Source organism: Halalkalibacter nanhaiisediminis (assembly GCF_007830185.1).
Classification (GTDB): Bacteria; Bacillota; Bacilli; order Bacillales; family Bacillaceae_D; genus Halalkalibacter; species Halalkalibacter nanhaiisediminis.
In genome coordinates this window covers 1-115,343 of sequence record NZ_VLKZ01000007.1, presented here as the reverse complement: position 1 = coordinate 115,343, position 115,343 = coordinate 1, and the positions used below count along the sequence as shown (strand labels likewise).

Genomic DNA, 115,343 nt, shown 5'->3' with positions numbered 1-115,343 from the left:
GTGCACCTTTAGCCATACGCGTTAATGCTGACATTGGCTCGCCTTGACTACCTGTAGTGACAATGGCAAGCTGTTCATCACGGTATTTCCCTATTTCATCAATATCAATAAATAAATCCTTGGGTGCATCTATATAACCTAGTTTCTGTGCAATCGTGATAACACGTACCATGCTTTTCCCGACAACAACCAGCTTACGTTTTGCTTTCATTGAAGCGTCAATGACTTGTTGAATACGATGAACATTTGATGCAAATGTAGTGACAATGATTCGCCCCTCAGTCTGTTCAAAAACATCGGCAATTCCCTGTCCTACTTCTGTCTCTGACTTCGTTGTACCTGGGCGTTCAGCATTTGTACTATCAGATAACAAACATAGAACACCTCGCTGACCAATCGCAGCCATCTTTCCAATTTCTGCTTGCTTCCCATCAACAGGAGTTTGATCAAACTTAAAATCTCCTGTATGAACGATAGCACCTTGCGAAGTGTCAATACAAACACCTACTGAATCTGGAATACTGTGATTTGTTCGGAAAAAGGAAACAGATGTTGAACCAATTTTCAAAAGGCTATTTGCATCAATTAATTTTAATGTTGTGTGGCGAGTTAAGCCTGCTTCTTTTAACTTTTCTTCTACTAGGCCAAGGGTTAGCTTTGTTCCATAAACAGGAACATTGATTTTCTTTAAAACGTATGACAAACCACCAATATGATCTTCATGACCATGTGTAAGGATAATTCCTTGTACACGCTCTGCATTCTCAACAAGATAAGAAACATCAGGAATAACAATATCGACTCCTAGCATATCGTCATCCGGAAACATTAAACCAGCGTCAACGACTAGGATGTCTTCTCCTACTTCAACAACATACATGTTTTTACCTATTTCACCGACTCCACCTAAGGCAAAAACACGTACTTTCTCATTCAATTCTTTAGACAATGGACGTTCCTCCTACTTTACAATATCTCTATGTACAACCTATATCCGTTCTTTTCATCCTTGGCATAGATGATGATCTACTATTCGCTAAAATGACAGGTGATCACAACCTATGATCACTATAACCCGAACAAATCACTTATTTTCAGTATACCTTATTTATGAAATGAAACACAAGACTGAACTTCCACCCTTGCCATTCTAATGTCATTTTTGATAGAACTTAACAACTCTATAAAAACCAAAAAAGTCAGCCACAATGGACTGACTCTCTTTAAGGCAATAGGACTGCCGCTACTTCTTTTTCTTCTTCTACACTTAAAGGGACTAGAGGTAGGCGGACTCCCCCAACATTGATCCCCTTTTTTTGAATAGCAAATTTGACACAAGTTGGATTAGGGGCAAGAAACATCGCCTTCATGATTGGGAGCAAAGATCGATGAATTTTAGCTGCCTCTGTTATCTGTCCATTCTTATAAGCATGAATCATCGCTTTCATTTCATTTCCGATCACATGCGATGCAACAGAAACGACTCCTGTCGCTCCAATTGCCATAGCTGGAAGAGTAAGCGAATCATCTCCACTGTAAACATAAAAGTCTTCACTTGTTGCTGAGATGATCGTTGCCATGTCTTCCAAACTTCCGCTTGCTTCTTTAACAGACGTAATGTTTTCAATCTTTGATAACGCGATTGTCGTTTGTGCATCTAAATGTACCGCTGTTCTTCCTGGAACATTGTATAGCATAACTGGTAATGGAGTGACTGCGGCAATTTCTTTAAAATGCTGATAGAGACCTTTTTGTGATGGTTTATTGTAATAAGGTGTGACAAGCATGATTCCATCTACACCAACTTCTGTTGCGGTTTTAGTTAACGTAATCGATGCTTTTGTATCATTAGTCCCTGTTCCTGCAATGACAGGAATTCGCTTATTAACGTATTCCACACACAATTGAAATAAAGCAAGCTTTTCATCCGTTGTTAGGGTTGGAGATTCCCCTGTTGTCCCTGCAACAACCAATGCACTTGTTCCGTTTGCTATAAGATAATCAATAAGCTCCTTGGTTTTGTCGACATCAATCAGTCCTTCATGACTAAAAGGAGTGACCATTGCCGTCACTACGTGGCCAAAGTCCATTCACTCCAGCTCCTTACTTAAGGGTTTCGACGAGGTTCTATTCTTGATGCTGCCCTATTTGTTCTAGGTGAAACATGTGATGGAGCGCATTAACAGCCTTTATCATATCCTCTTCTTTTACAAGTACCCAAATGGTCGTGTGAGAATCGGCTGATTGAAGAATTTGAACATTCTGCTGCGATAATGCGCTGACTATCTTCGCTGTAACACCTGGAACTCCTGTCATTCCTGCCCCAACAGCTGAAACCTTAGCACAATTTTTAGTAACTTGTGGCTCATAACCCATTTCTTGTAGAACGCTGATTGCTTTATCTGCCACTTCCCCTGACACCGTATAGACAACACCTCGAGGATTAATGTTTATAAAATCGACACTGATTTTCTCATTTGCCATCGCTTTAAACACTTTTTCCTGTAAGTCATATTGTCCCTCTTTTGCAAAAACCTTTATTTGTGTAACATTAGGAAGGTTTGCAATTCCGGTAATTAAGCGATCACCTACATCATGGGGTCGTTCTGGTAACATTGACGTAACGAGAGTTCCCTTATGATCCGAATATGTCGACCGAATATGAATTGGGATCTTTGCCTGCATCGCAATTTCAACAGCACGTGGGTGAATGACCTTTGCTCCTTGGTAGGCCATATTACAAATCTCATTATAGGTCATCGTATCGAGCGCTCGCGCATCTTTTACAATGCGAGGATCTGCCGTCATGACACCTTCAACATCTGTGAAAATATCAACCCACTCAGCTTTCAGTGCAGCACCTAATGCTGTAGCCGATGTATCGCTTCCTCCTCGACCAAGAGTCGTGATATCACCGTTCTCGGTTTGACCTTGAAAACCTGCAACAACAACGACATCATTGTTCTCTAGAAGAGCAGTCACTCGCTCACATTTCATTTCCACGATCTTCGCATTCGTAAAATGATCATTTGTTCTAAATCCCGCTTGGGCTCCAGTAAGAGCGACAGAAGATACGTTCAATTGATTCAATAAATTTGAAAAAACAACTGATGAAATGACTTCCCCGCACGAGACGAGAAGGTCCTGTTCGCGCTTTGTGAGGTTTGATGGTTCAATCAAACCTAAAAGCGTATCTGTTGCATAAGGTTCACCTTTACGTCCCATAGCAGAGACAACAACAACGACCTTGTAGCCTTCCTTTACTGCTTTGAGAACATGCTCCGCAGCTTTCATCTGGCTTTCATCACTTCGAACCGATGTACCTCCAAATTTTTGAACAATCATTTTCATAAGCCACCTACTTTTTACTTTAAAAGCTCGAGCTTAACTAAACTTTCTGCGATTTGAACTGAATTCCATGCTGCACCTTTTAATAAGTTATCTGACACGATCCACATATGATACCCATTATCGCGATCTAGGTCACGACGGATACGACCAACGAAGACATCATTTTTACCAACACATTCAGATGCCATTGGGTATACTTGGTTTTCTGGATCATCTTGAAGAGTAATCCCAGGTGAAGTTGCAAGTAATTCTTTTAATTCAGCAACCGTTGCCCCACCTTTTTCCGTTTCAATATATACAGACTCAGAATGCCCAGTTTCAATTGGAAGACGGACACAAGTAGCTGCAACCTCAAGCTCAGGCATATGCAAGATTTTTTTTGTTTCATTAATCATTTTCATTTCTTCAAATGTATAACCATTTTCTTGGAATAAATCAATTTGAGGGATCGCATTAAACGCAATTTGATAATGCTTTTTATCTCCTCCAACAGGTAAAATTTCTGGTGTGAAATCTTTTCCTTCAAGAATGTCCTTTGTTTGTTGCTTCATCTCTTCAATCGCTTCAAGACCTGCTCCTGAAACAGCTTGATACGTTGACACGATCACTTTTTTCAATCCGTATTTTTCACGAATTGGTTCAAGTGCTACCATCATTTGAATAGTAGAGCAGTTAGGGTTGGCAATGATGCCGTTGTGATTACGTAGATCTTCTTCATTAACCTCTGGTACAACAAGAGGAATAGTTGGATCCATACGGAATGCACTCGTATTATCGACGACAATAGCACCACGCTTTACAGCTTCAGGTGCTAAAGTTTTTGAAACAGATCCTCCAGCTGAAAATAGAGCAATTTGAACACCTTCAAATGACTCAGGTGTTGCCTCTTCCACTGTATATTCTTCACCTTTAAAGGAAATTGTTGTTCCTGCAGAACGCTTTGAAGATAGTAGCTTTAAGCTAGCAATTGGAAAATCACGTTCCTCTAGTGTTTTTAACATTTGTTGACCGACTGCACCCGTTGCACCTACAACGGCTACGTGATAGTTTGCTGTTGTCATTTCAAAAAAATCTCCCTTCAGATCATTGCTTTAATAGTGTTTAAACGAGAAGATGCAATGATTATAGCATATTCTAATCATTTCATTATGAAATTCTTTCTCTATTAAACTTTAAGGGAAATATTTCTTTTGTGCAACTGTGTATATTCGCTAATCTCTGAATTTTTCAACTAGGACAGGTTGATACTGCTTCCCAGCTAGTGCAGACTCAACTGTTTCCACTAATGCTTCCATTCTAGCTACTAATGAGTTTGGTTTTTTAATTGGATCATCTTGACCAAATGGAATAAAATAAATATTCTTTGTTGCCATTAATTTCATAATATTCATTCCATTTAATCCTAGAGCATCGTTTGTCGAGATCCCTAATACAACGGGATTCCCATTTCGTAGCGTCGCCTTCGCTCCCATTAATACAGGAGAATCTGTTAAAGCATTTGCAAATTTACTTGTTGAATTACCCGTTATCGGTGATATGATCATACAATCTAGAGGAGTCTTGGGACCGAACGGCTCAGCCTTTACAATCGTATTGACAATCGGTTCATCAGTAATTTCTTGTATTCGTTTTAACCAATCAGCGCTGTCCCCGAACTTTGTATCTGTCGACTGAACCGTATAGGAAACAAAAGGAGTGACCTTCGCGCCGAGTTTTACTAACTTCTCCATTTCAGGAAGTACGGCATCATACGTACAATGGGAACCTGTTAATCCAAAACCTATATGTTTACCTTCGAGTGACATGATTCATCCTCCTTAATCATTTTGTCTCATTTGATAACAAAATAGCCAAGCAATCGGCTAGTATTTGACCAGCCGTTTTAGGAGCAACGATTCCTGGCAATCCAGGAGCGAGCAGTGCCTTCATCCCTCTTTTTTCTGCATAGCGAAAATCTGTCCCTCCTGGTTTACTTGCTAGATCAATAATGAGAGCATGTAGCGGCATTTCTGCCAGCACATTGGCTGTAATCACAAGAGTTGGGATTGTATTGATACAAAGGTCGACGTCTCTTAGCGCTTTCTTCATATTTTTCGTATGAAAAGGTGTCAATCCCATCTCTGTTATCCTTGCTAGATGATGAGATTCTCTTGCACCTACGGATACATGCGCACCAAGGGCTGCAAAGGTTCTTGCTACAGACATACCAACTCTTCCTAACCCTAAAACCGCAACTTTAGCTCGATGAATTGTTCGATCCATGTGCTGAATCGCCATCATCACGGTTCCTTCTGCTGTCGGGATGGAATTATAAATGGCAATATCGTCTCTTTCCATTAATTTCACGATCGTCCGCCTAGCAGCCTCGATACATTGATCAAGATAGCCGTTACTAATTCCAGAATAGACCACGCAATGTTTTGGCGTTAATTTCAATTGATCCACTGTGAGCTCTAGTACTTCATTGGAGAAAATCGTCTCAATTTTCCCATCTGAATTCATTCCTGAAACAGGAAGTAAAATGGCGTCAACTGCTGGCCACTCCACTTCATTTATCGTTTTTTTCGATGCACCAATAAAGCCATCATCTAGCTGGTCAAAACCTATTAGCGAAATTTTCGCATCAAGTGTAGACAGTTTACGAATAATTTCAAGTTGCCTTGCATCTCCTCCAATAATAACTACATGTTTGCCTGTTAACATCTGAAGGTGTTCTCCTTTCCATAGACGCTCGTTATGACACAATAAGCGTCTTTGATTCGTTATTGGACATTTTTACCCTCACGAGGCAACATGACTACCCACATGTACAGGTTGATTATGTTGCAGTGGGCATTGATACACCCTAGCATATGTAAATTCACTTAGAAGGGTGAATGACTATATGGTTGGGTGCTCATGAACTAAAAAAGCACAGCCTCATAAGCTGTGCTAACCATAGTATTCTAAATCGATAATGATCATATCTTCACCAATTTTTTTGATTTGCTGCCAATGAACAGTTACTTCTTTTTCCTTTTTGCCAAAGCCAAACCATTTCATTGTCGGAATGATGAATGCTTCAATCTCCCCAGTCTCCTCATTCACTAATAAATCTGTTTGACCAAGTATCCCTAAACGTTCACCTTTTTGATAGTCGATAATTTCTTTACTGCTAATTTCGCTCAGTCTCATATCCCTCTCCTCCTAGGATCTTCCTTTGTAAAACGTATGTATACCAATGCCAAAAAAGACCAGTCCATTTTAAGTAAGAACTGGTCCTTAGAACGTTATTTACTTTACCAAGACTTCAGGAAGTGTTCCTGTAGTGTTAATGAGTGAGATCGAAGGCTTTTCATTAAGAATTGCTGCAGCTAATGTATTCACTTGAGCAAGCGACACACTATTAATTTCATCTAATACCTCATCTAACGTTCGATGCTTCTTAAGTAAAAGTTCATTTTTTCCGTTTCGAGTCATTCGACTATTTGTGCTTTCTAAACTTAACATTAAACTTCCCTTAAGCTGCTCTTTTCCGTTTGTTAATTCTTTTTCGTTCATTCCTTCATCAGCTAAACGTAATGTCGTTTGCTGCAAAGCCTTGGCAAGGTCGTCTAGTTGCTGATGAGCTGTACCTGCATAAACCGTCAGCATCCCACTGTCTTGATACGAAGAATGATACGAAAACACAGAATAACAGAGCCCACGTTTCTCTCTAATCTCTTGGAACAAGCGACTACTCATGCTACCACCAAGTAGATTATTAAGTAAAACAAGCGCATAAACATCCTTTTCACCAATTGAAAGCCCTGGATAACCTAAGCAAAGATGAGCCTGTTCTGTTTCCTTTTTACGGACGATCGTATTCGGAAGAAAGACGGGCGTTTCATCCTTATGCTCATATGTTGTTGGCGACACATCGGCAAATATCGTCTTAAGCTGCTCAATTACTTCATCTGAAATATTACCAGCAACAGAAATCACGACATGATCTCCAGTGTAAAAGCGATCCATGTACTCTCTTAATGTATCACCATTAAAAGTTTCAAGTGTTGATACAGTTCCTAAAATCGGAAACCCGAGTGAATGCGTCCCGTAACTCGCTTCACTAAGAAGGTCGTGGACAATATCGTCTGGGGTGTCATCGACCATTTTGATTTCTTCATAAACAACATTTTTTTCTTTACGTAGTTCTTCTTCATCAAATACCGAGTTAAAGAACATATCTGAGAGCACATCAACTGCAAATTCAGCGTGCTCATCAAGAACTTTCGCATAATAGCACGTATATTCCTTTGACGTAAATGCATTCACTTGTCCGCCAATACGGTCAAATGATTCAGCAATATCTGCTGCGGATCTTGTCTGCGTTCCTTTGAAAAACATATGTTCAAGAAAGTGAGAAATACCGTTTTCATGCTTGCGTTCATTCCTTGAGCCAGTGCCAATCCAAACACCGATTGAAATCGAGCGCACAGTCGATATATTCTCTGCTAATATTCGAACACCATTATCTAATTCAATTCTCGTTATCACTGTTTATCCCCCTATTGTCATCAAGGGTTACACCTAAAGTAATTCGTTCTTCTGATAATAATTCAGATACTGTTCCAATGTGGTAACCCTTTGCTTGGATACCATTGATCAACGACTCTAATCCCTTTGCTGTAGGTTCAGTTGGATGCATTAAAATCATTGCCCCATTATGAACCTTTCCCAAAACACGTTCGACCATTTCGAGATGGTTAGGTTTTCTCCAATCGACTGTATCGACTGACCATAACACTGTTTTCATCCCTTGTTTTGCAGCTTGTTCGACAACCGTTTGATTGAAACTCCCACTTGGGGGGGCAAACCACTTTGGTGTAACATCAATTGTTGCTTTTATGACTTGATTTGTTTTCATGATTTCTTCATCAATTCGTGCAATTGTTAGTTTACTCATATCAGGATGTGAATAAGCATGATTTCCTATTTCATGCCCTTCTTCAAAAAGCATCATCGCAAGACTTGGATTACTCTTCACCCATGACCCGTCTAAGAAAAAGGTTGTGTGTAAATCATACTTTTTTAATGTTTTCAACATTTCAGGTAAATACTCATTTCCCCATGCAACATTAACAAGAAAAGTGACCATTGGTTTATGTTCATTTCCTTTGTAAATACCCGAAGGTGGTAAATCATCTAAATGAACATTCGGACTCGTTTCCGTAAAAACCAGCCTACTCTCATCAAAAACTCCAAGCTTCTTCATCTTATCATAGGAAGCTTCTACGTCAACCTCTAACCCATTATAGCCTGGTACAGCTTTCCACACTCTATCGATTCTGGCATCAAGAGCAGGTTCCATATACGACTCACTACGTGCTGAAATTTCCTCGTATAGTGGGTCTTGATGCTTCAGGACCATTTGGCTTTCACTTTTTAAATCTCCAATATAATTAATAGAAAATGGATTTTGCACGGCACCAATAGATAGGATGATAATGATACAGAACACACTAACATGAACGACCTTTTTTTTCATCACCTATCCCTCCCCTAGTGCGATTGTATGCTAGGTTAGGACAGGTTAGAACGCAAAAAGAGACTAGGCATTCCTCCCCAGTCTCCTCTCCACTTACTTTTGAGCTTGTTCTTGGCGTTCTTTTTCTTCTTTCAAAATCACTTTTCGTGAAAGATTCACTCTGCCTTGATTATCAACTTCTGTTACACGAACGAGAATCTCATCACCAATTTTTAAAATATCTTCTACTTTGTTCACACGCTCTTCAGCAAGCTGAGAAATATGAACCAAACCATCTTTTCCTTTAAAGAGTTCAACGAAGGCACCGAATTTTTCAATACGCTTCACCTTACCTAGGTATGTTTGTCCAATTTCTACTTCACGAACAATATCTTCAATGATCGAACGAGCCTTTTCATTCATAGCCATATCAACCGATGAAATATAAACCGTTCCATCTTGTTCAATGTCAATTTTGACTCCCGTTTCTTCAATGATTTTATTGATCATTTTTCCGCTTGGTCCAATGACATCACGGATCTTATCAGGGTTGATCTTCATGGTCATGATCTTAGGAGCATAAGCAGAAAGCTCTTTACGAGATTCGCCAATCGCTTCAAGCATGCTATCTAAAATGATCATACGACCTCTCTTAGCTTGTTCTAATGCCTCTTCTAAGATCTCACGGTTAATACCAGAAATCTTAATGTCCATTTGAAGTGCAGTTACACCATCACGTGTTCCAGCAACTTTAAAGTCCATATCTCCAAGCGCATCTTCCATTCCTTGAATATCCGTTAAAACCGTTACATGCTCATCTTGTTTCACAAGTCCCATTGCAATTCCAGCAACAGGTGCTTTAATAGGGACACCCGCATCCATCATCGCAAGCGTACTTGCACAAATACTTGCTTGAGAAGTAGAACCATTTGATTCTAACACTTCTGATACAAGACGAATCGTATAAGGGAATTCATTTTCATTCGGAATAACTGGCTCAAGAGCACGTTCACCTAACGCACCGTGACCGATCTCACGACGACCTGGACCACGAATAGGGCCTGTTTCCCCAACACTAAATTGTGGGAAATTATAGTGATGCATAAAACGTTTTGACTCTTCAATTCCAAGTCCATCAAGAATTTGAACATCACCTAGTGCCCCAAGTGTACAAATGCTTAATGCTTGAGTTTGTCCACGTGTGAACAGCCCAGACCCGTGCGTGCGCGGAAGAAGATTTACTTGAGAAGCAAGCGGACGAATTTCGTCTACTTTACGTCCATCTGGTCGAACTTTATCAACTGTAATAAGGCGACGAACTTCTTCTTTTACAACTTTATGTAAAACTTCTTTCACATCACCTACATTGATTTCTTCACGTTCTTCAAATGCTTCTAGCGTTTTTTTCATAACCGCATCAATAGCTTCTTGACGTGCATGTTTTTCTTGAACTTGAACTGCTTCTTTTAATTCAGCTTCAGCAAGTGTACGAACTTCTTGCTCTAATTCAGGATCAACTTGCTTTAGCTTTACTTCTGATTTCTCTTTTGCGATCTCCGCTGCAATCTCTTCTTGGAATGCAATAAGCTTTTTAATTTCATCATGACCGAACATAATGGCTTCAAGCATGACTTCTTCAGATACTTCATCAGCCCCTGCTTCAACCATGTTGATCGCTTCCTTCGTACCAGCTACAACAAGGTTAATATCACTTTGTTCCAGCTGCTCTGAAGTAGGATTAATAACAAAATGACCATCTAAACGTCCAACAGTCACACCCGCAATTGGGCCATCAAAAGGAATATCAGATACAGTAAGGGCAAGTGAAGAACCAATCATTGCTGCCATTTCTGAAGAGCAATTTTGGTCAACACTCATGACAATACTGATTACTTGAACTTCATTACGGAAGCCCTCTGGAAAAAGAGGACGAATTGGGCGGTCAATTAAACGACTTGCTAGAATCGCCTTCTCACTTGGACGACCTTCACGTTTAATAAATCCACCTGGGATTTTTCCTGCAGCATAAAGACGCTCTTCATAGTTAACCGTTAACGGAAAGAAAGGAAGGTCCTTTGGTTCTTTTGATGCTGTTGCCGTCGAAAGTACGGCTGTATCACCATACCTTACAAGGACTGCGCCATTTGCTTGCTTTGCTAGTTGACCCGTTTCAACTGTTAGCTCACGTCCAGCCCACTCCATTTTAAATACGTGTCTCGTTTGTTCCATTACGCGTACTCCTCTCGTACACAATTATTAATACATCTAACATGTATTATTGCCTATTTCTTATAAAATTAAAAGAACAAATAGGTAGATCAATCCCTTTTGCTCCATAGATCGACATTTATTAGATAAAATTAGCCTATTTACCACTGCTCTGAAATCAAGAAAAAAGCGGGAATCCTCCCGCTTTCATCACAATTATCGGCGTAAGCCTAGCTTATCAACTAGATTACGGTAACGAGTAACATCTTTGTTACGTAGGTATGTTAGCAAGTTACGACGTTGACCTACCATTTTCAGAAGACCACGACGTGAGTGGTGATCCTTCTTATGAGTACGTAAATGCTCATTTAATGTGTTGATTTGCTCTGTTAGGATAGCGACTTGAACTTCTGGAGAACCAGTGTCCGTGTCATGCGTTTTGAACTCAGCAATTAGCTCGTTCTTACGCTCTTGTGTTAATGCCATCCCATTCACCTCCTTTTTATTATCTCCTATTCCCTAGCAAACGTCGGTGAATCGATCTGCCAAGAAAAGGATGTGTACTTGAAGTACAAACAATACTATACCTTTTTTTTCGGGTAAATGCAAGTATTGATCAGTACTTAATAGGAGATCTACTGAGATTCCTCCGACGCAAAAAAATCAATAGCTTGCTGTTTATCAGCTGTAATTTGTTCAATCAATTGCTCGACACCAGCAAATTTCTGTTCATCACGAAGATGTCTATACCACTCCACCTCGACTACTTCTCCATAAATCGTTTGATCAAACGAAAAAAGATGAACTTCAATTGTCGGTTCGAGTTCTCCATTGTTATGAAAAGTCGGTTTATAGCCAACATTACATACTCCCTGATATAGAGTATTATGAATCCGCATCTTTACCGCGTACACTCCCGTCTTAGGAATCAAATAACGATCACTTGGCAAAATATTAGCCGTTGGAAAGCCGATTGTCCTTCCACGCTTTTCTCCATCGACCACCGTTCCTTTGACCGAGTACACGTCACCTAAGTAATTCGAAACTTCCTCTACATTTCCTTGCATTAATAATTCACGAATTTTAGTAGAGCTTACTTTTTCATCATTCTTTTCAAGCTTCGGTACAATTGTAGAATCTAATCTATTACGAGCATGAAAAGGAAGTGTCTCCATCGTTCCTTTTCCAAGAGAGCCATATGTAAAATCGAACCCTGCAACTACATGAATAACATTCAATCCAATTAAATAATCATCCACAAACTGTTGTGGAGTAAGCGCAGCAAATGAAGTAGAAAATTGGACAATATATAAGGTATTAATTCCTAATTTCTCGATTTTCTTGATTTTATCAGGTAATGGAGTGAGATATTTCATCTCCTGCTTTGGTTTTCTTAAAATTTCCTTAGGATGGGGATGAAACGTCATAACTGAAGCGGTTGTATCAAGCTGTTCAGCAATCTTTTTTGCTGTTAATATTACCTTTTGATGACCCTTATGAACCCCATCAAAATAACCTAATGCCATAACAGTCGGTCTATCTTTTAACGTTTTTGCTTCGATAGGATGATGTAAATAAATCGTCTTCATTAAGAGTCCCCTTTTCAAGTACTTAAATTTCTAAAGTTACTCTCCCGTCCAAAACATTTTTTCTGGCTTGATGAGACCTTCCTTAGTTGGGTGATGCATATAAACGGCCAAGCATTCTCCATCTTCATTATATACGGTAAAGCGATTTTCTTCTAATCCTTTCTTTAATGGCAACACAGAACCGTTCTTTATTTGTTGTTCCGTTTCTTTATCTACGACCCATTTTGGTAAATCCGTCAAAGCTGTATCAAAAGGGATTAATAGCTGCTGCAATTCTCCTTGTTCTTTTGCTGCTTCTAATTCCTCAAATGTAATACTATTCTTTAAGGAATACGGACCAGAAGCCGTTCGAACAAGATCAGACATATGTGCAGGATAACCAAGCTTTGCACCAAGATCGACCGCTAATGTTCGGACATACGTCCCTTTACTACAATGGACACTGAACTTAAAAGATGCCGTGCCCTCTTTGTAGAGAATATCTGAAAGTAAGGTTAAGGAGTGGATCGTCACTTTGCGTTCTGGACGTTCTACTGTTTGTCCAGCACGAGCATATTCATAAAGCTTCTTTCCATTTATTTTAACAGCAGAATACATGGGTGGGATTTGCGTAATCGTTCCCTTAAAGGAATCGAGCACTTGCAATAGTTCTTTTTCACCCCATCTATCCGTTACTTCTTTTACTTCCACCATTTCCCCACTTTTGTCTTCCGTGGTAGTTGAGTAACCAATCGTAACTTCTCCACTGTATTCCTTTGAATAACCAGACATATACTCAACGACCTTCGTTCCCTTACCGATACAAATCGGTAAAACACCATTTACATCTGGATCAAGCGTCCCCGTATGACCAACCTTCTTTGTTTGGAAAATACGTCTTATTTTCATGACACAGTCATGAGACGTCATCCCTCTTGGCTTATGTAAAATTAAAATCCCATTTGGACTCATCTGATTTCCTCCGTCTATTTGATTCATAAAAAAAGAGAATAGAAGAGCATTTTGCCCTCTATCCTCTTCATCCTTGCTCTTAACGCTCATCTTTATTTAAATTTTGAATAAGCGTGTTAATTCGATTACCGTACTCAATAGATTCATCAAACTCAAACGTAATTTCAGGTGTTTTACGAAGACGAATCCGTTTTCCGATTTCAGAACGAATAAATCCTTTTGCTTTTGATAAGCCTTGTAGGGTTGCTTCCTTCTGTTCATCGCTTCCTAGAACAGTGATAAATACTTTCGCTTGTTGAAGATCCCCTGTTACATCAACTCCTGTAACTGTCACAAAACTAACTCTAGGATCCTTCAATTCACGTATAATGATATCACTTAGCTCTTTCTTCATTTGTTCACCAACACGGTGTGCACGAACATTACTCATTAATTTTCACCTCTGTTCTCTCTATTACAACCACTCAAACTCCGTAACGGTTCGTTCGGCTTCTGGTTGACTGTCGATTAAAGCGAGCGCTTTTTGTAATTCTCGCTCACAAACTGCTCGATCATTTGAGACAGTGACCATAGAGAGTTCGGCACGTTGCCAAACATCATGGAAATCTGTCTCCGCTATCGAGAGATTAAATCGCTGTTTTATTTTTGTATGAATACTTTTTAAAACAGAACGTTTCGCTTTAAGAGATTGAACATCATAAATGAGAAGTTCACAACGCACGAACCCTATGATCATTTACGTTCAATTTCCTCCATAACGTACGCTTCAATAATGTCGCCTTCTTTAACATCATTGTAGTTCTCAAGAGTGATACCACATTCATACCCAGCCGCAACCTCTTTAGCATCATCTTTGAAACGTTTTAATGCATTAATCGAGCCTTCATAAACGACGATCCCATCACGGATAAGGCGTACAGTTGAATCTCTTGTAATTTTACCATCTGTTACATATGCACCAGCAATTGTTCCGACTTTAGAAACTTTGAACGTTGTACGAACTTCAACCTGTCCGATCACTTTCTCTTCGAATTCAGGATCAAGCATCCCTTTCATCGCTGCTTCGATTTCATCAATTGCGTTGTAAATAACACGGTGAAGACGGATATCAACTTTCTCTGCGTCTGCTGTTCGCTTCGCATTCACATCAGGACGGACATTAAAACCAATGACAATTGCGTTAGATGCAGATGCTAACATAACATCATATTCAGTAATCGCACCAACACCTGTGTGAATGACGTTAATCTTAGCCCCTTCAACTTCAATTTTCTCTAATGAGCCACGCATCGCTTCAACAGAACCTTGAACATCTGCTTTAATAATTACATTGATCTCTTTTACTTCACCTTGTTGGATTTGGTTAAAGAGGTCATCTAAACTAACTTTCGTATTTTGCGCCAGATTTGCTTCGCGATGACGGGACATACGCGCTTCACCAATTTGGCGAGCTGTCTTTTCATCTGCAAATGCACGGAACTGATCCCCTGCTTGAGGAACGTCGCTTAAGCCTGTAACTTCAACTGGTGCAGATGGTCCTACTTGCTTCACTCGACGGCCAAGATCATTGACCATCGCACGAACGCGACCAAATGTTGATCCAACAACAATTGGATCTCCTACTTTTAACGTACCACTTTGAACTAAAAGTGTGGCAACTGGACCGCGTCCTTTATCAAGCTCGGCCTCAATGACTGTACCAGAAGCTAATTTATCAGGATTTGCTTTTAATTCTTCCACTTCAGCAACAAGTTGAATCATTTCGAGCAGTTCATCAATACCTGAACCTGTCAATGCTGAAACGTTAACAAAGATCGTTTCTCCGCCCCATGCTTCTGGAACAAGTTCATATTCTGTTAATTCCTGCATAACACGGTCAGGATTGGCTGCCTCTTTATCAATCTTATTAACAGCAACGATAATTGGAACTCCTGCAGCTTTTGCATGACTAATGGCTTCTTTTGTTTGTGGCATGACACCATCATCAGCTGCAACAACAAGAATTGTAATATCAGTTACTTGTGCACCACGAGCACGCATTGTTGTAAACGCAGCGTGACCAGGAGTATCTAAAAAGGTAATTTTCTTGCCATTTGTTTCAACTTGATACGCACCAATATGCTGCGTAATTCCACCTGCTTCTCCTTCTGTCACTTTTGTATGACGGATCGAATCAAGTAAAGTCGTTTTACCATGGTCAACGTGCCCCATAATCGTCACGACTGGTGGACGTTCTTTTAAGTCTTCCTCTTTATCTTCATCAACATAGCTTTCAATATCCACTACATCGATAACAATTTCTTCTTCCACTTCCACACCGTAGTCATTTGCAATCAGTTCAATCGTATCTTTATCTAACTCTTGATTAATTGTTGCCATAACGCCAAGGAACATGAGCTTCTTAATAAGCTCAGATGGCTCTTTGTGTAGCTTCTTAGCTAACTCAGCAACTGTTAACGATTCAACAAACGTAATTTTTTCTGGTAATGGTTTTGGCTTTGGCGGCTCTTGACGCTGTTGCTGCCCACCACCGCGTGGCTTCTGTTGCTTATTACCACGGTTCTGAGGCTTCTGTTGCTGCCCACCTTTGCGATTATTCTGCCCAGGTTTTGAAGACTGATTACGATTTCCATCATTTTTCTTAGGAGCACGATTTTCTTGTTTTTCATTGTTATTACTATTGCTTGAAGCATTAGCTTGATCGCCTTCAAGAAGAACCTTCATCATCTGATCATCAAGAACAGACATGTGATTTGACACTTCCATGCCTGCGTCTTTTAATTGATCAATCACAGCTTTACTAGAAACATTCTTCTCTTTTGCATATTCATATATTCTTTTCTTCATATACGTACCTCCAGAATCATTGGTCAAGTAATGCGGTCATTTTCTTCGCAAATCCATCATCCATGACGCCAATGACGACTCTCTCCGCTTTCCCAATTGCTTGCCCTAATGTCCCACGATCGGAGACAATTCGAACTGGGATATTGTAATGGCCGCATTTATCCAATACCTTTTTCTTTGTTTGTTCAGCGGCATCAGTAGAAAGAAGAATTAATCGAACTGATTTTCTTCTAACTTCTTTTAAAACAAGCTCTTCCCCGGTTACAAGCTTCCTTGCCCGCGCCGCTAGTCCTAGTAATGAAATCCATTGTTGTGGCTGTGTCATTTGCGACCTCGTTTGCTCGCTTCTTTCAATTCATCATAAATTTCTGGACTAACTTTAACCTGCAAATGCCTTGATAAGACATCCTTTTTTTGGGCTAATTCGAAGCTCTCTTCATTATTACTAATATAAGCTCCTCGACCATTCATTTTTCCTGTTAGATCAACAGTCACGACCCCTTCAGGAGAACGAACAATTCGGATTAATTCTTGTTTTGGCTTCATTTCATTTGTAACAATACATTTTCGAAGAGGAACTTTGCGCTGCTTCATCGGCTCCATCTCCCTTTCTTAGTCTTGCTCATTGCTTTCTACTTCTGAAACATAGCTGTCTTCATTCGCTGCATCTTGCTCTTCAACCGTAACAAATCCCGCCTCGTCATCTAACAATCCTAACTCTCTAGCATCTGTTTCACTCTTGATGTCTATCTTCCAACCAGTTAATTTTGCCGCTAGTCGCGCATTTTGACCACGTTTTCCAATTGCAAGCGAGAGCTGATAATCAGGCACAATAACTTGAGTCATCTTTTCTTCTTCATTGACATTGACTTTAAGAACCTTCGACGGGCTTAGAGCATTTGCTACATATTCAACAGGATCTTCAGACCAACGAACAATGTCTATCTTTTCACCCTTCAACTCATTCACAATTGTTTGGACACGCTGACCACGCGGACCAACACAAGCCCCAACTGGATCTACTTCAGGATTTTCAGCATGAACGGCAATTTTCGAACGATCACCAGCTTCACGCGATACTGACTTTATTTCAACTGTTCCATCGTAAATTTCAGGTACTTCAAGCTCAAATAATCGCTTTAGAAGCCCAGGGTGTGTACGTGAAATTAAAATTTGTGGACCTTTTGTCGTTTTTTCAACTTTTGTAATAAAAGCCTTGATTCGGTCATTATGCTTATAAGTCTCATTAGGCATTTGTTCATTTAATGGAAGAAGAGCTTCTACCTTGCCTAAATCAACATAAATGAAACGATGGTCCTGTCGTTGAACAATTCCAGTCATGATATCTTCTTCTCGATCAATGAAATCAGAATAAATAATACCACGTTCTGCCTCACGAACTCTTTGTGTTACAACTTGCTTTGCTGTTTGTGCAGCAATACGGCCAAAGTCTTTTGGCGTTACTTCGATTTCCACAACGTCATCAACATCAAAATTCGGGTTGATCTTTCGGGCTTCGTCTAAAGATATCTCTAATCTTGCATCAAATACCTCTTCAACAATTGTCTTTCTTGCATAGACACGAATGGTTCCAGTATCTCTATTAACATCAACACGCACATTTTGAACTTGATTAAAGTTACGTTTATAACCTGAAATAAGGGCTGCTTCTATTGCTTCGATAATAACCTCTTTTTCGATCCCTTTTTCTCTTTCTAGCGTTGCTAATGCATCCATAAATTCACTATTCATGGACTTTTTTTCCCCCTTTCAATATCAAGATAAGCATACGAGCTTCTAATGAATTAGAAGATAATTGCCAACCTTGCTTTTGCTACCTTTTCATAAGGAATAGTGTAAGTTTTTGTTCTTGTTTTAATCTTTACATTAATTTCAAGCTGTTCACCATTAAAGTTAGTAAGCTCTCCTTCAAATACCTTTTCCCCATCAATAGGCTCATACGTTGTCACATGAACATTCTTCCCTACAGCCTTCTTAATGTCTTTTTCTTTCTTTAGAGGACGTTCTGCTCCAGGTGAAGACACTTCAAGGAAATAAGCTTGATCAATCGGATCAAGCTCGTCAAGCTTCTCACTAAGTTGCTCACTCACTTGTCCGCAATCTTCGAGGTCAACACCCTTATCAGAGTCAATAAAAACTCTAAGAAACCAATTGGGCCCCTCTTTTTTAAATTCAATATCAACAAGCTCTAACCCAAGCTCATTAACAATTGGTGTAACCATCTCACTCACTAAATCTGTTACTTTTTGACTCATCTGTACCCTCCTTGCTGTTTAATTGGTTTCATGTATAAAAAGCTATTAGAATGTGTACGTAGCTTATCTATCCAGTAACAAAGGTCTATTTTTTACATAAAAAATAGTTAAACGAACAACGAAAGAGTGGGTTTCCCCACTCTTTTGCGTAACGTATTCTAAGTATTACCATAAATACAATACCATACTCTTTCTACCTTTGCAAATGAACTAGAAGCTTATAACTAGAAGAGAGAAAGCTGATTGGAATCAGGCATTCCTTCTAAACAGCCATGTTCATCAAGATGTTCAAGGACTGTTTTTGTCAGCTTGCTTCGTTGCTGCAAATCTTCCTTCGACAAAAACTCTCTCTCTTTTCTTGCATTTACAATATTAAGTGCAGCATTCGTTCCAACACCTGTCATCGCATTAAATGGTGGAAGTAAAGAGTTTCCTTCAACAATGAATTCCGTTGCACTTGAACGGTACAAATCAACCTTTTGGAATGAAAACCCTCGTTCAGACATTTCAAGTGCAAGCTCGAGAACCGTTAAAACTGCCTTTTCTTTTGGCGCAGCATCGAGTCCTTTGGCATTAATTTCTTCGACCTTTGCTTTGATAGCTGTCGAGCCTTTAATCATCGTATCCAAATCAAAATCATCTGCACGAACAGTAAAATATGAAGCGTAATAAAGAATCGGATGATGCACTTTAAAATAAGCAATTCGAACGGCCATTAAAACATAGGCTGCCGCATGGGCTTTTGGAAACATGTACTTGATTTTTAAACATGATCCAATATACCAATCAGGCACATCATGTTTTTTCATTTCCTCAATCCATTCAGGCGGAAGTCCTTTCCCTTTACGAACAGATTCCATAATTTTAAACGCTAAAGAAGGTTCAAGACCTTTATAGATGAGATAAACCATAATGTCATCACGACATCCAATTACATCTTTTAACTCACATGTTCCGTTGTAGATCAATTCATTGGCATTGTTAAGCCAAACATCTGTACCATGAGAAAGACCTGATATTTGCACAAGCTCTGAAAACGTACTTGGCTTTGTTTCTTCAAGCATTTGTCTAACAAATCTCGTCCCAAATTCAGGAATACCAAGCGTACCTGTTTTACACATGATTTGCTCTTCGGTCACACCCAATACTTCTGGACTACTAAAAATTTTCATAACCTCTGGATCGTCTGTCGGAATCGTTTTCGGGTCAATTCCACTTAAATCTTGGAGCATCCGAATAACCGTCGGGTCGTCATGTCCAAGAATATCTAGCTTCAACAAGTTATCATGAATCGAATGAAAGTCAAAATGTGTCGTTTTCCATTCAGCATTTTTGTCGTCTGCTGGAAATTGAATCGGGCTAAAATCATGGATATCCATGTAATCAGGAACAACGATAATACCCCCTGGATGTTGTCCTGTTGTTCTCTTTACCCCCGTACAACCAGATACGAGACGGTCAATTTCTGCCCCGCGCATATGCAAATCATGATCTCCCTGGTAGCCCTTTACATAACCATACGCTGTTTTTTCCGCAACCGTGCCGATCGTTCCAGCACGGTATACATATTCTTCACCGAATAATTCTTTCGTATAATGATGGGCACGTGGTTGATATTCACCAGAGAAATTCAAATCAATATCTGGTACCTTATCTCCTTTAAATCCTAAGAACGTTTCAAAGGGAATATCTTGTCCATCTTTAATATAAGGGGTTCCACACTCTGTGCAATCTTTATCAGGAAGGTCATAGCCTGAACCGACTGAGCCATCATTAAAAAAATAAGAATAATGACAATTTGGACAAACATAATGAGGAGGAAGTGGATTAACCTCAGTTATCTCTGTCATCGTTGCGACAAAAGAGGAACCGACAGATCCACGTGAACCAACAAGGTAACCGTCTATCAACGATTTCTTTACAAGCTTATGTGATATCAAGTAAATAACGGCAAAACCGTGCCCGATAATACTTTTTAATTCTTTTTCAATTCGTGCTTCAACGATTTCAGGTAAATTTTCTCCGTATATACTTCGCGCCCGGTCATAGCTCATTTGTCTTATTTCATCGTCTGCACCCTCAATTTTAGGCGTGTAGAGCTGATCAGGAATCGGGTGCACTTCATCTATCATACTAGCCACTTTTTGTGTATTACCCACGACAATTTCTTTTGCTTTTTCTTCACCTAAAAAAGCAAAAGCCTCAAGCATCTCATCTGTTGTCCGGAAATGAACCTGTGGAAGCGTTTGTTTATTTAATGGATTTGCTCCTCCTTGAGAAGCAATTAAAATTTTCCGATAAATATAATCTTCTTCCTGTAGATAATGGACATTTCCCGTTGCAACAACTGGCTTGTCCAACTTTTCACCAAGTTGAACAATATTGGAGACAATTTCCTCAAGCTCCGTTTCATTTTTAACGAGCTCTCTTTCAATCAAATGCTGATAATTTCCAAGAGGTTGTACTTCTAAGTAATCATAAAAAGCAGCAATTTGCTCAACCTCGTCAGGTGATTTTTGCATCATGCCTTCAAAAACTTCCCCTTTGTCACATGCAGAACCTATTAATAACCCTTTCCGATGCTTTTGCAATTGTGAGCGAGGAATCCTAGGTGTCCGAAAATAGTACTCCACATGAGACATCGAAACAAGTTTAAATAAGTTCTTCAGCCCTTCTTGCGTCTGGGCAAGAATTATAATATGAGACGGACGTTGACGATGAAAATTTCCTTGACCCATATGTTCATTTAATTGATCATGATATTCTATTTCACGTTCAGTCGCATCTTTTACCATTTTCCATAGTAAATACCCTGTTGCTTCTGCATCGTAAATCGCTCTGTGGTGACTGACAAGCTCAATATCAAATTTCTTACATAACGTATTTAAACGATGGTTTTTCAGCTCTGGATAGAGAAAACGCCCCAATTCAAGTGTATCAATCACTGGGTTTTTCGCTTCACCAAGACCAATTTTTTGGTATCCTACATTTAAAAAGCCCATGTCAAAGCTCGCATTATGGGCAACAAGGATAGAGTCGCCGACAAATTCGTGAAAATCACGTAACACTTGATCAATTTCTGGCTGACCTTTTACCATATCATCGGTAATTCCTGTTAATTCAATAATCGTATTTGTCAGTGGTTCGTGAGGATCGGCAAACGATTCAAAACGATCAATGATTTCCCCACCTTTAATCTTAACGGCAGCTAACTCAATTATTTTATTATAAACAGCTGAAAGACCCGTTGTTTCAACGTCAAACACGACATATTCATCTTCCATTAATAATCGATGGTCTTCGTTATACGCAATGGGAACTCCATCATCAACGAGATTAGCTTCTAACCCATATAAAACCTTGATACCATGTTTCTTTCCAGCTGAATAAGCTTCTGGAAAGGCTTGTACTACACCATGATCTGTGATTGCTACTGCTGGATGCCCCCATTTTGCTGCCTGCTCCACGTACCTTCCAGCAGATACTACGCCGTCCATTTGACTCATGGTCGTATGCATATGAAGTTCAACTCGTTTGTCCTCTTCCCCAGCAAGATCACGACGTTCAATCGGAGACAATTGATTGACATCATTAGCAATCATAACTAAATCTCTTACAAACGTATCGTTTTGAATACCACCACGAACTTTTAGCCACATTCCCTTTTTTACAGCTTGTAATAGAGGAACGTCTTCTTTATCACGAGAGAACATTTTTACTAAAATCGAGTCTGTATAATCGGTTATTTTAAACGTTAATAATGTTCGTCCACTTCGCAATTCTCTCGTTTCTGAGTGAAAAACATAGCCCTGTACAGTGACTCGGCGTTCTTCATCAATAATAGCTTCAAGCGGGATTGGATCGTCTTTAATTGGATACCCAAGCACAAGATTTTTTCCACTGATTTCTTTTTCTGTCTGCTCTTCAAGCTTCTTCTTTTCAAGAATGGCTTCAACAACCTTTGAGTGATCTTCTTGTTCACGCTGCTCAACAAATTTCTCAAATTCTTGTTTTGATTCACGAATGTCTGTATCGATTTGAATACTCGGTAAGCTAAGTGATTGAACGCATTGCATGAGTGGTTCACTTAATTTTCGTTTTAACGCAACTGCCTCCGTTTCATTTCGAACTTGAATAATGAGACGTTTCCCGTCGTATGAAGGGGTTTGCTTAGACAGCAAGTCACGAATCCCTTCAGAAATCGATGAGATCTTTGAAATAATTAAAGGCCAATAATCAACCCACTGAGATTCTTGTAACTGAGTCGTAGCATAATGAAAAGTGAAGCTAACTTTGGCAATGTGTTCAAACGTAACTCTCATTCGTTCAGTAAAAAGCTCATAAATGGCTGAAGGCATCACAACTGGAAGCTCAATATGAAAATGCCAAGCCTTTTTTTCTTTTGAGATCATGAGCTTCCGTATCTTACCGTTTTTAAAATGAGTACTTATTATTTCTTCTGGCATTTGAATCTGTTGGAGAAGTAATTGAAGTCGTTCTTTTCGTAGTTGCTCATCCAAGGACATGCCGTTTCCCTCCCCAATAAATCTAGTTCAATATCATTCTCTTTTAGACGAATGAAAAAGAGAAAAGACTAACTCACGATAGTCTCTCCTCCACTTTATATAACCTACTATCAATAAGAATGTCTTCTTACACAATAGTGTTTATGATCGGAGCAAGCATTTCAATACCTGAGTCAGCCTTACTTATTGATTGTTTTATTTTCGTAAAAGGACACCCTACTTACTCAATTGTTCAAATAATGTCGTTAATGTAGCTTGTAAGTCAGCTACAGGAACTTCAATCATTTCGCCAGTTTTACGTACCTTTACTTCTACAATACCTTCTGACGCTTTTTTACCGACCGCGACACGTATAGGAAGGCCAATTAAATCAGAATCCTTAAACTTAACACCAGCTCGTTCAGGACGATCATCATACAGGACCTCAAAACGTTGCTGTTTTAAAGAGTTGTACAGCTTTTCACCAAGCTCATTTTGATCTTGATCCTTCACATTAATTGTTACAAGGTGAAGATCAAATGGTGCAACAGACGTCGGCCAGACGATCCCATTCTCATCGTGATGCTGCTCAACAATGGCAGCTACTGTTCTGGAAACACCTATCCCGTAACAGCCCATAATCATTGTTTGCGTCTTACCCTTCTCATCTAAATAAGTTGCCCCTAATGCTTCACTGTATTTCGTACCTAGTTTGAAGACATGTCCAACTTCAATCCCCATTGCAAACTTGATTATACCTTTACCACAAGGTGAAGGATCACCCTCCTGAATGAAACGTAAATCTTCATAACGCAATACGTTAAAATCACGATCAGGATTGACATTTTTAACATGCTTATCTCGTTCATTTGCACCACAAATACCATTAACTATAGCTTCTACAGCTTTATCGGCAATAACAGTCACTGATTTTGGTAAGTTAATTGGTCCGATAAAACCTGTTTCACAATTTAATAGCTCAGCCGCTTGTTCTGGTGTAGCAAGTTCTACAGTTGCTTTATTAAATGCATTCTTAACCTTGATTTCATTTACTTCATGATCACCACGTACAAGCACCAATACTGGCTGCTCGTCTACAATGAAGAGAAGTGATTTGATTGTTTGATTCGCGTTAACATCCAAAAACTCGGATACTTCACTAATTGTGCGCACATTCGGTGTGTCGACAACTTCAAGTTCACCTAAAGGCTCATTGGATTTTATATAAGTCATTTGTATTGGTGCAATCTCGATATTTGCTGCAAAATTAGATTGATCGGAATAAGCTATTGTGTCCTCACCAATCTCGCTCAGAACCATGAACTCATGTGTATCCGTACCACCTATCGCGCCAGAGTCAGCCTCTACTGCGCGAAAATCAAGTTGACAGCGTGAAAAAATGTTTTGATAAGCATTATACATAGCATCATAGCTACGATCAAGACCTTCTTGAGACGTATCAAATGAGTACGCATCCTTCATAATGAACTCACGTGAACGCAACACTCCAAAACGTGGTCTACGTTCATCACGATACTTTGTCTGAATTTGATAAAGGTTCATTGGCAACTTTTTGTATGATTGTACATCATCACGAACGAGTGTTGTAATGACCTCTTCATGTGTTGCCCCAAGGACGAAGTCGCGTCCATGACGATCCTTCAATCTCATCAGTTCAGGACCATAATCACCTAAACGTCCAGATTCTTCCCATAACTCTGCTGGCTGGATTGCAGGCATCAGAACTTCTTGTCCCCCTGCTTCATTCATTTCTTCACGAATGATTTCTTCGACTTTGCGAAGAGTTTTTCTTCCAAGAGGAAGATAAGAATATATTCCAGAAGCTGTTTGACGAATAAAGCCAGCACGAAGCATTAATTGATGGCTTTTAATTTCAGCATCTGCTGGAACATCTCGTAATGTCGGTGATAAGTAAGTCCGTTGTCTCATTCTAAAAAGTCCTTTCCAACTATCTTATTCAAATTAATTACATGAAAAATTTGTTTATATCATTCCAAGTGACAACAATCATTAAAAGCATGAGAAGCGCAAATCCAATGAAATGAACTAACCCTTCTTTTTGTGGATCGATTGGCTTGCCTCTAAGTGCTTCTAACCCAATAAAAATTAATCGCCCACCATCCATTGCAGGAATCGGTAAAAGGTTAATAATACCTAAATTGACACTGAGTGCTGCTGCCCACTGCATTAAGACGAAAATCCCCATCGCTGCAGCTTCACCAGTATAATTATAGATACCAACTGGCCCAGCAACATAATCAAGTGAAAATTGTCCTGTCACGATCATTCCAAGAACTTCAAAAATCATCTTCATAAATGTATAAGTTTGTGTAAAACCATATTGAATTGAGCCGATTAGAGAAAATTCAGTAGGACTTGCAATCCCAATAAAGCCTTCAGCATCGCCAAATTGACCTACTCTTTCTTGAGGCGTAACTGGAACAGTTAAAACCTCGCCATTACGCTCTACTTCAAAAGCAATTGATTGATTTGGGTTTTGTTGAATAACGCTTGTCATTTCCTCCCATGACGCAAGAGGCTGACCATCAATTGCTAAAACTTGATCGCCTTCCTGAAGACCCGCTTCAAAGGCAGCTCCTTCAGGTGATAACTCTCCAATTTGTGCTTCATCGACAGGTATACCTTGCATGAGGGCAAATGCTATTAAAATAACGACTGCAAGGACAAAGTTCATCATCGGTCCAGCGAAGATGGCTAATGCTCGTTGTCCAACTGTTTTCGAACCAAACTGGCGATCCCACGGTGCAATTTGTGTCGCTTTCTCATCTTGGATAAGCTCCGCCTTTGGATCAACCTGATATTGCATACGCTCGTCTTCATCATTGTATGCTTCAATGATTAATTCACGCTCAAGATCAATTCTTTCAACTTGAACAACTTGAGCTTCTGGATGCTTTGATTTATTATTTACGATGATTTGACTTACTTTTCCTATTTTATTAAAGACAAGGCCAACTTCATAGCCTGGCTTAATATCAATCATTTCAGGATCTTCTCCAGCCATTCGCACAAAACCGCCTAATGGTAAAAGTCGAATCGTATAGACCGTTTCATCTTTCTTAAACGAATAAATCTTAGGACCAAAACCAATCGCAAATTCTCGGCAAAGAATTCCTGCTCTTTTTGCAAAATACAAGTGACCCCATTCATGAATGAACACGAGAAGACCGAAAATGACAATGACTGATAATAATGTATTCATTACTTATATGTCCACCTTTCTTATTGGATGAGCGAGTGGATAAAGGCTCTCGTCTCTTGATCTACAGCAATAATATCATCTAATGACGGATTAGAGGTAACTTGATGACGTTCAAGAGCTTGTTCAATTGTTGACTCAATATCTAGAAATGATAAACGATTTTCAAGAAAATAAGCAACAGCCACTTCATTCGCAGCATTTAATACAGTAGGCATTGTTCCACCAATTCGCCCAGCTTCGTACGCAAATGCCATACAACGATATCGCTCCATGTCTAACGGCGAAAAATGAAGCTTTCCTATTTCCGCTAAATTAAGACGTTCACGTGACGAACTATTAAGACGATTCGGGTATGTTAGGGCATATTGAATCGGTACACGCATATCTGGAGTACCTAGCTGCGCAATCACACTATGATCGATATATTCAACCATCGAGTGAATAATGCTTTCCTTATGAAGCAAAACATCAATTTTCTCATAAGGCATATCAAAAAGCCAATGCGCTTCAATCACTTCAAGACCCTTGTTCATCATCGTTGCTGAATCAATTGTTATTTTTGCGCCCATTGACCAATTTGGATGATTTAGAGCTTCATGAACGGTTACACCTTCTAGCTCGGCTCTTGTTCGATCTCTAAAACTGCCGCCAGAAGCAGTAAGTATTAATTTCTCTACTTCCTGCCTATTTTCCCCGTTTAATGCTTGAAAAATTGCCGAATGTTCACTATCAACAGGAAGTAGTGGAACTTGATATTTCTTGGCCGCCGACGTTACAATATGCCCAGCTGTTACTAGTGTTTCTTTATTAGCAATCGCAATCGTTTTCCCTGCCTTAATAGCTGCAAGTGTAGGAGCAAGACCAACACTTCCTAAAACAGCATTCACAAGAATCGTTGCTTTTTGGTCAGTCGCTACCTGAACTAATCCCTCTTCACCGTATACAACAGTTGTGGAGGACGGAACCTCATGAATCAGTTTATCATAATCCTCTTTTGTTTGAACCGATAAAAGTCTTGGCTTAAATTCATGAACTTGCTTTAAAGCTAAATCGATATTGCGTCCTACCGACATGGATACTAATGTAAATTGATCAGGGTGCATTCGAATAATATCCAATGTTTGTGTTCCAATTGAACCAGTCGCCCCTAGCAAACTTATATACTTCAACATATTCACCTTCTATTTTAGAATATTACTGACCCTTATAGGTCGTGATGATATTACGTATGATCGATTAAATAAGCTGAAGTAAATGAAGAATCGGCATCACATAAATCAGGCTATCAAAACGATCTAAAATTCCTCCGTGTCCTGGAAGAACATTACCTGAATCTTTTACAGCATAATGACGCTTCAAAGCTGATTCAACCAAATCCCCAAGTTGTCCAAAAATAGAGGCGACAATAATGACGAATAATGCTGTTAAATAGCTTGGGAAAATTGGAACAATCATATAAAAAATTGTACCTATTATGATAGCCGCAACGATTCCACCAATTGAGCCTTCAATCGTTTTTTTCGGACTTATATCAGGCCATAGCTTATTTTTACCCCATTTACGCCCAACAAAATAGGCACCGGAATCCGTTGTCCAAATAAGGAATAAGATGAAGAAGACAAGGATCATCCCGTACTCAGGAATTTCTCGTGTCATAATTAAGTAGTGGAATCCAAACCCTACATACACAGACGAAAGAATCACAAATCCAACTTGATCAAAGGTAAATGTATTTTTCGTTATGACCGTAAACATTAATAATACCAAAATCATAAACACAAATATTTCAACTTTGGTAAAATAAGATGGCATCACTTGGTCAAACCAGCTCGTCGGCACTAGTAATAGCCACATAGATAATAAACTAATTAAACCCATTAACGAAATAGGTGCAATTTTTTTCATTTTTAATAATTCGATCATGGCAACAGATGCTACAATGGATATAAATAAAGCGAAAATCCATCCTCCGACTATAACCATACTAACAAAAAGGGCTCCGCCAAGAATACCTGTTATAATTCTCTCTTTCAACTCACATCGCCCCTCTCTTAAACGCCTCCATACCTGCGCGCTCGTTTTTGATAGACGGCAATGGCTTCTGTAAAATGGTGTTCATTAAAATCTGGCCAAAGAACATCTGTAAACCAAAATTCACTATAGGCAAGCTGCCAAAGCATGAAATTACTTAAACGAATTTCTCCACTTGTTCGAATAAGTAGATCAGGATCAGATAATTCGGCTGTCATTAAATGTTTTTCGAAGATAACTTCATCAATTTGTTCTGGTAATAACGTACCCGCTTCAACCTGCTTCGATATTCCTTTAATCGCTTCAATCATTTCAAATCTACTTCCATAATTCAGAGCAAAATTCAATATTAGTCCGTTGTTATCCTCTGTTTCTTTTACAGCTTTAAATACGGCTTTTTGTGTATGCTCGGGTAAATTCTCAAGGCTACCCATTAAACGCACTTTCACATTCTCTTCTTTTAACTTCGGTAGCTCAATACCTAAAAAGCGCTCAGGAAGCTTCATTAAATAATCAACTTCTGTTTTTGGTCGCTTCCAATTCTCCGTTGAAAATGCGTATAATGTTAAGACTTCTACACCGAGCTCATTTGCTTTTCGAACAATTTTATTAATGACTTTCATTCCTTCACGATGCCCAGCAATCCGGGGTAACCCTTTTTGCTTCGCCCATCGCCCGTTTCCATCCATAATGATCGCAATATGCTTTGGTATGTTTACTCGTTCTATTTTCTCAGTCTCTTCTTGGGAAGAGAAAGCAGACTTCCATTTTGTTAACTTTTCAAGCATTTTTACGCCCTCCATCTATGTAGCAGCAGGTCTCTTCCTATTCTTGCCATTAATTAAAAAACACATAACAAGTAAGAAAGTGTAAAAAACCCCCTAGAATAAAAGAGGGTCTTTTACTATGTCCTATTTTACATGGAACTAGCTTACACTTCCATGATTTCTTTTTCTTTCTTTTCTGCTACCTCGTCAACTTGAGCAATGTTCTTATCTGTTAACTTTTGAACATCATCTGTCAAACGACGTAATTCATCTTCTGTCATTTCACCATCTTTTTGCAACTTCTTAAGATCATCATTTGCATCACGGCGAACATTTCGAACAGCAACTTTCGCTTCTTCAGCAGCACGCTTTACTAACTTAACAAGATCTTTACGACGTTCCTCTGTTAATGGAGGAATGGAAATACGGATAATAGCTCCATCATTTGAAGGAGTTAAACCAAGATCTGCTTTTTGAATAGCTCGTTCAATATCATTAATAGAAGTTTTGTCAAATGGTTGAATCGTTAACAATCTAGCTTCAGGAACTGAAATCGTTGCTAACTGATTAAGTGGCGTCTCTGCGCCGTAATATTCAACGGTTACTCGGTCGAGTAGCGCTGGATTTGCACGACCTGCTCTTAATTTAGCAAGTTCACGATTAAGCGCTTCGATTGCTTTTATCATACGTTGCTTAGCGTCATTGATTACCTCTGTTGACATTATGAGTTCCCCCTTACTAATGTTCCAATTTCTTCACCTAGTACAGCCCGCTTAATATTACCTTCCTCCATAATAGAGAATACAATTAATGGAATGTCATTATCCATACAAAGTGAAGAAGCGGTTGAGTCCATTACAGCTAATCCATTTTTCAATACTTCCATATAAGAAATAGTTGAATATTTCTTTGCATTTTGATCTACAGATGGGTCAGCACTGTAAACACCATCTACATTGTTTTTAGCCATTAGAATGACCTCTGCTTCGATTTCAGCTGCACGTAAGGCCGCAGTCGTATCAGTTGAAAAATACGGATTACCAGTACCTGCTGCAAAAATAACAACACGTTTCTTTTCAAGATGTCGAATGGCTTTTCGACGGATATATGGTTCAGCTACTTGACGCATTTCAATCGACGTTTGCACTCTAGTTTGAACACCAATATCCTCTAAGCTATCTTGTAGTGCTAATGAATTCATAACCGTTGCAAGCATACCCATATAATCGGCTGTCGCACGGTCCATTCCTTTTGCACTCCCTGCCATTCCACGCCAAATATTACCGCCACCAACGACAACAGCTACTTCAACGTCTAGTTCAACAATTTCTTTTACTTGCTTTGCGACAGACTGAATGACTGTCGGATCAATACCATAGCCAAGTTCACCAGCTAACGCTTCACCACTTAGCTTTAACACCACACGTTTATATGTTTTCATTAGTACCTCCGTCATGACATGAAGTTTACAAATCTCTCTGAAAAAAGGGACACATTGTGCCCCTTCACTCATTACTTCTTCACTTGAGACATAACTTCTTCTGCAAAGTTATCTTCACGCTTTTCCATTCCTTCTCCAACTTCATAACGGATAAAGCTTTTTACTTTTGCACCTTTAGCTTGAACGTATTTACCAACTTTTTGATCACCATCTTTTACAAATGGTTGGTCAAGAAGACATACTTGTTCAAAGTATTTGCTAAGGCGACCTTCTACCATTTTCTCAACGATATTCTCAGGCTTACCTTCGTTTAATGCTTGTTGCTTAAGAACTTCACGCTCACGTTCAACTTCATCTTGTGATACTTCATCACGAGATACGTAAGTAGGATTAATTGCTGCAATATGCATCGCAACATCTTTAGCTAACTCACTATCTGTTGAATCACCAATGACAGTTAAGACACCAATACGTCCTCCCATGTGTAGGTACTCACCAAATACGTCGCCTTCTTCTTTTTCAACAATTTCAAAACGGCGAAGAGAAAGCTTTTCACCAATTTTAGAAATTGACGCGTTGATATATTCTTGTACTGTTTGTCCTTCATTACCAAAAGGTTGTTCAAGTACTTCTTCAACTGAAGCAGGTGATGTTGCAAGAATATGAGAAGCTAAGTCATTAACAAGGTTTTGGAAGTTTTCGTTTTTGGCAACGAAGTCTGTTTCAGAGTTTACTTCAACAATTACTGCTTTGTTTCCTTCTGATTTGACAAGAGTAAGACCTTCAGCTGCTACACGATCTGCCTTTTTAGCAGCACTTGCAATTCCCTTTTCACGTAAGAAATCAATTGCCTTTTCCATATCTCCGCCAGTTTCAGTTAGGGCTTTCTTACAATCCATCATTCCAGCGCCAGTTTTTTCACGTAATTCTTTTACCATGCTTGCTGTTACAGCCATTTTAAAACGCCTCCTTAAAGTATCAGTATGTACACATACATCATTATCCATATCATTTTTGATAAGAAAAGCGCAAGCGCCTTGTTCATCCGCAACAAGTCCTGGAGGACTGTCCATGTGTTGCCAGGTTTTAGGTAACCATTTACAGACTGAAGCAACCTCGAGCGACTAGACGCTCTAGCCAGACATCATTGAACTTTATACTCTCTTATCTTTCAAAAAAAGATGGTAAAGGGTAATCCCCCTTTACCACCCTTTGAGTAAATGAAATTAAGCTGTTGTTGTTTCTTCAACCTCTATTTCTTCTTCACCAGAAGTAGCTTCGATTACTGCATCCGCCATTTTACCAGTTAAAAGCTTAACTGCACGAATTGCATCATCGTTACCAGGAATAACATAATCAATTTCATCAGGGTCACAGTTTGTATCTACAATTGCAACAATTGGGATGTTCAACTTGTGAGCTTCCGCAATAGCAATACGCTCTTTACGAGGATCGATAACAAATAGTGCATCAGGAACACCTTGCATATCCTTGATACCGCCTAAAAACTTCTCTAAACGCTCCATTTCCTTCTTAAGAAGAATAACTTCTTTCTTTGGAAGAACATCGAATGTACCGTCTTCTTGCATTTTTTCAAGGTTCTTAAGACGAGTAATACGCTTTTGGATTGTTTCAAAGTTCGTTAGTGTACCACCTAACCAACGTTGGTTAATGAAGTACATGCCGCAACGCTCAGCTTCTTCTTTAACTGAGTCTTGAGCTTGCTTTTTCGTACCAACGAAAAGGATTTTTCCTCCGTCAGCAGCTAAGTCACGTACAAAATTATACGCTTCCTCAACCTTTTTAACCGTTTTTTGTAGGTCAATGATGTAAATTCCGTTACGTTCTGTGAAGATGTAGCGATCCATTTTAGGGTTCCAACGACGAGTTTGGTGACCGAAGTGTACCCCAGCTTCTAATAATTGTTTCATGGAGATAACTGCCACATCAAACACCTCCTTCAATTTTGGTTTTTTTAAGCCTCCGTTTTCCTCATCTTTACGTGAAACTGGATACCCAGCACCATCACATAAATTAGAAAACGTGTGTGATTAACACCGTTGATTACTATATCACATAGAGATTGGGGATGCAAGAAATTTCGCGCTTTAACGATAAAATTTCAACATTAGGTCTACTTCACCTTTCCCCATGTTTAGTTTCTTTGCGATTTGTTCAACCGAAAGACCCTGTTTAGCAAGTGCCAATACTTTTGCAGTATCAGATTGTTCATAGTACATATCCTCAGTTGCTTGATTAACAACTGGAGGGCTATACTCATCGTACCGCTCTTCTGGCTCTTCTTCAAAGTCATTTTGCTTTACGTGAATGTTGTGTGGAGCATAATGATTTCCTTTCACTTTTACAGGTTCTTCAACATTTTTTATCTCTGGAGCAGTCCTACGTTCAGTCACTTGATTTAACTGCTTGTTTTCCTCTAGTTGTTTCAAGAGTCGTTCATTTCCCTCTTTTATTTCCGCTGTATAAGCAATCAGTAAATCTTCCAATTCATCTTTAATTTTTTCCATTTCTTGCTTCGAAGCTTCAGGCTGCTTTTCACGCTGCATCAGTGTTATGATCCAAAGAAAAGTTACACCATGTAATAGCAAGCTTATGATGATTAAAATCGTGCTCATGATTCGTCCTTTCTCAACCAGAGAAGTCAATAAACTTTCCTTTATAAGGATGGTCCGCTTGGGTTTCCACTTTTTCTCTTTCCTGTTTTTCACGCTCGTGGTGACCACCTTGGTGATCTTTCTGTTGATCTTGATGAAAACGCGTTTGTTCAGATTCAGATGACTCGTTTACTTGCATACGTTTAAGCTGTGATGCTTCTTTTTGCTCTTTGGCAATGATATCTTGACTCACCTGTCCTCGTTGTTGCATTTGTTCTTGAATTTTCCCCGTTTTTTGCGATTGGGGAAAAGAACCTTGTACTTCAATTGGTCGCACACTCATGATCAATTCCTCCTTCAAAACACAACCCTAATCTTACAAAATGGAAATATTAATTTCACCGTCTATAAATGATATACGCGGTTGACGATAAATCTTTTGTATGTTTCGGCGATATTTCCCAAAATGAACATTTACATTTGGAAAAAGCATTCTTTCCACACGAATAAAACCATCTCCTAATTCAGCTTGCTCTTTGAAATCACCAAGGTTTTCTGTCAATTCATCAATCGTTTGTTTTGTTTGTTGGAATGAATGTTGGACTCTAAGTTTGGAAAATTTATCTCGGCCAACTAAAGGGCCACTCTCTTTTTCTTTTTCGATATACAATTTTAATAACTTAGCTAGATTCATAAAATCATCTTGAGCTTTTTGAAGGTCCTCTTCTATTTGCTTTTGCTGTATTAATATTTTCTCATGAACACCAATAAAAAGCGATGTTTTCGTGTGCATATCATTGCCAATTTCATTTGCTTCAATACTTGTAACAGCCGAAATAGCTCCACCTACAATAAGTCCTTTACCACGTTTACAAATGACTTGTCCTCCAGACATGCATGTACTATGTAGAATAGCTTGTGTAACTGCAATATGACCACCTACTTCGACATAACCTTCATTTATAAACGTCGTCTGCAAATCTCCACTAGCTTCAATATGACCTTTATTTTGTCCAACAACACCAGCCCCGATATAAATTGATCCGCCTGCTTTCAGTCGTGCCGCTTCGACAGTCCCAGATACGCGAATATCACCGCCTGCTTCGATTTCAAAACCAGTTGGTACATTGCCGTTAATGATAACGTTACCAACGAAGTCAATATTTCCAGTTTTTAAACTTAAATCACCCTGTACTTCATACGTTGGAAAGACATGAATAGTATGTTTATCTATAGTTATCTGCCCATCTATTAAAGAATATATGGCCTGCTCTTTTTCATTGATACGGGTATTCTCCCCTTTTCGAAGCTTAAAATCTTTTCCAGGTTTAGTGGCAACCTCTTCTCCAAATACATTAAAACCCACAAATCCAGGCGTTGCAGCTATTTTTGTACCGATTTTATCGTCAATTCGAACTGTAGGAATGTCAAAAAAGTTTTTCAAATTTATTTGGACAGCGTTTAAATCTCTATTTTGTTCTTGAAAAACAATCGGCTCTAAATAAGCATCTTTACCGTTTTCAGGTGGTTTGCCAACTGCCAATAAAATATTTGTACCTAATTCTCTATCTTCTAATAAGATTTTTGTCACAACATCATGATCAAGACCGTAAATAATACCGTGTTCCTTGATAAATTGCTCAATCTCTTCTTTTGACAAACTATCATCATCAGTTAATTTTGAATGCCGAATAATGAATGCTTCCATTTTATCATTGGATACTTTTATCTCATAGAACTTCTCTAAGTCGATCATAGATACCAATTCCTTACCTGTTCAATTAATTTAACGTAATAAATAATCCTTATGTTGTTTCATTGCTTGTTGAAGTCGAAAAATAGATTTAGAATGAATTTGTGAAATACGTGAAGTTGAAAGGTTAAGAATTTGACCAATTTCGGTTAATGTCATTTCTTCATAATAAAAAAGACTAATCACAATCTGTTCTTTTTCGGATAAATCTTGAATCATCTTAGCAAGTTCCTGTTTCGTTGCTTGTTCAAATATAAGTTGTTCAGGCGTTTTTGATTGTTTATCTTCTAAAGTAGCCGTAAATGTTTCATTTCGATCCGTTTCATTTGTTTTTTCATCAATTGATAATAAATTCGCTACAAATTGCTCTGTCATAATTTGTGCAACATCATCACTATCCATTTCTAGTTCTTTTGCTACTTCTTCACTTGTTACATATCGACCATGACGCTGTTCAAGCATTTCTGTAACTGCCTCTACCTTTTTTATTTTTTCTCTCATCGTCCTAGGAAGCCAATCTTCTTTTCTGAGGCCATCAATAATGGCTCCTCTGACGCGAAATGAAGCATACGTATCAAACTTCAAATCTCGTTCGGGATTGAATTTTTCTAGTGCATCATATAATCCTATTAAACCATGGCTAGTCAGATCATCTTTTTGAACACTACGTGGCAACCCTACAGCAATTCGTTGAACATGGTAATTCACAAGTGGCATGTAACGTCGAATTAATTCGTTACATGCATCATCACTTCGATCTTTTAGCCACATATCCCACAACTTTTTGTCAGCTTCTGATGTAACGTGGGCCATACCCGTACCTCCTTCACTTTCAATCGGATCGCATCATTTCTTTCACAACACGTGAGATTTCCTCTGCTTCAAATTCACGATTTGCTTCTGCTTTTTCTTTATTGCTATTTACATTGGAATTATTTACTTCTGTTTCATTTTTATTACTATCTACGTTAGAATCATATACTTCCGTTTCGTTCGAGTCATTAGACTGAGTTTCATTTAATAATGTATCCGCATTAGCAGAAGCTAACTTCCAAATATAACGAAAAACATAGGCAATTATCCAACCGACAACAAAAGCTATACAAGCACGGGTGAGAGACGTGTTCACTAAATTAGTTGAATGAGAGGAGAAGAAAACGATAAGACTTAACACTACTGCAAACAAAAAATGAATATAGATTGAGCGAAACACTTTTATATCTCCTTTGTTCCTTGGTTCACTGTGCGTATTTGCAGCTTCTTCGATAATGGGTTAAATTCAATTGTTCGCCCACTCTTTCCACCAACGTCTTCCGCTAATATCGGAATACGAAGCTCATTAAGCTTTTCCTTCACAGCCTCTACATTTCTAGGTCCAATTCTCATCATGTCATTACCTGTTGAAAACGAAAACATTTGTGCTCCGCCAGCAAGCTTTGCTTTTAGTGAAAATATTTTTGCACCTTTACTTTCTAATTTTTTAATTAATGCAGGGATCGCCGTATCAGCGTATTTAGCAGGATTAGGAGTAGCTTGCTTACAAAGAGCAGAGCTTGGAAGCATCACATGGGCCATTCCAGAGATTAATGTCACTTCATCATATAAAATAACGCCGACGCAAGATCCGAGTCCTGAGGTTCGAATCGTATCTGGAGGAGTAACAACATTTAAATCAGCCATTCCTACTTTTATGACTTCATTCATTCGTTTCCACCCCTAATGCAGCAAAAATCACCTCAAATGAATCTGGATCTGGTAAATAAAAGAAATGACCTGATACATGAGCTTTTTCTCTATTTAACTCTCTAATTTCTGTATCAATGACAATGGCATAATCGCCCACTTCAGAAAGTGGGATAAGTCCGTAACTTAATATGGCCCCCGTCATATCAACACTAAATCCTGGTACAGACGGTTGTAGCATTAGTTTAGTGAAGTCTGAAAAAGAAGATAAATAAGAACCCGCTAAGATATTACCAACTTCTTGAAAAGCAGAGAGTCCTAACTCATCATATGGTGGTTGCTTTAGTTGAAAGGACTTGTTTTTTGTCAAATGTCGGACTAATTGTTCCATATCTTCAATTTTTGAAATAAAAAACATACTTCCTGGTGCTTCTCCTTCTACTCTTAAAAAGATAGCAGCAACCTCTGTATCAGCTCCACCGACTTGTTCAGGAAGATCTTGAAATGAAACGAGCCGCACATCTGGTACACTCATATCAATTTGTTTGTTTAGTAATTCTGATAAAGCAGTAGCAGCATGAGCAGCTCCAATATTCCCTATTTCTTTTAAAACATCAAGATGATAAGGTCGTAACTTGTGCAAAAAATCCATTGTCGACTCCCTCTCTCTACCCCTTCTCTATACAAGACGACTTATTCGTTCAGCGATGTCCTGTACATGGACAACTTCATCGACTAATTTGGTTTTGATTGCTGCTTTTGGCATCCCAAAAACCACGCATGATTCTTCGGATTCAGCAATTGCATAACAAGAAGCCGTTTGCTTTAGTTTCATCAGTCCTTCTGTGCCATCTGCTCCCATCCCTGTCATGATCACAGCAATGGTTTCAATATCTGAAATCGTAGAAAGTGATTCATACATCACGTCTACTGATGGACGATGACCTCTTCTAGGCTCTTCTAAATGAGTTTTGATGAAAAAGGATGACTCAACCTGTCGTAATACTAAGTGATATCCTCCAGGGGCAATATAAGCAGTGCCATTTTCGAGTAAATCCCCATCCTTCGCTTCCTTAACAGTGATACTAGAAAGAGAATTTAATCGGTCAGCTAAAGACTTCGTAAAACCAACAGGCATGTGTTGCACAACTAGAATAGGTGCTGAAACTGTGGCTGGAACTTTAGTAATGACGTCCTTTAACGCTTTTGGTCCACCAGTTGAAGTACCAATTGCAATAATTTTTTGTTTCTGAGATTTTACAAATGGTTGATACAATGATTTAGAGATGATTGGCTTTGTTGGAGTAGCTTGTTTTAGCTTTGCCTTTGCTGCAAGTACTACTTTTTCGATGATTTCCTTTTCAACCTTATCAAGATCTAATGAAATCGCACCTGAAGGTTTTGCTACAAAATCAACAGCACCGTACTCCATAGCTATTAACGTATTTTCCGTTCCTTCCTTAGTCGTACTACTAATCATCACAACAGGACAAGGATCTTCATTCATCATTTTTTTTAACGTTTCTAAACCATTCAACACAGGCATCTCAACATCTAAAGTGATAACATCAGGTCGTAATTGTTTTTGTTTTAAAAGAGCATCTTCTCCATTTCGTGCTGTTCCAATAACGTGGATCCTTGGATCAGAATTCAGCATATCAGTGATCACTTTTCGCATAAAGGCAGAATCATCTACGACAAGTACTTGAATATTCCTCTCCACGTTTATCACTAACTTTCTATAGATATTCTTACTTCTTTTAAACTTTTTCTTTGAATAATAACCTCACTTTAGAGATAAAGTTTTTAAATTTGGTTGGTGAGGTCTGGTTATCACCTATATAAGAAGAAGTAAGTTGAAACATCGCTTTACTAGCCTTTGCCTCTTTGTCCATTACAACAAAAGGTGTTTGTGCTTTAACAGCTTTTTGAACAATCTTATCACTAGGAATAAAGCCCAGTAGAGATAAATCTTTTTTTAAAAATTGCTGCGCAACTCTTTTAAAGCTCTCTAACGTTCGGTTACCTTCTTTCTCTGATTCGGCTCGATTGACGATAAGATATAACGGCTTTTCCTCTTCTTGTAAAAAAATGTATTTAACCATAGCATAAGCATCTGTCATTGCTGGCGGTTCTGGTGTTGTGACAACAAAAACATCGTCAGCAGCTAGAACAAATTGAATACTACCTTTAGACGCTCCTGCCCCCATATCTAAAATAATATAATCGTAATGCGATCCGATCATTTCTAGCTGGGAAAAGAAGCGTTGCATTCGTTCTTCATCTAGTTCAACAAATTTAGAGAAACCAGAACCTCCAGCAATATAAGCAATTCCATATGGGCCTTTTTCAATGATGTCCCAAATAGACATTTGACTATCTAACAAATCCATAATGTGATGATTAGGTGTTAATCCCATTAAAATATCTAAATTGGCCATTCCAATGTCCAAATCTAATACTGCAACCTTCTTACCTCTTTGCGCTAATGAAATGGCAAAGTTCAAACTAACATTTGACTTTCCTACGCCACCTTTACCACTGACTACTGCAATCACTTTTGCTTCCGTTGTCTCTGTGGGCTCAACCAGACGCCGTAAATTCTCAGCTTGGTCATTCATGATCGTCCACCTCAAGTACACATTGTTTTAGATAAGGAATCGCGGCTTCAACCATGTCATCAGGAACATTTTGACCGTTTGTCACATAGGCAACCCCTTTACCTAATTCTAAAGGAATGTTGAGCATAGCACCGTACGTACTCGTTTCATCTTTTTTAGTAAGGATTACTTTTTCGATTGGGATTAATGAAAACTGGTGGATAATTTCTTTCATATCTTCATATTTAGATGTTAATGACAAAACTAAATATGTTTCTGCATAATGCTCAAAATCAATAACCTTTGATAATTCTTCAACATACAAGCGATTTCTAAAATTTCGTCCTGCTGAATCAACTATAATTAAATCAAACTGCTTAAATTGATGAATAGCATTTTGAAAATCATCAATTGAATAGGCTACCTCTAAAGGAATATTAAGAATTTTTGCATACGTTTTTAATTGCTCTACTGCTGCTATTCGATATGTATCTGTTGTGACAAGCGCTACTTTTTTTTGCTTTTTCAAAACACAATGAGCAGCAATTTTAGCAATCGTCGTTGTTTTCCCTACACCTGTAGGTCCAACAATATTCACAATCTGCTTATCAAACGTAAGACCACCCATTGGAATATTCTCAAGTAATTGATCTAAATAATGATAAAGCTCTTTCTTCATTTCCTTATCATTTCGTTCACGATCTGATTGCTCGTACCAGTTTTTCAATAAGTGCTTGATAAGATTTAAGCGAATCGATTCTGTCACACCTTGAGCTCGCAAATGATCATCTATTTGCTGAAAGGGCTCTGGGTACTCGAGTGTCCCAGACCCATACAGCCCATTTTTTTCACTTAACCCTTGAATAAGTTGTTTTAATTGATTGATTTCATTTCGTAAACTATCAGTTGTTGGTTTTATCGTTTGATCGACTGGTTGTCGTTTTTGAGAATGTGATACTTGTGGTACTTGACGAGATGAAACGCTTGGTTTCTGCTCTTCTCTTTGGTTACGAATTGATACACGATTTGCAACTGGATCAATTGCCGCAATAACCTCTAATTGTTTTTTTGTAAAAAAACCAAGGAATCCACCTGTTTCGACCTCTTTTGAATTTAAAATAACAGCGTCATCACCCAGTTCAGATCGAATGAGCTTCATCGCTTCATGCATTGTTTTCGCTGTGAATTTCTTTACCTTCATTCTACGTTCACCACCCCTACACTTTGCACTTCAACATTTGGTTCAAGTTCATTGTATGACAAGATTGGAACGTGTGGCAAATAGCGTTCAAACACTTGTCTCACATACATTCTTACAGCAGGTGAACAAAGAATAACAGGCACTTGACCCATTTGAGAAAGACGATCTGTTTCCGTAGCAGCTGATTCTAAAATCCGTTGAGACAGATTTGGATCCATTGAAATAAAGTTGCCGTGTTCTGTTTGTTGGACAGATTCAGCGACTTTCTTTTCAACACTACCACTTAATGTAATGACATATAGTGGCTCCCCAGGAGTTGTCATTTGTTTTGAGATTTGTCTAGATAAAGATTGACGTACGTATTCAGTCACTAAATCCATATCCTTCGTCATCTGTCCATAATCAGCAAGTGTCTCAAATATAATTGGTAAGTTACGAATTGATATATTTTCTTTTAACAAGTTCGTTAACACCTTTTGAATCTCCCCAGTTGATAAGGTATTAGGTGTTACCTCTTCCACAAGCGCAGGATATGTTTCTTTCAAGTGATCAACCAATTGTTTTGTTTCTTGGCGTCCAAGCAATTCATGCGCATGGCGCTTAATCACTTCGGTTAAATGAGTTGACACGACAGAAGGAGGATCAACAACTGTGTAGCCTGAAAGCTCAGCTTGTTCCTTCATATCTTCTCCGATCCATAGAGCTGGTAAGCCAAAAGCTGGCTCAATAGTATCGATACCAACGATCGATTCATCTTCTACACCTGGGCTCATAGCCATATAATGATCGAGAAGAAGCTCACCTTTTGCAATTTCATTTCCTTTTATTTTTATTGTATATTCATTCGGTTGAAGCTGAATATTATCGCGAATCCGAATAACTGGAACAATCATACCGAGCTCTAGAGCCATTTGCCGACGAATCATCACAACTCGGTCTAATAAATCTCCACCCTGATTCGCATCTGCTAGTGGAATTAGCCCATATCCAAACTCAAATTCAATTGGATCAATTTGCAACAGATTGACGACGCTCTCAGGCGATTTCATGTCATCTGATTGTTCTTCTTCCTCTCCTGAAACTTCTTCTAGTAATGTATTATTTTCCTGCTTGGATAACATATATCCACCTACCACAAGTAACCCAGCAATAGGAACAGTGAAGATAAAGCTAATCGGTGTAAATAAACCTAATAAGAAAATCGTTCCTCCAGCAATGTAAAGCATTTTGGGGTAAGCAAAAAGTTGTTTTGTAATATCCTGCCCTAAACTGCCTGAAGATGCTGCTCGAGTGACAATGATTCCCGTTGCAGTAGAGATTAGGAGAGCTGGAATTTGACTGACTAGTCCATCCCCTACCGTTAATAATGTGAACATAGTAACAGAATCTCCTAAGCTCATACCCATTTGTAGCATTCCAATGATAATACCAAAAATAAGGTTAATGATAACAATAATAATACCCGCTATTGCGTCCCCTTTAACAAACTTACTCGCACCATCCATCGAACCAAAGAAATCAGCCTCACGTTCAATTTTTTCACGACGTTCTTTAGCCTCAACATCAGAAATCATTCCAGCATTTAAATCAGCATCAATACTCATTTGTTTCCCTGGCATAGCATCTAATGTAAAACGAGCACCAACCTCAGATACACGCTCGGCCCCTTTTGTAATAACCATAAACTGAATGACTATTAAGATAAGGAACACTACAAAACCAACTAGTGCATTCCCGCCGACAACAAAGTTACCAAATGTATCGATGATATTCCCAGCTTCACCTTCTCCTAAAATAGAACGAGTCGTCGATACGTTCAACCCTAACCGAAATAGCGTTACAAGTAAGAGTAACGTTGGGAAAATTGAGAATTCAAGAGGTTCTCGAGTATTCATTGCAACTAAAATAATAATAAGAGCAAGAGAGATGTTGATCATAATTAAGAAATCCAACATCGCAGGTGGTAACGGTATGATGAGCATGGCGACAATTAAAATAACACCTAATAATACGGATAGGTCTCTTGCTCCCACAAAATTTCTCCCCTAACATCAATTGAATTTCGACTAGTTAACTTGCTTATTTTTTAAGCGATAGACAAACGCAAGTACCTCAGCAACAGCTTTAAATAAATCCTCAGGTACTTGCTGACCAATATCAGCCTGGTCATACAGCGCTCGCGCCAATGGTCTATTTTCAACGGTTACGACTTCATTGTCAGCCGCAATACCTTTAATTTTCTGAGCCATAAAATCCACGCCTTTTGCTACTACAATCGGCGCATCTGCTTTTTCTTCATCATAGCGCAGTGCAACGGCAAAGTGTGTTGGGTTGGTAATAACAACATCTGCTTTTGGAACTTCCTGCATCATACGCTGCATAGCCATTTCCATTTGTTTTTGCTTCCGTTTTGATTTAATTTTCGGATCGCCTTCCATGTTTTTATGCTCATTTTTAATGTCTTGTTTTGACATTCTCATTTGTTTTTCATGATCATATCTTTGGTAAATATAATCGGGAATTGCCAAAATAAGAAGGAGAATGGCAACGGCAATACCAAGTGTTGCTGTCATTCTAGCAATTAAATAAAACCCGTCTGCAACACTCTTTTGTGAGAGTAACATCACGTCTTCTAAATGGGTCCAAATAATAACAAAAACTACAGTACCCGCAAATGAAATTTTAAGTAAAGATTTTAGCAACTCAACTAATGCACGAACAGAAAAAATCCGCTTGGCACCCTGAATTGGATCAAGCTTCGATAACTTCATTTGAACCGCTTCAGGTGCAAAGAGCGCACCCACCTGAGCAAAACTTGCAGCGACTCCTGCAATCATTGCAATGAGCATAATCGGAAGTAGCACCATCGCTGATTCCATCACAATTTCAAAAAACATATCTGTAAAATTAGCTTCTGTCACATCTATTAGTAGATAATGTGTGAACGTGTGTCTCAACATGTCATACATTGTTTGTCCAAGCATTCCACCAAATACCCATAAAAATAAAAAGACCAATAGAAGAATAATTGCCGTATTAATATCTGTACTTTTGGCAACTTGTCCTTTTTTCCTTTGCTCTTGTCGCTTTTTCGGGGTTGCTTTCTCCGTCTTCTCTTCAGCAAAAAATTGAAGATTGACTCTTAGCTTGATCATGATTACGCTCCTCCTAGCAACTGTAACAACGTTCGCATTGCCAAAATGACTTGATCAAATAACCTCTGAACAGCCATAAAGAAAACACCCATAAAAACAATTAATAGTAAAAGTCCAACAAGAATCTTTAAAGGCATACCCACGACAAACACATTCATTTGCGGAACAGCTCTTGATACCATTCCAAGTCCTACATCCACTAAAAAAAGTGAACCGACAATTGGAAAAGCCATTTGAAAAGCTATAATAAACATGCTATTGAATGTTTTTGCTGCATATTGAACAATGTTCTCCTGACCAAACGGAAGAAAAACTTGATCCATTGGCACAAATTGATAGCTGTAATAAATTCCATCCAATAATAAATGATGTCCATTAACAAGTAATAAAAAGAGTAACGCAAATGTATATAAATACCCACCCGTAAGTGGGCTTTGTGCGCCTGTTTGTGGATCAACAACATTCGCAATCATAAAGCCCATGCTATAATCAATGAAGCCACCAGCAACTTGAATGGCGTATAAAAGCATCATTGCAATTAAACCAACCATTAACCCTACAAGAATTTCTTTTATTATTAGTAAATAATAGGTCGCATCAATAACTAAAACAGGTTCTTCTAGCGTAAAAACCATAATCCATGCAAGCATGAGGGCAAGTCCAATCTTATGCCTAGTTGGAATCGAACGATGCGAATAGATCGGTAGAACCGTAAAAAAGGCAAGTACCCTTACAAATACAAGCAGGAATGCAGGGAGTAAATTGACAAATTCATTCATTAGCCAATGTACCGATGAAGATTGCTAAAAATTTGGTACGCAAAATTTGTCATATGAGAAAGCATCCAAGGACCAAAAATAATGAGAGCTGCAAGTACCCCAACAATTTTTGGAATGAAGGCAAGTGTCTGCTCTTGGATTTGTGTTGTCGCTTGGAAAATACTAACGACTAAACCAAGTACTAATGCGATGATTAATAATGGTCCTGATACGACTAATACCGTCCAAACACCATTTTCAGCCATACTTATTACAAATTCAGAACTCATGTAAACACCAACCTTTTAACACATGTTCAATCTAAGATCATAAACTGCTTCTTTAATTAAAACTGAGAAGCAATGATTGGACGATTAAATACCAACCATCCACGAGAACAAAAAGTAAAATTTTAAATGGCAAGGCAATCATAACTGGCGGTAGCATCATCATACCCATTGACATTAATACACTCGCTACAATCATATCGATGACTAAAAACGGAATAAAAATGAGAAAACCAATTTGAAAGGCTGTTTTCAATTCACTAATAACAAAAGCTGGAATTAAAGCCGTTAACGGAATATCTTCCATAGATGCAGGGCGTTCAAGACCAGCATAACCCATAAATAAAGCTAAGTCTTTCTCACGTGTATGTTTTGCCATAAATTCCTTCATTGGAGCAGCTGCAAGATCAAAAGCTTCAGCTTGATCAATTTCATTATTTAAAAAGGGCGTTAATGCTTGCTCGTTCACCTCAGCAAAGACTGGTGCCATAATGAAAAAGGTTAAAAAGAGTGCAAGTCCAATTAAGACCTGATTTGGGGGCATTGATTGTGTTGCTAACCCTTGTCTAACAAATGATAGAACAATCACGATTCTTGTAAAACTTGTCATGAGAATAAGAATCGATGGCGCTAATGACAAAACAGTTAGGACAAGTAATAATTGAATGGTCGTAGCGACATTAGTGGGTTCATCGGATAAAAAATTACCAAAATCAATGCCAGGGATATTTGTGACAGCTGGTATTATCATTGAATCTAGCACTACTTGTCACGCTCCCTTACAGCATCATGCAGCTTTTGCTGAGACTTCGAAACATCCTTTAACTGCTTTGAAAGTAGCTCTTTAAAGGCATCGCTATTAGACTGACTTGATTGATTTTCAAATGGAACAGGTGACTTTTTATTCCCAACTTTATTTTTTAATAAGCCAAATATTTTATTAATCGGTTGATCAAATTGCTCAATCTGCTCTTGTTTTTGCTGAAGCAATTGATCAATTTCATCTCGATTTTCTATTTCCTTTAACAACTGAATCGTTTCTCCAACACCGACAACTAACAAACGATCGCCGACTTTTACAATTTGAACGGAACGATTAGCCCCAAGTGGAACTCCGCCAATATTTTGTAGCATTTGCGTTGATCGATAAGTTTGCGACCGTTTATTTAAAAAACGTAGCAAAGCATAAATAAGAAAAACAACAAATGCCAGAGCCGCAATCATTTGCACAAAAATCCAAATTGTATTTTGCTCTGCAAATGGCTCTGATTCTCCGGCTGCCTCATTTTGTGTATCCTCAGCCTCATTTTGTTCCTCACTTATTGTTTCAGGCGATTCTTGATGATGTTCTTGTGAGTCTTCATTAGGCGCTTCTTCTTCTAACGATTCAAAAACACTTCTATTTTCATCAGTCGTTTCAGCCGAGACTGATTGTAAAGGAAACCCTATTAGGAGGAGCAGCAAGAAGACAAAAGTAATTATTTTATTCATAGATGAACCGCTCCTCTCCTTCCTCGTTCACGAATCTATCCAATCGTTTTTTTAATCGCCTCTAGCACACGATCCGCTTGAAATGGTTTGACAATAAAATCTTTTGCTCCTGCTTGAATAGCATCAATGACCATTGCCTGCTGCCCCATCGCAGAACACATGATTACTTTTGCATTTGGATCAAAAGATCTGATTTCCTTTAAAGCCGCTATACCATCCTTCTCTGGCATCGTAATGTCCATTGTTACAAGATCAGGAGATAATTCCTGATACAATTGTACGGCTTGTGCACCATCATTTGCTTCACCAACGACTTCAAAACCATTTTTTTGGAGTATATCTTTAATCATCATCCTCATAAATGCTGCATCATCAACAATTAATACTTTGGCTGACACTAATGATTCACCTATCCTTTTTATTTCAAGTTTCGAATTCGCTCTTCTTGACTAACAATATCAGTCACACGTACACCGAAGTTTTCATCGATAACGACAACTTCACCTTTTGCAATTAACTTATGATTAACAAGGATATCAACTGGCTCACCTGCAAGCTTATCAAGTTCAATAATTGAGCCTTGCGTAAACTCAAGAATCTCCTTAATAGAGCGCTTAGTTCGACCTAATTCAACCGTTACTTGTAGAGGAATATCTAGAAGCATATTTAAATTATTTGATTCAGCTTGCGTTAATTGCGGCGCTTCAAAATTTGAAAAGGCTGCTGGCTGAACATCAACTTGGCGTTGTTGCGAAAATGGTACTCCCCCAAGATGCTGCTGTCCTCGTTGTTCATATTCATAAGCCTGCTGCGGTGGCGGTGCCATTTGCTGAGACCCTTGTTGGCTTAAGCTTAGACTTTCATTTGGTTGAGAAGCTGTCTGTTTTGCAGGTTGCGATACAGCTTGTGGTGGTGCAGCCTCCACTTGTTGTACCTTTTCCTCTGCAGGAGAATTAGCTCCTGGATTCATTAATTCATCAACTAAGCCTTTGGCAAACGATACAGTGATAAGTTGCATGATATTGGAATCAATTAAGTTACCTACTTTTAACCGGAATGAAATTTTGACTAAAATATCGTCTGCAGGAACATTTTGGATTCCTTCATCCTTCTTAAAATCTAGTAAATCAATACCTGGTGGTGAAATATCAACCTTTTTATTAAAGATGGTAGACATAGAGGTTGAAGCTGAACCCATCATCTGGTTCATGGCTTCCTGAACGGCGCTAACATGCATATCGCTTAGCTCTTCAGCTGGATTCGTTCCATCTCCACCAAGCATTAAATCAGCAATAATCGCTGCATCAGTTGTTTTAATAACTAATAAATTTACACCTTCAAACCCTTCAGTATATTGAACATGTATCGCTACATGTGGTTGAGGGAATTCAGTTTCTAGTTTTTCTTTTTTTATTAAAGAAAGTTGCGGTGTTGTAATGTCTACTTTTTGATTTAATAAGGTAGATAAGGCCGTTGCTGCACTCCCAAATGAGATATTTCCAATTTCACCGAGTGTATCTTGTTCAATATCAGAGATATAGTCCGAAAGTATTAACGAATCATCTGTTTCATTTAAATCTGACTCTTCCTCATCACTACTATTTACACCTTTAAGTAATTCATTAATCTCATCTTGGGAAAGCATATCATCATTCATCATATTCTGCCTCCTCAATTAGATCCGTCACTTGGACAGCAATTTTATTTTTCATTTTACCTGGTTGAGCATAATATTTACGTTCTCCACCCACTTTAACAAGTAGAGGTTTATGGATCGATTGATTAAGTTCAATCACATCTCCTTTTGCTAAATGTAAAAACTCTTGAATTGACATTTCTGAACGTCCAAGTTCTGTTTGAATTAATAACGGAGCTTGACGAACTTTATGTTCAATAGCTTGTAGTTCTCCCTCACCACGTTGCTTTTTCTTCTCCTGCATCCAATAGTGAATAGAAAGCTTCGGCAAGATTTCTTCCAATACAACGTGAGGAAGACAAATATTTATCATCCCTGACGTTTCTGCAATTGTTGTCGAAAGAGAAATAACTACAACAGTTTCATTAGGAGAGACCATTTGTAAAAATTGCGGGTTAACCTCGATATCTTCCATTATAGGATCTAGCTCAATAACAGAACTCCAAGCTTCTTGAAAACTATCCAGTGTTCGTTGAAATAACTGAGACATAATTCTTGTCTCTATTTCTGTTAAATTTTCAACTTTATTTATACTTACACCTTTTCCACCTAGCAAACGATCTAGCATTGCGTATGCAATATTAGGGTTAACCTCCATTAGTAAACGACCATCTAATGGGTATGGTTCGAATACGTTTAAGATCGTCATTTTGGGTATTGAACGGATAAATTCCTCATAAGGGAGTTGATCGACCGATGTCACCGATATTTGGACGTACGTTCTTAGTTGAGCAGAAAAATACGTCGTTAGCAGTCGAGCAAAATTTTCGTGGATCCTTGATAAGCTTCGAATTTGATCCTTTGAAAAGCGAAGAGCACGCTTAAAATCATATACCTTTACCTTTTTCTCGGTTTCTTCTTTCTTGAGTTCATCAGCATCCATTTCACCTGTAGAAATTGCCGATAATAAGGCATCTATTTCACCTTGTGATAGAACGTCAGCCAAGAGCCTCACCTCTCAATCTCGATGCAACAGTTATTATTGAATAACCCAGCTTGTTGTATAAACTTGGATTACTGAACCTTCTTGCATTAATTCGTTAAGTTGATCACGTATATCTGATTCAAATGTTTCAATTCCATCCGAACCAGCTAATTCAGTTGCTTTCTTACCTGAAAGAGCACGTAAAAGAATGTTATTAATTTGAAAGTCGCGTTTTTGAATTTCTTTTAATGCCGCTTTACTATCAACTTGAATCAGAAACGACGCTTGGACAAAATCATTCGACATAAGATTGGTTGTGATTTCTTCTGTCTGAAAAGATTGTTCAATAATTTGATCAATTGTTGGTTCTGCATTCGGGTCTGGTTGATTAGTAAAGTAAGTAACAAGTACAAATGTTAAAACACCAACGAGCGTCAACGCAACTAATATAATTAGCATAATGTTAACGAGCTTATTTTTGAACAATCAAGAACCCTCCACATCTTTATGAACTGCAATAAGACCAATTTTCACGAATTGTGAATTAATAATTGCCTTCACTTCATTAATTTCATTTCGAACGACAATTTTTTTTCCACTCATTAAAGTAATCGTTGTATCTGGTAATGCTTCGATCTGTTCGATAAGCATCGCATTTAAAAGGAATGGTTGACCATTTAAACGTATAAGTTCAATCATAATATTAATTGGATGGGCTAGGTGTTTGCTTCCTAGCCCAAACCTCCTCAACAATAGAATCTAAGTAATTATGCCACATTTACTTTTAGCTTTTTACTGATAGTTATCTTTTCAGGTTAACAAGTTCTTGAAGAATTTCATCAGATGTTGTAATAATTCGTGTATTTGCTTGAAATCCTCGCTGGGCAACAATCATTTCTGTAAATTCTTCCGAAAGGTCAACATTTGACATTTCGAGTGTACCAGCTACTAATGTTCCAGTTCCCATCTCACCAGGGATCGCAAACTCTTCAGGTCCTGAGTTGGTTGATACTTGATAAAGATTACTACCTACTTTTTGGAGCCCTTCAGGGTTTGCAAAAAAAGCAAGGGAAATGGTTTGCGGAGGATCCATTAGCAGACCATCTACATCGATGATATTTACATCACCAGTCTGACTAATACTAAAACTTTGAGAATCAGGTGGAACTTCTATTTGGTTACCATCAATATCGAGCAAATACAAACCATCTTGATTCACAATAAATCCAGCTTCATCTAGGTAAAAATTCCCTGATCTTGTATAAGAAATATTAACTCCACCTGCTTCGCCGACTCTAAAATATCCATTACCTGAAATCCCTAAATCCAATTCACGATTTGTATTCTGCAAGCTACCTTGAGTATGAATAGTATCAATGGTAGCTAGTTGCATCCCTAAACCGACTTGTCGAGCATTTGTTCCACCTAATAAAGCTCCAGGTGCACTTGCCCCTGCAATTTGCTGGCTGACCAAATCCTTAAAAGTCGTACGTCCTTTTTTAAAGCCAAACGTATTTACGTTAGCAATGTTATTACCAATTGTATCGAGTTTTGTTTGCATATTGCGCATCCCTGAGATTCCTGAATACATTGAACGTAACATATTTTATTTTCCTCCTCTTATTGACTGCCTCTATCGGTCAGCAGCCGAAAGACCTCCCTTTTAGGGTCCAGTCTTATTAATCGATTACGATCGTTCCATTTATATTTGTGAAAATTTGCGACTGTGCTTCCTCGCGGTTTAAAACGGTTATGACTGTATTATTTTTTGTACTTACGACCAGCGCTGCCTCATTCGTTAAAACGAGTGAATCATGGACACCTTTTTTCTTCGCTTCGCTCACTTTTTCTTGAATCGTCATCCACTTCTCTGTTGAAAATTCAATCCCACGCATATCCATACGCTGCTTTGCGTGCTTACTTAATTTTAGTTCAGTTGTTCCTTGTAATTCTGTCTTTAAAAATTGCTGAAAAGGAGTTGTCTGATTACTCGTATGGTTAATAGGACGATTAATTGGTTTTGGAAGCGCATGTAAAGACTTGCTATGAATCCTTGGATCCATCTTCTCACTTCCTTTTAGACTTCTGCATTTTCATTTGGATTCTCTACGGGCTCTCCATTAGTAGAATCCTCTTCTGGTTTTTTCTGAGTTTCATTCGTCGGCTGTACCACCTGACTCACTTGAACAAGTTGTTCATGACTTATCCAGCGACCATCATCTAGTAGAATACGAAGTTGCCCATCCTTCTCTAGTTTTACCGCTGTGACGACATTATTAACATATTCCGTTCTTGAGCGATATTTATCAATCTCAACCTCTCTCTTCCACTGAATCTGTTTGCCAATTAGTTCACTATGCTGAACCAGGTTTTGACTTGATTGAAGGCTGACAAATTTCTGTATTGCTGTATTCATATTTGTCATCTGCTCAAGTGAAGAAAACTGTGCCATTTGTGCGATAAATTCGCGGTCATCCATTGGATTAGCAGGATCTTGATTTTGCAACTGGGTGATCAAAATCTTTAAAAAATCGTCTTTCCCCAGTATTCCTTGACTCTGTTGATTCTGTTGTTTCGGCTGATTATTTAGATAAAACCCATCATGAATTGTATTCATTCATCTCACCTACACTTGTTCATTAAATGTCAGTTCATTTAATACATCTTGGAATAATGTTACTTCTTCTTGTTCAGTTTCATCTCGTTGCTCTTTCTGATCATTTGTATCTTGTTGTGAAGATTGTCGATTATTTTCATCTCCTACATATTGCTGTTGTTGCTGAGTAATTTCAATTCGATCAACTTGAATTTGTTGCTGAGCAAATGCTTGTCTTAACTGGCTAAGCTGAGCTTCCATTAACTCTCTTGTTGAAGCACTACCTGTTAATATTCGAGCAATAATCGCTCCTTCAACCTGTGTCAACTGAATGTCTAATCGGCCTAAATGTTCAGGGTAGAGCTTTATAGAAAGACTACTCATTCCTTGTTGATTTTGAGTCAGAGCTCCTCGCTGCAAAATCATTTGAAACTGTTTTAGAAACTGCTGTTGTTGAACTTCTTTAGGTAACTTATCTCCGATGTGGATAGCCGCTTGTTCCACACGCGACATATTTTGACCTAACTCTTGACCTGTTTGACTAATATTTAAACCTTGTGTAGGACCTTCAGACAAAGCTCCAGAAGCAAAAATGTTAGGTAATGGCAATGATGTACTTGCTTTGTTTGTTAATAGATTCGTAAAAGCCTGATCATTGGTTTGAGCATTTGGATTAGCTTGCAATCGAGATTTAATATACTGGGTTACATCTTCAAATATATCTGAGGCCTGTTGATCTAATGCTGAATGAGACATATTCGGAAACATTCTCACAACTAGCTGCTGCAACTGATTCATAAATTTCTCTCTCTCAGCTAAAGGTAAAGATATTCCTTGCTGATTCTGTTGAGTAGTAGCTAATAAAATAGCTAGTACTTGCTGTAATTCAGACCAATCAGCCATCATGTCGCTACTATTTTCGCTTTCAGTAGATACTAATTCAAGTAGATCTTGCTGCCAATTTACCGGTAACATTTCCAATAGTCGTGTTCCCTCAGAGCTTTCCATCATCTCTTCGTTAAAAACGATTCCCATTTCCTCCATTTGCGCTAATAGTATTGAAAGACTACTAGCTTCACCTTCACTACCTTGAAGGATAAGCTCCATTTCTACATCCTGATTTGACTGTAAATCAGCAAGTAATGGAAGGATCTGAGAGTTCTCTACCTGAGTAGAGGCTGACTCATTATTTTGTCCTCCTATTAAACCACCTAATAATTGTGCAAACGGTGAGTTTACAGAATGCACTAGACCGTTATTAGCTGCTGAGCGATTGCTACTAGTTGTGGTCGGTGTTGCATTTATAACAGAAATCATCTGCATCATTTTTCACCCCCTTTCAAATTATTGATTTGCTAAACGACTCATAAAGCTTGCGGCTTGTTCACTATCCATCTCTTCTAAAATTTCAGCTCGCAACTCAATTGAAACTTGTGATAAATGCAGTAGTGCTTCCTCACCTGGCAGAGCTGATATAATATTGGCTGCATTTTTCGGTTTCATCGATTCATACGTTTTAGCAATATTATCTAATTCCTGCTGTGCTTGGTTTGCTAATTCTGCTTCAACGATCTGACTTTGTTCAAGCTGAGTCATTTCATTACCAAGTCTTGCTATTTCTTCATCTTTTCGTTCAATTTCTTTCTGTAACTGATCCACTTCCGCTTGTTGCTCAGAGATCGTTTGCTCAAGTGAAACAACATCTACCTCTTCCACCGCTTTATCATCATTTGAAAAATACTCTGTGACAATTGGGATATTGGAACTAAATTCCTTTGCTTTATCAATAACATTAAAACCAAGGAGAGATAAGATGACAGTAATGAGAATGATCGTAAACACTATTGGTATGAATATGACGAGAAAGAACCATTGAATTTTGTTATGGGAATTTTCTTTTTCACTCATCGACTCACCTAATTTCAACGATTTGCAAATAAACGAATAGATAAGTCGTCCATTTGCAATAATTCAATTCTTTTTTCTTCTTCTTCGAATTGTTCCAATTTTATTTGTTTCATTTTTTCATATTTTTTATATTCAATTGACATATTGATCAAATCTTGTTCTTTACGGTTCATTCTTTCTCGTGCTAATTGTGTTGACCTTTGTTGCACGAGTATCTCCTGCTGTAGCCTAAGAAGTGTTGATTGGTTTTGTTGAAGTTGGTAAATGGATATCCCTTTGGTGACTTGCTCTCTTGCATTATTTTCTAATTCTTCTTTACGTTTCAACATATCGTAGAGCTCAGTAGCAATGATTTCAAATTTCGCAATTGCTTCTTGATATTGAGATTGAATGTTATTTTTTTCTCTCTCTTTAAGCTCCATTATTTTTTGCAATGTAAATTGGAATGACATGATTAACGGCCACCTCTTCCAAATTCTTCAACTAGCCTTTGTATTGATTGCTCGACTGGTGTTACTTCTATTGTCGTTTGCTTTATAAAAGAAATAACGTTCGGGTACATGCTAATCGCTTCATCAATTTCATTTGATGACCCTTTTTTATAAGCACCAATATTAATCAAGTCCTCATTTTCAACATAAGTCGATAGGTAACTACGCAATGTCTCAGCTGCTGCCCGATGCTCATCATCGACAATTTCGTTCATCACACGACTAACACTTTTCAACACATTAATAGCTGGAAACTGGCCTTTGTTTGCTAGCTTACGATCAAGTACTAAGTGACCATCTAAAATACCTCGAACAGCATCAGCAATTGGTTCATTCATATCGTCACCATCAACTAAAACTGTATAAAAAGCTGTAATACTCCCCTTTGAATCAGTCCCTGAACGCTCCAATAACTTAGGTAGCATCGCAAATACTGAAGGAGTATATCCTTTTGATGTTGGTGGCTCTCCAATTGCTAACCCTATTTCACGCTGTGCCATTGCAAAACGAGTAACAGAATCCATCATCAAATTGACATCAAGTCCTTGATTTCGAAAATATTCGGCTACTGCCGTTGCTGTCATCGCCCCTTTTATACGCATCAATGCAGGCTGATCAGATGTAGCAACAACTAAAACCGTTTTACGAAGCCCTTCTTCGCCAAGGTCTCTTTCAATAAAATCTTTCACTTCTCGACCACGTTCACCGATTAAAGCAATAACATTAACATCTGCGGCAGAATTTTTAACAAGCATTGAAAGTAAGGTACTTTTCCCGACTCCACTACCTGCAAAAATACCTATACGTTGTCCCTTCCCTACCGTAAATAGCGCATCAATAGCCCTTACACCTAGAGACATTTTCTCGTTTATTCTAGGTCTAAGTAACGGGTTAGGAGGATTGTTATCAGTCGGAAAAGATGTGAGGCCTTTAGGGAGTTCTTCATTTGTTAACAACTCACCACAGCCATTAATGACACTTCCAATCAACCCTGAGCCTACCTTGATTTCTAATGGTTTTCCTGTCGCTTCTACTAAACTTCCTGGAGAAATCTCCATCGTTCCATTTAAAGGCATTAATAGTACATATTCATCACGAAACCCCACTACTTCTGCCCTTACTTTGACTTTCTCAACCTTTCCCACAATTATGTAGCAAAGATCACCTATTGATGCTTGAGGACCCTTAGACTCAATCGTTAGACCAATTACTCGAGTCACTTTTCCGTACCATTTGTACGGAGAAAGAAGAGGAACAGCCTTAGTGAGTTCCTGAACGTTCATTAGGCCCCTCCTTCCACTTCTCTATTAAGAGTGTCTTTAATTCCTGTAATTGTCGATCCAAGGTTGCATCGATTCGACCGTATTGAGTTTCGACCACGCAACCATTTTCCATCAAGCCTGCATCAGGGTATATATATAGCTTTTCTGTATGGCTAAGCAGTTGCTCAAGTTCTTCCTTTTGTTGAGTCGTTTGCATATACCAGTCAGGGTGAACATAAATTTTTACATGCTCATGCTCTCGTACTTCTAACATTACTTGCTTAAGTAGTGAAGACCAATTGTCAGGATTGTCTTCTAAATGCTTTCCTATTATTCTTTTCGTTAAAGCAACAGCTAAATCGATCATCACAGGCTCAGCTGAATCAATTGTCTTTTCAAATTCGAATTCAGATTGACTAATGATCGTCTTCGCTTGATCAATCAAACTCATATAAGTCTGCTCTCCATCTTGCTGTCCTTTGACAAACCCTTCTTGATATCCTTGTTCACGTCCAGCTACAATAGCTTCCTCAATTTGTTTTTCTGCCTGTTGACGCTCGAGTTGAAGTAGCTCACGGATATCTTTTGCATGAGCCTCAGCATCAACAATGATTTGAGTTGCACGCTTTTCTGCCTCTTGAAGCTGCTCTTCAATCTGTTTGGCTAGTTCTTCTTTAGAAGGTAGTTGATCTTGCTCATCACCCTGTTCATCTTCCTGACGCATGGGTTTAAAATTATTGTTTTCAAACAGATTTCGAATATTTATGGTTTTAACTTCATTATCTACGGGTACAGTATTTAGAGATTTGATTATTTTAGACAATAATATCGTCTCCTCCACCACGGGCAATGACAATTTCACCAGCTTCTTCTAAACGACGGATGACTGCAACAATGCGTGATTGAGCTTCTTCAACATCACGAAGGCGAACAGGACCCATAAATTCCATCTCATCTTTAAAGGTATCTGCCATTCGCTGTGACATATTGCTAAAGACAATATCTTTCACTTCTTCACTCGCAACTTTTAGTGAAAGCTGTAAATCTTCATTTTCAACATCACGAATAACACGCTGAATGGAACGGTTATCCAGTGTAACAATGTCTTCAAAGACAAACATTCTCTTTTTAATTTCTTCAGCAAGTTCTGGATCTTGAATCTCAAGCGCGTCCAAAATCGTTCTTTCTGTACTTCGGTCTACACTATTAAGCACTTCAACAACTGCTTCAATTCCACCAGCATCCGTATAATCTTGGGTTAATGTAGAAGATAATTTTTGTTCCAAAATACTTTCCACTTCATTGACGATTTCTGGTGATGTACTGTCCATTAAAGCAATTCTTTTTGCAACATCTGCTTGAACCTCTTGTGGTAGCTCAGAAAGAATTTGTCCTGCTTGAACAGATTCTAAATAAGATAAGATTAAAGCAATCGTCTGTGGATGTTCATTTTGAATAAAGTTTAATATTTGAGAAGGATCTGATTTTCGAGCGAAATCAAATGGACGTACTTGTAAAGTTGATGTTAATCGATTAATGATGTCCATAGCATTTGATTCGCCTAATGCCTTTTCTAGGATACTTTTTGCATACCCTATCCCACCTTGGGCAATATAGTCTTGAGCTAGTACTAATGAATGAAATTGTTCTAAAATTTCTTCTTTCATTCCGCTATCAACTTTACGGACACTAGCGATTTCAAGTGTAAGCTGTTCAATCTCTTCTTCTGTTAAATGTTTATAGACTTGTGCAGATACATCTGGACCTAAAGATATAAGGAGGATTGCAGCTTTTTGTTTTCCTGTTAATTCTTTTTTTTGTACAGTAGCCATTTTTCGTTCCTCCTAATCTTCTGATAACCAAGTACGTAGCAGTTTTGAGAATTCTTCTGGCTTTTCTTTTGCCATTTTTTCTAATTGCTTACGTTTCGTTGCTGATAATCCTGTATCTTCATCTGGCAGATCTGGAACTTCTTCAGTCGGCTCCTCCATTTCCAATACTTCTTCTTCATTTTCTTCTTTTCTTTTTCTAAATAGTAAAAATCCAAGAAGTAGAATAACTAAGATTAGAACTCCACCAACGATATATAACCATAATGGAATTGTTGTTACCGGCTCTTGCTCGATATCAACCTTACCATCAAAAACTTGAGAAGAGACAAAAATCTTTTCGTTTATTGCTTCTTCCGTCAATTCATCCGCATATACACCCGAAATACTTGTACGAACAATCGTTCCAAGTATTTGTTGGATATCATCTAATTGCTCCTGTGGAAGAACGTCTATTCCTTCAGGAGGTTCAACCATAACCTGGATTCCTAAATCACGAATCTTATAAGGACTTTCAACAATATCTCGATTAATTCGGTTGACCTCATTATTAATCCGCTCTTCTGCACGTTCCCACTCTGATGGTCCTTGTCCCATTCCTCCTTGGAAGTTCGGTATCTCATCACCAACACCAACTTCTCCGTCTGGAGGAATATTACCCTCGCCAGCGTAAGTTTCCTCAATACGTTCAATGCTGACAGCAATACCTTCCATATTCTCTGGGTCTACAGGCTCTACTAATGCTTCTGTACGATTTTCTTGAGTGAAATCAATATCTGTTGTAACAGAGACAAGAACCTTATCACGTCCAACAACTGTTCCAAGCATTTGTTGAAGATTACGTGTTAAATCACGTTCAATATCGCGCTGAATGGTACGTTGTTGTTCATATGCTGAAAGAGTAGTATCAGAATTTTCACTTTCATACACATAATCATTAAACATTTGATCAGAAATGACGATATTTTCTATAGGGAGATTAGGAACGCTTTTCGATACTAAGTGAAAAAGTGCTTTAACTTGGCTTTGTTCTAGCTGATAGCCTGGAGCTAAGTCCAAGACAACAGCTGCTGATGCCGCTTCTTGCGTCGCGTCTAACCAGACACTTTCTTCTGGCAATGTAATCATAACTTTAGCTTGATTTACTCCATTTACACTACGAATTAGGTTAGCAAGCTCTGTTTGCATCGCCGCTCGTTCCATAACTGAAAATTCATTATCAGTCATACCAAAACCCATTTGCTCTTGAAAAAACGAATAATCAATGCTGCCGCTCTGTGGAATCCCTTCTGCTGCTAGCTCAACTTTTAACCCGTCCACTTGTGTTTCTGGAACGAGAATTGTTGTACCATTATCAGAAATAGTTGAAGGAATACTACGTGCGTCTAAAGTTTCTTTTATCTGTCCCGTTTCTTGGAGCGTCAAATTACTATATAAAGGTTCATAACTTGTTCTTGTTCCAAGAAAACTAAAAACCGCAATCAGGGCTATTATTCCTAAAACGGAGCCGATGAGAATCCCTTTTTGTTTTTTTGTCCTACCGCTCCAATACTCCGTTATTCGTTGTCTATAAAGTGAAAGTTTCTCGTTCATGTGTCCTCCTACGTCCAGCAACTATCACGACCACTAAAAATCAAATGAGAAAAACGCAAGCACCTCGCTCAGCCTCAACAAGTAGTTAAAACTGATATTTTCTAAGTTTGCTAGGTGCTCACGCTAGACATGCTCAATTCTTAACCTGTCAAAAGGACTACACTTGCATTCTCATTACTTCTTGATATGCTTCAATGACTTTATTTCTAACTTCAACTGTCGCTTGCAATGTAACACTTGCTTTTTGGCCTGTTATCATAACATCATGTAGATTGTCTATACTACCATTCGCTAATAGCTCTGTTTTAGTAGCTGACTCTTGTTGGATAGCGTTAACATCTTTTATGGCTTGACTAAGTACCGATTTAAATGACTCTTGCGCTTCACCTGGTGTTATTCTCGGGCTAGTTGGCTCATTTACTTGATTCTGTATTAAAAAAGGTGATTGTAGTCCTCTTATCTCCATAGTTCTTATTTACCCCCTAACGACCAATTTCTAGCGCTTTTAAAAGCATATTTTTTGATGCATTTAGTGTTGTGACATTTGCTTCATAAGAACGTGTTGCGCTCATCAAATCGACCATTTCTCTCAATGGATCAACATTTGGAAGTTGAACATAGCCTTGATCATTTGCATCAGGGTGTTCAGGATTATACACTTGTTTAAAAGGGGTTTGGTCATCAACAATAGCTGTTACCTTTACCCCGTCTCCAACTTCAGTATTTGACCGCCCCATTGCACGATTCAAAAATTGAGAAAAAGGCTGCTTTTCATTCGGCTGCATGACAACCATTTTTCTACGGTAGGGCTGCCACTCACCATCAACCATCGTTGCCCTTGTTGATTCAGCATTCGCCATATTGGCAGAAATTACATCCATTCGCAACCTCTGCGATGTTAGTGCTGAAGCACTAGTATTAACACCACTAAAAATACTCATTATCTCTAATTACCTCCTCGAATGACGGTTTGTAAGCTTGTGAAGCGACCATTCATCCGGTCAATCAATGCATTATAATAAATTTGATTTTTAGCCAACTCTGCCATTTCAAAATCTATATCAACATTGTTTTGATTGTGATTATACATTGTATTGCGATTTGTTTGAACAAGCGGAGTATTAGTCGATTTGCTAAATTCCACATGTTTATCATTTGTCCGATTCGCTTGTAAAGTTGGTTGGTTCATAGCTTCACTTAACGTTTGTTTAAACGTGACATTTTTAGCTTTGTAATAAGGTGTATCCACATTAGCAATATTTTGAGAAATAGCTTTCTGTCGCAATTGCGATCCATCAAGTCCACGCTCTAATGCTTTAAATGTCGAACTGCCAAAAAGATCCATCTTACTTACACACCTCTCGACATATTTTTATTTTTCGACAATCTTTGTTATTATTCGTCATTTTATACAAGTACTCTATGCAAATTGTAATCAAACTCTGCTTAAAAGTCTAACATCGTTTTAAAAAAATTTTAGATTCGATAAAAAAGGACTATTAATTATTGGTGACTTTTGTCGGAAACTGTTGCCACTTTTTCTTACCTGACTACCGCATATGACATAATTAGTCACATTTGAACTAGTTATTTTGAAAACCCATGTGAACTTTTTGACGTTCTTATGAGTTTTAACACACTTTTTTAAATTTTTATACTAAATATTTAGAAAGAATAAAAAAACTGTTAAGAATTAATTCTCAACAGTTTCTTCGCTTCTGAAATATCAGAACTTCTTATGACTTATTTTGTTTTTAATTTTTCTAGCTCAAACAAAAATTTATCATTTAAGACTTTGATATACGTTCCTTTCATTCCAAGTGAACGTGATTCAATTACTCCTGCACTTTCAAGCTTGCGAAGTGCATTAACGATAACAGAGCGAGTGATACCAACACGATCAGCAATTTTACTCGCTACAAGCAATCCCTCTTTTCCATCAAGTTCATGGAAGATATGTTCAACCGCTTCAAGCTCGCTATATGAGAGCGAACTAATAGCCATTTGCACGACCGCTTTACTTCTTGCTTCTTCTTCAATTTCTTGAGTCTTTTCATGAAGAATCTCCATACCAACTACAGTTGCTCCGTACTCTGCTAAAATAAGATCATCATCATTAAATGAATCATTTAAGCGAGCTAAAATAAGCGTACCAAGTCGTTGTCCGCCACCTTGTATAGGAACTATCGTTGTTAAACCGCTACTAAATAAATCTTTATTTTCAATTGGAAATGCTGTGAATTCACTATTAATATCTAAATTAGCTGAGGTTTCTTCTATTTTAAATAGACCATCTGTATACTCTTCTGGAAAACGTCTGTCTTCAAGCATTTTCTTCATGCGTTCATTTTCAATTTCTTGTTTAATTGCAAAACCTAGTAATTTCCCTCTACGACTAACAACAAAGATATTAGCGCTAATCGTATCACGTAATGTTTCAGCCATATCTTTAAAGCTAACGTGCTGACCACCTGTTTTTTGTAGCATTTCATTAATTTTTCTCGTTCTCGATAGTAAATTCATTTTAATATCCTCCTAAATGTTCTTACAATATAAATTGGCTTAAGTCTCGATTTTTTGCAATAGACGCTAGTTTTTCATCTACATACTCTGGCGTAATGACGATCTCTTCTAAGGTAATATCGGGTGCTTCAAATGATAAATCTTCTAGCAAACGTTCGAGTAACGTATGCAACCGTCTAGCCCCGATATTTTCCGTATCCTGATTAACTTCAGTGGCAATAGTCGCAATCTTATGAACAGCATCGTCCGAAAATGATACTTTTATACCTTCTGTTTCAAGAAGGGCAATATATTGCTTAATTAATGCATTGTTTGGTTCAATTAATATGCGCACGAAATCATCAACTGTTAAATTAGCAAGCTCAACGCGAATAGGGAAGCGCCCTTGTAATTCAGGAATAAGGTCAGAAGGCTTAGCAATATGAAAAGCACCTGCTCCGATAAAAAGGACATGGTCTGTTTTGACAGAACCATATTTCGTTACAACTGTTGAACCTTCTACGATAGGGAGAATATCTCGTTGGACACCTTCGCGTGAAACATCAGCAGATTGCTGGCCTTTACTTGCTACTTTATCAATCTCATCTATAAAAATAATGCCCAATTGTTCAGCTTTTGTAACAGCTTCTTGTGTTACTTCATCCATATCGATCAATTTTTGTGCTTCTTCATCCGTTAGTACCTTTCTTGCGTCTGAAACAGGAAGTCGTCTTTTCTTGCGTTTTTTAGGCAGCATACCACCGAGCATCTCTTGCATATTCATACCCATCTGTTCCATTCCAGCACCCTGGAACATATCCATGAAATTTTGCGATTGCTCATCAACTTCAATTGTGACTAGATGATCCTCAAGCTCCCCCAACGCAAGCTTATGAGCCATCTGTCTACGCTGCTGCGCGACATTATTGTCCTCATCTGCTTCATCAGGTTCAGTTGATCCCTGTTGACTAAAAATCATTTCAAATGGATTCTTATAATTCGTTTGTTTTTTTCTTGAAGGAACGAGTAATTCAACAAGACGTTGATTCGCGTGTTCCTCTGCACGTGTACGAACTGCTGCCATTTTTTCTTCTTTTACAATTCGAACACTCGTCTCAACAAGATCACGAACCATTGACTCAACGTCGCGCCCAACATAACCTACTTCTGTAAACTTTGTTGCTTCGACCTTTATAAATGGTGCTCCAACTAACTTGGCAAGTCGACGGGCAATTTCTGTTTTACCAACACCTGTAGGTCCAATCATTAAAATGTTTTTCGGTGTCACTTCATCCTTTATTTTCTCATCAAGAAGACTACGCCGATAGCGATTCCGAAGAGCAATGGCTACTGATTTTTTCGCCTGTTCTTGACCAACAATAAATTGATTTAGACGCTCAACAATCTCACGAGGTGTTAAGTCCGTTCTCATTTCAATCACTCTCCAATAAGGGAATTGTGTACCTAATTTAGCTTAATTCCTCAACGACTAAATTTAGATTTGTATAGACGCAAATCTCACCAGCTGTTTCAAGTGCAGCACGAGCAATGTCTTTAGCAGTTAGTTGCGAAGCGTGTTTTTTTAACGCCCGACCTGCTGCCAAAGCATACATCCCTCCCGATCCGATCGCTAAAACCCCATCATCTGGTTCAATCACTTCACCAGTTCCAGACACTAGTAACAGATGTTCTTTATTCATCACAATTAACATTGCTTCAAGTCTACGTAAGACTTTATCACTTCTCCATTCTTTCGCTAGTTCCACAGCGGCTCGCTGCAAATTCCCGTTATATTCCTCTAATCGCGATTCGAACTTTTCAAACAAAGTAAAAGCATCAGCAACAGAACCTGCAAATCCAGCTAACACTTTACCTTGATAAATGGAGCGAACTTTTTTTGCTGTATGCTTCATGACAACGGCATTCCCAAATGTTACTTGACCGTCTCCCGCCATCGCACACTGACCATTATGTTGGACAGCAAATATCGTCGTTGCATGAAATGATTGTGATTCAGTCATATACATCCTCCTTATTGATCTCCTCTAAGCGCGAGGATGATGCTGCTTGTATACGTCGCGTAGTCTTTCTTTTGTAACATGCGTGTATATCTGAGTTGTCGAGAGGTGTTCATGACCTAACAACTCTTGGACAACACGCAAATCAGCCCCATTATTAAGCATATGTGTAGCAAAGGAATGTCTGATATCATGCGGTCTCAATCGCTTATTATACGCAGCTTTTTCCATTCTATTTCCAACAATCGTACGAATGCTTCGATCGGAGAGGGCACCACCACGATAATTCAGAAAAAGAGAATTTGTTTGCGATTCGTCTTTTTTATGGAGGGCTTCTCTCCCATCTTGAATATATCGCCAAAGAGCTTCCGTTGCAAAAGAACCCATCGGTACATAACGTTCCTTCATCCCCTTACCAATGACAAGAACGGTTCCAATGGAGAAATCGATATCACGTATTGTCAGTTGACTGCATTCGCTGACACGAATACCAGTAGCATATAACAGCTCGAGAATAGCACGGTCACGTTGATCAAGAGGTTTATCTCCTTGGAGGGAAGCAAACAATTCTTGGATTTCTTCTTCATAAAGAAATGTAGGCAATCGTCCTTTATTTTTGGGAAGGAATACAGTGGTAAACACATTCTCTACCACTCGCTTCTCTCGCATGTGGAAGTTATAGAAACTCCTTAAAGCAGAGATCTTTCGTGAGACTGTTTTTCTGGCATACTTCTTCTCATACAATGACGTTAAATAAGCACGTACATCCGAATTTGTGACTTTAGCGAAATGATCGATTCCGATCGCTCTTATAAATCGTTCAAAATCCACTATATCTCGTTCATAATTACTCGTTGTATGTAAAGAGCTATTTTTTTCAAGTTGTAGATATGTCATAAAAAGCTCAAGCCAGGACTGCTTTTCCAACGCAAAACACCCCTCTCACCCCTTAGAGCTACTAAATTCTATCACGATTTAATAGCTCTGACAACGATGTTTACAATTTTTTCACAAAATTCTGAATTGCGTCTAATGCTCGGTTAGCTAGCTGTTCATATCGTTCTGGTTTACTTTTGATTCTTTCATGAAGTGGAGGAAGTAACCCAAAATTCGCATTCATCGGTTGGAAATTTTTAGCGTTAGCTGTTGTGATGTATCCAGCCATACTCCCGATCACTGTCGTGTCAGGAAACGCAATCAACTCTTTTCCTTGGACATATCTAGCTGCATTTAGACCTGCAACAAGACCAGCCGCTGCTGATTCAACATATCCTTCTACTCCTGTAATTTGACCAGCAAAGAATAAATCATCACGATCTTTGTATTGATACGTCGGCTTAAGAAGGTTCGGTGAATTTATAAATGTATTTCGATGCATCACACCGTAACGGACAATTTCAGCATTCTCAAGTCCCGGTATGAGTTGAAGAACTTCTTTTTGCGGTCCCCATTTTAAGTGAGTTTGGAAGCCGACAATATTATATAAGGTCCCTGATGTATTATCTTGTCTTAGTTGCACGACAGCATATGGACGCTTCCCTGTTTCTGGGTGTTCCAGACCTACTGGCTTCATTGGACCAAATAGCATTGTTTTTCTACCGCGCTTTGCCATTACTTCGATCGGCATGCATCCTTCAAAAAAGATTTCTTTTTCAAATTCTTTTAACGGTACCGTTTCAGCAGCAACAAGCGCATCATAAAAACGATTAAATTCTTCTTCTGTCATTGGACAATTTAAATAGGCCGCTTCACCCTTATCATATCTTGACTTTAAATAAACCTTATCCATATCAATGGAATCCGTTTCAATAATTGGAGCAGCAGCATCATAAAAATATAAATACTCTTCTCCAGTGAGTTCCTTTAGTCTAGAAGATAAATGCTGTGACGTTAATGGTCCTGTCGCAATGATTGTTGGTCCCTCAGGAATGTCGGTGACCTCTTCTGTAAATACTGTCACATTCGGATGATGCTTGACTCTTTCCGTTACCGCCCCTGCAAATTCATGACGATCAACAGCTAAAGCACCCCCAGCTGGAACTGATGCATCGTCAGCTGAACGAATGATAACAGAATCAAGCTGGCGCATTTCTTCTTTAAGCACACCAACTGCATTGGTTAAAGAGTTTCCACGCAATGAATTACTACAAACTAATTCGGCAAATTTATCTGTATGATGTGCAGGCGTTTGCTTTACAGGTCGCATTTCATAGAGATGAACGTTAATCCCTTGCTTAGCAAGCTGCCAAGCCGCTTCGCTTCCAGCCAGTCCTGCACCAATTACATTTACATATTGTTGTGTCAAAATGATCCCTCCATCTAACTCATAGCCATTCTCTCATTCCAACAGTAGAAATGCCTTCACCCTAATGAGGTGAAGGCTTCTTTTATCTACTATCGATTCAACATTTCACTTTTGACCCTTACATCATAATACGTCTTGCATCATTTTTCAACTTATTCACACGAATGCTTCAATTCTGCCAGTCATTTTGATGTAAATGTGACTAAATGTCTAGTTAATTGGATTCTTCTTTGTAATCACATGCTGAACATTCCACATGAACACCATTTTTCGTCTTTTTCTCAACGAGCATCTTTTCACACTTTGGACATGTTCTTGCAATCGGTTTATCCCAAGAGATAAATTCACATTCTGGGTATCTATCACATCCGTAGAAAATGCGTCGCTTTTTGCTCTTTCGTTCGACTACATTTCCTTCTTTACATGTTGGACACTTCACACCGATTTCTTTTACAATCGCTTTTGTATTTCGACATTCTGGGAAATTAGAGCAGGCCATAAACTTTCCGTATCGTCCCATTTTATAAACCATTTCATGCCCGCAATTTTCACAATCTTCTCCAGCTGGTTCGTCCTTTATTTCAACTTCTTTCATTTCTTCTTCCGCGACTGTTAATCGCTTCTCAAAGCCATGATAGAAGTCATCAATAATTTTAATCCATTCCTGCTGGCCTTCTTCAATCGAATCGAGGTCGTTTTCCATCTTAGCCGTAAATTCAACATCCAAAATTTCAGGGAAAAATTCAACGATCAGCTCTAGTACAATTTCTCCTAGTTCAGTAGGAACAAAGCGACGATCTTCCAAGGCAACATAGCCACGTCTTTGAATCGTATCAAGAGTTGGTGCATACGTTGAAGGACGTCCTATACCTAGCTCTTCCATTGTCTTAACAAGACGAGCTTCTGAGTATCTTGGAGGTGGCTGTGTAAAGTGCTGATTGGGCTCAATTTCAATCTTTTTAACCTTTTGACCTTCATTTAAGTTAGGAAGGAGACGGTCCTCTTCCTTCTTCCCATCATCATTTCCTTCAATATACACTTTCATAAACCCAGCAAATTTCACTTTAGATCCAGTTGCACGGAATAAAACATTATTCTGCTCAATATCAACTGTCATCGTATCCATGATCGCAGGTGCCATTTCGCTTGCTACCATCCGCTCCCAAATCAGCTTATAAAGACGAAATTGGTCACGTGATAAAAAACTCTTTACCGTCTTCGGATCTTTAAAAACAGATGTAGGACGAATGGCTTCATGAGCATCTTGTGCTTTTTTATCTTTTTTAATCACTCGTTTTTCTTTACGGGTATAATCCTCACCAAATGTTTGCTCAACGTATTCCTTCGCTTCTGCTTGTGCCAGTTCAGAGATTCGTGTTGAATCTGTACGCATATAGGTGATTAATCCAACTGTCCCCTCTTGTTTTCCAAGGTCAATACCTTCATAAAGCTGTTGAGCAATCATCATTGTTTTCTTTGCACGAAAGTTTAATTTTCGCGCTGCTTCCTGTTGAAGTGAAGATGTTGTAAAAGGAGTTACAGGATTACGTTTTCGTTCCTTCTTTTTAACTGAGCTAACATCAAACTGATCGCCTTTAAGATTTGATAATACACTCTTAACCTCTTCATCTGACTTTAACTCTTGTTTCTTACCGTCAATACCATAAAATTTCGCTTCAAACACTTCTTCATCAAGAGCAAATTGTGCTTGAATACTCCAATATTCTTCGGGAACAAAGGATTTAATTTCTTTTTCTCGTTCCATAATCATTTTGACAGCTACAGATTGAACTCGTCCAGCACTTAGCCCCTTTTTCACTTTCTTCCATAATAAAGGGCTAATGTTATAGCCTACAAGGCGGTCAAGAATTCGCCGAGCTTGCTGAGCATCAACTAAATCCATATTGATTGGTCTTGGTGTTTTAAATGCGTCCTTAATCGCTTGCTTTGTAATTTCATTGAATACAACTCTGCATTCGGAATGCTCATCAATATCAAGACTGTGAGCCAAATGCCAAGCAATTGCCTCACCCTCTCTATCGGGGTCAGCCGCTAAATAAATACGTTTCACTTTTTTTGCAGCTGTTTTTAATTCTTTTAATACAGGTCCTTTTCCGCGAATCGTAATATACTTAGGTTCAAAACTTTTTTCAACGTCTACTCCCATTTGACTTTTTGGTAAGTCTCTAACATGTCCCATTGAAGCTTTTACAATATATTTCTTACCTAAATATTTTCCAATGGTCTTTGCTTTGGCGGGAGATTCAACGATTACTAAATAATCGGCCATGTAAGCAGCTCCCTCTCTCGTAGATATATTAAAATCTTCCTCATTATTAAACAGACTTTCCGTATTTGTCAAACGGAAGTTGAAAAAATTACCGATTTTAAGAGTTTGATCGAGCGACTTTTCCTTTTATCTTTTCTTTTGTCAGATCTGGTTTATTCTCCTAATTCATCTAAAATATCTTCCGTTGAGGTAACTAATTTCGCTCCTTGTTGAATTAATTCATTAGTTCCTTTTGATTGCATAGAAAAAATCGATCCTGGTACCGCAAAGACGTCTCTACCTTGCTCTAACGCTTGATCTGCTGTAATGAGTGAGCCACTTTTTTCTTTCGCTTCTATTACTAATACTGCTTTTGAAAGACCACTTATGATTCGATTCCTTGCAGGAAAATGCCATCTTTGAGGTGGAATATACGGGGGATATTCAGTAAGGAGAATTTGATTTTTTGCCATGTGTGAAAATAATTTTTCATTTTCTTTTGGATAAATAAAATCAAAACCTGATCCAAGCACTGCTATAGTATTACCTCCAGCCTTAATTGTTTCCGTATGAGCGCTTGCATCGATCCCACTAGCCAAGCCACTTACAATTGTCCAATCATTCATTGTAAGTGGCGGAATAAGTTTAGCGACACTTCGTAAACCTAAAGGTGTTGGCTTTCTTGTTCCAACGACAGCAAGAATCTTTTCATGTGTCAATACACTTTGCCTACCCATCGTGTATAGAACAAATGGTGGGTCATAAATCCGTTTTAAAAGAGAAGGATAAGTAGGATCATCAACTGTTATTGGATAAATATTCCTATTAGCGTAATAAGCATGAATTTGTTCTGGGGTATATGAATGAAGATCGTGATAGAAATGATCAGCGTTGGTAGGACTCAAATTGAAGAGGCTTTGGAGATGATGTTTGTTGAAATGATAGAGGTCTTGTAAGGTTCGATCATGATGAATAATTTTATTTATTAGCTTCCAACTTGCATGTCTACAACTATGGAGATGAATAAGACGCTTTCTAAACTCAGCCATATTTGCGTATCACTCCTTTAATAATTGAGAAAATGAGAAAGAAAGCCTCCCAAATTGGAAGACTTTCCGTACAGACTAATCAGTTTGTTACTTCGTGAGTAATACACTTATCAAGTAAATTCTTCTCTTTCAAAACAGAGATAAGAGTTTCACCCATGACTGAAGGTGTCTCAGCTACTTTAATACCGCAGCTCTCAAGCGTTTTGATTTTTTCAGCAGCTGTACCTTTACCACCAGAGATAATCGCACCAGCATGGCCCATACGCTTTCCTGGAGGTGCTGTTTGTCCACCGATAAAGCCAACAACTGGTTTAGTCATATTCGCTTTTACCCATTCAGCAGCTTCCTCTTCAGCAGTACCACCGATTTCACCAATCATAATAACTGCATACGTCTCTGGATCTTCATTAAAAAGCTTTAATACATCAATGAAGTCTGTACCATTAACTGGGTCTCCGCCGATACCAACAGCAGATGATTGACCAATTCCATTTGTTGATAGTTGATGGACAGCTTCATATGTTAATGTACCAGAACGTGATACTACACCTACATGACCTTTTTTGTGAATATATCCTGGCATAATACCAATCTTACATTCTTCAGGAGTAATAACACCTGGGCAGTTAGGACCAATAAGGCGAGTTTTCTTACCTTCCATGTAGCGTTTGACATTAACCATATCCATTACCGGAATTCCTTCAGTAATACAAATAGCTAAATCAAGGCCTGCATCAGTCGCTTCCATGATTGCATCTGCAGCAAATGCAGGTGGTACATAGATTACAGACGCGTTTGCACCTGTTGCTTTTACCGCTTGCTCGACTGTATCAAATACTGGAATTCCTTCGACTTCTGTTCCGCCTTTACCTGGCGTTACACCACCAACAATATTCGTACCGTACTCAACAGCTTGTTGTGTATGGAACAAGCCTGTTGCTCCTGTAATCCCTTGAACGATTACCTTCGTATCTTTGTTAATGAGGATGCTCATTCTCTGTGTCCCGCCTTTCTATTTCACTAATGAAACGATTTTTTGTGCGCCATCAGCCATTGAATCAGCTGCAGTTATATTCAATCCTGATTCTTTAAGGATCTGCTTACCTAAGTCAACATTTGTTCCTTCAAGACGTACAACAAGAGGAATCTCTAAACCAACTTGTTTTGTTGCTTCTACAACACCTTCTGCAATAATGTCACACTTCATAATTCCACCGAAGATGTTAACGAAAATTCCTTTAACGCTGTCATCAGAAAGAATGATTTTGAATGCTTCAGTAACCTTTTCTGCTGTCGCACCGCCACCAACGTCAAGGAAGTTCGCAGGGTCTCCATTATAGTGCTTAATGATATCCATTGTTGCCATTGCTAGACCGGCACCATTAACCATACAACCGATATTCCCATCTAAAGAAATATAACTAAGGTCGTATTTTGACGCTTCAATTTCTTTTACATCTTCTTCTTCTAGATCACGGTAAGCAAGAATATCCTTTTGACGATAAAGTGCGTTTGAATCAAAATTCATTTTAGCGTCAAGAGCCATTACTTTCCCATCACCAGTTGTTACTAATGGGTTAATTTCGGCGATTGAACAATCTTTTTCGACAAACACTTTATATAATCCCATCATAAATTTCACTGCTTGACCAACTAATTCTTTAGGAATATTAATATTGAATGCAAGACGTCTTGCTTGGAAACCTTGAAGGCCGACTGCTGGGTCGATCACTTCTTTGAAAATTTTCTCGGGCGTTGCTTCTGCAACTTCCTCGATTTCCGTTCCGCCTTCTTCAGATGCCATCATAACAACACTTGAAGTAGCACGATCCAATACTAAACCTACATAGTATTCATTTTTAATATCGCAGCCTTCTTCAATAAGTAAGCGCTTAACTTCTTTGCCTTCTGGACCTGTCTGGTGAGTGACAAGTGTCTTACCAAGAATATCATCTGCATATGTACGGACTTCGTCAAGATTCTTCGCTACTTTTACTCCGCCAGCTTTTCCACGACCACCTGCATGGATTTGTGCTTTTACGACACATACGTCAGTACCCAATTCTTTTGCTGCTTCTACTGCTTCGTCAACAGAGAACGCTACTTTTCCGTTTGGAACAGCAACGCCATACTTACGAAGAAGTTCTTTCCCTTGATACTCATGGATATTCATTCTCTCTCCAGCCTCCTATCAGTTGCATGTAATTTCAAGCCACTCTTCTAATTCGATAATGAGTAGCAAAATCCTCTTTCATTTTAGCACTTATTTTAATATTTTGGGAGGGAAAATCCCCTCCAAATTCAAATAAATGAAAAAAAACTCATTTTTCCGTTTTTTAGTGCTTATTTTATTTCTGATTTTCTTCTTTTTTCGACTTTTTTAAAAGACTTTTCGACATATTTAGTGCTCTTGTATCTGATTCTACAATAGAGTGGTTCATACCAAATTCTTGTGCAAATTCTTCTTTATAAGTACTCATTAATGCTTCTTTCTCTGGTACAATCAACTTGTTCTGTTTCCCAATTTAACCCCCTTATCTAGTAAATTACCAACTTTTTTAAGAATAGAGTAAAGTGGCTTGTCATTTGCGTATTTAAATAATCTTTTCTTAACAAAAAAGTTGGCAACGTCATTATGCCCAACTAAGGACATAGTAACATTACCAACTTTTTATCCATTTTTATCAATTCGATAAATAAATGAAAAAATTTCTGCGACAACTTCATATAACTCAGGGGGAATTGATTGATTTAACTCAAGCTGACCAAGCATTTCCACAAGAGAGGGATCTTCTTGAATCGGAATATTATGTTCTTTTGCTTTAGCAATGATTTCATCCGCAACAAGCCCTTTTCCTTTTCCAACTACTTTTGGGGACACGTCCGTATCAGATTGATAACGAAGCGCCACTGCTTGCTTTCTTTTTTGATAATGGTTCATATTCGAACGTCAACTCCTTGATAACTGACGCTTTGTTGGTACATATGTTGAGTTTGTTGCTGAGGAGCTTGTGCTTCCTTCATTGTTTTCCATTTAACGGATAAGAGTTGATAATTTTGCTCATTTAATGACCGCTTTAATGATGGAATAAGCAAATCAATCAATGCCTGAGGCTTTTCTTGCTCATTAAATACCGTAACAGCAATGATACGATTTTGGATTTGTACATCAACAATTGTTTCTTCTAGTCGTTCTAACGTTAAATAAAAAAGGATTCGACAAAACGCTGGATCAAGTTCACCATTTGCTTGCTTCCTACCTTCCCACTGCATCGTCATGTCTGTTTGATATGCTCCTAAAGAAAGTGGAATTTGCATAATCATTTGATGTAGTGGTCCAGTTTGATCTTGTGCAAGCATTTGTTGCCCAGTCAAACGATGCAACGTTTGATTCACTTGCTCTTTCAACGCCGTAGGCAGCTCCTCTTGCTGTAAATGTAAAAGCATCGCTTTAAGTCGTTCTGAGGTAAGATTCTCTTTTGTTAAATCCCCTTGTAAAAAACGAGTGACGTCATGTTCATGCTGATAACCAAGCATCTGTAAAACCGACTGTAAATGAGCCCCTGCAGTTGTTCGCGCTTCGCTTACCTGCCCTTGAAAAGATGTAGTCGCTTCGAGTGTTTGCTGTAAAACGAGTCTCTCAGAGGGTATTAATGATTGAGTAGGCAATTGAATCCATCGTGCCTGAACTTCTGTCGCTTGCTCTTTTGTTTGGAGCAGGCTTAGCAACTGCTGCAATTGCGAGATACCTTCCTTACCAGCAGGAACCGATAATCTTGAAATCATTGTTTCAAAAACGACTTTCGCATCAAGTTTGGACAAATCCATCCCCTGGCCACTCGCTACATTTGGCCACAATTGCGAAACAATTTCTCGGTTAGCTGGGTTGAGTAGTGCTTGTTTAAATTGATCATATACTTGGCTTGGATTTGTTCCTTCAGGTATGACACCTAATCGTGTAAGCAGTTGCTCTGCTCCTTGTCTTGCTTCACTTGAAATTCCTTGACCTGTATACATTGATAGTAACTGCGGTATTGGTGATTGAGTGCTTTGAAACGCACCAGGCTTCAGTAAATTCGCTACGAGTTCGCTCACTTGTTGAGCAGCAGGATGAGCAGATTGTGATAATTGAGTCGACAATTGCTGTAATTGCTGACTAACAGATGGTTGTTTGGAAACTGCTTCAAAAGCTTGAAATGTCTCCTTCGTTAAAGGCAATTGCCTTTCCATCATGTTCATCAATGTTCGAAATCCTTTGTCATTAAATTGATTTAGCTCATTTAGCAGCTGTGCCCCTGCTAAAACAGATTGGCGTGTAAACGGTATTTGCTGTTCTGATAGTTGACGAATAAACGTTTCCATCCCCTTGGATTGTGGTAGACCTAATTGTTGCATGAGACGATCTACTGAAGGTTGAGTGGACAGCCCCTCCCTTTGTCTAAATGTATTGTCATCAAGTACACGTAAGCGAGGGATACCAGTTCCCTCTTGCACTTCAAACCAGTAGCGTTGGCCAGCTGTAAGAGCAGCCTCGAGCCTTGCTGTTACATTCATTCCATTCATTGACAGCGCAGCAACGTTATTAGGGAAAATTTTCGTTATTTGTCCTTGAAAGACATGCCCAGTTGCTAAAGTAATAGGACGAGATGGCTGAACACTCGCTGAAACCGTTCGTTGATTATGAACCTGGGAGTGAATCATTCTGCTCACCTCCTTTATATACTTAGATTTGATCAATTTCTTTAATAGGTCGAAAAGAACGACGGTGTTCCGGTGTTAAACCAAGACGTTCTATTGCCTCCAAATGCTCTTTTGTACCATATCCAGCATGACTTGAAAAGCCATACCCTGGAAAAGTTTGATCTAGTTTTCCCATGTAATCATCTCGTGCGACTTTTGCTAAAACAGAACTAGCTGCAATTGTTATACTTCTTTGATCACCTTTAATAAGAGATGTTTGTGGAATCGGTAGTTCTAATGACATGGCGTCAATTAATAAATGATCAGGTTTTCTATCAATCTCTTCAACCGCTTTCATCATCGCTTGCTTTGTCGCTTGATAAATATTAATGCGATCAATTTCTTCAGCATGAATCATCTGAATTGTATATGTGACTGATTCTCGTTTGATAATATCAGAAAATTCTTGGCGTTTTATTTTTGATAATTTTTTTGAATCTGTTAGTCCTAATAGCTTAAATGTTTCGGGAAGAATAACGGCTGCAACGACTACTGGTCCTGCTAATGGTCCTCTACCGACTTCATCTAAACCTGCGATTTGGGTAAATCCATCTAGACGCAATTGGTTTTCATATTGAGTCATTTCTTGATGCATATTTTCTAACATCATTCGTTTTTTTTCACGAGAATGATACCGTTTCAGTAATGTTTGAACACCTTTCCGCTCATCATTATCAAGCATCGCTAGTAAAGCTTCATCTACCTTATTTCTCTGTAATAGCTGCTCTTCTATTTGTTTAATTGAAAGGGTCACGACAATCTCTCCTTATTATGTATATCGACAGCTTCTTTGTTCGTCTAAAGGTACTCTAAATCAAATGTAAGCTGATTTATCTTATATATGAAAAAACCGATGAATATGCCATTTAAGCTCATTCATCGGCTAACTTATTATGCTTCTGGTGTTTCAAGTGAGATTCTACCTAGCGTACCAGAGCGCATCTCGCGCAAAATAATTTCTGCCGCTTTATCATAATCAACATAGCCACCAGGCAATAAACAACCTCGTTTTTTACCAATTTCATCAAAAAGAGCTACACCCTCATCAGGTATATCTTCTACTTTGTAACGCTTTTGGATAAGAGTTGGATAAGCATCTTTTAAATAGTTAAGCAAGAAGAGTGCGATATCTTGAAAATCAAGGAGTTCATCTTTAATAGCACCTGTCGCAGCCAATCTGTAACCAATTACTTGGTCTTCAAATTTAGGCCAAAGAATTCCTGGCGTATCTAGTAATTCCAGTTCAGTTCCTACCTTGATCCATTGTTGTTTTTTCGTCACACCAGGACGATCACCGACTTGAGCTGTTCGTTTGGAGGCAAGACGATTAATTAACGTTGACTTTCCTACATTAGGAATTCCAAGAATCATGGCTCTTATTGCTCTTGGCTTCATTCCCTTTGCTTTCATTTTATCCAGAATTGGTGTGGCTAGTTCCTTACACGCAGCTGGGATTTTCTCAACCCCTTTTCCTGTCTGAGCATTGATCGCTAGTACCATTGCCCCTTTTTTCTCAAAATATTTTTTCCATTTTTCTGTAACTGATTGATCTGCCAAATCAGCTTTATTTAATAAAATCAGCCTTGGCTTATGCGAAACAATCTCATCAATCATCGGATTACGCGAAGCTAGAGGAACCCTAGCATCAAGAAGCTCAATCACAACATCAATGAATTTGAGTTTCTCTGTGACCTCTCTTCGTGCTTTTGCCATATGACCTGGAAACCATTGAATAGTCAAACCTTACACCTACTTTGCAATACCTATATTTGTTAAAGGCCAAAAAACAACATTAGCTCTTCCTACAACCTCATCTATATGCACTGTACCGATATCCCTACTATCCTTACTGTGACGACGGTTATCTCCTAAAACAAACAACTCATCTTCAGGTACAACAGTCTCAGTTGTTACATCAACAAGTTTAAAATCACCTGTAACCGACCCACCATCATATATTTGTTTTAATTCGTCTAAATATGGTTCAGCGATTGCTTCGCCGTTCACATAGAGAATATCATCTCTATATTCAATCGTATCTCCTGGCAGACCAATGACACGTTTAATGTAATCCTTACCTGCTGGAGCATGGAAAACGATAATATCAAAACGTTTTGGTTCATCAAATATATAACCAATTTTATTAATAATCATTCGATCATTATGTTCTAAAGTTGGCATCATTGATTCACCATCAACAACGACTGGAGCAAACAAAAATTGACGTATGAGAAAGGCAAGAACAAGTGCAACTACAATTGCCTTTAGCCATTCCCATGATTCTTTTTTTTCCTCACTCATGCTGGTGCCCTCCATTAGCTATCACTCATATCAAAACGATGTTTATACTTTTATTCTTTTGCTACGTTTAAATTCCTTTAGAGTACAAGCATTAGTTTATCATATTCTTATCCAAAACACATTCTTAATCCCAGCATATATTTAATCGCATTAGAAGCTAAAAAAGGAGCTTAGTTCCCTAAGCTCCTTCCTTGGTTTTTTATCGGATTTCTTTAATACGAGCCGCTTTACCGCGTAGGTTACGCAAGTAGTAAAGTTTAGCACGACGTACTTTACCGCGACGCTTCACTTCGATCTTAGCGATCTTAGGTGAATGTAATGGGAATGTACGTTCAACGCCTACACCGTATGAGATCTTACGAGCTGTGAAAGTTTCGCTAACACCAGTACCACGACGCTTAATAACAACGCCTTCGAATAACTGGATACGCTCACGAGTTCCCTCAACAACTTTAACATGGATAACTAAAGTGTCACCAGGACGAAACGCTGGAAGATCACTACGTAGTTGCTCATTAGTAATTTCACGGATAATGTTGTTCATATAATTCCACTCCTTCCATACAGATGCTCTTATCAGGTCAACCTGCAGCGGAACATCGTAATCACTGGCTAATAGCCACAAGTGATATAGTACCATATTTCAATCAACTATACAAGGCGCTTTAGCCATTTCTTTCAAATTCACGAATCCATTCTTTTTGTCTTTCATTCAAGTCTTGTCTCTCTAGCAGATCAGGTCTTCTTAACCAGGTTCTTCTTAGCGATTCCCGCTCTCGCCACTCTTCTATCCGCTTGTGATGCCCTGATAGAAGAATATCGGGTACTTTCATCCCCCTAAACTCCGCAGGACGCGTATAATGAGGGTGTTCAAGCAAACCAGTAGAAAACGAATCTGTTATCGCAGACTCTGCATTTCCAAGAACACCAGGCAATAGCCTTGTTACACTATCAACAACAACCATTGCCCCTACCTCACCACCAGTTAGCACATAGTCCCCTATCGAGATTTCATCGGTAACAAGATGTTTCCTTACCCGTTCATCATACCCTTCATAATGTCCACACAATAAAATTAAATGCTCTTCCTCGGCTAATTCTTCCGCTTTCTGCTGTGAATATCGCTCTCCTTGAGGACAGAGTAAAATCACACGTGGCTTTGTATTGTTTCTTTTTCTCAAATCTTCAACAGCATCGAAAATGGGCTGAGCACGTAATACCATCCCTGCTCCACCACCATAAGGATAATCGTCAACCTTATCATGCTTATTATCAGCATATTGTCTAAAATCGACTACATTAAGCGAGACAGCGTTGCGATCCTGAGCTTGCTTTAAGATTGAGGAACCAAATACACCTGTAAACATATCTGGGAAAAGCGACAACACATCTATTTTCATTCTACTAAACCTTCCATTAAATGCACACGAATAATTTTCTCTTCAATATTGATGTCCTTAATAACATCTTCAATATAAGGTAGTAAAATATCTTTCCCCCCACCTATACGTTGAACAACCCAGACATCATTTGCCCCTGTTTCAATAATTTCTTTTATTTTCCCAAGCTCTGTACCTTCTTCGGTTATAACCAAACAACCGATGATCTCGTGGTAATAAAATTCACCTTCATCTAATTCCTTAAGTAATTCTTCCGACACATAAAGGGTCGCTCCTTTGAACTTTTCAACATCGTTGATGGAATGGTAGCCTTCAAATTGGAGGAGATCAAAATTTTTATGGCGACGATGATGACGAACTTCAACTGGAAATTCTTCTTTTTGACCTTCATGCCTAATCATGAGACTCGTCCCTATTGCATATCGTTCATCAGCAAAATCAGTCGTTGAAATAACTCTTACTTCTCCTCTTACTCCATGCGTGTTAACGACCTTACCAACTTTATACCAATTCGTCATGCTCACTCCTACTTTCTCGAATTTCATGTACAATACCGTTCTTAATTATAACTTCTATTTTTTGCTCAAAGTCTGGCCAAGGATCACCAACTTCTATATCAACTATACTTTCCGCTGTCCCTACCCCAATTTCAGAACCTAGTTCAAGCTTGTTAAGTTGCTGTACCTTAAACGAAATCGTTTGAAGTCTTTCTTCGCGCTTTTTAATTTCCTCTTTATAGCGTGCTCGTAAAGTAAGCTGTTCATGCTTATTTGGAATATCCTTTGTTGCTTTATGTAACTGAAACACAAGCTGCTCAAGCTCCCGTTCACATTGTATGATTTCTGTTTCGAATTCAGAAATAAGTGCTGCTTTTTTTTCTTCTGTGACAATGTGTTTAATGATAACTGTTCGAATTAGCTTCACAATACACCTCTTTGTGTTTCTTTTTCAGAACGAAGGCAATCCTTTATCCTTTACAAAGATTATAGCTATCAGTCTTACATTTGGTCAAAACCAATAGAAAAAGGGAGAGGTTTCCCCTCACCCTTTTTTCTGCGTTGCTAATCCACGATGTCTAATCGCACTCGCTTGTACTGCGACGGTGCTGCGGCAATTAATACCGAGCGTATCGCTTTAGCGGTCCGACCTTGCTTACCAATAACCTTCCCAATATCATCAGGATGAACAGTTAATCGTAAACAAAGGGTTTGTCCTTCTTGTACCTCTTCAACTTGAACATGTTCAGGCTGATCCACAAGTGCTTTTACAATGTGTTCAACTAACGCCTTCATGCGATTCTCCTTTTGGAAGAATTAATTACTTCTGGTTTTTTGCGTTGTGAAGCTTTTCCATTAACCCAGCTTTAGAGAAAAGATTACGAACTGTATCAGAAGGCTTTGCACCTTTAAGCATCCAGTCAAGAGCTTTTTCCTCAGCAATGTCAACCTTAGCTGGTTGAGTTAATGGGTTGTACGTTCCAATCTCTTCGATGAAACGACCGTCACGCGGTGCGCGAGAATCTGCTACTACTACACGATAGAATGGGGCCTTATTTGAACCCATACGCTTTAAACGAATTTTTACTGCCATTCGTGGGACACCTCCAAAAATATTTCACACAATAGTTTATAATATCATCAATTTTTCTAGTTATCAACTAGAAAAAAGGACTTCAGTTTTAAAATGGAAGCTTAAAGCCACCAAGACCTTTTCCTCGTTTCTTTCCTTTACCTGAGGTCATACCGGTCATTTGTTTCATCATTTTCTTCATGTCTTCAAATTGCTTTAATAGTCGGTTGACATCTTGAATTGTCGTACCACTACCATTTGCAATTCTACGGCGTCTACTTGCGTTCATGATACTTGGATCTTGCTTTTCCTTTTTTGTCATGGACCGAACGATCGCCTCGACCTTACCAATTTGCTTGTCATCTACTTGTAAATCCTTCATACCTTTAGCTTTGTTCAAGCCTGGTATCATACCAAGTATTTCATCAAGTGGACCCATATTACGAACTTGATCTAGCTGCTCAAGGAAATCATCAAATGTGAAATCCATATTCCGCATTTTTTTCTCAAGCTCTCTAACCTTTTCTTCATCAACATTCGACTGTGCTTTTTCAATAAGTGTAAGCACATCACCCATACCAAGTATTCGTGATGCCATACGCTCTGGATGAAAAGGCTCAAGTTGATCAATTTTTTCGCCCATCCCGACAAACTTAATTGGTGTATTTGTCACAGCTTTAACTGAAATAGCTGCCCCACCACGAGTATCCCCGTCAAGTTTTGTAAGGACGACACCAGTCACATCAAGCTGTTCATTGAAGCTCTCTGCCACATTCACAGCATCTTGACCAGTCATTGCATCAACAACAAGTAAAATTTCATCTGGTTTAGCTAGCTCTTTTACTTGCTTCAACTCATCCATTAAGGTTTCATCAATATGCAAACGACCTGCTGTATCAATCAGCACATAATCATGATGCTCTTCCTTTGCCTTTGAAATTGCTTGTTTAGCAATTTCAACAGGGCTGACTTGATCTCCTAAAGAAAAGACTGGCATATTTAACTGTTTGCCTAGTGTTTCTAGCTGCTTTATGGCCGCTGGACGGTAAATATCAGCCGCGACAAGCAACGGATTGCGATTATGCTTCTTGCGTAAATGATTTGCCAGCTTTGCCGTCGTTGTTGTCTTACCTGCACCTTGAAGGCCGACCATCATCACAACAGTTGGCGACTTTTGTGCTACTGCGATTTTGCTTTGCTCGCCCCCCATTAAAGCCGTTAATTCTTCATTAACCACCTTAATGACTTGTTGACCTGGCGTTAAGCTTTTCATCACTTCTTGCCCAAGTGCCTTTTCTTTCACACTTGCAATAAATTGCTTCACAACTTTAAAGTTAACATCCGCTTCTAGTAAAGCGAGCCGAACTTCACGCATCATATCTTTGATGTCTTGTTCGCTTACTTTTCCTTTACCACGAATTTTTGTTAATGTATCTTGCAGTCGCTCCGCTAAACCTTCAAATGCCATGTTGTCGCCTCCTAATCCAATTTCTCAAGAGAGTCAAGCATTGACATGATCTCTTCAGGAGTCGCATTGCTTTCGATTGCCTGCTTCATTTGAGCGACAAGTTCTGAACGCTTCTCAAACTTAGAAAGAAGCTTCAACTTGCTCTCATATTCCTCGAGCATTGCTTCTGTTCGCTTAATATTATCATAAACAGCTTGTCGACTAATATCAAACTCCTCGGCAATCTCACCTAAAGAGAAATCATCCAAATAATACAAGGACATATATTTACTCTGCTTCTGTGTTAGCAAGGATTGATAGAAATCGAATAAAAGATTCATTCGGAGCGTCTTCTCCAACACATAACCAACCCCTTGTTAAGTGATTTCCCTTTACGAGATATCATGTTACAACATCGCTTCGATACTGTCAAGTTTTTTTCTTAACAAAGGATCACTTATACCTAAACAAGTTTCTATCCTATATTAGATTTCATCCTACTAGCAGAGCCTCGTCGCTTTCTTATTGACTATCTTCCTGTTCTGCTTCTAGGACATCTTTAAACAATCCATACACAAATTGTTCCGCATCAAACGGTTGCAGATCGTCAACCTTTTCACCAAGTCCGATAAATTTCACAGGAATGTCAAGCTCATGACGAATCGCTAGAACAATCCCACCTTTAGCCGTTCCGTCAAGCTTCGTTAAGACAATACCCGATACATCTGTTGATTGACCGAACGTCTTTGCTTGTGACATCGCATTTTGACCAGTTGTTGCATCAAGAACAAGTAGAACTTCATGAGGTGCTCCAGGAACTTCACGTTCAATGATCCGCTTTACCTTCTCCAGTTCATTCATTAAGTTTACTTTGTTTTGAAGTCGTCCTGCTGTATCACAAAGTAAAACATCGATCTTACGTGCTTTAGCTGCTTGAAGAGCATCATACATGACGGCTGCAGGGTCCGACCCAGCTTGTTGCTTAATGACATCTACGCCGACACGCTCTCCCCATACTTCAAGCTGTTCAATGGCTCCTGCACGGAATGTATCACCCGCAGCCATCATCACAGATTTCCCTTGCTGCTTTAAGTGATGCGCAAGCTTACCAATACTTGTTGTTTTTCCGACTCCATTCACACCAACAACTAGGATAACAGTCATACCCGATTCTTGAAGGTTGAGAGATACATCATCCCCCTCTTTTTCAAGTAACTCAGCAAGCTTTTCTGAAATAACGGGTTGGATCTCTTTTGTATCCTTAATATTTCGTAAGCGAACTTCATCCTTTAACTCATCAATAAGCTCCATCACCGTCGTGACACCAACATCTGCACTAATTAACAGTTCTTCTAATTCCTCGAAAAAATCTTCATCTACTTTTCGATACCGGTACACAAGTTCATTCATGCGACCGACAAAGGAATCTCTCGTTTTTTCTAATCCTTGTTTAAATTTATCTGTTACCTCGGTCGTCTGATTCGTAATTTTTTCTTTTAATTTCTTAAAAAAGCTCATATTCGTCACCTAGCTTTCCACTAATTGTTTTGTTTCTTCTAGTTTAACTGAAACGAGTCTCGACACTCCTGATTCCTGCATCGTTACACCATAGAGAACGTCCGCTTCTTCCATCGTTCCTTTTCGGTGTGTAATGACAATAAATTGTGTCGCTGCACTGAAATCCTTCAGGAAATGAGCAAAGCGGCTAACGTTCGCTTCATCAAGCGCTGCTTCCACCTCATCAAGAACACAAAAAGGTACTGGACGGACACGTAAAATCGCAAACAACAGGCCAATTGCTGTTAATGCCCGCTCCCCACCAGATAATAGTGCGAGGTTTTGCATTTTCTTTCCTGGGGGTCTCGCTAAAATTTCCACACCTGTACTAAGCAAGTTATCTGGCTCAGTTAATACTAAATCAGCCTCACCTCCGCCAAACAATTGCTTGAAAATCTTTTGGAAATGAGCGCGAATTTGTATATATGTCTCATGAAAACGTCTAGTCATCTCTTGGTCCATTTCTGCAATGACGTCATGTAAAGTCGTTTTGGCATCCTGTAAATCCTGGCGTTGCTCATTTAAAAAGTCAAAACGCTCGCGAACTCGTTCGTATTCCTCGATTGCTCCAAGATTAACTGTCCCAAGCTCTTCAATCGCCAATTTAATGAGCTTCACCTTTGTTCTTGCTTCCTCAGGGTCTATTTGAAGCTTGTGCTGCATGCTTGCCGCTTCAAAGGAGAGCTCATATTCCTCACGAAGATGATTCAAACGATTATCGAGATCTACATCCATTCGATTGACCTTCACTTCAATTTGGCGACACTCATTTGCCACGTATGAATGGTCACCTTGCTGCTTTTTAAGAGCTTGTTCAAGCTTGACATATGCTTCATCAAGAGCATGTCTTTCCTGCTTCATCTTCATTATTCGTTCGGTAAGCTCCTGCTTTTTCATACGGCTTCGTTCAATCCGTTCTTCTAGGCTACTTTCTCCACCTGAACGATCAGATATTTCGCCAACTACCAATTCAAAATGGTCGCGAAGCTCTGTAAGCTCACTTTCTAATAGCGATTTAGCTGCACTTAAGCGCTTCGTCTGTTCTTTGATCGAAGAGAATCGTTCCTTTGCTGTTGCAAGTGCAATCTTATCCGTAGTGAGTTCTTCTTGTAATGTTTCCCTAGATTGACGCTGCTCAACTTGCTCAACTTCAAGCCGCTTCACTTCTTGCTCTAGCTGCTCGGCTTGTTTAGTCGTTTCCTCATATGTTACTTCAAGTTGTGTAAGACGAGTTTGGATTCGTTCAATATCTTCCGCAAAACCTGCTTTGTCGCGATCAAATCTCGAGAATTGATCCTGTGAAAGTTCGACTTCTCGTTCAAGATCACGTACATTCGCTTTTGCAACTTGAGCAATGTGACGAGCCTCTTCTCCGCTTGTACGAAGATCTTCAAGTGCTAGTTCTTCTGCTCCATTTTTGTCTTTTAATTGCTTTACTTCTTGCTCTAAATTTTCAGCAATACTAGTAAGTGTCATAAGTTTCTCTTGTAACTCTTCAAGTTCACGCTTTCTACCGAGCAATGGGGTTTGCTTTTGTTTCATCGCCCCCCCTGTCATCGAGCCTCCTGGATTTACAACGTCACCGTCCAGCGTAACAACTCGAAAGCGATGTCCCGTTATTTTCGCTAGCTCATTGGCTCCTTGTAAATCATTTGCGATGATGACATGCCCAAGCAAATGAAAGATGACGTTCTCATATTTTTTGTCAAAAGATAATAAAGAGGCCGCGACACCTATGAAAGCAGAGTGACCTTCAATTTGCTGTAATTGAAAGCCTGGTATCTCCCTTGGTTTCATGACAGGTAGTGGTAAAAATGTCGCGCGACCGATCCGATTTTGTTTGAGAAATTGAATCGCTTTTCTTGCATTAGCTTCAGATTCCATGACGATATGCTGTGAAGCCCCTCCTAAAGCAATTTCTAGGGCTGTCTCATAATCCTTTGGCACTTGAATCAATTCAGCAACCGCGCCAAGCACGCCTGGGAGTTGCCCGCGAGCCTTCAGTATTTCCTTTACACCGTGAAAGAACCCCGAGAAATCAGCTTGCATCTCTTCTAACACATCCGCTCGGGACTGTAGTCGCTGCAAGATTTGATACGTCTCATAGAGCTGTGTTTCTTTTTGATGATAGAGCTCTTTTTGCGTTTCATGCTGACGCAAAAGCTTACGATAATCTTCGCCAACCTTCGCCAAATCTTTTTCCTTTTCGTCGGCTTCTTGTATCGCTTCCTTAAGTCGCTCCAATAGTTCCGTGCGACTAGTAAGCAAACCCTCATTCTCAGAAATCAATCGTTCTTGCTTCACGCTTTGCTGTCTGATCTGCTCTTCAAGATAGCGACGTTCATTTCGAATACTTGCCTGTTCATTTAGAACCTCAATATAGTCTGCCTTAAGGCGATCTATCTCTTCTTCCCTATTTGAGCTAGCTCGATTAATTAGAGATTGTTTTTTTGACACGAGCTCTTCTAACTCTTCTAACTGGCTACGCGCATGTTCAAGTTTCTCTTTTTCTGCTTGCCATTCTTGATTTATAGCGGTAAATTGATCTGATTTATCTTTTAAAGCACGTTCTAATTGTTCTTTATTTTGAGAAGCATTTCGCTTCCGTTCTTTTAATACTTGGCGCTTTCCTTCGTTTTTTTCAAGCTCTTCACTTTCGAAAAGGAGTTCTTCCTGCGCTTGGTTATACTCGGTTGCTAGTAAAGTTGTTTTCTCTCGTAACGATAAACGCTGCTGTTCCATATCTTCTAGCTTTTTCTCATACTCATCAAACTGTTCTCTAACACGAGTTAATTTCTTTTTCTCATTTTCCCACTGACCATGAAGCTCATTAATTTCATGAACGAGTAAAGCAATATCTACTTCTTTTAATTCCTCGCGTTTTTGCAAATAATCTTTCGCGATAGAAGCTTGAATTTGAAGGGGCTCAACTTGATCTTCTAATTCATGAAGAATATCCTCAACCCGAAATAAGTTGTCTTGCGTTTCAATTAAGCGCTTTTCCGCTTTTACTTTGCGTGTCTTATATTTCAATACACCTGCGGCCTCTTCAAAGATCACTCGACGATCTTCAGCTTTATTACTTAATATCTCTTCGACCTTCCCTTGTCCAATAATCGAATAGGCTTCTCGACCTAAGCCAGAATCCAAAAATAAATCTACGATATCCTTTAAACGACAAGGCTGTTTATTGATTAAATATTCACTATCACCTGAACGATACACTCTTCGCGTCACGCTCACTTCGCTATAGTCAATTGCAAGATGCTGGTCCTCATTATCAAGAACAAGACTAACCTCAGCATAATTAAGTGGCTTGCGACTATCACTTCCAGCAAAAATAATGTCCTCCATTTTTGAACCTCGAAGTGACTTTGCTGATTGCTCACCAAGTACCCATCGTATACTGTCAGATATATTACTTTTCCCGCTTCCGTTTGGCCCGACAACTGCCGTGACACCCGGAACAAAATCAATATTAATTTGTTCTGCAAAAGATTTGAATCCTACGACTTCAAGTCGTTTGAGGAACATACTTTTTCCCCCTTACCATGATTAACAACCTATCTATTCTACCATATGAAGCTTATCTATAATATCAGACATTCATCCGATTAAACAATCGAGTTCTTAATTATAAACTAAGGACATCTATGTCACTCTATGATACGATAAGAATATCTAGTTGCAAATAGGAGTGAGGAAATGGATTTAACGACTAACAAACGCGAAAATATTGAGTTTATGCTTGAAGAGATCAAAAAGAAACTGCAAATTGTCAATGCAGGTGCTCTTAATTCCAAAAGCTTTGATACCGATCAGTATGAAGATTTACGAGATATTTATGAAATGATCAAGAAAAAGAATTCATTTTCGGTTAGTGAACTCGATGCAATTGTGTCTGAACTTGGCCGACTACGCAAATAAGAAAACGTCCTCTCAAATAAAATGGAGAGGACGTTTTCTTATTTAAGCTTTTCCTGTTCACTTAATTTCATCAAAGCTTGTTGTGCTGCATGCTGCTCAGCTTCTTTCTTAGAGCGCCCAGTCCCAATTCCGAGTGTTGATTCATTTAGCTGCACTTCAGAGACAAATTCACGATTATGTGCAGGTCCACGCTCTTGGACAATAATATATTGGATTTGTCCTAAATTATCACGCTGAATGAACTCTTGTAGCTGACTTTTGAAATCCATCATATGCGAAAAAGCACCATCATTAATCTTTGGATACATTGTCTTGCTTAAGAACTGGTAAACTATTTCAAGACCTTGGTCTAAATACAAGGCGCCAATAAATGCTTCAAACACATCAGCAAGCAAGGCTGGGCGCGCTCTTCCACCAGTCATTTCTTCTCCCTTTCCAAGTAACACAACTTCACCAAAATGAAGCTCATGTGCAAAGCGGGCAAGAGAAGGTTCACAAACGATTGAAGCACGAAGCTTAGTCATATCTCCTTCGCTCATTGCAGTAAATTTTTTAAATAAAAACTGAGAGACCGCAAGCTCTAAAACCGCATCTCCAAGAAACTCTAAACGCTCATTATCTTGAAAAGAATAAATTCGGTGCTCATTCACATAGGATGAATGCGTGAAAGCTTGGATTAAGAGCTTTCGGTTTTCAAAAGTCAACTCAACACGTTCCATTAAGACATCGAATTGCTTTTTCTGTTCTTCTGTTAAAATCATTTTTCTAGGTGCCCGTCTTCGATCACTCGATTGATGGGACTTCGCTTTACGTTGGTACTTCGAAGATTGTGGCATTGTAACCTCCAACATCATAAAAAATTAGTAACCGTCGATTGTTTATTACGTCAAGAGACGATAAACGACACACAAACCAAGCTTACTACACATTTTAAAAGCAAGTCCCATATGGCGCAACCACATGGGACTTAACTCTTTTACTGACGGCTGTTTATGTAATCAACGACATCAGCAACAGTCGCAATTTTCTCAGCTTCCTCATCAGAAATTTCTAAGTCAAACTCATCTTCAAGTTCCATTACAAGTTCAACTACATCCAATGAATCTGCACCTAAATCATCTTTAAAAGAAGCCTCAGGTTTTACTTCTGCCTCTTCTACACCAAGACGATCAACAACAATTTTTGTTACACGTGATAATGTATCTGCCATGTTCCGTTCACCTCCTCTCAAGGTTTGATGAAGGCTAGGAGAATTTTACCGATGAACACGATTTCTGTCAAGCTCTCTTTTCTCCCAAGTGACCCTCTTACTTACGGCATTACCATCCCACCGTCGACATGTAAAGTTTGTCCAGTCATATAATCAGCATCTGCACTTGCTAGGAAACGGACAACTCTTGCAATATGCTCAGGTTTCCCAAGAGTAGCAAGTGGAATTTGCGTTAGAAGTTGACCTTTTACATCTTCCCCAAGCTCGTCAGTCATATCTGTCTCAATGAAACCTGGAGCAACTGCATTAACGTGTATATTACGATTTGCTAATTCTCGTGCCATCGTCTTCGTTAATCCAATCACACCTGCTTTTGCTGCTACATAATTAGCTTGTCCAGCATTTCCTAATGTAGCTACAACAGATGCTACATTAATAATTCTTCCATATCGTTGCTTCATCATTTGACGAGTCACTGCTTTTGAACAGTTAAAGACACCTTTTAAATTCGTATTAATGACCGCATCCCATTCTTCTTCTTTCATACGCATGATGAGATTATCCTTTGTAATTCCGGCATTATTAACAAGGATATCGACTCTACCAAATGTATCGATCGCCTCTTTCACCATTTCTGTAACCTGTTCACTATTTGCAATGTCAGCCTGAATCGCTAACGCATCAACACCAAGCTCCTTAATTTCCACGACCACTTGCTCTGCCTTTTCTTTACTTCCAGCGTAATTAACTACTACATTTGCTCCGTTGCGCGCTAATTCAATGGCTGTTGCTCGTCCAATCCCGCGAGAAGCACCTGTTACGATCGCCACTTTACCTTGTAACATTATCGTTCACCCCTTCAAGCATTTCTTTTAGCTTTAACACTCCCTCACGATTGCTAATAGCCATCGCTTTTGCTCTCCGTTCAACTTTACGTACAAGTCCCGTTAAAACGTTACCTGAGCCTACTTCAACAAATGTATCGACACCAGCAGCAAGTAATGTCCGAATCGTATCCTCCCAAAGGACTGGTGAATACACCTGTTCAATTAAGTTTATACGAACCTGAGCTGAGTCTTGTACCGCTTCTGCCGAAACATTCGCGATTACTGGAATAACAGCATCACAAATCTCAATGCCTTGAAGAACACCTTCAAGTTTGATAGCGGCTGGCTTCATTAATGATGAATGAAACGGTCCACTCACTTGGAGTGGGATCACCCGCTTTGCCCCAGCTTCTTTCGCCTTGACACTTGCTAACTCAATTCCTTTAGCTGAACCTGAAAGAACGATTTGTCCAGGGCAATTCAAGTTTGCAAGTTCTGCTATTTCACCAGATTCTCTTGCGACAGCTTCACAAACTTCTTCCAGCGTTGCACGATCCAATCCTAGAACAGCTGCCATCGCTCCCTCTCCAAAAGGAACGGCTTCTTCCATAAACAATCCTCTGTTTCTTACAGCATAAACAGCATCTTCAAAAGTCATCGCTTTTGACGCTACGAGTGCACTATATTCTCCTAAACTATGTCCAGCTACATAATCTGGGGTAATTCCTTCTTCTTGCAAAAGTTCAAGAACAGCTGTACTCATTGTCACTAAAGCGGGCTGAGTGTGCTCTGTTCTTTTAAGAGTATCTTCTGGTCCTTCAAGCATTATTGTAGAAAGAGCATACTCAAGCTTTGCATCTGCTCGATCAAAAATATCTTTACAACTGCTTTCTTTTTCAATTAGCTCTTGACCCATTCCAACAGCTTGAGACCCTTGTCCTGGAAACAGAAAGGCTATTTTCCCCATCAAAATCATCCTTTACTCTTGTTTTTGCTCAAGTTTAGCAACTTCACTTTTAATAATGGTTACCACCTGCTGTTCAACCATCTCTTTAGCTTGTCGAATCGCATGAAATACAGCTGTTGCATCGGATGAACCATGAGCCTTTATCACAGGAGCTTTTAAACCATATAGGCCTGCTCCACCGTATTCAGAATAACTTAACGTATTCTTAATTTCTTTGAAGCTAGACTTCAACACTCCAGCAGCTAGTTTATTAATAAATGAGCTTGTTAATTCTTTTTTCAACAAAGAAAACAAAGTTCCTGCCGTTCCTTCGATTGTTTTTAAAACTAAATTTCCAGCAAAACCATCACAAACGACAACATCTGCTACACCATTTAATAAATCACGCGCTTCGACATTTCCAACAAAATGAAAACCCGCAGCTTCAAGAAGTGGAAATGCATTCTTTGTCAGTTCATTTCCCTTTCCACTCTCGGTTCCTACATTTAATAAGCCGATACGAGGCTTATTCACACCGCGAACCATTTCCATGTATGTTTTACCAATGATCGCATATTGAAGTAACTGTTCAGGCTTAGCGTCCATATTTGCCCCTACATCAAGCAATAAAAAGCCGTTTCCATCAAGTGTAGGTAGCATCGGCGAAAGAGCTGGGCGATCGATCCCTTTTATTCGACCAACATATAGCAAACCAGCTGTCATCAATGCTCCTGTATTACCAGATGAAATCGTTGCATCAGCACGCCCCTCTTTCACTTCACGAACGGCAAGAACCATTGATGAATCTTTCTTCCTACGAACAGCTGTCGTTGGTTGATCCGTGTCTTCAATTTTTTCCGTCGTATGTAAAATCGTTATTCGAGTAGAATCAGTAAGATATTTTTGAATCTCTTCTTCATCTCCAACCAGAGTAATCTCTATGTCAGGAAATGATTGAATTGCCTTTTGGGCAGCTTCAACTTGGGCTTTTGGGGCATTGTCGCCTCCCATTGCATCAATGGATAATCTCATTTTTGTTCTCCCCTTTTTGGCTCTCGATCATTTGAACGGTACATCACAAATTCACCTGAAAACACAAGTTCATGATCTACATAGCTTAACACATTCACTTTTGTAAGGGCTAAATCAATGTCAACTACTTGTGCTTTCGCAATGACTCTTTCACCAGCTTGTACTTGTCTAGTGAAACGAATCGTTGCTTTGGCTGTTAAAGCTAATTGATCGTCAATAATCGCAACAGCTAGCGAATTGGCTTGTGCAAATAAATGATGCCCACGGGCGATGCCACTTCGAGAAAATACATGTTCATTTTTGACATCTAAAATAGAAATTGCTCTTTCATCCAACTGGAGGTCAACAATTTCACCGATGACTTCTTCAGGCGAGAGTGCCTTCACATCATCAAGCTGTTGCTTGGCAACATCCTTAATTCGCTCCCGTAATTCTGGAATCGCTAGCTCCATTCGATCAAGACGAATCGTTTGTATACTAACAGCAAATTGATCTGCGAGCGCTTCATCTGTCATAAAGGGGTTCGCTTCTAATGTCTGTTTAAGTAGCTCTTGGCGTTCTTTCTTTTTTCGTTTCAAGGCATGCACCTTCCACTTATTTATATGACTAGGTACTAAGAGTAGTATATAGTTGCTTATGCTTGATTTCAATAGTTAATCCAGTTTTTGCCCATCTAATATTCCTTGTTCGTGGATATACTCCCTTAAATCAGCATAACGTTGTTCAGACCAAAAGGCACTTGAATTTACTAGCTTCACAGCATCTTGACGAGCTACTTCTAAAGCGCGGTAATCATGAACGACATCCGCCACTTTAAAGTCGGGCAAGCCACTCTGTTTCGTTCCAAAGAAATCACCCGAACCACGCAATTCTAAATCTCTCTCAGAAAGAACAAAGCCATCATTGGTTTCAGTCATAATTCTCATTCGTTCTTTCCCTACTTCAGATTTAGGATCAGCTAGCAAAATGCAATATGACTGGGCATCGCCACGACCGACCCGTCCTCTTAATTGATGGAGCTGGGCAAGGCCAAAGCGCTCTGCATCATAAATCACCATCACCGTTGCATTTGGTACGTTAACCCCTACTTCAACAACTGTAGTCGAAACGAGAATTTGCGATTCATTCTTACTAAAAGCTTCCATTACAGCTTCTTTTTCTGCAGATGGGAGGCGGCCATGCATCAGACCAACCTGCCACTTTCCTTGAAAATGCTGTTGTAAGATCATATGAACATCGATTGCATTTTGAACGTCAAGCTTCTCTGATTCTTCAATTAACGGACAAATGATATAAGCTTGACGTCCAGCTTGCAATTCTTTATTGATAAAATCAAGCACTCGCTCAAACATATCAGGCTTTGCCCAGTACGTTTCAATGACTTTTCGACCAGCTGGCATTTCATCAATAATCGACACATCCATATCACCGAACACAGAAATCGCAAGTGTTCTTGGAATTGGCGTTGCCGTCATAAAAAGCACGTCAGGATTTTCTCCCTTGTCTCGCAATACTCGTCGTTGCTCAACACCAAAACGATGCTGTTCATCCGTAATGACCAAACCGAGGTTATGGAAAATCACATCATCTTGAATCAAGGCATGCGTTCCAACAACGAGAGAGAGTTCACCCACTCTTAATGCTTCTAAACGTTCCTTTCTCTTTTTCCCTTTAACAGAACCTGATAATAATTCAACGCGAATACCAAGTGGTTCGAAAAATGATTGTAAAGATTGTACATGTTGCTCTGCAAGGATTTCAGTGGGAACCATGAGAGCCGCCTGAAAACCAGCTTTAATCACAACATACATACAAATAGCCGCTACAACCGTCTTCCCAGAGCCTACATCCCCTTGCAGAAGACGATTCATACGGTAAGGAGAACGTAGATCAGCCATCACTTCATTAACAACACGCTCTTGTGCACCAGTTAGCGGAAATGGCAATTGCTGAATAAATGAGCTAACATCCTCGTATGAAATCAAAAGAGATCGCCCTTTTGCATTTTCGCGATTTGCTTTTCTAAAAGCTTGCATTTTTAATTGGAATAGCAAAAATTCTTCATAAACCATTCGTCTTCGCGCATGCTTCATCGATTCCGCGTTAGGAGGAAAATGCAGACGATGTACCGCTTCTCCTTTTGTAGGAAGCTTATAAGCTTCTAAAAGTTCAGTAGGAACAATATCTGGAATATGTGTACCAAACTGCTTGATTGCTTGAAAGACGTATTTACGTAGCGATTTCGTTGTCAACTTACCCGCTACAGAATAAACGGGTACAATCGTTTGCTCTCTCTCTTCTCGCCCTTGGCGACATTCGCTTCCTGTAATCGTCATCCGATGCTGGTCCCACTTACCGGTTATCGTTAATTCAGATCCAACAACGATTTGATTTTTTAAAAAAGCACGATTAAAGAAGGTAACAGTGATAAGGATTTGGTTAACAAGAAACCGAAATGAAAGACGGTTTTTCTTCTTTCCGAAATAACGGATGGACGGTTCACTTTGAACAGTTCCTACAACAGTTACTCGCTCTTCATGCCCGACTTCATGTAAGTCTTTTAACTTATAATCTTCATAGCGAAACGGAAAATGCTCCAAAAGTTCACCAACGGTTGTAATACGGAGCCCTTGTAATTGTTTTGCGGTCTCTTCCCCGATTCCATTCACAGACGTAACTGGTTGTTTCATGATCTCATTCATTTCAGCCAACTCGGCCAATCATGATTGCAACTATTACATTTGTTAGTCTTTATCTGTTTATTAATTGAATCAATACGATAACTGCGCTGCTTCATTATAGATGACCTCCCCCACTCTAAGTAGACAAAAATATTCCTACCCCATTTTAGAAAAGGCAGGAATATTTTTTCCGTTTTCAAGCTTTAGCCATGGCAATGGCGATGGTACCAGGCCCCACATGCGCACCAATAACAGCACCAATAGATGTGATCACGTCCGACTGTACATCGAACTCTTCTTTAAGTCTCTTACACATTTCCATTGCTAAAGTCTCATTGACAGCATGAAAAATGCCTAAGTGGATAGGCGAAGTCCCATACTGGTCTTTTAGCAATTCAATCATACGATTCAGTGCTTTCTTTTGTCCTCTAGCTTTTTCATGAGAATACACTTCACCTTCAGCAGATAAAGAAAGAATAGGCTTAATCTTTAGCATCGTTCCTAGTAGAGCTGATGCCTTTCCGATTCGGCCATTTTTTTGAAGGAAATCGAGTGTATCAACCATAAAAAAGACATTTGTATCATCAAGTAATTCTTCTAATCGTGCTAAACAAGCGTCGAGCGACTTGCCCTCATTTGCTAATTTTGCTACTTCTACGACAATGATACCAATCGCATAAGATGCACGCTTTGAATCAATGACATGAATCACATTCTCTTCATCAATGGCTTGCTTTGCAATCGTGGCAGATTGAAAAGTGCCACTTAACTTTGAAGATAAATGAATGGAGATAATCGTACTATCTTCATCAAGCAACGAGCGATACACTTCCTCGAATTGATGAGGAGTGGGCTGTGAAGTTGATGGGATAATACCCGACTGTTCAACCTTTTTATAAAATTGATCTGCCGTTAAGCTAACTCCATCCTCATAAGATTCTTCATCTGAAAAAGTAACATTTAGAGGGACGACTGTAATACCCAATTCCTCCACTAAAGAAGCTGGAATATCAGCGGTACTGTCTGTTACAATTTTAATTTTCGTCACTCTACTCCACACCCCTTTCTGATTCTTGCCTTACTCAACTGAAATAATATAAGAGTAAAGAGGTTGGTTACCCTTATGGACATCCACTTCTAACTCAGGATATTCTTCTTCCAAGAAATCAACTAGCTGCTCTGTTGAATCGTCTGATGCATCCTCACCTTGAAGTAAAGTGACGATTTCGCTGTCTTCATCTAGCATTTTTACAATAAGTTCTTTTGTCACTGAAAGAATATCAGCTCCAGAGCTAACAATTTTCTTTTCAGCAATGCCCATAAAGTCATCTTTTTTAATTATAATGCCATCAATAGTTGTATCACGTACAGCATATGTTACCTGTCCAGATTTCACAGCAGTCATCGCCTCTGTCATTGTATCTGCATTGTTTACCAACTCTTCAGTCGGATTAAACGCAAGCAATGCTGCAAGCCCTTGTGGAACCGTTTTAGACGGAACAACAACCGCATTCTCACCTACAACTTGAGCCGCTTGTTCAGCTGCCATGATGATATTACCATTATTAGGTAAAATGATCACGTGTTTGGCATGAACTTCTTCAATTGCTTTCACAATATCTTCTGTGCTCGGATTCATCGTTTGACCACCAGAAATGACAACTCCAGCTCCTAGTCCTTTAAACAGCTCTGCTATGCCTTCACCCATTGATACCGTTACGATACCAAATTCGCTTTTTTCTTTAACTGTCAGCTCACCAGCCTGTTCATAAACAGCTTTCGTTTCTTCCAGTAAATGAGTATGCTGCTGGCGCATGTTCTCAATTTTGATATTGATTAATTCACCAAAACGTTGGGCTTTTGTCAGTACTTCACCTGGTTGTTCAGCGTGTATATGTACCTTAAGAAGATCCTCATCTGAAACGACCAGTAAAGAATCACCAAGAGCACTTAACTCTTGTCTAAAGCTACCTTCATCAAACGGGTTCTTAGCCGTCTTCGCTTCCTCAAAACGAACCATCACTTCTGTACAGAAGCCAAATTCAATATCTTCCGTTGCCATATGGCTTTGTACATTATGGTGCTCGACTTTCACCAGATCTTCCATTGAAGGTAGATCCTCTACATCATCCGATAATTCTTCGCCTTTTAACACAGCAAGAAAACCCTCGTATATATAGACGAGTCCCTGTCCACCAGAATCCACTACTCCAACTTCTTTTAAAACAGGTAATAAGTTAGGTGTACGCTTCAGTGAGGCCTTTGCTTCTTTTAAGGTTTCATCCATAACATAAATAAGATCATCATGCTTTTTAGCCGTTTTTAGAGCGTGTTTGGCTGCTTCCTTAGCAACCGTTAAAATTGTCCCCTCAACAGGCTTCATGACGGCCTTATAAGCCGTCTCGACACCATGGTCAAGTGCTTTGGCAAAGTCGACTGTACTAATTGACGATTTCCCTTCTACCTGCTTTGAGAATCCTCTGAAAAGCTGAGATAAGATAACACCTGAATTCCCTCTTGCTCCCATCAGTAAACCTTTTGCAAAAGCGGCAGCAACCTTACTTGCATCATCCTGTATATTCTGCTTTACTTCCTTCACACCTGAAGTAATAGATAAGTTCATGTTTGTTCCTGTATCACCATCTGGTACTGGGAACACATTTAACGAATCGACGACTTTTACGTACCTTGACAGATTCGATGCCCCCTCAACAAACATTTGAGCGAGCATCTTACCTTCTAGTTGTTTTATTGCCACAAACTTTTCCTCCTAACTACCTACTTACGGGTTTGTAACGCGGACGCCTTGAACAAAGATGTTCACGGAATCAACATCAAGACCCAACATTTGTTCTAATTGATACTTTACTTTGGTTTGCACATTATAAGCTACTTCAGAAATTTTTGTTCCATAGCTTACGATAATATACATGTCGATATGAATCTGCTCTTCGTCTTCACGAATGACAACTCCACGACGAAAGTTTTCTCTTCCAAGTAGGTCGGTTAAGCCATCTTTAATTTGTTTCTGAGATGCCATACCGATAATTCCATAACAATCAATTGCTGCTCCACCCGCAATCGTTGCAACAACATCTTTAGAGACATCAACAACACCAAGTTGTGTTTTCATTTCAATTGACATTCCCATTCCTCCCTTTCAAAGCCTAAACTTCATACATTAACGCCATTTTACTATACTATACCCGAATTTAAAAGCGGTTTTGAGCTTTGCGCTTGACATTGCACTGTCAAGCAAGATTACTTGATAAACTTCCCTCCAACCTATTGCAATCTTAAATGTGCTATGCTACTATATTTAAGTATGATTTCGAGAGTAATCGTATTGTATTGTGGATAAGGAGGTGCACATAATGGCACGTAAATGTTATATTACAGGTAAACAAGCTCGTAGCGGCAACAAGCGTTCTCACGCACTGAATAAAACGAAGCGCCGTTGGGGTGTAAACGTTCAAAAGGTACGTATTTTAGTAGACGGTAAGCCAAAACGTGTTTATGTATCTACTCGAGCACTTAAGTCTGGTAAAGTGGAACGCGTGTAAAGTGTTCTCTTTCAGCATGATAACAAAAAAGCACCACTTTGGTGCTTTTTTGTTTACCCTTTTTTAAATGAGTTCAGTACTGCCCTGACAACCCCACCTAAAAACTTAGGCAGCTTAATCGTGTAGAATTTCATAGCTCCTCCTCCTCAACGTGAATAGCCATGGGGATAATGGTCAAAAATTCCTCACGCCCAAAGGACGTGAATGTCGTTGTTCAACCCTCGATATGTCCAATCTAAATCACGACATGGATAGCGACTAATGCTCTTTTAACTAATATATGCAAATACAATAAACTATTCCTGTTTTTTCAGGTGTTTATTCAATCACATATCGCGCTAAAATATGATCCTTGTCTCTCTATCCATATGCTTATGCCTTACACCTCAATATATGTCTCCTCAAAAAATTATGTTCATCAGTTTAAAAGACAAAAAAAGAAGCCGTCCATAATGGTTCGACCCCCAATATAACTACCAATTCTTTTTTATATGAATTCACTGTTCTAAACACGAAGTGATGAAATCGCCTTTGTCCGATCCTTTTGATTATAAATTGCTGATCCAGCAACGAGTACATTGGCACCTGCAGCAATACATCTTCTCGCTGTCTCAGAATTTATCCCACCATCAACTTCTATCTCAATATTTAAATTGCTACTCCGAACAAGTGCAGCAACTCTTTCAATTTTCGGTAAAACAGACTCAATAAAAACTTGTCCTCCGAATCCTGGGTTAACAGTCATCAGCAAGACTAAATCGACATCTGCTAAAATGGGCTCAATCATCTCAACAGGAGTTGCTGGATTAAGAACAATTCCAGCCTTTACGCCCTGCTCTTTAATCAGATGGATTGTTCGGTGTAGGTGAGGACATGCTTCAACATGAACAGAAATAATATCTGCTCCCGCTTTTGCAAATTGTGGAATGTACACATCTGGGTTTTCAATCATCAAATGGACATCTAAAGGCAGCTTCGTTACAGGTCGAAGCGCTTCTACAACGAGTGGACCAATTGTTAAATTAGGAACAAAATGACCGTCCATCACGTCAACATGAATGTAATCAGCTCCCGCCCTCTCCACATCTTTGACATCCTCTCCAAGTTTCGAAAAGTTAGCGGACAAAATCGATGGTGCAATCTTAATCATCGATCATACCTCCGTTTTTGATTTTTTATCTCTTCTAAAAATTGCTCGTAGTGTTCAAATCTTCCATGATTAATTTCACCCTCATCTAACGCTTGTTTCACTGCACATCCAGGTTCAGAAGTGTGTGTACAAACTCTAAACTTGCAAGCAGAAGCTTTCTCTGCCATTTCTGGGAAATAATCAGATAAGTCCTCAGCTTCTATATTGATAAAATCAAGCGAGCTAAAGCCTGGTGTATCAGCCACAAGTCCGTCTGAAATTTTTAATAATTCGACATGTCTTGTCGTATGCTTTCCTCTTCCAAGATGAGTAGAAATTTCATTTGTTTCAATTGCAAGGTCTGGTTTCAAATGGTTTAATAATGAAGATTTTCCAACCCCTGATTGTCCAGCAACAACGCTAACTTTCCCGGCCAAGTAAGGAATCAAATGATCGATCCCGTCGTCGTCGTCGATCGTTGACGTCAATAAGACTGCATACCCAACTTTTTCGTATAGTTGTTTATATTCTTCAATCTCTTTACGTGACACTTCATCTAAGAGATCAATTTTACTAATGATAATAATCGGAACGATCTCATTTGCTTCAATATGAACAAGAAAACGGTCTAGAAGTAACGTACTAAAATCTGGTTCTTGGGCAGAAAAAACGAGAATGGCTTGATCGACATTTGCAATGGGAGGACGAATGAGTTCATTTTTTCGTTTAAACACATCTAATATATATCCATCTGTACGATTTTCTGCTTCAAATTCTACGTGATCGCCAACGAGAGGCTTAATTTGACGCTTACGAAAATTACCTCGGCCTCGACATTGAAACAAGCCTTCTTCATTATGAACATAATAAAAACCACTTAACGCTTTTACAATCATTCCAGTTGCCATTCATTACCTCCTAGCTTTTGACAAGATTTTTTAAGTACTTCATTATTTTAGATGAATGGAAGCCAACTCATCAACCAGCCAAATTACGATCCTTATGAGGAGTCTAATTCCTTGCGGTTTTAAGCCAGCTTCTTAGAAAGTGTACAAACACCTTGGTCAGCCACGACAAGTGCAGACAGCCCCCCGTCTATATGTTACCAGCCAGGTTAGGAGGCCGGGGCCCCATGGAGGATGAGACAACCTCGAGCGGTTAGACTACTTACGCTAAACATCCTCGTATTTTATACTTTCTTATCTTTCATACGTATAAGTATTTGAGTTATGTGCAAGTTCTCCGTTCACATACACCTCAAAAGATCCACCTTGAGAAGGGCTAACACGTAATGGCACTGTGTATTCCTTCGTTTCATTAATTGTCTCTTCGACTATGACCCTGTCTTCGCCATTTGTATTAGCATCCCTGTAAACAATACGTACATCGTAAGTTCTACCTGCAGCACGATCTTCCTCTTCAACAACGATTTGTTGATTCACTTCATATAGTCGAGTTGGTTCCTCTTCAGGTGGAGGTGGAGCAGGTGCCGGCGCTGGTCTCTCAGGTTCGCGCTGAGGCTCTGGTCCATTTGAGATGATGATATTGACCTCATCACCTTTTTCCAGCATCGTGTAAGGTGGTGGAGATTGCCTAATTACCTTTCCTTTTTCCACTGTTTGAGAATGTTCAGAATTAAAACGACCAACTAGCTCAACTTCATTTAAATAGGATCGCACTGAATCCTCGACTTCTCCTTCAAGATTACGAAGACGTATCTGTGATTGAATACTATACGTTAAATAAATAGTCGTTTCTTCAGCTACGACCATTGTTCCTTCTTCAGGATTTTGGGAAAGGACAATTCCTGGTGACTGATCATTTGTTTCTCTTGGGATACGCTCAACTGTGTAGTTCAAGTCATTAAGAAGAGTCTCAGCTCGGTCAATCGGTAGTCCGACATAATTATCTAGTTCGACTTCTTCGACTCCAGTACTGACATATAGTGTGACAGTAGCATTTTCTTTCACCATTGAACCAGCTTGTGGATTTTGACGAACGATGTGATCCTGAGGAATCGTATCACTCTCAATTTCTTCACGCTCTACGATCAACTTTAAGGATGTTAATTCGTCTTGTGCCTCTTCAAAGGACATTTCAACGACACTCGGAACCTCTACCTCATCAACACGAAATAAGTTAGGTAAAAGAGCAAATGCTGCAACAAAAGATCCAAAGAAAAGAACCAACGTAATAATAATGATCATCAGCCATTTCTTTCGTTTACCTTTTTTCTTATTAGCAGCCATTGATTCTTGTACGTCCTGCACCACGGCTGGTTCCATAGGTGCAGGAGGAGGTGGAATTTCAACCGTTTTTTCAAGATCCTTTTGATCTGGTATATCACGAATAATAGGGATTGCTTTTGTCGCTTCATCATCATTATCCTCAATAAAAGAAGGTTCATTTAGACGTTCTGGACTTAATGCCGTCGCAAGATCTTCTTCCATTTCTAGAACATTTTCATAACGCTTTAATGGGTCTTTGATCGTAGCTTTCCGAATAATGTTCTCAATGCTTTGTGGTAACGAGGGAACCTTCTCCCTAGCTGACGGAACATCATTTTGTAAATGTTTTATCGCAATAGATACAGCAGTATCACCCGAAAATGGCAAGACACCTGTCACCATCTCATACAATACAATCCCAAGCGAATAAATATCAGACTTGTAAGTAACATGGCCTCCTCGCGCTTGCTCAGGTGATAAATAATGAACGGACCCCATAATAGAGTTTGTATGAGTAATCGTAGCTGAGGAAATCGCTCTTGCAATCCCAAAGTCTGTTACTTTTAAAACACCATCGTGACTTATAAGAATATTATGAGGTTTAATGTCGCGATGAATTAATTGATTAGCATGAGCATGGGCAATAGCTGCAAGCATCTGTTCCATGTAATCCACCGCTTCTTCAACCGGAAGCGGACCACGGGACTGAATCAATTCTTTCAGCGTTTGTCCTTCAACGTACTCCATTACAATATAATACGTATTCCCCTCTTCTCCAACGTCGTAAATATTTACGACGTTGGGATGCGCAAGACTTGTTGCAGCTTGAGCTTCCCTGCGGAAACGTTTAATAAATTGCTCATCCTCAGAAAATTGAGGTTGTAACACTTTAACAGCGACATGACGATCGAGAATTACATCGAGCGCTTTATAGACATTCGCCATCCCACCGCCACCGATAGTCTCAATGATTTGATAGCGACCACTAATACGTTGACCGATCATGTGTGACTCCCCAATTCAGAGCGACTAGGATAAGAGACTAATGCAACTGTAATGTTATCTTCTCCACCACGCTCATTTGCAAGGTCAATGCATTTTTTAGCAATATCGTCTAACGACTCATCACTGTAAACAAATTCATTTAATTCATCAATAGACACTTTATTCGTTAGTCCATCTGAACAAAGTAAAATAATCTGTTCTCCTTCAGCTAAAAGAGTCGTGATGTCGATTTTCGTCTCTGCTTCTGTGCCAAGCGCCCGCATAAGCACATTTTTTCTTGGATGATGTTCCGCTTCTTCTTCCGTAATTTGCCCAGTACGTACGAGTTCCTGGACAAGAGAGTGATCTGTTGTTTTCTGATGAAAGCCAAATTCATTACGAATATAAGCACGACTATCGCCGATATGAGCAATGGACACAAAATCTTCTGTGCAAAGAGCTACGACAAGAGTGGTACCCATACCTTGACACTCAGCATTTTGCTTTGCATGAGTATAAAGTCTAGTATTGAGTTGCTCAAAATGACCTTTCAACCAATTTTCAGCTTCAACAACAGACGATATATGAAGATCTTCTCCCCATATCGTCCGAAAATAATCCGTCGCCATTGCGCTAGCTACATCTCCAGCACGATGTCCGCCCATTCCGTCAGCAACTAGCGCAAGAACACCAGTCTGATTTTTAAAAACACCACCACTGTCTTCGTTATGTGACCGAACACGTCCTACAGCTGTCCTAAATGTAAACTCCATCGACCAATCACCTCGTCTCTTCTTTTCGCTCCTTCGCACGAAGCTGTCCACAAGCAGCATCAATATCATGACCTTGCTCACGACGAATTGTCACATTAATTCCACGTTTCTTCAATGTTTTCTCAAAAGCAAAAATTTGATCTCTAGGTGTTCGGACATAATCACGCTCAGGTACATAGTTAACTGGAATCAGATTCACATGACATTTAATATCTTTGATCAAATCCGCAAGCTCTTCTGCGTGCTCAACTTGATCATTCACTCCACCAAATAGACCATACTCAAATGTCACACGTCGACCAGTCGTTTCAATATAATAACGAATCGATTCCATTAATTTTGGAAGTGGCCAAGCACGGTTAACTGGCATAAGTCTACTTCTAATTTCAGTGTTTGGTGCATGTAGTGAAATGGCAAAATTAATTTGCAGCTTTTCATCAGCAAATTGATAAATTTTAGGCACAACACCGCTTGTAGAAACAGTAATGTGGCGCGCACCAATATTTAAGCCTTTATCATGATTAATCGTCTTTAAAAACGGTACAAGTTCTTCATAATTATCGAACGGTTCACCAATACCCATGACAACGACAGAACTGACACGTTCATCCATTTCATCCATCACACGTTGAGATTCTAAAACTTGAGCAACAATTTCGCCAGCTTCTAGGTTTCGTTTCAATCCACCTAAAGTAGAAGCACAGAACGTACAGCCTAAGCGACAACCAACTTGAGTTGTTACACAAACACTGTTGCCGTATTCATGACGCATTACAACCGTTTCAATTGTATATCCATCATGCAACTCAAATAGAAACTTAACCGTTCCGTCCGATGATGTTTGTTGAGCTGCAATCTTTAGAGTTGTTAACGCAAATGAATTTTCGAGTTTTTCACGTAAATCCTTTGCTAAATTTGACATTTGATCAAATTTTGTTACACGTTTTTTATAGAGCCATTCAAAAATTTGTCCAGTACGGAATTTCGGCTCTCCATTTTCTTGTAACCACTGTTGTAATTCATCAAATTGTAAGGAGTAAATCGAACGAAGCTGGTTCGTCTCTGGCCGTTTTACTGCCGTTTTTAATTGTTCCATCAATGACACACCTTTCGTTCATTTTATTTTTTTCTTAAACTAGCAATGAAAAATCCATCTGTTTGAAAATCTTGCGGTAAAATGGTTACCATACCTGTTTGATAACGCCCTGATTGCACAAGCTTTTCTGGGAGCCTCTCCTCTAGTGTAGAATCTAGTTCAAAATCTTCATGGTTAGTAAGAAATGCTCTAACACTTTCTTCGTTTTCTTCTTTATCTACAGTACATGTACTATAAGTAAGAGTCCCTCCTGATTTTACAAAAGGTGCAACAGCATCCAAAATATCCTGTTGAATTACGTGGATTGCCTGTATATCCTGTTCGCTCTTCGTCCATTTTATATCAGGCTTTCTACGAATGACACCAAATCCGCTACAAGGAGCGTCTATTAGAACACGGTCAAATTGTAGACCGTGTAATCGTTGATCAATCTTTCTAGCATCAAGCGCCTCGGCTTGAATGCTCTTTAAGTTTAATCTTTCAGCTTGCTGTCTAATCAGCTTCACCTTATGTTCATGCAAATCAAATGACAAAACCGTGCCTTCATCGTTCATTTGCTCTGCCAAATGCGTTGATTTTCCACCAGGAGCAGCACATGCATCGATCACACTCATTCCAGGTTGCACATTAACAGCTCGTCCAACTAGCATTGAGCTCTCATCTTGAGCTGTGACATATCCCTGATTATATGCACGCGTTTCAAAGACATTCCCTTTTTCAATTACAATTGCATCTGGAGAAAGCTCACCTCGTTTGACAATTAGCCCTTCCTCAGATAAACGTTCAATCGCTTCTGTGACCGTTCCCTTTACACGGTTAACACGAACCGTAACAGATGGGGGTGTCAAACTTGTTTCACACATTGCTTTTGTTTCTTCTAAACCATATTGTTCAACCCAACGTTCGACAAGCCATAGTGGAAAACTCGTTTCAAGAGCAAATCTTTTCGTCTCATCTTTTACTTGATCAAATGTCGGCAATCCTTGTCGTAAAATCGATCTTAAAACACCGTTAACCATTCCACTGATGCCCTTATGACCTTTTTTCTTAGCAATTTGCACCGCTTCATGGACGATAGCTCGGTCTGGCACACGATCTAGGTAGACAATTTGATAGACGGATAATCTTAATAGGATCTTTACCCAAACGTCAAGTGAGGACACTCCTTTTTTAATAAAAGGCTGTAAATAAAAGTCAAGTGTATCTCTTCGTTGAATCGTTCCATAAACCATTTCGGTTAGTAATCCAACATCACGCTGATCAAGCTTCGATCGTTTGACGGTTTGATTTAGCAATAAATTACTGTAGGCTTGGTTTTTCTCAATTTGAAGAAGCATATCTAACGCTACTTCACGTATCGGTTTACTCATGTCATTCTCCTAGCTTCATTCCTTGTGATAAATGAGCACCAGCACCCCTAATAAAGGACTCTGCTGTCATTCTTTTCTTACCAGATGGCTGCAAGTCGGTGATTTTTAACGAAACATCACTTCCCGTGCTAACGACAATACCATCATCTTCAATTCTCTCTATCGTTCCAGGGCTTAGCGTTTTCTTCGCTGCTACCTTAATAGCCCACCATACCTTTAAAGGCTTATTTTCAAGTGTAGTGTAGGCTACTGGCCATGGATGCAATCCACGAATCTGATTATACAACTCTTCCCCACTGCGATTCCAATTAAGAAGCTCCATATCACGACTAATATTTTTAGCGAAAGTCACCTCTGATTCCTCTTGTTTGACTGGTGATATCTCCCCTTTTAACAAAGCAGGAAGCGTTTCAATTAACAGCTTAGCACCGGCTTCGCTTAACTTATCATGCACAGAACCAACATGATCCTCTTCCTCAATTTCTACCTTCACTTGAGAAATCATATCCCCTGCATCTAGTTTTTCCACCATATACATAATGGTCACACCTGAATATTTTTCTCCATCAATAATCGCTTGATGAATTGGTGCACCACCTCGGTACTTTGGTAAAAGGGAAGCATGAACATTCACGCAGCCAAACGTTGGTGCCTCTAAAAGTTCCTTAGGTAAGATTTGTCCATAAGCAGCCGTTACAATTAGATCTGGTTTATACGAAAGAACTTGTTCAAGCTGCTCTTTCTCGCGTATTTTTTCAGGCTGCAACACATCAATACCGTGCTTTTCCGCCTCTACCTTAACGGGAGGAGGCGTGAGCACTTTTTTTCTACCGACTGGCCGATCTGGTTGCGTGACAACAGCTACTATCTCATAATTAGCCTCTATTAATGATCTCAGAACAGGTACTGAAAAATCAGGTGTACCCATAAATATTATTCTCATGTTGTTTTCCTACCTTTCTAACCACAAACCTATTATCTACTCACTATGAAAAAAGGTAAGGGTGTAAATCAATTGATACTTGAAGTTGCCCTTGATTGATTTCACGAATAAAATGCTGTTGAATTTCTCTCAATGTTTGTCTCAGCTCTGGTTCATTTCTGTATTTTATCATGCATTGATAGCGATATCTATCTTTTATCCGCGCAAGAGGTGAGGCGACTGGTCCAAGTACAATTGTTGCTTCCGAAAGTTCTCTTTTTAAAAATGCCACAATCTTCTCAGACACAGTAATCACCTTTGTAATTTCTGGATGAGAAATATTAATGAGAACCATAAACACATATGGTGGATAAAGACCTGCCTTTCGATGCGTCATTTCCATTTGAAAAAAGGGTTCATATTCATGGGTCTTAACAAGCTCGATACTGTAATGATCAGGCGTATAAGATTGAATAATGACCTCACCCTCTAAGTCATGTCGACCAGCACGGCCACTCACTTGCTCCATCAACTGAAAGGTTCTCTCAGCTGAACGAAAATCAGGAATGTGTAGCATTGAATCAGCTGCAAGAACACCGACGAGTGTAATTTTTGGAAAATCTAAACCTTTGGCAATCATTTGCGTGCCTAGTAAGATATCAGCCTCTCCGCGTCCAAACGCTGACAAAAGCTTTTCATGCGCACCTTTCCTTCTTGTCGTGTCGATATCCATTCGAATCACTCTCGCCTGCGGTAACACTCGGGCTAACTCTTCTTCCACTTTTTGCGTTCCTGACCCAAAGAACCTAATATGCTCACTTCCGCATGAATCGCACGTTTCTGGCATTTTTTCCTCATGGCCGCAATAATGACATTTAAGCGCATGATGGCTTCGGTGATACGTTAATGAAATATCACAATGTTCACACGTAGCAACATACCCGCAGTCTCGACACATGACAAAAGTTGAATACCCTCTTCTATTTAAAAAGAGGACACTTTGTTCGCCTTTTTCGACACGATCTTTCAATTTTTCAAATAATGTCATAGAAAACATTGAGCGGTTGCCTTGACGTAGCTCCTCTCTCATATCAACTACTTCGACGTGCGGCATCGCTCGGTTGTGCACTCTTTCTGTCAATGGTAAAAGATGATAGACATCCTTTTTAGCTCGCGCATATGATTCTAAAGATGGTGTCGCACTCCCTAAAATAACTGGGCTTTGATGAAACTCTCCGCGGAAAATCGCAACATCCTTTGCATGATAACGAGGATTTTCCTCCTGCTTGTAGCTTGTTTCATGCTCTTCATCAATAATAATAATCCCAATATTTGTGAAAGGGGCAAAGATCGCTGAACGAGCCCCTACTACTACTTGAACTTCCTTACGTTTAATTTTCCGCCACTCATCATATTTCTCGCCCATTGAAAGCCCTGAATGAAGGACAGCCACTTTCGATCCAAACCGTCCCTTAAACCGTTGCACCATTTGCGGGGTAAGCGCTATTTCTGGTACGAGAACAATTGCTTCTCGTCCTTGTTTCAAAGCATGATCAATGGCTTGCAAATACACTTCTGTTTTTCCACTACCTGTTACACCATGAAGGAGAAATGTTTTGTGTGACTTTTGATCAAGAGAGTCGAGTATTGGACTTATCACGTTTTGTTGCTTCTCTGTTAGCTTTAACGGCTCGGTTCTTGCAAACTCGATCCCCGCTAAAGGATCACGGTATACCTCTTGTTCAAATTCTTCCAAAAATCCTTTTTTGATTAACGTCGTCACTGTCTGTCTTGTCGTTTGCATGTCCTTTAATAGTACCGAAACAGAAATAGGTTTATCTACATTTTGTACGTAGCGAAGAAGTTCATGCTGTTTGACTGCTCTTGCTGGTATTTCTTCAAGTGATGGTTGATTTTCATTAAGCCGAATATAGCGCTCGGTCTTTGTTTTCCCTTTTTCCTCGACTTGATAATGAACTTCTAACAACCCTGCTTTTATCGCTTGAGAAACATCTTTCACTTTTGACTTATCTTGCTTCATTAGTTCGGACCACTCAATCCGATCATTTTGTTCAAAATAAACTTGAAGAGCTGACGGGAGGTGGTCTCTTTTTGCGAGTAGGACGACCTCTTTTTTCACCTTCGTTCTTAGAGCAGCTGGTACCATTAATTGATAAGCAGATAATTTAAAACAAAGCGTATGTTCAGCAAGCCAATCTCCAATCGCAAGTAATTCATCCGTCAAAACAGGTAATACATCGAGTACATCTTGAATTGGTTTTGTTTTTGCATGAGAGGATTCAGCAACAACTTCTACGACAAACCCTTGAATTTGACGAGGTCCAAATGGAACAACAACACGCATACCTGGTTGGATTACTCCATCCCATTCAGCAGGGATTTCGTAATCAAACGTACGATCCGTTTGCGAGCTCGGAACATCGACTATTACTTTTGCGATCATAGAACGTCACGCCTTTGTGCATAGGAGATAATATCATCTAAAATACGATAAGCCACCTCATCCTTTGAAAGCATTGGGTACTCTTTTTTTGTCCCATCACTCGCAATGGTCATAATAATATTCGTATCACTTTTAAATCCTGCACCTTCTTGTAAAATATTGTTCGCCACAATCAAATCTAGATTTTTCGATTCGAGTTTATTACGCGCATACATTTCAACCTGTTCTGATTCAGCGGCAAAACCAACAAGAAGTTGAGAGGATTTCTGCTCACCAAGCGTCTTTAAAATATCCATCGTTCTTTCCATCTCTATCGACCACTCACCTGGCTGCTTTTTTCGCTTTTGATCAAACGTTTCTTTTGGACGGTAATCAGCAACAGCTGCCGCTTTAATGACAATGTCAGCTTGATCAAAATGATTCATCACAGCTTCATACATCTCCTCTGCCGATTCCACGTTTACCACTTTTACACCAGCTGGTGGAGTTAAGCTTGTCGGACCTGAGATGAGAGTAACTTGCCCGCCATACTCTTTCACTGCTTGCGCAAGGGCATACCCCATTTTCCCCGAAGAATGGTTCGTGAAAAAACGAACAGGGTCTATCCGTTCCTGAGTTGGTCCTGCAGTAATGACTACCTTCTTACCTGTAAGACGTCCCGTATCTTGTTGAAAGTGCTTATGAAGGATTTTTAGCAAATCCTCAGGTTCAGCCATTCTCCCTTTTCCAGTCCAGCCACAAGCAAGATACCCTTCACCTCCATCAATGACGATATATCCATCTTCTTTTAAAGTCATAATATTGCGTTGAACCACAGGCTTTGCGTACATGTTTACATTCATGGCAGGTGCAAGATAAATTGGCGCAGTTGTAGCAAGCAATGTCGTTGTTAACATATCGTCACTTATGCCATGAGCAAGCTTTGCAATCACATTTGCCGTAGCAGGCGCGACTAAGACAACATCTGCCCAATCTGCTACATCGATATGAGCAATTTTCGTTGGATCGGGTTCAGTGAATGTATCCTCATAAACAGATTGACGCGAAAGTGCTTGAAATGTAAGTGGTGTTACAAATTCCTTTGATGATTGTGTCATGATGACCTTCACATTTGCACCAGCTTGTACGAATTTACTCGTTAAGGCAGCTGCCTTAAATGCTGCAATTCCTCCACTAACTGCTAACAGAATATTTTTTCCTTTGACCATCGTCTCCCCCTACTTTCTCCTTATCCTTTTTACCAGTAAAAATTAGAAAAACTAGCTTACGGTGAAAGTCGTAGTCTTTTATCTAATTAGAAAACAAACATAAATGTTTCTCATTTCCGAATAGATAAAAGAAACAACCTATTTGAACAAATAGGTTGTCATCGCGTCTTATTCTTCCTCTTCTAATGGTGTAATTCTTTCGTACTTCAAATGGTTTCCAATGATTTCTTCAAGTGCAACCCCAACAGGTTTATGAGAAACAGGACGCTCGATCATTGGTCCACGATTTGTGTTTTCACGGATCTCACGTGCACGCTTTGAAGAAACCGTTACAAGTGTGTATTTTGAATCTAATTTCGTTAAAAGTGAGTCAATAGACGGATATAGCATTAGTCAACCTCCACTAATTCTTTGTATTTTTCAATCAGACGCTCACGCTTGCAATGTTCAGCTGTCACAATCGACTTAATTCGTTCAACAGCAAGATGAACCTGATCATTTTCAACAACATAATCATATTTTTTCATCATATCGATCTCTTCACGAGCAACTGTCATTCTTTTATTAATAACGTCTTCCGTTTCTGTTCCTCTTCCGACAATTCGATTTCTAAGCTCCGCTAAGCTCGGTGGCATTAGAAAAATAAAAACTCCTTCAGGGAAACGTTCTCTTACCTTTAGTGCACCTTGTACTTCAATCTCAAGAATAATATCTTGTCCCTTGTCTATCGTTTCCCTTACATAATCAACTGGAGTACCGTAATAATTTCCTACGTATTCCGCCCACTCTAACAATTGATCTTGTTCAATCATTTTTTCAAACTGCTCTCTCGTTTTGAAAAAATAATTGACACCATCAACTTCCCCTTGACGAGGTAAACGCGTTGTAGCCGACACTGAATATTGAATATCCGTCTCTTCTTGACGTAACGACGCACATACCGTTCCCTTACCGACACCAGCAGGTCCCGATAATACTAATAATAGACCTTTCTCTTTCTTCATGGAAACCTCCTACACAATCGTGAAACATAAAGTAAACATTTTTACGTTAAAGGACTTAATCATATTGTCTATTAAACAGTTTCTCTTAACGTCATCTTCATGAGCCACTCATCCCTATTATCAAACAGAATGAAAACATTCATGCTTATGTATCCTATCAAAAGTAAAGCTAACGTACAATCAATTTATGCTTCATCGGTACCTTCATCTTTCGTCGTTAAACGCTGGGCAACTGTTTCTGGTTGCACCGCACTTAAAATGACATGGTCACTATCTGCAATAATAACAGCTCGAGTACGTCTGCCGTACGTTGCATCAATAAGCATATTGCGATCTCTTGCATCTTGAATAATTCGTTTAATTGGTGCTGACTCTGGACTTACAATAGAAATAATTCGGTTTGCAGAAACAATATTTCCAAAACCGATGTTAATTAACTTAATGTTCATTCTATATACCCCCACTTGAGGAGAGCAGCATCACTCTCAACATTGTTATCCAAACTAATCTAACTATATACGAAAATTCGTTCGAATTCTAGTTTCTATTCTATATTTTGAACTTGTTCTTTTAATTTCTCAATAAAGCCCTTCATTTCTACGACTTGCTGCCTTATTGACATCGCAGTTGCTTTTGACCCTATTGTATTTGCTTCGCGGTTCATTTCTTGCACAACAAAATCAAGTCGTCTTCCAACTGCCTCGTCTGTGTAACAGTAATGCTCAAATTGCTTAATATGAGCGCGCAAACGGACAAGCTCTTCACTTATATCAGCCTTATCAGCAAATAAGCCAATTTCCGTCAATAACCTCGATTCGTCAACCTCTACTTCATTTAAATAATCCCGAAGCCTTGTTTCGATTTTCTCACGATATTGTTCGATGATTAATGGCGCTAATATTTCGACTTGATCACAGCATTTGCCTAGATCCTTTAACGAATTTTGCATATCTATAAGTAAATACTGCCCTTCTTTCTCTCTCATTTGATTGAATGAATCGATCGCTTGTGTAAGTGCAAGAAAAATAGTTTCTTCCTCGTCGATCCACTGTTCATTCCCAGCTTTTTCTACAACTGCAATATCACTATGTATGAGTAAAGCATTTACATCAAGAGATGATGTTAATTTTTGACCCATGGCATTTTCAATTGTTTTAACAGCTTCTATGTATTGCTCCAGCAGTTCGATATCCACTCTCAGTTTTCGTGGTGTTTTTAATTGATCTTCTATTTTTACAAAGACATCGATTTTGCCTCTTGCTACATGCTTTTTAATTTCCTTACGTATCGAATCTTCGATCGTTAACAATGAGTGAGGCAAACGAATTTGACATTCATGAAAACGCTGATTCACTGCTTTGATTTCTATCGATAATGTTCCTAAACGAGCTTTCACGACCGCAGAACCATAACCTGTCATACTTTTCATTATTATCACATCCACATCCTATTTTACCGAAAAGCAAGGAGACCAACAAGGGAAAAAGCAGATAAGGAATGAAAAACAAGCCTGTAGATACAGGATTATGTTCTAACAGGCTTGTTTCGCGAATCTTTTTAGCTTGATTGAATAGAACCTTCATTCTACTTCCTTTTAAATAACTGGAAACCACCAAGAACAACAGTTGGAATCGAAGCCATTCCAAGCACTAGCAACCATTCACGTCCATCTAAAGCGACTGTATGGAAAATGGTTTGAAGTGGTGGATAGTAAATAACAGCCAGCATAAGCAGCGTCGAAATCAAGACAGCTACAACTAAATAGCGATTTTCAAATGGATTACGATGATACACTGAGTACTCGCTACGACAATCAAATACATGTATAAGTTGGGCCATAACAAGTGTAACAAATGCCACCGTTTGAGCTCGTATTAATTCATCTGGATGAGCTTGCAATGTCAACCAGAATACAGCTAGTGTGACAGCTCCAATCATAAAACCACGACTAATGATTTTCCATGTTAGGCCTCGAGCAAAAACGCCTTCATCCGGACTTCGTGGCTCCCTCTTCATCACATCTCCTTCAGCTTGATCCATTCCAAGAGCCATAGCAGGTAAACCATCTGTAACAAGATTGATCCAAAGAATTTGTATCGCGACTAACGGTAATGGCATGCCAAGCATCATCGCAAAGAGCATCACAAGTATTTCCCCAACATTTGAAGCGAGCATGTAACGAATGAATTTACGAATATTCTCATAAATATTACGCCCTTCTTTAATAGCCGCTTTAATGGTTGAAAAATTATCATCGCTCAAAATAAGTGATGATGCTTCTTTTGCTACGTCAGTTCCTGTGATACCCATTGCAATTCCAATATTGGCAGCTTTTATGGCTGGGGCATCATTGACCCCATCACCTGTCATCGCAACGATATGTCCTTTTGCTTGAAGTGCTTTGACAATTTTCAATTTATGTTCTGGAGACACCCTCGCATAAACATACACATCATCAACCACTTCTTCTAACTCTGCCACACTCCATCTCGATAGTGTCTGTCCATCAAGAACTTTTCCTCCTTTAGGAAGAATGCCCAGTTGGGTCGCAATCGCTGCTGCTGTTCGTTTATGATCTCCTGTAATCATCACTGTCTTGATCCCAGCTTGACGGCATTCTGATATGGCATCCTTCACTTCTGGACGAGGAGGATCGATCATTCCTTGTAAGCCGATGAATGTTAAATTACGTTCTGCTTCAAATGCTTGTGTGCAAGTCTCTCTCGCTCCAAGTGGACGATACGCAATTGCAATCGTGCGTAAGGCTTGACTTGCTAAGTGATCAACAACCGCTTCAACCTCCGCCTTTCGATCTGATGACAAAGCTTGCTCATGTCCTCCATAAGTGATATTCATACATTGACTTAATATCACATCTGGAGCACCTTTTGTAATGATATAAGAACGTCCTTGTCTATCTTTGACAACGACAGACATCATCTTTCTTGCTGAATCAAATGGAAATTCTTTTACTCTTGTAAAATATTGATCAAGTGATTGCTTTGTGTATCCAGCCTTCATTGCACTAACAACGAGCGCTCCTTCTGTTGGATCCCCATCCATCACATATTCAGTTACTGATTTCCTAAGCATTCCTTGCTTACTCGTTTTTTCTTGAATATTTGCGTTATTACAAAGCCAGCCGTAACTAAGTAATTGTTGAAGGTTTCGATTTTTACTAGGATCAAATGACTTTCCATCTAAAGAAAATACCCCTTTCGGTTCATACCCTCCACCTGAGACCTTCCACTGTTTACCGCCCGTCCAAATATGAGTAACAGTCATCTTATTTTGAGTAAGGGTACCCGTTTTATCTGAACATATGACAGAAGCACACCCAAGTGTTTCAACGGCAGGAAGCTTTCGAACGATCGCCTTACGCTTAATCATTCGCTGGACACCAAGAGCAAGAGCAACCGTTACAATCGCTGGTAAACCTTCAGGAATCGCTGCAACAGCTAAGGAAACACCTGCTAGTACCATCGTGTAGAGATCATGTCCTTGAACCACGCCAGTTAGGACAACCAATGCGGTTAATACTAATGCAACAGTAATAAGAATTTTACCCAATTGCTCTAGCTTACGTTGTAGCGGCGTAACGAGAGTTGTCGTCGATTGCAAAAGATGAGCGATTTTCCCCATTTCAGTGTGCATGCCCGTTGCAATGACAATCCCTACTCCACTTCCTTGTGTAACAAGTGTCCCCATAAACGCCATATTAAGCTGATCACCAATTTCGATTTGTCCACTAGTTAATGGATGTTCATGCTTATGAACAGGAACAGATTCACCCGTTAAAGAGGATTCTTCGATTCGTAATCCGCTTGTCTCAATCAGGCGCAGATCAGCTCCAATTCTGTCTCCACTCGATACTTTAATAATATCCCCTGGCACAATTTGCGAAGAGAGAACTTTTTTCCATTCTCCATCACGAAGAACATTCATCTGCGGGGCTGAAAGTTCTTTGAGTGCCTCAAGCGACTTTTCGGCTTTTCGTTCTTGAACAAAACCAAGTATTCCATTTAATAAGATAATAATCATAATTGTCAATGCGTCAATGTATTCACCGAGTATTCCTGATATGAAGGTCGCCGCCAATAAGATAAGCACCATAAAATCTTTAAACTGACCAAGAAAAACAAATAAGGCAGATGGAGGTTTTCCTTGGTCAAGCTTGTTCGCCCCGTATGATTTTAAGCGCTTTTCCACCTCTTTTTGAGATAATCCCTTTTCTTTGTTCGTTGCAGCAGATTTTGTAACCTCAGTTTCGCTTAACTGATACCAATTCATCACGACACCCCACATACTTTTCTCATTTCTATTTCCAAGAAGGCTTAACAATCGCTTATACAAGCCATCTTATTCAGTCAAATAAGAAAACATGCTATACTCATGTAAGCAAATCATGAGGTGGTATACATCTCATAGTAAGGAAAGGGTGAACAAGCCATGTCATTTGATGGATTTATGACACGGGCGATGACAAACGAGCTAGCACATTTGTTAACGTCAGGAAGAATATCAAAGATTTATCAACCATATAAAACCGAGCTTATCTTCACGATTCGAGCAAATGGAAAGAACCATCAGCTTCTACTTTCAGCTAATGCTAACTTTGCTCGAATCCATTTAACGAATGAAAAATATGACAATCCAGCTGTCCCACCTATGTTTTGTATGTTACTACGCAAGCATTTAGAAGGCAGCCTGATCGAAAAAATTGAACAGCTTGAAATGGAGCGAATTATTGTCTTTCATGTCCGCAGTAAAGATGAACTGGGAGATGAAACGTACAAAAAGCTTTATATTGAAATTATGGGTCGTCATAGTAACATTAGTCTCGTCGATCATGAAAGTGGCAACATTTTAGACAGTATCAAGCATGTCAGCCTTTCACAAAGCAGTTATCGTTCCGTGTTGCCAGGGCAACCGTATAAACTGCCTCCCGAACAAAAAAAAGCCGATCCTTTTGAGCTTGATGCAGACCAGTTACTTAGAAGACTTGATTTTAACGCTGGGAAAATCGATCGGCAGCTTGTCGAACAAATTGCTGGTCTTTCACCACAATTAGCAAAAGAAATCGTCTTTCGTGCTGGAGCTGTTGTGAACCGTACGAGTCTTCCAACTGCCTTTTTAGACGTTATGTCTTTATTCAAACAGCACAAGTATGAACCAGAAATGATCACAAGCGGTGGGAAAGAATTCTTTACCATTCTCCCGTTAACACATCTAACTGGTGAGCGTAGATCTTTTACAAGTTTGAGCGAATTGCTCGATCGGTTTTACTACGGAAAGGCTGAGCGTGACCGTGTAAAGCAGCAGGCACATGATTTAGAGCGTTTCTTAAGCAACGAGCTACAAAAAAATAAGAAAAAAATTAAAAAGCTTGAAAGAACACTTATTCATGCTGATCAAGCAAAAGAGTTTCAAAAACTAGGAGAACTTTTAACAGCTAACCTTTATAACATCAAACGAGGAGACAAACAAATTGAAGTAATTGATTATTACGATGAAAGTGGTGGAACAGTTGTCATTCCTCTAGACCCTCAGAAAACACCTTCTGATAATGCACAAGCTTACTTTAAACGATACAACAAAGCGAAAAATTCAGTCGAAGTGGTTGAAGAGCAAATTAAAAAAGCAAATGAAGAAATCGAGTATTTCGATCAATTGATTCAACAAACAGAAAGTGCAGCACCTAGAGATATCGAGGAAATTCGCGAAGAGTTAATTGAAGAAGGCTACTTAAGACGTCGTCAGAAGTTAAAAAAACCAAAGAAAGACATCAAACCAGTGCTTGAGCAGTATATGTCTTCAAGCGGTATTGATTTTTTCGTGGGTAAAAATAATAAGCAAAATGACTATGTCACAAATAAATTTGCTAGACAAGATGAGATTTGGCTACATACAAAGGACATTCCTGGCTCACATGTTGTGATTCGTAGCACAGAACCAGATGAGCAAACCTTACTAGAAGCAGCGACTGTGGCAGCATATTTCAGTAAAGCAAGGCAGTCTAGCTCTGTTCCTGTCGACTATACAAAGGTTCGTCATGTGAAGAAGCCAAATGGTTCAAAGCCTGGCTTTGTCATTTATGATCAGCAAACAACCATTTTCGTCACACCAAATGAAGACTTAGTTCGTTCACTTCGAAAATAAAAAATAAAAGTTCAGACTGTAGCTATCATGTGAACTGCCCCCTGTCAAGTAGACAGTGGAAATAATAAAAAGGATCTAAGCGGCTTTAGCTCTATATTCCATAGGGCTAAGGCCGTTTAATCGTT

At 39.1% G+C, this 115,343-nt stretch carries 117 protein-coding genes (1 of these 117 running past the window's edge); 3 read left to right on the top strand and 114 right to left on the bottom strand.

The window, feature by feature from the left end; genetic code table 11:
* The 89 genes from IQ10_RS13460 to smc all read right to left on the bottom strand — a co-directional run.
* A protein-coding gene (locus tag IQ10_RS13460) for a ribonuclease J (protein ID WP_144451013.1) crosses the window boundary here: on the bottom strand, positions 1–949 show its 5' portion. It extends 719 nt beyond the left edge of the window; the window shows 949 of its 1,668 coding nt (coding positions 1–949); the start codon lies at positions 947–949; its stop codon lies beyond the left edge, outside the window.
* 274 nt (positions 950–1,223) lie between these two features.
* Positions 1,224–2,090, bottom strand: a complete 867-nt coding sequence (gene dapA, locus IQ10_RS13455; protein WP_144451012.1) for a 4-hydroxy-tetrahydrodipicolinate synthase — start codon at positions 2,088–2,090, stop codon at positions 1,224–1,226.
* 37 nt (positions 2,091–2,127) lie between these two features.
* Positions 2,128–3,351, bottom strand: coding sequence for an aspartate kinase (gene dapG, locus IQ10_RS13450; RefSeq protein ID WP_144451011.1), 1,224 nt, complete (start codon positions 3,349–3,351; stop codon positions 2,128–2,130).
* 14 nt (positions 3,352–3,365) lie between these two features.
* Complete coding sequence (gene asd / locus IQ10_RS13445; RefSeq protein ID WP_144451010.1) at positions 3,366–4,412, bottom strand: aspartate-semialdehyde dehydrogenase; 1,047 nt, start codon at positions 4,410–4,412, stop codon at positions 3,366–3,368.
* 150 nt (positions 4,413–4,562) lie between these two features.
* On the bottom strand, positions 4,563–5,156 hold the full coding sequence (gene dpaB / locus IQ10_RS13440) for a dipicolinate synthase subunit B (RefSeq protein ID WP_144451009.1): 594 nt from the start codon (positions 5,154–5,156) through the stop codon (positions 4,563–4,565).
* A 16-nt stretch (positions 5,157–5,172) separates the two neighbouring features.
* Complete coding sequence (gene dpaA / locus IQ10_RS13435) at positions 5,173–6,054, bottom strand: dipicolinic acid synthetase subunit A (RefSeq protein WP_144451008.1); 882 nt, start codon at positions 6,052–6,054, stop codon at positions 5,173–5,175.
* A gap of 228 nt (positions 6,055–6,282) precedes the next feature.
* Entirely contained in the window at positions 6,283–6,525 is a 243-nt protein-coding gene (locus IQ10_RS13430) for a YlmC/YmxH family sporulation protein (protein ID WP_144451007.1), read from the bottom strand.
* Between the two features lie 99 nt (positions 6,526–6,624).
* Positions 6,625–7,866, bottom strand: coding sequence for a M16 family metallopeptidase (locus tag IQ10_RS13425; protein WP_144451006.1), 1,242 nt, complete (start codon positions 7,864–7,866; stop codon positions 6,625–6,627).
* On the bottom strand, positions 7,850–8,857 hold the full coding sequence (locus tag IQ10_RS13420) for a polysaccharide deacetylase family protein (RefSeq protein ID WP_144451005.1): 1,008 nt from the start codon (positions 8,855–8,857) through the stop codon (positions 7,850–7,852). Before IQ10_RS13420 ends, IQ10_RS13425 begins: the two co-directional genes overlap by 17 nt.
* 93 nt (positions 8,858–8,950) lie before the next feature.
* A complete protein-coding gene (gene pnp / locus IQ10_RS13415; RefSeq protein WP_144451004.1) occupies positions 8,951–11,065 on the bottom strand; it encodes a polyribonucleotide nucleotidyltransferase in 2,115 nt (704 codons plus the stop codon).
* A 195-nt stretch (positions 11,066–11,260) separates the two neighbouring features.
* Positions 11,261–11,530: a 30S ribosomal protein S15 gene (gene rpsO, locus IQ10_RS13410; protein ID WP_012959342.1), complete on the bottom strand. Its 270-nt coding sequence runs from the start codon at positions 11,528–11,530 to the stop codon at positions 11,261–11,263.
* A gap of 149 nt (positions 11,531–11,679) precedes the next feature.
* On the bottom strand, positions 11,680–12,633 hold the full coding sequence (ribF, locus tag IQ10_RS13405; RefSeq protein ID WP_144451003.1) for a bifunctional riboflavin kinase/FAD synthetase: 954 nt from the start codon (positions 12,631–12,633) through the stop codon (positions 11,680–11,682).
* 36 nt (positions 12,634–12,669) lie between these two features.
* The gene (gene truB / locus IQ10_RS13400; protein WP_144451002.1) at positions 12,670–13,584 is read right to left on the bottom strand and encodes a tRNA pseudouridine(55) synthase TruB; all 915 of its coding nucleotides are present in this window, start codon (positions 13,582–13,584) and stop codon (positions 12,670–12,672) included.
* A gap of 79 nt (positions 13,585–13,663) precedes the next feature.
* Positions 13,664–14,014 (bottom strand): 30S ribosome-binding factor RbfA, encoded by a 351-nt coding sequence (gene rbfA, locus IQ10_RS13395; RefSeq protein WP_144451001.1) that lies wholly within the window; start codon positions 14,012–14,014, stop codon positions 13,664–13,666.
* Between the two features lie 24 nt (positions 14,015–14,038).
* Positions 14,039–14,317 carry a DUF503 domain-containing protein gene (locus IQ10_RS13390; RefSeq protein WP_144451069.1) on the bottom strand — a complete coding sequence of 93 codons (279 nt, stop codon included), beginning with the start codon at positions 14,315–14,317 and terminating at the stop codon, positions 14,039–14,041.
* On the bottom strand, positions 14,317–16,431 hold the full coding sequence (infB, locus tag IQ10_RS13385) for a translation initiation factor IF-2 (RefSeq protein ID WP_144451000.1): 2,115 nt from the start codon (positions 16,429–16,431) through the stop codon (positions 14,317–14,319). The genes IQ10_RS13390 and infB overlap by 1 nt, the downstream gene beginning before the upstream one ends.
* A 16-nt stretch (positions 16,432–16,447) precedes the next feature.
* Positions 16,448–16,756: a YlxQ family RNA-binding protein gene (locus tag IQ10_RS13380; RefSeq protein ID WP_144450999.1), complete on the bottom strand. Its 309-nt coding sequence runs from the start codon at positions 16,754–16,756 to the stop codon at positions 16,448–16,450.
* On the bottom strand, positions 16,753–17,025 hold the full coding sequence (gene rnpM, locus IQ10_RS13375) for an RNase P modulator RnpM (protein ID WP_144450998.1): 273 nt from the start codon (positions 17,023–17,025) through the stop codon (positions 16,753–16,755). Before rnpM ends, IQ10_RS13380 begins: the two co-directional genes overlap by 4 nt.
* An 18-nt stretch (positions 17,026–17,043) precedes the next feature.
* On the bottom strand, positions 17,044–18,183 hold the full coding sequence (gene nusA / locus IQ10_RS13370; RefSeq protein WP_144450997.1) for a transcription termination factor NusA: 1,140 nt from the start codon (positions 18,181–18,183) through the stop codon (positions 17,044–17,046).
* Positions 18,184–18,236: 53 nt separating this feature from the next.
* Positions 18,237–18,707 carry a ribosome maturation factor RimP gene (gene rimP / locus IQ10_RS13365; RefSeq protein WP_144450996.1) on the bottom strand — a complete coding sequence of 157 codons (471 nt, stop codon included), beginning with the start codon at positions 18,705–18,707 and terminating at the stop codon, positions 18,237–18,239.
* A gap of 224 nt (positions 18,708–18,931) precedes the next feature.
* A complete protein-coding gene (locus tag IQ10_RS13360) occupies positions 18,932–23,233 on the bottom strand; it encodes a PolC-type DNA polymerase III (protein WP_144450995.1) in 4,302 nt (1,433 codons plus the stop codon).
* Between the two features lie 216 nt (positions 23,234–23,449).
* Entirely contained in the window at positions 23,450–25,162 is a 1,713-nt protein-coding gene (locus IQ10_RS13355; protein ID WP_144450994.1) for a proline--tRNA ligase, read from the bottom strand.
* Positions 25,163–25,199: 37 nt separating this feature from the next.
* Positions 25,200–26,456, bottom strand: a complete 1,257-nt coding sequence (gene rseP / locus IQ10_RS13350) for an RIP metalloprotease RseP (RefSeq protein WP_144450993.1) — start codon at positions 26,454–26,456, stop codon at positions 25,200–25,202.
* A gap of 20 nt (positions 26,457–26,476) precedes the next feature.
* On the bottom strand, positions 26,477–27,625 hold the full coding sequence (locus tag IQ10_RS13345; protein WP_144451068.1) for a 1-deoxy-D-xylulose-5-phosphate reductoisomerase: 1,149 nt from the start codon (positions 27,623–27,625) through the stop codon (positions 26,477–26,479).
* A 67-nt stretch (positions 27,626–27,692) separates the two neighbouring features.
* Complete coding sequence (locus IQ10_RS13340) at positions 27,693–28,490, bottom strand: phosphatidate cytidylyltransferase (protein ID WP_144450992.1); 798 nt, start codon at positions 28,488–28,490, stop codon at positions 27,693–27,695.
* Positions 28,491–28,507: 17 nt separating this feature from the next.
* Complete coding sequence (uppS, locus tag IQ10_RS13335; protein ID WP_144450991.1) at positions 28,508–29,275, bottom strand: undecaprenyl pyrophosphate synthase; 768 nt, start codon at positions 29,273–29,275, stop codon at positions 28,508–28,510.
* Positions 29,276–29,418: 143 nt separating this feature from the next.
* Positions 29,419–29,976 (bottom strand): ribosome recycling factor, encoded by a 558-nt coding sequence (gene frr, locus IQ10_RS13330; RefSeq protein WP_144450990.1) that lies wholly within the window; start codon positions 29,974–29,976, stop codon positions 29,419–29,421.
* Entirely contained in the window at positions 29,976–30,695 is a 720-nt protein-coding gene (pyrH, locus tag IQ10_RS13325; RefSeq protein WP_144450989.1) for a UMP kinase, read from the bottom strand. The genes frr and pyrH overlap by 1 nt, the downstream gene beginning before the upstream one ends.
* Positions 30,696–30,766: 71 nt before the next feature.
* Positions 30,767–31,651, bottom strand: a complete 885-nt coding sequence (gene tsf / locus IQ10_RS13320; protein ID WP_144450988.1) for a translation elongation factor Ts — start codon at positions 31,649–31,651, stop codon at positions 30,767–30,769.
* Between the two features lie 270 nt (positions 31,652–31,921).
* Positions 31,922–32,641 (bottom strand): 30S ribosomal protein S2, encoded by a 720-nt coding sequence (gene rpsB / locus IQ10_RS13315; protein WP_144450987.1) that lies wholly within the window; start codon positions 32,639–32,641, stop codon positions 31,922–31,924.
* Between the two features lie 162 nt (positions 32,642–32,803).
* Positions 32,804–33,331: a DUF6115 domain-containing protein gene (locus IQ10_RS13310; protein ID WP_144450986.1), complete on the bottom strand. Its 528-nt coding sequence runs from the start codon at positions 33,329–33,331 to the stop codon at positions 32,804–32,806.
* A 13-nt stretch (positions 33,332–33,344) separates the two neighbouring features.
* Entirely contained in the window at positions 33,345–33,653 is a 309-nt protein-coding gene (locus IQ10_RS13305) for a hypothetical protein (protein WP_144450985.1), read from the bottom strand.
* Positions 33,654–33,686: 33 nt separating this feature from the next.
* Complete coding sequence (locus IQ10_RS13300) at positions 33,687–35,066, bottom strand: flagellar assembly protein A (protein ID WP_144450984.1); 1,380 nt, start codon at positions 35,064–35,066, stop codon at positions 33,687–33,689.
* Positions 35,067–35,096: 30 nt separating this feature from the next.
* Positions 35,097–35,876 (bottom strand): FliA/WhiG family RNA polymerase sigma factor, encoded by a 780-nt coding sequence (locus IQ10_RS13295; RefSeq protein WP_144450983.1) that lies wholly within the window; start codon positions 35,874–35,876, stop codon positions 35,097–35,099.
* Between the two features lie 19 nt (positions 35,877–35,895).
* A complete protein-coding gene (locus tag IQ10_RS13290) occupies positions 35,896–36,276 on the bottom strand; it encodes a hypothetical protein (protein WP_144450982.1) in 381 nt (126 codons plus the stop codon).
* A gap of 2 nt (positions 36,277–36,278) precedes the next feature.
* Positions 36,279–36,767, bottom strand: a complete 489-nt coding sequence (locus IQ10_RS13285) for a chemotaxis protein CheD (RefSeq protein WP_144450981.1) — start codon at positions 36,765–36,767, stop codon at positions 36,279–36,281.
* Positions 36,760–37,398, bottom strand: coding sequence for a chemotaxis protein CheC (locus tag IQ10_RS13280; protein ID WP_144450980.1), 639 nt, complete (start codon positions 37,396–37,398; stop codon positions 36,760–36,762). Before IQ10_RS13280 ends, IQ10_RS13285 begins: the two co-directional genes overlap by 8 nt.
* Positions 37,399–37,425: 27 nt before the next feature.
* Positions 37,426–38,469 carry a protein-glutamate methylesterase/protein-glutamine glutaminase gene (locus IQ10_RS13275; protein ID WP_144450979.1) on the bottom strand — a complete coding sequence of 348 codons (1,044 nt, stop codon included), beginning with the start codon at positions 38,467–38,469 and terminating at the stop codon, positions 37,426–37,428.
* Between the two features lie 37 nt (positions 38,470–38,506).
* Complete coding sequence (locus IQ10_RS13270; RefSeq protein WP_144450978.1) at positions 38,507–39,367, bottom strand: MinD/ParA family protein; 861 nt, start codon at positions 39,365–39,367, stop codon at positions 38,507–38,509.
* Positions 39,360–40,547, bottom strand: coding sequence for a flagellar biosynthesis GTPase FlhF (flhF, locus tag IQ10_RS13265; protein ID WP_144450977.1), 1,188 nt, complete (start codon positions 40,545–40,547; stop codon positions 39,360–39,362). Before flhF ends, IQ10_RS13270 begins: the two co-directional genes overlap by 8 nt.
* Positions 40,544–42,580: a flagellar biosynthesis protein FlhA gene (gene flhA / locus IQ10_RS13260; protein ID WP_144450976.1), complete on the bottom strand. Its 2,037-nt coding sequence runs from the start codon at positions 42,578–42,580 to the stop codon at positions 40,544–40,546. Before flhA ends, flhF begins: the two co-directional genes overlap by 4 nt.
* Before the next feature lie 33 nt (positions 42,581–42,613).
* Positions 42,614–43,702, bottom strand: coding sequence for a flagellar biosynthesis protein FlhB (gene flhB, locus IQ10_RS13255; RefSeq protein WP_199757429.1), 1,089 nt, complete (start codon positions 43,700–43,702; stop codon positions 42,614–42,616).
* Between the two features lie 2 nt (positions 43,703–43,704).
* Positions 43,705–44,481: a flagellar biosynthetic protein FliR gene (gene fliR / locus IQ10_RS13250; protein WP_144450974.1), complete on the bottom strand. Its 777-nt coding sequence runs from the start codon at positions 44,479–44,481 to the stop codon at positions 43,705–43,707.
* Positions 44,481–44,750, bottom strand: coding sequence for a flagellar biosynthesis protein FliQ (fliQ, locus tag IQ10_RS13245; protein WP_144450973.1), 270 nt, complete (start codon positions 44,748–44,750; stop codon positions 44,481–44,483). The genes fliR and fliQ overlap by 1 nt, the downstream gene beginning before the upstream one ends.
* Positions 44,751–44,802: 52 nt before the next feature.
* On the bottom strand, positions 44,803–45,498 hold the full coding sequence (fliP, locus tag IQ10_RS13240) for a flagellar type III secretion system pore protein FliP (protein ID WP_144451067.1): 696 nt from the start codon (positions 45,496–45,498) through the stop codon (positions 44,803–44,805).
* Positions 45,499–45,509: 11 nt separating this feature from the next.
* Positions 45,510–46,238, bottom strand: a complete 729-nt coding sequence (locus IQ10_RS13235; protein ID WP_144450972.1) for a flagellar biosynthetic protein FliO — start codon at positions 46,236–46,238, stop codon at positions 45,510–45,512.
* A 35-nt stretch (positions 46,239–46,273) separates the two neighbouring features.
* On the bottom strand, positions 46,274–46,636 hold the full coding sequence (locus IQ10_RS13230) for a response regulator (protein WP_144450971.1): 363 nt from the start codon (positions 46,634–46,636) through the stop codon (positions 46,274–46,276).
* A 20-nt stretch (positions 46,637–46,656) separates the two neighbouring features.
* Positions 46,657–47,895 carry a flagellar motor switch phosphatase FliY gene (gene fliY, locus IQ10_RS13225; protein WP_437177691.1) on the bottom strand — a complete coding sequence of 413 codons (1,239 nt, stop codon included), beginning with the start codon at positions 47,893–47,895 and terminating at the stop codon, positions 46,657–46,659.
* The gene (fliM, locus tag IQ10_RS13220; protein ID WP_144450969.1) at positions 47,888–48,880 is read right to left on the bottom strand and encodes a flagellar motor switch protein FliM; all 993 of its coding nucleotides are present in this window, start codon (positions 48,878–48,880) and stop codon (positions 47,888–47,890) included. Before fliM ends, fliY begins: the two co-directional genes overlap by 8 nt.
* 33 nt (positions 48,881–48,913) lie before the next feature.
* Positions 48,914–49,345 carry a flagellar basal body-associated protein FliL gene (gene fliL / locus IQ10_RS13215; protein ID WP_144450968.1) on the bottom strand — a complete coding sequence of 144 codons (432 nt, stop codon included), beginning with the start codon at positions 49,343–49,345 and terminating at the stop codon, positions 48,914–48,916.
* Positions 49,346–49,609, bottom strand: coding sequence for a flagellar FlbD family protein (locus IQ10_RS13210; protein ID WP_367613672.1), 264 nt, complete (start codon positions 49,607–49,609; stop codon positions 49,346–49,348). It lies immediately after the preceding gene.
* A 52-nt stretch (positions 49,610–49,661) separates the two neighbouring features.
* The gene (gene flgG / locus IQ10_RS13205; protein ID WP_144450967.1) at positions 49,662–50,462 is read right to left on the bottom strand and encodes a flagellar basal body rod protein FlgG; all 801 of its coding nucleotides are present in this window, start codon (positions 50,460–50,462) and stop codon (positions 49,662–49,664) included.
* Between the two features lie 76 nt (positions 50,463–50,538).
* A complete protein-coding gene (locus IQ10_RS13200; RefSeq protein ID WP_144450966.1) occupies positions 50,539–50,922 on the bottom strand; it encodes a TIGR02530 family flagellar biosynthesis protein in 384 nt (127 codons plus the stop codon).
* A 14-nt stretch (positions 50,923–50,936) separates the two neighbouring features.
* Positions 50,937–51,476 carry a flagellar hook assembly protein FlgD gene (gene flgD / locus IQ10_RS13195; protein WP_144450965.1) on the bottom strand — a complete coding sequence of 180 codons (540 nt, stop codon included), beginning with the start codon at positions 51,474–51,476 and terminating at the stop codon, positions 50,937–50,939.
* A 9-nt stretch (positions 51,477–51,485) separates the two neighbouring features.
* Positions 51,486–52,781, bottom strand: a complete 1,296-nt coding sequence (locus IQ10_RS13190) for a flagellar hook-length control protein FliK (RefSeq protein WP_144450964.1) — start codon at positions 52,779–52,781, stop codon at positions 51,486–51,488.
* Between the two features lie 18 nt (positions 52,782–52,799).
* Positions 52,800–53,363 (bottom strand): MotE family protein, encoded by a 564-nt coding sequence (locus IQ10_RS13185; RefSeq protein WP_144450963.1) that lies wholly within the window; start codon positions 53,361–53,363, stop codon positions 52,800–52,802.
* A 14-nt stretch (positions 53,364–53,377) separates the two neighbouring features.
* A complete protein-coding gene (fliJ, locus tag IQ10_RS13180; protein ID WP_144450962.1) occupies positions 53,378–53,815 on the bottom strand; it encodes a flagellar export protein FliJ in 438 nt (145 codons plus the stop codon).
* Positions 53,816–53,817: 2 nt separating this feature from the next.
* The gene (gene fliI, locus IQ10_RS13175; protein ID WP_144450961.1) at positions 53,818–55,137 is read right to left on the bottom strand and encodes a flagellar protein export ATPase FliI; all 1,320 of its coding nucleotides are present in this window, start codon (positions 55,135–55,137) and stop codon (positions 53,818–53,820) included.
* The gene (gene fliH / locus IQ10_RS13170; protein WP_158640043.1) at positions 55,115–55,939 is read right to left on the bottom strand and encodes a flagellar assembly protein FliH; all 825 of its coding nucleotides are present in this window, start codon (positions 55,937–55,939) and stop codon (positions 55,115–55,117) included. The genes fliI and fliH overlap by 23 nt, the downstream gene beginning before the upstream one ends.
* Positions 55,932–56,948: a flagellar motor switch protein FliG gene (fliG, locus tag IQ10_RS13165; protein ID WP_144450959.1), complete on the bottom strand. Its 1,017-nt coding sequence runs from the start codon at positions 56,946–56,948 to the stop codon at positions 55,932–55,934. Before fliG ends, fliH begins: the two co-directional genes overlap by 8 nt.
* 12 nt (positions 56,949–56,960) lie before the next feature.
* Positions 56,961–58,538, bottom strand: a complete 1,578-nt coding sequence (gene fliF, locus IQ10_RS13160; protein ID WP_144450958.1) for a flagellar basal-body MS-ring/collar protein FliF — start codon at positions 58,536–58,538, stop codon at positions 56,961–56,963.
* A 157-nt stretch (positions 58,539–58,695) separates the two neighbouring features.
* Entirely contained in the window at positions 58,696–59,004 is a 309-nt protein-coding gene (fliE, locus tag IQ10_RS13155; protein WP_144450957.1) for a flagellar hook-basal body complex protein FliE, read from the bottom strand.
* A gap of 16 nt (positions 59,005–59,020) precedes the next feature.
* Positions 59,021–59,479, bottom strand: coding sequence for a flagellar basal body rod protein FlgC (flgC, locus tag IQ10_RS13150; protein WP_144450956.1), 459 nt, complete (start codon positions 59,477–59,479; stop codon positions 59,021–59,023).
* Between the two features lie 5 nt (positions 59,480–59,484).
* Positions 59,485–59,883, bottom strand: coding sequence for a flagellar basal body rod protein FlgB (gene flgB, locus IQ10_RS13145; protein ID WP_144450955.1), 399 nt, complete (start codon positions 59,881–59,883; stop codon positions 59,485–59,487).
* 398 nt (positions 59,884–60,281) lie between these two features.
* Entirely contained in the window at positions 60,282–61,061 is a 780-nt protein-coding gene (gene codY, locus IQ10_RS13140; RefSeq protein ID WP_144450954.1) for a GTP-sensing pleiotropic transcriptional regulator CodY, read from the bottom strand.
* 22 nt (positions 61,062–61,083) lie between these two features.
* Positions 61,084–62,472, bottom strand: coding sequence for an ATP-dependent protease ATPase subunit HslU (gene hslU, locus IQ10_RS13135; protein WP_144450953.1), 1,389 nt, complete (start codon positions 62,470–62,472; stop codon positions 61,084–61,086).
* Positions 62,473–62,509: 37 nt separating this feature from the next.
* Entirely contained in the window at positions 62,510–63,061 is a 552-nt protein-coding gene (gene hslV, locus IQ10_RS13130) for an ATP-dependent protease subunit HslV (protein ID WP_144450952.1), read from the bottom strand.
* Positions 63,062–63,085: 24 nt separating this feature from the next.
* Positions 63,086–63,985: a tyrosine recombinase XerC gene (gene xerC, locus IQ10_RS13125; protein WP_144450951.1), complete on the bottom strand. Its 900-nt coding sequence runs from the start codon at positions 63,983–63,985 to the stop codon at positions 63,086–63,088.
* A gap of 70 nt (positions 63,986–64,055) precedes the next feature.
* Positions 64,056–65,363: an FADH(2)-oxidizing methylenetetrahydrofolate--tRNA-(uracil(54)-C(5))-methyltransferase TrmFO gene (gene trmFO, locus IQ10_RS13120; RefSeq protein ID WP_144450950.1), complete on the bottom strand. Its 1,308-nt coding sequence runs from the start codon at positions 65,361–65,363 to the stop codon at positions 64,056–64,058.
* A gap of 214 nt (positions 65,364–65,577) precedes the next feature.
* Complete coding sequence (gene topA, locus IQ10_RS13115) at positions 65,578–67,653, bottom strand: type I DNA topoisomerase (protein ID WP_144450949.1); 2,076 nt, start codon at positions 67,651–67,653, stop codon at positions 65,578–65,580.
* Between the two features lie 152 nt (positions 67,654–67,805).
* On the bottom strand, positions 67,806–68,681 hold the full coding sequence (gene dprA, locus IQ10_RS13110; RefSeq protein ID WP_144450948.1) for a DNA-processing protein DprA: 876 nt from the start codon (positions 68,679–68,681) through the stop codon (positions 67,806–67,808).
* A 79-nt stretch (positions 68,682–68,760) separates the two neighbouring features.
* Positions 68,761–69,675 (bottom strand): succinate--CoA ligase subunit alpha, encoded by a 915-nt coding sequence (gene sucD / locus IQ10_RS13105; RefSeq protein ID WP_144450947.1) that lies wholly within the window; start codon positions 69,673–69,675, stop codon positions 68,761–68,763.
* An 18-nt stretch (positions 69,676–69,693) separates the two neighbouring features.
* Positions 69,694–70,854 (bottom strand): ADP-forming succinate--CoA ligase subunit beta, encoded by a 1,161-nt coding sequence (gene sucC / locus IQ10_RS13100; RefSeq protein WP_144450946.1) that lies wholly within the window; start codon positions 70,852–70,854, stop codon positions 69,694–69,696.
* Positions 70,855–71,029: 175 nt separating this feature from the next.
* On the bottom strand, positions 71,030–71,188 hold the full coding sequence (locus IQ10_RS18060; protein WP_158640042.1) for a hypothetical protein: 159 nt from the start codon (positions 71,186–71,188) through the stop codon (positions 71,030–71,032).
* A 164-nt stretch (positions 71,189–71,352) separates the two neighbouring features.
* Positions 71,353–71,622, bottom strand: a complete 270-nt coding sequence (locus IQ10_RS13095) for an EscU/YscU/HrcU family type III secretion system export apparatus switch protein (protein WP_144450945.1) — start codon at positions 71,620–71,622, stop codon at positions 71,353–71,355.
* Positions 71,619–73,382 carry a hypothetical protein gene (locus IQ10_RS13090; RefSeq protein WP_144450944.1) on the bottom strand — a complete coding sequence of 588 codons (1,764 nt, stop codon included), beginning with the start codon at positions 73,380–73,382 and terminating at the stop codon, positions 71,619–71,621. Before IQ10_RS13090 ends, IQ10_RS13095 begins: the two co-directional genes overlap by 4 nt.
* 22 nt (positions 73,383–73,404) lie before the next feature.
* Positions 73,405–74,175, bottom strand: coding sequence for a ribonuclease HII (gene rnhB, locus IQ10_RS13085; protein ID WP_144450943.1), 771 nt, complete (start codon positions 74,173–74,175; stop codon positions 73,405–73,407).
* A 137-nt stretch (positions 74,176–74,312) separates the two neighbouring features.
* Complete coding sequence (gene ylqF / locus IQ10_RS13080) at positions 74,313–75,161, bottom strand: ribosome biogenesis GTPase YlqF (protein WP_144450942.1); 849 nt, start codon at positions 75,159–75,161, stop codon at positions 74,313–74,315.
* A 9-nt stretch (positions 75,162–75,170) separates the two neighbouring features.
* Positions 75,171–75,722 (bottom strand): signal peptidase I, encoded by a 552-nt coding sequence (lepB, locus tag IQ10_RS13075; protein ID WP_242009829.1) that lies wholly within the window; start codon positions 75,720–75,722, stop codon positions 75,171–75,173.
* 199 nt (positions 75,723–75,921) lie between these two features.
* The gene (gene rplS / locus IQ10_RS13070) at positions 75,922–76,266 is read right to left on the bottom strand and encodes a 50S ribosomal protein L19 (protein ID WP_144450940.1); all 345 of its coding nucleotides are present in this window, start codon (positions 76,264–76,266) and stop codon (positions 75,922–75,924) included.
* 121 nt (positions 76,267–76,387) lie between these two features.
* The gene (gene trmD / locus IQ10_RS13065; RefSeq protein WP_144450939.1) at positions 76,388–77,122 is read right to left on the bottom strand and encodes a tRNA (guanosine(37)-N1)-methyltransferase TrmD; all 735 of its coding nucleotides are present in this window, start codon (positions 77,120–77,122) and stop codon (positions 76,388–76,390) included.
* Positions 77,119–77,640 carry a ribosome maturation factor RimM gene (gene rimM, locus IQ10_RS13060; RefSeq protein ID WP_144450938.1) on the bottom strand — a complete coding sequence of 174 codons (522 nt, stop codon included), beginning with the start codon at positions 77,638–77,640 and terminating at the stop codon, positions 77,119–77,121. Before rimM ends, trmD begins: the two co-directional genes overlap by 4 nt.
* Positions 77,624–78,046, bottom strand: a complete 423-nt coding sequence (locus IQ10_RS13055) for a YlqD family protein (protein WP_144450937.1) — start codon at positions 78,044–78,046, stop codon at positions 77,624–77,626. The genes rimM and IQ10_RS13055 overlap by 17 nt, the downstream gene beginning before the upstream one ends.
* Positions 78,047–78,183: 137 nt before the next feature.
* Entirely contained in the window at positions 78,184–78,414 is a 231-nt protein-coding gene (locus IQ10_RS13050; RefSeq protein WP_144450936.1) for a KH domain-containing protein, read from the bottom strand.
* Between the two features lie 25 nt (positions 78,415–78,439).
* On the bottom strand, positions 78,440–78,712 hold the full coding sequence (gene rpsP / locus IQ10_RS13045) for a 30S ribosomal protein S16 (protein WP_144450935.1): 273 nt from the start codon (positions 78,710–78,712) through the stop codon (positions 78,440–78,442).
* Between the two features lie 88 nt (positions 78,713–78,800).
* A complete protein-coding gene (gene ffh, locus IQ10_RS13040) occupies positions 78,801–80,159 on the bottom strand; it encodes a signal recognition particle protein (protein ID WP_144450934.1) in 1,359 nt (452 codons plus the stop codon).
* A gap of 11 nt (positions 80,160–80,170) precedes the next feature.
* Positions 80,171–80,500 carry a putative DNA-binding protein gene (locus tag IQ10_RS13035; RefSeq protein ID WP_144450933.1) on the bottom strand — a complete coding sequence of 110 codons (330 nt, stop codon included), beginning with the start codon at positions 80,498–80,500 and terminating at the stop codon, positions 80,171–80,173.
* Between the two features lie 160 nt (positions 80,501–80,660).
* A complete protein-coding gene (gene ftsY, locus IQ10_RS13030; RefSeq protein WP_144450932.1) occupies positions 80,661–81,656 on the bottom strand; it encodes a signal recognition particle-docking protein FtsY in 996 nt (331 codons plus the stop codon).
* A 9-nt stretch (positions 81,657–81,665) separates the two neighbouring features.
* Positions 81,666–85,229: a chromosome segregation protein SMC gene (smc, locus tag IQ10_RS13025; RefSeq protein WP_144450931.1), complete on the bottom strand. Its 3,564-nt coding sequence runs from the start codon at positions 85,227–85,229 to the stop codon at positions 81,666–81,668.
* Between the two features lie 171 nt (positions 85,230–85,400).
* Here smc and IQ10_RS13020 point away from each other — a divergent pair, with 171 nt between their 5' ends.
* Positions 85,401–85,622, top strand: coding sequence for a DUF1128 domain-containing protein (locus IQ10_RS13020; RefSeq protein WP_144450930.1), 222 nt, complete (start codon positions 85,401–85,403; stop codon positions 85,620–85,622).
* 38 nt (positions 85,623–85,660) lie between these two features.
* Here IQ10_RS13020 and rnc read toward each other — a convergent pair whose 3' ends face one another.
* From rnc to IQ10_RS12970, 10 genes are all read right to left on the bottom strand, one after another.
* The gene (gene rnc / locus IQ10_RS13015; RefSeq protein WP_242009831.1) at positions 85,661–86,383 is read right to left on the bottom strand and encodes a ribonuclease III; all 723 of its coding nucleotides are present in this window, start codon (positions 86,381–86,383) and stop codon (positions 85,661–85,663) included.
* 215 nt (positions 86,384–86,598) lie between these two features.
* A complete protein-coding gene (gene acpP / locus IQ10_RS13010) occupies positions 86,599–86,832 on the bottom strand; it encodes an acyl carrier protein (RefSeq protein ID WP_144450928.1) in 234 nt (77 codons plus the stop codon).
* A gap of 101 nt (positions 86,833–86,933) precedes the next feature.
* Entirely contained in the window at positions 86,934–87,677 is a 744-nt protein-coding gene (fabG, locus tag IQ10_RS13005; protein WP_144450927.1) for a 3-oxoacyl-[acyl-carrier-protein] reductase, read from the bottom strand.
* The gene (gene fabD / locus IQ10_RS13000) at positions 87,664–88,626 is read right to left on the bottom strand and encodes an ACP S-malonyltransferase (protein WP_144450926.1); all 963 of its coding nucleotides are present in this window, start codon (positions 88,624–88,626) and stop codon (positions 87,664–87,666) included. The genes fabG and fabD overlap by 14 nt, the downstream gene beginning before the upstream one ends.
* Positions 88,627–88,638: 12 nt before the next feature.
* Complete coding sequence (gene plsX / locus IQ10_RS12995) at positions 88,639–89,637, bottom strand: phosphate acyltransferase PlsX (RefSeq protein ID WP_144450925.1); 999 nt, start codon at positions 89,635–89,637, stop codon at positions 88,639–88,641.
* A complete protein-coding gene (gene fapR / locus IQ10_RS12990) occupies positions 89,634–90,215 on the bottom strand; it encodes a transcription factor FapR (protein ID WP_144450924.1) in 582 nt (193 codons plus the stop codon). Before fapR ends, plsX begins: the two co-directional genes overlap by 4 nt.
* A 75-nt stretch (positions 90,216–90,290) precedes the next feature.
* Positions 90,291–92,339: an ATP-dependent DNA helicase RecG gene (gene recG, locus IQ10_RS12985; protein WP_144450923.1), complete on the bottom strand. Its 2,049-nt coding sequence runs from the start codon at positions 92,337–92,339 to the stop codon at positions 90,291–90,293.
* 175 nt (positions 92,340–92,514) lie between these two features.
* A complete protein-coding gene (locus IQ10_RS12980) occupies positions 92,515–93,366 on the bottom strand; it encodes a DegV family protein (protein WP_144450922.1) in 852 nt (283 codons plus the stop codon).
* A gap of 30 nt (positions 93,367–93,396) precedes the next feature.
* Complete coding sequence (locus IQ10_RS12975) at positions 93,397–95,076, bottom strand: DAK2 domain-containing protein (RefSeq protein ID WP_144450921.1); 1,680 nt, start codon at positions 95,074–95,076, stop codon at positions 93,397–93,399.
* A gap of 24 nt (positions 95,077–95,100) precedes the next feature.
* Positions 95,101–95,463: an Asp23/Gls24 family envelope stress response protein gene (locus tag IQ10_RS12970; protein WP_144450920.1), complete on the bottom strand. Its 363-nt coding sequence runs from the start codon at positions 95,461–95,463 to the stop codon at positions 95,101–95,103.
* A 229-nt stretch (positions 95,464–95,692) separates the two neighbouring features.
* Between IQ10_RS12970 and rpmB the strand changes: the two genes are divergently transcribed.
* Entirely contained in the window at positions 95,693–95,881 is a 189-nt protein-coding gene (gene rpmB / locus IQ10_RS12965; RefSeq protein WP_144450919.1) for a 50S ribosomal protein L28, read from the top strand.
* Between the two features lie 53 nt (positions 95,882–95,934).
* On the opposite strand, the gene spoVM is transcribed toward rpmB, so the two are convergent.
* From spoVM to IQ10_RS12890, 15 genes are all read right to left on the bottom strand, one after another.
* The gene (spoVM, locus tag IQ10_RS12960; protein ID WP_010898652.1) at positions 95,935–96,015 is read right to left on the bottom strand and encodes a stage V sporulation protein SpoVM; all 81 of its coding nucleotides are present in this window, start codon (positions 96,013–96,015) and stop codon (positions 95,935–95,937) included.
* A gap of 371 nt (positions 96,016–96,386) precedes the next feature.
* Positions 96,387–97,031: a ribulose-phosphate 3-epimerase gene (gene rpe / locus IQ10_RS12955; RefSeq protein WP_144450918.1), complete on the bottom strand. Its 645-nt coding sequence runs from the start codon at positions 97,029–97,031 to the stop codon at positions 96,387–96,389.
* On the bottom strand, positions 97,028–97,918 hold the full coding sequence (gene rsgA / locus IQ10_RS12950; protein WP_144450917.1) for a ribosome small subunit-dependent GTPase A: 891 nt from the start codon (positions 97,916–97,918) through the stop codon (positions 97,028–97,030). Before rsgA ends, rpe begins: the two co-directional genes overlap by 4 nt.
* A gap of 291 nt (positions 97,919–98,209) precedes the next feature.
* On the bottom strand, positions 98,210–100,243 hold the full coding sequence (gene pknB / locus IQ10_RS12945) for a Stk1 family PASTA domain-containing Ser/Thr kinase (protein ID WP_144450916.1): 2,034 nt from the start codon (positions 100,241–100,243) through the stop codon (positions 98,210–98,212).
* Complete coding sequence (locus tag IQ10_RS12940; protein WP_144450915.1) at positions 100,240–100,995, bottom strand: Stp1/IreP family PP2C-type Ser/Thr phosphatase; 756 nt, start codon at positions 100,993–100,995, stop codon at positions 100,240–100,242. Before IQ10_RS12940 ends, pknB begins: the two co-directional genes overlap by 4 nt.
* Before the next feature lie 7 nt (positions 100,996–101,002).
* Positions 101,003–102,091, bottom strand: coding sequence for a dual-specificity RNA methyltransferase RlmN (rlmN, locus tag IQ10_RS12935; RefSeq protein ID WP_144450914.1), 1,089 nt, complete (start codon positions 102,089–102,091; stop codon positions 101,003–101,005).
* 23 nt (positions 102,092–102,114) lie between these two features.
* Positions 102,115–103,461 carry a 16S rRNA (cytosine(967)-C(5))-methyltransferase RsmB gene (gene rsmB, locus IQ10_RS12930; RefSeq protein WP_144450913.1) on the bottom strand — a complete coding sequence of 449 codons (1,347 nt, stop codon included), beginning with the start codon at positions 103,459–103,461 and terminating at the stop codon, positions 102,115–102,117.
* Between the two features lies 1 nt (position 103,462).
* Complete coding sequence (fmt, locus tag IQ10_RS12925; RefSeq protein WP_144450912.1) at positions 103,463–104,404, bottom strand: methionyl-tRNA formyltransferase; 942 nt, start codon at positions 104,402–104,404, stop codon at positions 103,463–103,465.
* A gap of 43 nt (positions 104,405–104,447) precedes the next feature.
* Complete coding sequence (gene priA / locus IQ10_RS12920) at positions 104,448–106,847, bottom strand: primosomal protein N' (protein ID WP_144450911.1); 2,400 nt, start codon at positions 106,845–106,847, stop codon at positions 104,448–104,450.
* The gene (gene coaBC / locus IQ10_RS12915; RefSeq protein WP_144450910.1) at positions 106,844–108,055 is read right to left on the bottom strand and encodes a bifunctional phosphopantothenoylcysteine decarboxylase/phosphopantothenate--cysteine ligase CoaBC; all 1,212 of its coding nucleotides are present in this window, start codon (positions 108,053–108,055) and stop codon (positions 106,844–106,846) included. The genes priA and coaBC overlap by 4 nt, the downstream gene beginning before the upstream one ends.
* A gap of 168 nt (positions 108,056–108,223) precedes the next feature.
* On the bottom strand, positions 108,224–108,445 hold the full coding sequence (rpoZ, locus tag IQ10_RS12910; RefSeq protein ID WP_144450909.1) for a DNA-directed RNA polymerase subunit omega: 222 nt from the start codon (positions 108,443–108,445) through the stop codon (positions 108,224–108,226).
* Positions 108,445–109,059, bottom strand: a complete 615-nt coding sequence (gene gmk / locus IQ10_RS12905) for a guanylate kinase (protein ID WP_144450908.1) — start codon at positions 109,057–109,059, stop codon at positions 108,445–108,447. The genes rpoZ and gmk overlap by 1 nt, the downstream gene beginning before the upstream one ends.
* A 185-nt stretch (positions 109,060–109,244) precedes the next feature.
* A complete protein-coding gene (gene remA / locus IQ10_RS12900) occupies positions 109,245–109,508 on the bottom strand; it encodes an extracellular matrix/biofilm regulator RemA (RefSeq protein WP_144450907.1) in 264 nt (87 codons plus the stop codon).
* A gap of 95 nt (positions 109,509–109,603) precedes the next feature.
* Positions 109,604–110,488, bottom strand: coding sequence for a YicC/YloC family endoribonuclease (locus IQ10_RS12895; protein ID WP_144450906.1), 885 nt, complete (start codon positions 110,486–110,488; stop codon positions 109,604–109,606).
* Between the two features lie 155 nt (positions 110,489–110,643).
* Positions 110,644–113,349, bottom strand: a complete 2,706-nt coding sequence (locus IQ10_RS12890; RefSeq protein ID WP_144450905.1) for a calcium-translocating P-type ATPase, SERCA-type — start codon at positions 113,347–113,349, stop codon at positions 110,644–110,646.
* A 159-nt stretch (positions 113,350–113,508) separates the two neighbouring features.
* Here IQ10_RS12890 and IQ10_RS12885 point away from each other — a divergent pair, with 159 nt between their 5' ends.
* Positions 113,509–115,218: an Rqc2 family fibronectin-binding protein gene (locus tag IQ10_RS12885; RefSeq protein WP_144450904.1), complete on the top strand. Its 1,710-nt coding sequence runs from the start codon at positions 113,509–113,511 to the stop codon at positions 115,216–115,218.
* Positions 115,219–115,343: the final 125 nt, after the last annotated feature.

Excerpts from the sequence above, each read along its gene's own strand:
- dapA (WP_144451012.1), bottom strand. The coding sequence starts at position 2,090 with ATGGACTTTGGCCACGTAGTGACGGCAATGGTCACTCCTTTTAGTCAT.
- dapG (WP_144451011.1), bottom strand. The coding sequence starts at position 3,351 with ATGAAAATGATTGTTCAAAAATTTGGAGGTACATCGGTTCGAAGTGAT.
- asd (WP_144451010.1), bottom strand. The coding sequence starts at position 4,412 with ATGACAACAGCAAACTATCACGTAGCCGTTGTAGGTGCAACGGGTGCA.
- dpaB (WP_144451009.1), bottom strand. The coding sequence starts at position 5,156 with ATGTCACTCGAAGGTAAACATATAGGTTTTGGATTAACAGGTTCCCAT.
- dpaA (WP_144451008.1), bottom strand. The coding sequence starts at position 6,054 with ATGTTAACAGGCAAACATGTAGTTATTATTGGAGGAGATGCAAGGCAA.
- IQ10_RS13430 (WP_144451007.1), bottom strand. The coding sequence starts at position 6,525 with ATGAGACTGAGCGAAATTAGCAGTAAAGAAATTATCGACTATCAAAAA.
- IQ10_RS13420 (WP_144451005.1), bottom strand. The coding sequence starts at position 8,857 with ATGAAAAAAAAGGTCGTTCATGTTAGTGTGTTCTGTATCATTATCATC.
- pnp (WP_144451004.1), bottom strand. The coding sequence starts at position 11,065 with ATGGAACAAACGAGACACGTATTTAAAATGGAGTGGGCTGGACGTGAG.
- rpsO (WP_012959342.1), bottom strand. The coding sequence starts at position 11,530 with ATGGCATTAACACAAGAGCGTAAGAACGAGCTAATTGCTGAGTTCAAA.
- ribF (WP_144451003.1), bottom strand. The coding sequence starts at position 12,633 with ATGAAGACGATTTATTTACATCATCCTATCGAAGCAAAAACGTTAAAA.
- truB (WP_144451002.1), bottom strand. The coding sequence starts at position 13,584 with ATGAGTCCAAATGGGATTTTAATTTTACATAAGCCAAGAGGGATGACG.
- rbfA (WP_144451001.1), bottom strand. The coding sequence starts at position 14,014 with ATGAGTAATGTTCGTGCACACCGTGTTGGTGAACAAATGAAGAAAGAG.
- infB (WP_144451000.1), bottom strand. The coding sequence starts at position 16,431 with ATGAAGAAAAGAATATATGAATATGCAAAAGAGAAGAATGTTTCTAGT.
- IQ10_RS13380 (WP_144450999.1), bottom strand. The coding sequence starts at position 16,756 with ATGACACAGCCACAACAATGGATTTCATTACTAGGACTAGCGGCGCGG.
- rnpM (WP_144450998.1), bottom strand. The coding sequence starts at position 17,025 with ATGAAGCAGCGCAAAGTTCCTCTTCGAAAATGTATTGTTACAAATGAA.
- nusA (WP_144450997.1), bottom strand. The coding sequence starts at position 18,183 with ATGAATAGTGAATTTATGGATGCATTAGCAACGCTAGAAAGAGAAAAA.
- rimP (WP_144450996.1), bottom strand. The coding sequence starts at position 18,707 with ATGAGTCAAAAAGTAACAGATTTAGTGAGTGAGATGGTTACACCAATT.
- IQ10_RS13360 (WP_144450995.1), bottom strand. The coding sequence starts at position 23,233 with ATGTCCTTGGATGAGCAACTACGAAAAGAACGACTTCAATTACTTCTC.
- IQ10_RS13355 (WP_144450994.1), bottom strand. The coding sequence starts at position 25,162 with ATGAGACAACGGACTTACTTATCACCGACATTACGAGATGTTCCAGCA.
- rseP (WP_144450993.1), bottom strand. The coding sequence starts at position 26,456 with ATGAATACATTATTATCAGTCATTGTCATTTTCGGTCTTCTCGTGTTC.
- uppS (WP_144450991.1), bottom strand. The coding sequence starts at position 29,275 with ATGCTTGAAAAGTTAACAAAATGGAAGTCTGCTTTCTCTTCCCAAGAA.
- frr (WP_144450990.1), bottom strand. The coding sequence starts at position 29,976 with ATGTCAACAGAGGTAATCAATGACGCTAAGCAACGTATGATAAAAGCA.
- pyrH (WP_144450989.1), bottom strand. The coding sequence starts at position 30,695 with ATGAAAACATATAAACGTGTGGTGTTAAAGCTAAGTGGTGAAGCGTTA.
- tsf (WP_144450988.1), bottom strand. The coding sequence starts at position 31,651 with ATGGCTGTAACAGCAAGCATGGTAAAAGAATTACGTGAAAAAACTGGC.
- IQ10_RS13310 (WP_144450986.1), bottom strand. The coding sequence starts at position 33,331 with ATGAGCACGATTTTAATCATCATAAGCTTGCTATTACATGGTGTAACT.
- IQ10_RS13305 (WP_144450985.1), bottom strand. The coding sequence starts at position 33,653 with ATGAGTGTGCGACCAATTGAAGTACAAGGTTCTTTTCCCCAATCGCAA.
- IQ10_RS13300 (WP_144450984.1), bottom strand. The coding sequence starts at position 35,066 with ATGATCGACTTAGAGAAGTTCTATGAGATAAAAGTATCCAATGATAAA.
- IQ10_RS13295 (WP_144450983.1), bottom strand. The coding sequence starts at position 35,876 with ATGGCCCACGTTACATCAGAAGCTGACAAAAAGTTGTGGGATATGTGG.
- IQ10_RS13285 (WP_144450981.1), bottom strand. The coding sequence starts at position 36,767 with ATGAATGAAGTCATAAAAGTAGGAATGGCTGATTTAAATGTTGTTACT.
- IQ10_RS13280 (WP_144450980.1), bottom strand. The coding sequence starts at position 37,398 with ATGGATTTTTTGCACAAGTTACGACCTTATCATCTTGATGTTTTAAAA.
- IQ10_RS13270 (WP_144450978.1), bottom strand. The coding sequence starts at position 39,367 with ATGAATGACCAAGCTGAGAATTTACGGCGTCTGGTTGAGCCCACAGAG.
- flhF (WP_144450977.1), bottom strand. The coding sequence starts at position 40,547 with ATGAAGGTAAAGAAATTCACAGCGAAAACAATGCATGAAGCGATGAAG.
- flhB (WP_199757429.1), bottom strand. The coding sequence starts at position 43,702 with ATGATCAAGCTAAGAGTCAATCTTCAATTTTTTGCTGAAGAGAAGACG.
- fliR (WP_144450974.1), bottom strand. The coding sequence starts at position 44,481 with ATGAATGAATTTGTCAATTTACTCCCTGCATTCCTGCTTGTATTTGTA.
- fliQ (WP_144450973.1), bottom strand. The coding sequence starts at position 44,750 with ATGAGTTCTGAATTTGTAATAAGTATGGCTGAAAATGGTGTTTGGACG.
- fliP (WP_144451067.1), bottom strand. The coding sequence starts at position 45,498 with ATGATAATACCAGCTGTCACAAATATCCCTGGCATTGATTTTGGTAAT.
- IQ10_RS13235 (WP_144450972.1), bottom strand. The coding sequence starts at position 46,238 with ATGAATAAAATAATTACTTTTGTCTTCTTGCTGCTCCTCCTAATAGGG.
- fliY (WP_437177691.1), bottom strand. The coding sequence starts at position 47,895 with ATGAATGATGATATGCTTTCCCAAGATGAGATTAATGAATTACTTAAA.
- flgG (WP_144450967.1), bottom strand. The coding sequence starts at position 50,462 with ATGTTACGTTCAATGTATTCAGGAATCTCAGGGATGCGCAATATGCAA.
- IQ10_RS13200 (WP_144450966.1), bottom strand. The coding sequence starts at position 50,922 with ATGGATCCAAGGATTCATAGCAAGTCTTTACATGCGCTTCCAAAACCA.
- flgD (WP_144450965.1), bottom strand. The coding sequence starts at position 51,476 with ATGAATACAATTCATGATGGGTTTTATCTAAATAATCAGCCGAAACAA.
- IQ10_RS13190 (WP_144450964.1), bottom strand. The coding sequence starts at position 52,781 with ATGATGCAGATGATTTCTGTTATAAATGCAACACCGACCACAACTAGT.
- IQ10_RS13185 (WP_144450963.1), bottom strand. The coding sequence starts at position 53,363 with ATGAGTGAAAAAGAAAATTCCCATAACAAAATTCAATGGTTCTTTCTC.
- fliJ (WP_144450962.1), bottom strand. The coding sequence starts at position 53,815 with ATGTCATTCCAATTTACATTGCAAAAAATAATGGAGCTTAAAGAGAGA.
- fliI (WP_144450961.1), bottom strand. The coding sequence starts at position 55,137 with ATGAACGTTCAGGAACTCACTAAGGCTGTTCCTCTTCTTTCTCCGTAC.
- fliG (WP_144450959.1), bottom strand. The coding sequence starts at position 56,948 with ATGGCTACTGTACAAAAAAAAGAATTAACAGGAAAACAAAAAGCTGCA.
- fliF (WP_144450958.1), bottom strand. The coding sequence starts at position 58,538 with ATGAACGAGAAACTTTCACTTTATAGACAACGAATAACGGAGTATTGG.
- fliE (WP_144450957.1), bottom strand. The coding sequence starts at position 59,004 with ATGGAGATAAGAGGACTACAATCACCTTTTTTAATACAGAATCAAGTA.
- flgC (WP_144450956.1), bottom strand. The coding sequence starts at position 59,479 with ATGAGTATTTTTAGTGGTGTTAATACTAGTGCTTCAGCACTAACATCG.
- flgB (WP_144450955.1), bottom strand. The coding sequence starts at position 59,883 with ATGGATCTTTTTGGCAGTTCGACATTTAAAGCATTAGAGCGTGGACTT.
- codY (WP_144450954.1), bottom strand. The coding sequence starts at position 61,061 with ATGAATTTACTATCGAGAACGAGAAAAATTAATGAAATGCTACAAAAA.
- hslU (WP_144450953.1), bottom strand. The coding sequence starts at position 62,472 with ATGAGAACGGACTTAACACCTCGTGAGATTGTTGAGCGTCTAAATCAA.
- hslV (WP_144450952.1), bottom strand. The coding sequence starts at position 63,061 with ATGACTGAATCACAATCATTTCATGCAACGACGATATTTGCTGTCCAA.
- topA (WP_144450949.1), bottom strand. The coding sequence starts at position 67,653 with ATGGCCGATTATTTAGTAATCGTTGAATCTCCCGCCAAAGCAAAGACC.
- dprA (WP_144450948.1), bottom strand. The coding sequence starts at position 68,681 with ATGGCTGAGTTTAGAAAGCGTCTTATTCATCTCCATAGTTGTAGACAT.
- sucD (WP_144450947.1), bottom strand. The coding sequence starts at position 69,675 with ATGAGCATCCTCATTAACAAAGATACGAAGGTAATCGTTCAAGGGATT.
- sucC (WP_144450946.1), bottom strand. The coding sequence starts at position 70,854 with ATGAATATCCATGAGTATCAAGGGAAAGAACTTCTTCGTAAGTATGGC.
- IQ10_RS13095 (WP_144450945.1), bottom strand. The coding sequence starts at position 71,622 with ATGAACCATTATCAAAAAAGAAAGCAAGCAGTGGCGCTTCGTTATCAA.
- IQ10_RS13090 (WP_144450944.1), bottom strand. The coding sequence starts at position 73,382 with ATGATTCACTCCCAGGTTCATAATCAACGAACGGTTTCAGCGAGTGTT.
- lepB (WP_242009829.1), bottom strand. The coding sequence starts at position 75,722 with ATGAGTGAGGAAAAAAAAGAATCATGGGAATGGCTAAAGGCAATTGTA.
- rplS (WP_144450940.1), bottom strand. The coding sequence starts at position 76,266 with ATGAACAACATTATCCGTGAAATTACTAATGAGCAACTACGTAGTGAT.
- trmD (WP_144450939.1), bottom strand. The coding sequence starts at position 77,122 with ATGAAAATAGATGTGTTGTCGCTTTTCCCAGATATGTTTACAGGTGTA.
- rimM (WP_144450938.1), bottom strand. The coding sequence starts at position 77,640 with ATGACGAATTGGTATAAAGTTGGTAAGGTCGTTAACACGCATGGAGTA.
- IQ10_RS13050 (WP_144450936.1), bottom strand. The coding sequence starts at position 78,414 with ATGAAGGCGTTAGTTGAACACATTGTAAAAGCACTTGTGGATCAGCCT.
- rpsP (WP_144450935.1), bottom strand. The coding sequence starts at position 78,712 with ATGGCAGTAAAAATTCGTTTAAAGCGTATGGGTTCAAATAAGGCCCCA.
- ffh (WP_144450934.1), bottom strand. The coding sequence starts at position 80,159 with ATGGCATTTGAAGGTTTAGCGGAGCGACTGCAAGATACATTAACAAAA.
- ftsY (WP_144450932.1), bottom strand. The coding sequence starts at position 81,656 with ATGAGCTTTTTTAAGAAATTAAAAGAAAAAATTACGAATCAGACGACC.
- smc (WP_144450931.1), bottom strand. The coding sequence starts at position 85,229 with ATGTTCCTCAAACGACTTGAAGTCGTAGGATTCAAATCTTTTGCAGAA.
- IQ10_RS13020 (WP_144450930.1), top strand. The coding sequence starts at position 85,401 with ATGGATTTAACGACTAACAAACGCGAAAATATTGAGTTTATGCTTGAA.
- rnc (WP_242009831.1), bottom strand. The coding sequence starts at position 86,383 with ATGATTTTAACAGAAGAACAGAAAAAGCAATTCGATGTCTTAATGGAA.
- acpP (WP_144450928.1), bottom strand. The coding sequence starts at position 86,832 with ATGGCAGATACATTATCACGTGTAACAAAAATTGTTGTTGATCGTCTT.
- fabG (WP_144450927.1), bottom strand. The coding sequence starts at position 87,677 with ATGTTACAAGGTAAAGTGGCGATCGTAACAGGTGCTTCTCGCGGGATT.
- fabD (WP_144450926.1), bottom strand. The coding sequence starts at position 88,626 with ATGGGGAAAATAGCCTTTCTGTTTCCAGGACAAGGGTCTCAAGCTGTT.
- plsX (WP_144450925.1), bottom strand. The coding sequence starts at position 89,637 with ATGAGATTATCCATTGATGCAATGGGAGGCGACAATGCCCCAAAAGCC.
- recG (WP_144450923.1), bottom strand. The coding sequence starts at position 92,339 with ATGAATGAGATCATGAAACAACCAGTTACGTCTGTGAATGGAATCGGG.
- IQ10_RS12970 (WP_144450920.1), bottom strand. The coding sequence starts at position 95,463 with ATGTCAATTGAAATGAAAACACAACTTGGTGTTGTTGATGTCTCTAAA.
- rpmB (WP_144450919.1), top strand. The coding sequence starts at position 95,693 with ATGGCACGTAAATGTTATATTACAGGTAAACAAGCTCGTAGCGGCAAC.
- spoVM (WP_010898652.1), bottom strand. The coding sequence starts at position 96,015 with ATGAAATTCTACACGATTAAGCTGCCTAAGTTTTTAGGTGGGGTTGTC.
- rpe (WP_144450918.1), bottom strand. The coding sequence starts at position 97,031 with ATGATTAAGATTGCACCATCGATTTTGTCCGCTAACTTTTCGAAACTT.
- rsgA (WP_144450917.1), bottom strand. The coding sequence starts at position 97,918 with ATGGCAACTGGAATGATTGTAAAAGCGTTAAGTGGTTTTTATTATGTT.
- pknB (WP_144450916.1), bottom strand. The coding sequence starts at position 100,243 with ATGATCGGTCAACGTATTAGTGGTCGCTATCAAATCATTGAGACTATC.
- IQ10_RS12940 (WP_144450915.1), bottom strand. The coding sequence starts at position 100,995 with ATGGAGTTTACATTTAGGACAGCTGTAGGACGTGTTCGGTCACATAAC.
- rlmN (WP_144450914.1), bottom strand. The coding sequence starts at position 102,091 with ATGGAACAATTAAAAACGGCAGTAAAACGGCCAGAGACGAACCAGCTT.
- rsmB (WP_144450913.1), bottom strand. The coding sequence starts at position 103,461 with ATGAGTAAACCGATACGTGAAGTAGCGTTAGATATGCTTCTTCAAATT.
- fmt (WP_144450912.1), bottom strand. The coding sequence starts at position 104,404 with ATGAGAATAATATTTATGGGTACACCTGATTTTTCAGTACCTGTTCTG.
- priA (WP_144450911.1), bottom strand. The coding sequence starts at position 106,847 with ATGATCGCAAAAGTAATAGTCGATGTTCCGAGCTCGCAAACGGATCGT.
- coaBC (WP_144450910.1), bottom strand. The coding sequence starts at position 108,055 with ATGGTCAAAGGAAAAAATATTCTGTTAGCAGTTAGTGGAGGAATTGCA.
- rpoZ (WP_144450909.1), bottom strand. The coding sequence starts at position 108,445 with ATGCTATATCCGTCTATTGACTCACTTTTAACGAAATTAGATTCAAAA.
- gmk (WP_144450908.1), bottom strand. The coding sequence starts at position 109,059 with ATGAAGAAAGAGAAAGGTCTATTATTAGTATTATCGGGACCTGCTGGT.
- remA (WP_144450907.1), bottom strand. The coding sequence starts at position 109,508 with ATGAACATTAAGTTAATTAACATCGGTTTTGGAAATATTGTTTCTGCA.
- IQ10_RS12895 (WP_144450906.1), bottom strand. The coding sequence starts at position 110,488 with ATGAAAAGTATGACAGGTTATGGTTCTGCGGTCGTGAAAGCTCGTTTA.
- IQ10_RS12890 (WP_144450905.1), bottom strand. The coding sequence starts at position 113,349 with ATGAATTGGTATCAGTTAAGCGAAACTGAGGTTACAAAATCTGCTGCA.
- IQ10_RS12885 (WP_144450904.1), top strand. The coding sequence starts at position 113,509 with ATGTCATTTGATGGATTTATGACACGGGCGATGACAAACGAGCTAGCA.